General features: G+C 40.3%; 96 protein-coding genes, 14 pseudogenes and 1 other annotated feature (2 of these 111 cut by a window edge). Of the genes and pseudogenes, 12 read left to right on the top strand and 98 right to left on the bottom strand.

The window, feature by feature from the left end:
• Nucleotides 1–1,677 (bottom strand): annotated as a pseudogene (locus NST05_RS10525) (beta-glucoside-specific PTS transporter subunit IIABC) (it extends 231 nt beyond the left edge of the window).
• Nucleotides 1,678–1,978: 301 nt separating this feature from the next.
• Between NST05_RS10525 and NST05_RS10520 the strand changes: the two are divergent.
• Nucleotides 1,979–2,614: a nucleotidyltransferase gene (locus tag NST05_RS10520; protein ID WP_100262219.1), complete on the top strand. Its 636-nt coding sequence runs from the start codon at nt 1,979–1,981 to the stop codon at nt 2,612–2,614.
• Nucleotides 2,615–2,682: 68 nt separating this feature from the next.
• Here the strand turns inward: NST05_RS10520 and NST05_RS10515 are convergent, their stop codons facing one another.
• The 7 genes and pseudogenes from NST05_RS10515 to NST05_RS10470 all read right to left on the bottom strand — a co-directional run.
• Entirely contained in the window at nt 2,683–4,074 is a 1,392-nt protein-coding gene (locus tag NST05_RS10515) for an amino acid permease (protein WP_100262220.1), read from the bottom strand.
• Nucleotides 4,075–4,242: 168 nt separating this feature from the next.
• Complete coding sequence (locus NST05_RS10510; RefSeq protein WP_002949992.1) at nt 4,243–4,500, bottom strand: DUF896 family protein; 258 nt, start codon at nt 4,498–4,500, stop codon at nt 4,243–4,245.
• Nucleotides 4,501–4,512: 12 nt separating this feature from the next.
• The gene (gene glyS / locus NST05_RS10505; protein ID WP_084828556.1) at nt 4,513–6,549 is read right to left on the bottom strand and encodes a glycine--tRNA ligase subunit beta; all 2,037 of its coding nucleotides are present in this window, start codon (nt 6,547–6,549) and stop codon (nt 4,513–4,515) included.
• A gap of 285 nt (nt 6,550–6,834) precedes the next feature.
• Complete coding sequence (gene glyQ, locus NST05_RS10500; RefSeq protein ID WP_084828555.1) at nt 6,835–7,752, bottom strand: glycine--tRNA ligase subunit alpha; 918 nt, start codon at nt 7,750–7,752, stop codon at nt 6,835–6,837.
• A gap of 271 nt (nt 7,753–8,023) precedes the next feature.
• A pseudogene (locus NST05_RS11120) lies at nt 8,024–9,277 on the bottom strand (YkvI family membrane protein).
• 104 nt (nt 9,278–9,381) lie between these two features.
• Nucleotides 9,382–10,530, bottom strand: coding sequence for an N-acetylglucosamine-6-phosphate deacetylase (nagA, locus tag NST05_RS10475; RefSeq protein ID WP_024704227.1), 1,149 nt, complete (start codon nt 10,528–10,530; stop codon nt 9,382–9,384).
• Between the two features lie 84 nt (nt 10,531–10,614).
• A pseudogene (locus NST05_RS10470) lies at nt 10,615–11,318 on the bottom strand (PhoU domain-containing protein); the annotation flags it as partial.
• A 101-nt stretch (nt 11,319–11,419) separates the two neighbouring features.
• On the opposite strand from NST05_RS10470, the pseudogene NST05_RS10460 reads away from it, so the two are divergent.
• Nucleotides 11,420–11,891, top strand: a pseudogene (locus NST05_RS10460) (YgjV family protein).
• An 18-nt stretch (nt 11,892–11,909) separates the two neighbouring features.
• Here the strand turns inward: NST05_RS10460 and NST05_RS10455 are convergent.
• From NST05_RS10455 to NST05_RS10440, 4 genes are all read right to left on the bottom strand, one after another.
• A complete protein-coding gene (locus tag NST05_RS10455) occupies nt 11,910–12,731 on the bottom strand; it encodes a Cof-type HAD-IIB family hydrolase (protein ID WP_011680842.1) in 822 nt (273 codons plus the stop codon).
• Nucleotides 12,732–12,753: 22 nt separating this feature from the next.
• Nucleotides 12,754–13,410: a glycoside hydrolase family 73 protein gene (locus NST05_RS10450; RefSeq protein ID WP_084828554.1), complete on the bottom strand. Its 657-nt coding sequence runs from the start codon at nt 13,408–13,410 to the stop codon at nt 12,754–12,756.
• A 97-nt stretch (nt 13,411–13,507) separates the two neighbouring features.
• Nucleotides 13,508–13,849, bottom strand: a complete 342-nt coding sequence (locus tag NST05_RS10445) for a P-II family nitrogen regulator (protein ID WP_084828553.1) — start codon at nt 13,847–13,849, stop codon at nt 13,508–13,510.
• Nucleotides 13,850–13,859: 10 nt separating this feature from the next.
• Nucleotides 13,860–15,095, bottom strand: coding sequence for an ammonium transporter (locus NST05_RS10440; protein ID WP_100262222.1), 1,236 nt, complete (start codon nt 15,093–15,095; stop codon nt 13,860–13,862).
• A gap of 250 nt (nt 15,096–15,345) precedes the next feature.
• Here NST05_RS10440 and NST05_RS10435 point away from each other — a divergent pair.
• Nucleotides 15,346–16,595: pseudogene (locus NST05_RS10435) on the top strand (ISL3 family transposase).
• A 56-nt stretch (nt 16,596–16,651) separates the two neighbouring features.
• Here the strand turns inward: NST05_RS10435 and rsmI are convergent.
• From rsmI to NST05_RS10315, 24 genes and pseudogenes are all read right to left on the bottom strand, one after another.
• On the bottom strand, nt 16,652–17,518 hold the full coding sequence (gene rsmI, locus NST05_RS10430; protein ID WP_002949974.1) for a 16S rRNA (cytidine(1402)-2'-O)-methyltransferase: 867 nt from the start codon (nt 17,516–17,518) through the stop codon (nt 16,652–16,654).
• 2 nt (nt 17,519–17,520) lie between these two features.
• Nucleotides 17,521–17,841 (bottom strand): DNA replication initiation control protein YabA, encoded by a 321-nt coding sequence (gene yabA, locus NST05_RS10425; RefSeq protein WP_002946304.1) that lies wholly within the window; start codon nt 17,839–17,841, stop codon nt 17,521–17,523.
• Nucleotides 17,828–18,634: a regulatory iron-sulfur-containing complex subunit RicT gene (ricT, locus tag NST05_RS10420; RefSeq protein WP_340743036.1), complete on the bottom strand. Its 807-nt coding sequence runs from the start codon at nt 18,632–18,634 to the stop codon at nt 17,828–17,830. The genes yabA and ricT overlap by 14 nt, the downstream gene beginning before the upstream one ends.
• A complete protein-coding gene (locus tag NST05_RS10415) occupies nt 18,631–19,506 on the bottom strand; it encodes a DNA polymerase III subunit delta' (protein ID WP_340743035.1) in 876 nt (291 codons plus the stop codon). Before NST05_RS10415 ends, ricT begins: the two co-directional genes overlap by 4 nt.
• An 8-nt stretch (nt 19,507–19,514) precedes the next feature.
• Nucleotides 19,515–20,144: a dTMP kinase gene (gene tmk / locus NST05_RS10410; RefSeq protein ID WP_002946312.1), complete on the bottom strand. Its 630-nt coding sequence runs from the start codon at nt 20,142–20,144 to the stop codon at nt 19,515–19,517.
• Between the two features lie 239 nt (nt 20,145–20,383).
• Nucleotides 20,384–21,142 (bottom strand): triose-phosphate isomerase, encoded by a 759-nt coding sequence (gene tpiA / locus NST05_RS10405; RefSeq protein WP_340743034.1) that lies wholly within the window; start codon nt 21,140–21,142, stop codon nt 20,384–20,386.
• A gap of 248 nt (nt 21,143–21,390) precedes the next feature.
• A complete protein-coding gene (gene tuf / locus NST05_RS10400) occupies nt 21,391–22,587 on the bottom strand; it encodes an elongation factor Tu (RefSeq protein ID WP_084825811.1) in 1,197 nt (398 codons plus the stop codon).
• Between the two features lie 237 nt (nt 22,588–22,824).
• On the bottom strand, nt 22,825–24,105 hold the full coding sequence (gene ftsW, locus NST05_RS10395; protein WP_180483501.1) for a cell division peptidoglycan polymerase FtsW: 1,281 nt from the start codon (nt 24,103–24,105) through the stop codon (nt 22,825–22,827).
• A gap of 251 nt (nt 24,106–24,356) precedes the next feature.
• Entirely contained in the window at nt 24,357–24,779 is a 423-nt protein-coding gene (locus NST05_RS10390) for a F0F1 ATP synthase subunit epsilon (protein WP_084828550.1), read from the bottom strand.
• 12 nt (nt 24,780–24,791) lie between these two features.
• Nucleotides 24,792–26,198 (bottom strand): F0F1 ATP synthase subunit beta, encoded by a 1,407-nt coding sequence (gene atpD / locus NST05_RS10385; protein WP_340743033.1) that lies wholly within the window; start codon nt 26,196–26,198, stop codon nt 24,792–24,794.
• A 76-nt stretch (nt 26,199–26,274) separates the two neighbouring features.
• Complete coding sequence (locus tag NST05_RS10380) at nt 26,275–27,153, bottom strand: F0F1 ATP synthase subunit gamma (protein ID WP_084828548.1); 879 nt, start codon at nt 27,151–27,153, stop codon at nt 26,275–26,277.
• An 18-nt stretch (nt 27,154–27,171) separates the two neighbouring features.
• Nucleotides 27,172–28,677 (bottom strand): F0F1 ATP synthase subunit alpha, encoded by a 1,506-nt coding sequence (atpA, locus tag NST05_RS10375; protein ID WP_014621239.1) that lies wholly within the window; start codon nt 28,675–28,677, stop codon nt 27,172–27,174.
• Between the two features lie 15 nt (nt 28,678–28,692).
• A complete protein-coding gene (locus NST05_RS10370; protein ID WP_011226936.1) occupies nt 28,693–29,229 on the bottom strand; it encodes a F0F1 ATP synthase subunit delta in 537 nt (178 codons plus the stop codon).
• Nucleotides 29,229–29,726, bottom strand: coding sequence for a F0F1 ATP synthase subunit B (gene atpF / locus NST05_RS10365; RefSeq protein WP_023909457.1), 498 nt, complete (start codon nt 29,724–29,726; stop codon nt 29,229–29,231). Before atpF ends, NST05_RS10370 begins: the two co-directional genes overlap by 1 nt.
• A 20-nt stretch (nt 29,727–29,746) precedes the next feature.
• Nucleotides 29,747–30,454 (bottom strand): F0F1 ATP synthase subunit A, encoded by a 708-nt coding sequence (gene atpB, locus NST05_RS10360; protein ID WP_023909456.1) that lies wholly within the window; start codon nt 30,452–30,454, stop codon nt 29,747–29,749.
• A 34-nt stretch (nt 30,455–30,488) separates the two neighbouring features.
• On the bottom strand, nt 30,489–30,686 hold the full coding sequence (locus NST05_RS10355; RefSeq protein WP_023909455.1) for a F0F1 ATP synthase subunit C: 198 nt from the start codon (nt 30,684–30,686) through the stop codon (nt 30,489–30,491).
• A 176-nt stretch (nt 30,687–30,862) separates the two neighbouring features.
• On the bottom strand, nt 30,863–33,514 hold the full coding sequence (locus tag NST05_RS10350) for a valine--tRNA ligase (protein WP_023909453.1): 2,652 nt from the start codon (nt 33,512–33,514) through the stop codon (nt 30,863–30,865).
• Between the two features lie 29 nt (nt 33,515–33,543).
• A pseudogene (locus tag NST05_RS10345) lies at nt 33,544–34,084 on the bottom strand (GNAT family N-acetyltransferase).
• A 4-nt stretch (nt 34,085–34,088) separates the two neighbouring features.
• The gene (locus tag NST05_RS10340; RefSeq protein ID WP_084825807.1) at nt 34,089–34,679 is read right to left on the bottom strand and encodes a flavin reductase family protein; all 591 of its coding nucleotides are present in this window, start codon (nt 34,677–34,679) and stop codon (nt 34,089–34,091) included.
• A 484-nt stretch (nt 34,680–35,163) separates the two neighbouring features.
• Entirely contained in the window at nt 35,164–35,367 is a 204-nt protein-coding gene (locus NST05_RS10335; protein WP_002949930.1) for a hypothetical protein, read from the bottom strand.
• A 134-nt stretch (nt 35,368–35,501) separates the two neighbouring features.
• On the bottom strand, nt 35,502–36,119 hold the full coding sequence (locus tag NST05_RS10330) for a PepSY domain-containing protein (RefSeq protein WP_023909451.1): 618 nt from the start codon (nt 36,117–36,119) through the stop codon (nt 35,502–35,504).
• Nucleotides 36,120–36,231: 112 nt separating this feature from the next.
• A pseudogene (gene rarD, locus NST05_RS10325) lies at nt 36,232–37,118 on the bottom strand (EamA family transporter RarD).
• A complete protein-coding gene (thrB, locus tag NST05_RS10320) occupies nt 37,111–37,971 on the bottom strand; it encodes a homoserine kinase (RefSeq protein ID WP_023909449.1) in 861 nt (286 codons plus the stop codon). Before thrB ends, rarD begins: the two are co-directional and overlap by 8 nt.
• Before the next feature lie 83 nt (nt 37,972–38,054).
• A complete protein-coding gene (locus tag NST05_RS10315; protein WP_002949921.1) occupies nt 38,055–39,341 on the bottom strand; it encodes a homoserine dehydrogenase in 1,287 nt (428 codons plus the stop codon).
• Nucleotides 39,342–39,515: 174 nt separating this feature from the next.
• Here NST05_RS10315 and NST05_RS10310 point away from each other — a divergent pair, with 174 nt between their 5' ends.
• Complete coding sequence (locus NST05_RS10310; RefSeq protein WP_100262392.1) at nt 39,516–40,394, top strand: polysaccharide deacetylase family protein; 879 nt, start codon at nt 39,516–39,518, stop codon at nt 40,392–40,394.
• 40 nt (nt 40,395–40,434) lie between these two features.
• On the opposite strand, the gene NST05_RS10305 is transcribed toward NST05_RS10310, so the two are convergent.
• From NST05_RS10305 to NST05_RS10225, 13 genes and pseudogenes are all read right to left on the bottom strand, one after another.
• Nucleotides 40,435–41,565: an acetylornithine transaminase gene (locus NST05_RS10305; protein ID WP_300976360.1), complete on the bottom strand. Its 1,131-nt coding sequence runs from the start codon at nt 41,563–41,565 to the stop codon at nt 40,435–40,437.
• A 3-nt stretch (nt 41,566–41,568) separates the two neighbouring features.
• Nucleotides 41,569–42,306 (bottom strand): acetylglutamate kinase, encoded by a 738-nt coding sequence (argB, locus tag NST05_RS10300; protein ID WP_064355419.1) that lies wholly within the window; start codon nt 42,304–42,306, stop codon nt 41,569–41,571.
• 26 nt (nt 42,307–42,332) lie between these two features.
• Nucleotides 42,333–43,526, bottom strand: a complete 1,194-nt coding sequence (argJ, locus tag NST05_RS10295; RefSeq protein ID WP_002949910.1) for a bifunctional glutamate N-acetyltransferase/amino-acid acetyltransferase ArgJ — start codon at nt 43,524–43,526, stop codon at nt 42,333–42,335.
• A gap of 28 nt (nt 43,527–43,554) precedes the next feature.
• Nucleotides 43,555–44,577 carry an N-acetyl-gamma-glutamyl-phosphate reductase gene (gene argC, locus NST05_RS10290; RefSeq protein WP_014608051.1) on the bottom strand — a complete coding sequence of 341 codons (1,023 nt, stop codon included), beginning with the start codon at nt 44,575–44,577 and terminating at the stop codon, nt 43,555–43,557.
• Nucleotides 44,578–44,703: 126 nt separating this feature from the next.
• Nucleotides 44,704–45,885 (bottom strand): pyridoxal phosphate-dependent aminotransferase, encoded by a 1,182-nt coding sequence (locus NST05_RS10285; RefSeq protein ID WP_340725868.1) that lies wholly within the window; start codon nt 45,883–45,885, stop codon nt 44,704–44,706.
• A gap of 9 nt (nt 45,886–45,894) precedes the next feature.
• Nucleotides 45,895–46,683, bottom strand: a complete 789-nt coding sequence (locus tag NST05_RS10280) for a carbon-nitrogen family hydrolase (RefSeq protein ID WP_014608049.1) — start codon at nt 46,681–46,683, stop codon at nt 45,895–45,897.
• Nucleotides 46,684–46,815: 132 nt separating this feature from the next.
• A pseudogene (locus NST05_RS11115) lies at nt 46,816–47,743 on the bottom strand (SH3 domain-containing protein).
• Between the two features lie 342 nt (nt 47,744–48,085).
• Nucleotides 48,086–49,575, bottom strand: a pseudogene (locus tag NST05_RS10260) (SH3 domain-containing protein).
• Between the two features lie 167 nt (nt 49,576–49,742).
• Complete coding sequence (gene alaS / locus NST05_RS10245) at nt 49,743–52,361, bottom strand: alanine--tRNA ligase (RefSeq protein ID WP_340743032.1); 2,619 nt, start codon at nt 52,359–52,361, stop codon at nt 49,743–49,745.
• A 341-nt stretch (nt 52,362–52,702) separates the two neighbouring features.
• On the bottom strand, nt 52,703–53,845 hold the full coding sequence (locus NST05_RS10240; protein WP_340725872.1) for a peptidyl-prolyl cis-trans isomerase: 1,143 nt from the start codon (nt 53,843–53,845) through the stop codon (nt 52,703–52,705).
• Between the two features lie 61 nt (nt 53,846–53,906).
• Complete coding sequence (locus NST05_RS10235) at nt 53,907–54,614, bottom strand: O-methyltransferase (protein ID WP_179974294.1); 708 nt, start codon at nt 54,612–54,614, stop codon at nt 53,907–53,909.
• Nucleotides 54,615–54,795: 181 nt separating this feature from the next.
• The gene (pepF, locus tag NST05_RS10230) at nt 54,796–56,601 is read right to left on the bottom strand and encodes an oligoendopeptidase F (RefSeq protein ID WP_340743031.1); all 1,806 of its coding nucleotides are present in this window, start codon (nt 56,599–56,601) and stop codon (nt 54,796–54,798) included.
• A 10-nt stretch (nt 56,602–56,611) separates the two neighbouring features.
• Entirely contained in the window at nt 56,612–57,571 is a 960-nt protein-coding gene (locus NST05_RS10225) for a competence protein CoiA (protein WP_179972697.1), read from the bottom strand.
• 1,302 nt (nt 57,572–58,873) lie between these two features.
• Here NST05_RS10225 and NST05_RS10220 point away from each other — a divergent pair.
• A complete protein-coding gene (locus NST05_RS10220; RefSeq protein ID WP_064355426.1) occupies nt 58,874–59,770 on the top strand; it encodes a LysR family transcriptional regulator in 897 nt (298 codons plus the stop codon).
• A gap of 277 nt (nt 59,771–60,047) precedes the next feature.
• Here NST05_RS10220 and metG read toward each other — a convergent pair whose 3' ends face one another.
• The 19 genes and pseudogenes from metG to gdhA all read right to left on the bottom strand — a co-directional run bounded on the left by metG (nt 60,048) and on the right by gdhA (nt 78,974).
• A complete protein-coding gene (gene metG / locus NST05_RS10215) occupies nt 60,048–62,051 on the bottom strand; it encodes a methionine--tRNA ligase (protein WP_340743030.1) in 2,004 nt (667 codons plus the stop codon).
• A gap of 193 nt (nt 62,052–62,244) precedes the next feature.
• Entirely contained in the window at nt 62,245–62,652 is a 408-nt protein-coding gene (locus tag NST05_RS10210; protein ID WP_231910734.1) for a hypothetical protein, read from the bottom strand.
• On the bottom strand, nt 62,649–62,885 hold the full coding sequence (locus NST05_RS10205) for a hypothetical protein (protein ID WP_023909436.1): 237 nt from the start codon (nt 62,883–62,885) through the stop codon (nt 62,649–62,651). The genes NST05_RS10210 and NST05_RS10205 overlap by 4 nt, the downstream gene beginning before the upstream one ends.
• Before the next feature lie 440 nt (nt 62,886–63,325).
• On the bottom strand, nt 63,326–63,739 hold the full coding sequence (locus tag NST05_RS10200) for a hypothetical protein (RefSeq protein ID WP_084828536.1): 414 nt from the start codon (nt 63,737–63,739) through the stop codon (nt 63,326–63,328).
• Between the two features lie 770 nt (nt 63,740–64,509).
• Complete coding sequence (locus NST05_RS10195; protein ID WP_179972693.1) at nt 64,510–64,668, bottom strand: hypothetical protein; 159 nt, start codon at nt 64,666–64,668, stop codon at nt 64,510–64,512.
• 280 nt (nt 64,669–64,948) lie between these two features.
• The gene (locus tag NST05_RS10190; RefSeq protein WP_100273302.1) at nt 64,949–66,010 is read right to left on the bottom strand and encodes a PhoH family protein; all 1,062 of its coding nucleotides are present in this window, start codon (nt 66,008–66,010) and stop codon (nt 64,949–64,951) included.
• Nucleotides 66,011–66,089: 79 nt separating this feature from the next.
• Nucleotides 66,090–66,506: pseudogene (locus NST05_RS10185) on the bottom strand (hypothetical protein); the annotation flags it as partial.
• A 266-nt stretch (nt 66,507–66,772) separates the two neighbouring features.
• Complete coding sequence (locus NST05_RS10180; RefSeq protein ID WP_340743029.1) at nt 66,773–68,068, bottom strand: CHAP domain-containing protein; 1,296 nt, start codon at nt 68,066–68,068, stop codon at nt 66,773–66,775.
• A gap of 240 nt (nt 68,069–68,308) precedes the next feature.
• The gene (locus tag NST05_RS10175) at nt 68,309–68,524 is read right to left on the bottom strand and encodes a YozE family protein (protein WP_002944188.1); all 216 of its coding nucleotides are present in this window, start codon (nt 68,522–68,524) and stop codon (nt 68,309–68,311) included.
• Between the two features lie 8 nt (nt 68,525–68,532).
• Complete coding sequence (gene cvfB, locus NST05_RS10170; RefSeq protein WP_014608029.1) at nt 68,533–69,390, bottom strand: RNA-binding virulence regulatory protein CvfB; 858 nt, start codon at nt 69,388–69,390, stop codon at nt 68,533–68,535.
• A gap of 90 nt (nt 69,391–69,480) precedes the next feature.
• A complete protein-coding gene (frr, locus tag NST05_RS10165; RefSeq protein ID WP_002949868.1) occupies nt 69,481–70,038 on the bottom strand; it encodes a ribosome recycling factor in 558 nt (185 codons plus the stop codon).
• A gap of 14 nt (nt 70,039–70,052) precedes the next feature.
• Complete coding sequence (gene pyrH, locus NST05_RS10160; protein ID WP_011225564.1) at nt 70,053–70,790, bottom strand: UMP kinase; 738 nt, start codon at nt 70,788–70,790, stop codon at nt 70,053–70,055.
• A gap of 235 nt (nt 70,791–71,025) precedes the next feature.
• Nucleotides 71,026–71,836 (bottom strand): annotated as a pseudogene (locus tag NST05_RS10155) (sensor histidine kinase); the annotation flags it as partial.
• A 371-nt stretch (nt 71,837–72,207) separates the two neighbouring features.
• Entirely contained in the window at nt 72,208–72,579 is a 372-nt protein-coding gene (locus NST05_RS10150) for a GNAT family acetyltransferase (protein ID WP_340725874.1), read from the bottom strand.
• Between the two features lie 155 nt (nt 72,580–72,734).
• Nucleotides 72,735–74,513 (bottom strand): ABC transporter ATP-binding protein, encoded by a 1,779-nt coding sequence (locus NST05_RS10145; RefSeq protein ID WP_014727347.1) that lies wholly within the window; start codon nt 74,511–74,513, stop codon nt 72,735–72,737.
• Nucleotides 74,503–76,317, bottom strand: a complete 1,815-nt coding sequence (locus NST05_RS10140; RefSeq protein WP_111679283.1) for an ABC transporter ATP-binding protein — start codon at nt 76,315–76,317, stop codon at nt 74,503–74,505. The genes NST05_RS10145 and NST05_RS10140 overlap by 11 nt, the downstream gene beginning before the upstream one ends.
• A 3-nt stretch (nt 76,318–76,320) precedes the next feature.
• The gene (locus tag NST05_RS10135) at nt 76,321–76,764 is read right to left on the bottom strand and encodes a MarR family winged helix-turn-helix transcriptional regulator (RefSeq protein WP_100262378.1); all 444 of its coding nucleotides are present in this window, start codon (nt 76,762–76,764) and stop codon (nt 76,321–76,323) included.
• Between the two features lie 190 nt (nt 76,765–76,954).
• Nucleotides 76,955–77,365 carry a peptide deformylase gene (locus NST05_RS10130; protein ID WP_084828532.1) on the bottom strand — a complete coding sequence of 137 codons (411 nt, stop codon included), beginning with the start codon at nt 77,363–77,365 and terminating at the stop codon, nt 76,955–76,957.
• A 256-nt stretch (nt 77,366–77,621) separates the two neighbouring features.
• On the bottom strand, nt 77,622–78,974 hold the full coding sequence (gene gdhA / locus NST05_RS10125; protein WP_002949856.1) for an NADP-specific glutamate dehydrogenase: 1,353 nt from the start codon (nt 78,972–78,974) through the stop codon (nt 77,622–77,624).
• 347 nt (nt 78,975–79,321) lie between these two features.
• On the opposite strand from gdhA, the gene NST05_RS10120 reads away from it, so the two are divergent.
• From NST05_RS10120 to NST05_RS10110, 3 genes are all read left to right on the top strand, one after another.
• Nucleotides 79,322–80,431, top strand: coding sequence for an AAA family ATPase (locus NST05_RS10120; protein ID WP_340725875.1), 1,110 nt, complete (start codon nt 79,322–79,324; stop codon nt 80,429–80,431).
• A gap of 63 nt (nt 80,432–80,494) precedes the next feature.
• Entirely contained in the window at nt 80,495–81,256 is a 762-nt protein-coding gene (locus NST05_RS10115) for an NUDIX domain-containing protein (protein WP_064355432.1), read from the top strand.
• 68 nt (nt 81,257–81,324) lie between these two features.
• Complete coding sequence (locus NST05_RS10110) at nt 81,325–81,828, top strand: HdeD family acid-resistance protein (protein WP_023909429.1); 504 nt, start codon at nt 81,325–81,327, stop codon at nt 81,826–81,828.
• A 78-nt stretch (nt 81,829–81,906) separates the two neighbouring features.
• On the opposite strand, the pseudogene NST05_RS10105 reads toward NST05_RS10110, so the two are convergent.
• The 15 genes and pseudogenes from NST05_RS10105 to NST05_RS10040 form a co-directional block, all read right to left on the bottom strand.
• Nucleotides 81,907–83,156: pseudogene (locus NST05_RS10105) on the bottom strand (ISL3 family transposase).
• Nucleotides 83,157–83,328: 172 nt separating this feature from the next.
• Nucleotides 83,329–85,209 carry an ABC-F family ATP-binding cassette domain-containing protein gene (locus NST05_RS10100; protein WP_111679279.1) on the bottom strand — a complete coding sequence of 627 codons (1,881 nt, stop codon included), beginning with the start codon at nt 85,207–85,209 and terminating at the stop codon, nt 83,329–83,331.
• Nucleotides 85,210–85,286: 77 nt separating this feature from the next.
• A complete protein-coding gene (locus tag NST05_RS10095) occupies nt 85,287–86,495 on the bottom strand; it encodes a CCA tRNA nucleotidyltransferase (protein WP_111679277.1) in 1,209 nt (402 codons plus the stop codon).
• On the bottom strand, nt 86,492–87,259 hold the full coding sequence (gene dapB, locus NST05_RS10090; RefSeq protein ID WP_004197279.1) for a 4-hydroxy-tetrahydrodipicolinate reductase: 768 nt from the start codon (nt 87,257–87,259) through the stop codon (nt 86,492–86,494). Before dapB ends, NST05_RS10095 begins: the two co-directional genes overlap by 4 nt.
• Nucleotides 87,260–87,319: 60 nt before the next feature.
• A pseudogene (locus tag NST05_RS10085) lies at nt 87,320–88,169 on the bottom strand (DegV family protein).
• A 1-nt stretch (nt 88,170) separates the two neighbouring features.
• Nucleotides 88,171–88,545: a DUF1149 family protein gene (locus tag NST05_RS10080; RefSeq protein WP_011680796.1), complete on the bottom strand. Its 375-nt coding sequence runs from the start codon at nt 88,543–88,545 to the stop codon at nt 88,171–88,173.
• A gap of 200 nt (nt 88,546–88,745) precedes the next feature.
• Nucleotides 88,746–89,441, bottom strand: coding sequence for a GNAT family N-acetyltransferase (locus tag NST05_RS10075; protein WP_340725878.1), 696 nt, complete (start codon nt 89,439–89,441; stop codon nt 88,746–88,748).
• A gap of 58 nt (nt 89,442–89,499) precedes the next feature.
• Nucleotides 89,500–89,790: a 50S ribosomal protein L27 gene (gene rpmA, locus NST05_RS10070; protein WP_002885483.1), complete on the bottom strand. Its 291-nt coding sequence runs from the start codon at nt 89,788–89,790 to the stop codon at nt 89,500–89,502.
• A 36-nt stretch (nt 89,791–89,826) separates the two neighbouring features.
• Complete coding sequence (rplU, locus tag NST05_RS10065) at nt 89,827–90,141, bottom strand: 50S ribosomal protein L21 (RefSeq protein ID WP_002885597.1); 315 nt, start codon at nt 90,139–90,141, stop codon at nt 89,827–89,829.
• 40 nt (nt 90,142–90,181) lie between these two features.
• Nucleotides 90,182–90,258, bottom strand: a sequence feature (ribosomal protein L21 leader region).
• Between the two features lie 111 nt (nt 90,259–90,369).
• Nucleotides 90,370–90,579, bottom strand: a complete 210-nt coding sequence (locus NST05_RS11110) for a hypothetical protein (protein ID WP_217903060.1) — start codon at nt 90,577–90,579, stop codon at nt 90,370–90,372.
• Nucleotides 90,540–90,905 carry a GNAT family N-acetyltransferase gene (locus tag NST05_RS10060; protein ID WP_223899670.1) on the bottom strand — a complete coding sequence of 122 codons (366 nt, stop codon included), beginning with the start codon at nt 90,903–90,905 and terminating at the stop codon, nt 90,540–90,542. The genes NST05_RS11110 and NST05_RS10060 overlap by 40 nt, the downstream gene beginning before the upstream one ends.
• Nucleotides 90,906–90,909: 4 nt before the next feature.
• Nucleotides 90,910–92,229 carry an accessory Sec system glycosylation chaperone GtfB gene (gene gtfB, locus NST05_RS10055; RefSeq protein WP_100262578.1) on the bottom strand — a complete coding sequence of 440 codons (1,320 nt, stop codon included), beginning with the start codon at nt 92,227–92,229 and terminating at the stop codon, nt 90,910–90,912.
• Nucleotides 92,222–93,733: an accessory Sec system glycosyltransferase GtfA gene (gtfA, locus tag NST05_RS10050; RefSeq protein WP_111679273.1), complete on the bottom strand. Its 1,512-nt coding sequence runs from the start codon at nt 93,731–93,733 to the stop codon at nt 92,222–92,224. Before gtfA ends, gtfB begins: the two co-directional genes overlap by 8 nt.
• Nucleotides 93,734–93,838: 105 nt before the next feature.
• Nucleotides 93,839–95,062, bottom strand: coding sequence for a tRNA uracil 4-sulfurtransferase ThiI (gene thiI, locus NST05_RS10045; RefSeq protein WP_340743028.1), 1,224 nt, complete (start codon nt 95,060–95,062; stop codon nt 93,839–93,841).
• A gap of 53 nt (nt 95,063–95,115) precedes the next feature.
• Nucleotides 95,116–96,261, bottom strand: coding sequence for a cysteine desulfurase family protein (locus tag NST05_RS10040; RefSeq protein ID WP_084828527.1), 1,146 nt, complete (start codon nt 96,259–96,261; stop codon nt 95,116–95,118).
• Nucleotides 96,262–96,369: 108 nt separating this feature from the next.
• On the opposite strand from NST05_RS10040, the gene NST05_RS10035 reads away from it, so the two are divergent.
• Complete coding sequence (locus tag NST05_RS10035; RefSeq protein ID WP_100262574.1) at nt 96,370–96,912, top strand: DUF6556 family protein; 543 nt, start codon at nt 96,370–96,372, stop codon at nt 96,910–96,912.
• Between the two features lie 45 nt (nt 96,913–96,957).
• Nucleotides 96,958–98,214 carry a bifunctional folylpolyglutamate synthase/dihydrofolate synthase gene (locus NST05_RS10030; RefSeq protein ID WP_340743027.1) on the top strand — a complete coding sequence of 419 codons (1,257 nt, stop codon included), beginning with the start codon at nt 96,958–96,960 and terminating at the stop codon, nt 98,212–98,214.
• A 100-nt stretch (nt 98,215–98,314) separates the two neighbouring features.
• On the opposite strand, the gene gorA is transcribed toward NST05_RS10030, so the two are convergent.
• The 4 genes from gorA to NST05_RS10010 all read right to left on the bottom strand — a co-directional run bounded on the left by gorA (nt 98,315) and on the right by NST05_RS10010 (nt 103,442).
• A complete protein-coding gene (gorA, locus tag NST05_RS10025; protein WP_084828524.1) occupies nt 98,315–99,667 on the bottom strand; it encodes a glutathione-disulfide reductase in 1,353 nt (450 codons plus the stop codon).
• A gap of 147 nt (nt 99,668–99,814) precedes the next feature.
• Complete coding sequence (locus tag NST05_RS10020; RefSeq protein ID WP_014608014.1) at nt 99,815–101,791, bottom strand: PTS fructose transporter subunit IIABC; 1,977 nt, start codon at nt 101,789–101,791, stop codon at nt 99,815–99,817.
• Nucleotides 101,788–102,699 carry a 1-phosphofructokinase gene (gene pfkB, locus NST05_RS10015; protein ID WP_014608013.1) on the bottom strand — a complete coding sequence of 304 codons (912 nt, stop codon included), beginning with the start codon at nt 102,697–102,699 and terminating at the stop codon, nt 101,788–101,790. The genes NST05_RS10020 and pfkB overlap by 4 nt, the downstream gene beginning before the upstream one ends.
• On the bottom strand, nt 102,696–103,442 hold the full coding sequence (locus NST05_RS10010; RefSeq protein WP_084828522.1) for a DeoR/GlpR family DNA-binding transcription regulator: 747 nt from the start codon (nt 103,440–103,442) through the stop codon (nt 102,696–102,698). The genes pfkB and NST05_RS10010 overlap by 4 nt, the downstream gene beginning before the upstream one ends.
• A 335-nt stretch (nt 103,443–103,777) precedes the next feature.
• Here NST05_RS10010 and NST05_RS10005 point away from each other — a divergent pair.
• A pseudogene (locus tag NST05_RS10005) lies at nt 103,778–104,784 on the top strand (ISL3 family transposase); the annotation flags it as partial.
• Between the two features lie 83 nt (nt 104,785–104,867).
• Here NST05_RS10005 and NST05_RS10000 read toward each other — a convergent pair.
• Complete coding sequence (locus tag NST05_RS10000; RefSeq protein ID WP_014608011.1) at nt 104,868–106,475, bottom strand: ribonuclease Y; 1,608 nt, start codon at nt 106,473–106,475, stop codon at nt 104,868–104,870.
• Nucleotides 106,476–106,616: 141 nt separating this feature from the next.
• Here NST05_RS10000 and NST05_RS09995 point away from each other — a divergent pair, with 141 nt between their 5' ends.
• Nucleotides 106,617–107,099, top strand: coding sequence for an S-ribosylhomocysteine lyase (locus tag NST05_RS09995; RefSeq protein WP_002885585.1), 483 nt, complete (start codon nt 106,617–106,619; stop codon nt 107,097–107,099).
• A gap of 30 nt (nt 107,100–107,129) precedes the next feature.
• Here the strand turns inward: NST05_RS09995 and NST05_RS09990 are convergent, their stop codons facing one another.
• From NST05_RS09990 to NST05_RS09945, 10 genes are all read right to left on the bottom strand, one after another.
• Entirely contained in the window at nt 107,130–107,900 is a 771-nt protein-coding gene (locus tag NST05_RS09990) for an acetyl-CoA carboxylase carboxyl transferase subunit alpha (RefSeq protein ID WP_024704196.1), read from the bottom strand.
• Complete coding sequence (gene accD / locus NST05_RS09985) at nt 107,897–108,763, bottom strand: acetyl-CoA carboxylase, carboxyltransferase subunit beta (protein ID WP_340743026.1); 867 nt, start codon at nt 108,761–108,763, stop codon at nt 107,897–107,899. The genes NST05_RS09990 and accD overlap by 4 nt, the downstream gene beginning before the upstream one ends.
• A 5-nt stretch (nt 108,764–108,768) precedes the next feature.
• Entirely contained in the window at nt 108,769–110,139 is a 1,371-nt protein-coding gene (locus NST05_RS09980) for an acetyl-CoA carboxylase biotin carboxylase subunit (protein ID WP_340743025.1), read from the bottom strand.
• A 119-nt stretch (nt 110,140–110,258) separates the two neighbouring features.
• Nucleotides 110,259–110,684 carry a 3-hydroxyacyl-ACP dehydratase FabZ gene (fabZ, locus tag NST05_RS09975; RefSeq protein WP_002885470.1) on the bottom strand — a complete coding sequence of 142 codons (426 nt, stop codon included), beginning with the start codon at nt 110,682–110,684 and terminating at the stop codon, nt 110,259–110,261.
• Entirely contained in the window at nt 110,681–111,169 is a 489-nt protein-coding gene (gene accB / locus NST05_RS09970) for an acetyl-CoA carboxylase biotin carboxyl carrier protein (protein ID WP_014607998.1), read from the bottom strand. Before accB ends, fabZ begins: the two co-directional genes overlap by 4 nt.
• A gap of 3 nt (nt 111,170–111,172) precedes the next feature.
• A complete protein-coding gene (fabF, locus tag NST05_RS09965) occupies nt 111,173–112,405 on the bottom strand; it encodes a beta-ketoacyl-ACP synthase II (RefSeq protein WP_011225530.1) in 1,233 nt (410 codons plus the stop codon).
• A gap of 61 nt (nt 112,406–112,466) precedes the next feature.
• The gene (gene fabG / locus NST05_RS09960) at nt 112,467–113,201 is read right to left on the bottom strand and encodes a 3-oxoacyl-[acyl-carrier-protein] reductase (protein ID WP_002949780.1); all 735 of its coding nucleotides are present in this window, start codon (nt 113,199–113,201) and stop codon (nt 112,467–112,469) included.
• A 12-nt stretch (nt 113,202–113,213) separates the two neighbouring features.
• Nucleotides 113,214–114,134 carry an ACP S-malonyltransferase gene (fabD, locus tag NST05_RS09955; RefSeq protein WP_014727330.1) on the bottom strand — a complete coding sequence of 307 codons (921 nt, stop codon included), beginning with the start codon at nt 114,132–114,134 and terminating at the stop codon, nt 113,214–113,216.
• A gap of 22 nt (nt 114,135–114,156) precedes the next feature.
• On the bottom strand, nt 114,157–115,122 hold the full coding sequence (gene fabK, locus NST05_RS09950) for an enoyl-[acyl-carrier-protein] reductase FabK (RefSeq protein WP_014607997.1): 966 nt from the start codon (nt 115,120–115,122) through the stop codon (nt 114,157–114,159).
• Nucleotides 115,123–115,227: 105 nt separating this feature from the next.
• Nucleotides 115,228–115,343 carry the 3' portion of an acyl carrier protein gene (locus tag NST05_RS09945; RefSeq protein WP_002885495.1) on the bottom strand. It continues 109 nt past the right edge of the window, so only the last 116 of its 225 coding nucleotides appear in the window; its start codon lies off the right edge, out of view; its stop codon occupies nt 115,228–115,230.

The following is a 115,343-nucleotide window of genomic DNA, read 5'->3' as shown; positions in this document are numbered from 1 at the left end:
ACCAATATGGATGAGAAGCTCTGCACCATTTTCAGTTGTTAAATCAATAGCATGCCCAGTAGGAAAGACTAAATTAACGGTTGCCTTAGCTGGTGCAACAACTACACCATCAGTAGGATCAATAGCAATTCCCTTACCCATAGCTCCTGATGCAAAGACTTGGTCAGATACACGGTTAAGCGGTACAATATTCCCGATAAGCGGACTAGCAATGATTTCTTGTTGAATTTCTTTAGGAGCAGGTGCAGCTTCATCAGCTTTTCCCTCAGCCTTAGCTACTTCACCGCCACTGTTATAGATTTGGTACTCGTACAAAGAGTTGGATGGGGAAGGCGAGAACACCGCCAAGGACAGCAATAAGAATCGCAAAGATAACTTTAGTAGGCTACCGTCCTGGCCAATAAGGCTTGGGAAGACAAAGACACCCAGACCACCAGTTGAATACATCTTAATATCTAGGGCTATCATGGCAGCTCCCATCAGTTCAGAAACGCCACATGAAATGTAGAATGGTGTTTTCATTGGCAGTGTCACACCATAGATAGCTGGTTCTGTAACCCCAAAAATAGATGAAACAAACGCTGGCATAGAGATGGTGCGGACTTTTTCTTCTTTTGTCTTAAGCATAATAGCCCCCAATACACCTGTTTGCGTAAAACATGGCAAAAGTGCTGCTGAAAGAATACTTGAACTACCGTTTGTTGCCACGTCTGAGATTGCAAGAGGAATAAGTGCCCAGTGCATTCCGAACATAACCAAGACTTGCCACAAAATACCAAGTACAAGACCAAAGACAATCGGATTGAAGTTCATGATTGCTTGGAAAAGATTTGTCAATCCATCAGACAAAGTATTGGCAACTGGTCCCACCACCAAGAATGTTAATAGAACGGTAATGAGTAATGTAAAAAGAGGTACTACAAAGACTTTAATCACATCTGGTGTCATCTTGGTAAAGAATTTTTGAATGTATGAAGCCACCCAAATTGCTAAGATAGAAGGCATCACAGTTGAAAGGTAACCTCCTGCAGGAAGTGCAAAAGGAATTACTCCTAGAACATGCCCTTGATCAGCCTTTTGAAGAGCAGTGTGACTAGTGTAGCAAGATCAGGATAAACAAGTGCTCCTGCAATCGCAAAAGCTGTAAACTCATTAACCTTTAAACGACGGGCAGATGTTAATGCAATCTAGATTGGCAAGAATTGGAAGACACTATCTCCTGCTGCATTCAAGATAACATACATAGGACTCGTTGTAGCTGACAAGCCACATGCTGCCATGATAGCAAATATACCTTTGATAATCCCTGCTGCAGCCAAAGGCCCAAGGAAAGGGTTGGAAAATACTTGAGACTAGAGATACAAAGCGGTCAAAGAGATTTCCCTTTGGTGCATCACCTTCATCAAGATCCAGACTACCACCTGCTGGAAGACCGCCAACTTGAAGAATCTCCGCATAAACATCAGGGACATGGTTACCGATAACCACCTGATATTGACCTCATGCCTTCACAACAGTAACGACACCATCACGATTCTTAAGATAGTTATCATCTGCTTTAGACTCATCTTTCAAATCAAAGCGCAAACGTGTCACACAGTGTTTCAAGCTATTGATATTTTCTTTACCACCAACGTGTTTGAGAATGTCCTCAGCTAATTCAGTATATTTAGCCATAAGGGCTCCTTTTTTTCTAGGATTTTAGTTGCTTTGAGGCTTTTTCAACAAAAAAACTAAATAAATACCAAGAACCAATTGGGTTGAGTATGCACTACTCCCATTAGTTTTTCGTATTTATCTAGGTTTTGCCTGCTGACCAGTAACAATCCTTTTGATATGGTTCTATAATATCAGAGTTAAAATAATTTGCAAACCCTTACAAAATTATTTTTTGTTTTTGGATGTAAAATCTTGACCAAGACTTTAAGTCGTGATAAACTATTGTTAGTTTATAAACTAACATAAGGAGAGTTATACGATGAAAACAAGAGCAATTATTGAATTTAAAGACACTTACGCTAGCATGGAATGTCAGGAACTTGGTTACCAAACCAAGGAAACCGCCTTGGCGATTATTTCACCTACTGGACAAATTCTATCAAGTACACCGCTTTTCAGAAAGGCATATGGTTCTAACACTGCTCACATCGACCAGCTTCCTTTCACCATAGATACCCTCAATATTACAGCTAAAGGACTTAGTGAAAAAGCTAGAGCTAATTTAGAGGATTGGATTGCCCATACTATTATTCTTCCAATGGACTATGATAAGTACTTTACTAAACATCAATCATTGCTACATCTCTTAGCAGAGTCGCCTATCGTTGAGTCTGTTCAATCCTTAACTTATAAGACTGTTAAGATATATTTTTCAGAAGCACTTAACGACGAACACATTCGACAACTTCAAGGCTTTATTCTTTCTCAGGCAGGTATCTACAGCTACATTGGTACTTCTACGGTATCAGATCGAAATGCTTATCAAGCACTTGAATGGGCCAAACTAGATATAAATGGGCGTGCACACAACAATCACAAGCCTGCTATTTTTCACCGCAGCAAAAGCCTCTTAGGTGGTTTTCTTCAACACGGAAACCAAGAAAGCATTTCATAATTTATAACCAGGACCCTTGTGTCCTTTTTTGCAATAAAAAACTCACCAGAAAGGTGAGTTAGGTTGGTTTATTTACTATGTTTTAAGTTACTATAGATACCAAATACCACAATCCAGATCACTGCTCCAATAGCTCCAACAACAGTTGACTTTTGCAAGAAGAGACAAACAAAGACGAAGACAAAAAATGCAATAGTCAAAGGATTAAGAATTTTATAGGCTGGCATAAGGAAGCCATCTGCCATAAATTCTTGAGATTTACGGTACTTGAGATGAGCAAGCATGGTCAAGATGTAGATAGCAATGTAAACACCTGATGACGATGCGGCAATCAAAGCAAAGGCATCAGACACACCAGGTAAGACATTGATAAAGGCTGAGATACATACCACAATAACTGATACAATGATGGCACGAGAAGGAATACCATTACGTGCCAAGGTATCAAGCTTCAAAGATTTCATAACCTTGCTGTTTGGTGTTTCCTTAGCGATTTGAAAAAGGTGACGACCAGTTGAATAAAGTGTTGAGTTCAAAGATGAGGCTGCTGCTGTCAAGACAACAAAGTTAATGAGAGCTGCTGCCCACTTGATACCAGCCATTTGGAAGACCATTACAAACGGTGACTCATTAACTGGGAGCTTCTGCCACGGAAAGATAGCCATAATGGCAATGAGCGCTCCTACATAGAAGATTGCAATACGAACCGGAATTTCCTTGATTGCCTTTGGCAACACCTTACGAGGATTTGCTGTCTCAGATGTTGTAATTCCTATAAACTCAATAGCTTGGTAGGCAAAGAAAACCATCTGGAAGGTCATGGCAAAGCTTACCCAACCTTTAGGAAACATTTGAAAGCCTTGTGTAATGTTAATAAGGCTCGCATGTCCAGCTGGCGTTTCAAAGTTAGTTGCTACCATAAAGATCCCTGTAGCTATCAAGGCAAGAATGGTGATAATCTTGATCATCCCAAACCAAAACTCAACTTCCCCGAAAATCTTAACCGCAATCAAATTTACCGAACTCAAGATAAATAGGAAGACAATCTGAATTTGCCAGGCAGGCCAACTTGGAAACCAAAACTGCACATAGTTCGCAACGGCTGTAATTTCTGCCATACCAATAAATACCAACGATACCCAGTAAGACCACCCTGAGAAAAATCCCCAGCCTTTACCAAGGTATTTCGTAATAAAGTTAATAAAGGTATGTTGATCCGGATCCATGTAGAGCATCTCACCGATAGCTCGCATCATGAGATACATGAAGACACCTGTCAGCATATAAACTAGGATGATTGAAGGTCCTGTTAGGGAAATGGAACGCCCTGCCCCAAGAAAGAGACCTGTACCGATTGTACCAGCGATGGCAATCAGCTGAACGTGTCTGTTTTGAAGACCTCGTACCATACCATTTTTAGTCTGGTTATCGTCATCGTTATGATGTTGCTTTTGTGACATTTTTTCACTCCAATTCTATTTAATACGACTCAGAGAGCCCAGCTATTTTTAACATAACTTGTATTATACCATTTTTGAAAAAATTGGTCAATATTGTGTATATAATTCAGAATATTTTAATTTAAAAATAGGAGCTCGGACTAAATTCAAGCTCCTATTTTTAAATTATTATGATTCAGGATCATCTAGGCTACGCCCATGTAGACCTTTTTCACGTTGGACTTGACGTAGTTTTTCGGGTGTCACATCATTTCCTTCTTCATCCACAATTTTGATTCCTTCAATGTGGTGACGAACAGCACGACGATAACCCGCAATATATTCCTCACGAAGTTTTGCTTGCTCTACTGCTTCTTCTGGTGTCAAGCCTTCTGTTTTTTTCTTTTTTGCAAGCTCATTGATTCGAGCTATTTTTTTAGAATCCATTTACTCTTACCTCTATTTTGTATTCAATTGGTTAAAGGCTGCAACAGTTTTAGCTTTAGCCACAAGAGCAGAAAGAAGAGCCAAACGGTTATTTTTAACAGCCACATCATCTGCCATAACCATCGTATTATCAAAGAAAGCATCAATGACTGGGCTAAGAACAAAGAGTTGAGCCAATTTGTCGCTAGCTGAACCTGTCAATTCAAGACTTTCTGCTGCTTGAGCCAAGGCTTTTTCTTGATCATTTTCAAAGAGACTAGCATCGACTGCTACTGAAGTATCTGCTTTTTCCGCCAAGTTGAAGGCACGAGAGAGTGACTCAACAGCTGCCTTGTAACCATCCGTCTTAGCAGCTTCTGAAAGAGCTTCAGCTGCTTCAAGCATATCTGCTACTACAAAGTTTGAACCAGAAAGAACAGCTTCTTTGATATCTTTTGGTGTGCGACCCATCATCTTGTCCACACGGGCCTTGATGAATCTAATAACTTCTGCTTGATTGTCATATGAGAGACTATCAAATGAAAGTCCGTAAAGACTGTCAATCAACTCATCCATAGGAATGTGCCAACCAAAGGCATCCAAGATACGAACAATCCCTTGTGTTGCACGGCGAAGCGCATAAGGGTCATTGGAACCTGATGGAATCAAACCGACTGAGAAGAAGGAAAGGAGGGTATCCAATTTATCCGCAAGGGCAAGGATAGCACCAACTTTCGTTTCAGGAAGGGCTCCGTCTGCTGAATCAGGAAGGTAGTGCTCACGGATAGCTGTCGCTACTGCCTCATCTTCACCAGCAAGGAGGGCATATTTTTCACCCATAATCCCTTGAAGCTCATCAAACTCACCAACCATACCAGTCAAGAGGTCAAATTTGTAGATTTCTGCTGCACGCGCTACTGCTGCCTTTTCCTCAGCAGTCAAACCTGCTTTCTCAGCCAATGAAGCCGCAATGACACCAGCACGTGCCATATGTTCTGAAAGAGAGCCAATCTTTTCATGGAAAGTGACGTTTGCCAATTTAGCAACGAGATCTTCAATCTTGAGTTTTTGGTCTTCACGCCAGAAGAATTCACCATCTTCGAGACGCGCCACCAAGACTTTCTCATTTCCTCGAACGACATTTTCCAAGTGCTCAGCGTTCCCATTACGAACTGAGATAAAGTTTGGTTTAAGCTTACCATCAAGATCACGCACCACAAAGTAACGTTGATGGGTCTCCATTGATGTCACCAAAACGTCTTCTGGAACGTCCAAATATTTAGTATCAAAACCTCCCATGAAGGCAGTTGGGTATTCGACCAAGTTCAAAACTTCGTTCAAAAGACCTTCTTCGATTTGGACTTTAACACCTTGTTCTGCTTCGATAGCTTTGATTTGCTCACGAATCATGTTTTCACGCTCTTTACTATCTGCAATCACGTAAACGGTACGAAGGTCTTCTTCATAAGAATCCGCATTGGTGATTTCCACTTCGTGCCCGAGGAAACGGTGCCCACGACTAACACGACCTGACTTAATACCCAAAAAGTCTAGTTCAAGGGCTTCATCCCCCAAAAGAACGATCAATGTGTGAACAGGGCGAATATATTCAAAGCTGTTGTTAGCCCAGTGCATGCTGACGGGGAAGGTCAATGAAGCAAGTACTTCTGGGATACCAGCCAATACTTCTTTGGCAGATTTTCCAGCTTCATGTTTCGTCACATAGACGTATTCTTCCCCTTTGACTTCACGGAATTCGATATCGTCAACCGTCAAGCCTTTCCCACGAACAAATCCTTGGGCAGCTTTTGAGAAGTTTCCATCAGCATCCAAGGCAATTTTCTTAGAAGGTCCTTTAAAATCTTCTGTCAAATCGGTTTGTTGATCAGCCAAACCAAGTACACGAACTGCTAAACGGCGAGGTGTTGAGAAGGTTTGAATGCTTTCATATGAAAGGCGATTTTCACCCAAGAAAGCTGCCATTTTCTCACCCAGTTGTTTTTCACTTGGTGTGACTACGTAGGCTGGCAACTCTTCAAGTCCTAGTTCTACTAATAAGTTTTTTGTCATGTTTTTTCCTTTACATCTTCTTCTTTTTGATAGGCACCTTAAGATACTGGGGACGTTGCTAACCAACTTTGTGAGGGGCTGTAGGGAAATACTATGTCTACTTGCCATAGATTTCCAACAGTCTCATCAAAGTGGATTTAATCAACTGATTTTTGAACTTGAGGTTTCAAAAATCTCCACCAGGCAGTACGGCGGCACCTCTATCCCTTTAGCAAGCCTTTGACTTCCCTCTGGGTACCAATATGGGCTCACTCTGTTCGCCCTTTTCCTTTCTTGTAACTCTCTTTATTCTTCCTCTTCTGCGAGGAGTTTTTTGCGTGTGGCTTCGTCGAGAAGTGGGTAACCAAGTTTTTTACGTTCTGCAACGAAGGTCTTGGCTACAACACGCGCCAAGTTACGGATGCGAGCGATATAGCCAGCACGTTCTGTAACAGAAACAGCACCACGAGCATCAAGCAAGTTAAAAGTGTGTGAACATTTCAATACGTAGTCGTAGGCTGGGTGAACAAGACCCAATTCCAAAGCACGTCCTGCTTCTTTTTCAAATTTTTCAAAGTTCTCAAGAAGCATATCTTGGTCTGAGACTTCAAAGCTGTATTTTGAGTGCTCATATTCTGGTTGAAGGAAGATTTCTCCGTATTTAACACCTGGAGCCCACTCAATATCGTAAACAGAGTCTACTTCTTGGATGTAAGAAGCCAAACGTTCCAATCCATATGTGACCTCAGCGGTAACAGGTCCAGTTGCCAAGCCACCAACTTGTTGGAAGTAGGTAAACTGAGTAATTTCCATACCGTCAAGCCAAACTTCCCAACCAAGACCAGCTGAACCAGTTGATGGGTTTTCCCAGTTGTCTTCAACGAAACGAATATCGTGTTCCAATGGGTTGATGCCCAATTTTTCCAATGACTCCAAATAAAGTTCTTGAATGTTTGATGGTGATGGTTTCATGACCACTTGGAATTGGTGGTGTTGGTAGAGACGATTTGGGTTTTCCCCGTAGCGACCGTCTGCTGGACGACGAGATGGCTCAACATAAGCCGCATTCCATGGTTCCGGACCAATGGCACGAAGGAAGGTGTAGGGACTCATCGTACCCGCACCCTTTTCATTATCATAAGCCTGCATGAGCATACAACCCTGGTCATTCCAGTATTGTTGCAAAGTAAGGATGATCTCCTGGAAAGTCAATTTTTTAGACATGATTTACTCCTTTATCTTTGAGACTCAGGATGCAAAAAGAACCTTGTCTCTGCTCCTAAGTCGTTCGACCTAGGGGCGTCAGAAACGCGGTTCCACCCTAATTTATTACTTCATTTTATCTGTTTGTACTCAGCTCTTCGCTGAGAGAAAGCGCCGTTGCCTACTTTGTTCTACTTGGCTTTCACTATCCCAAGCTCGCTAGAAAAACGCCATAAGCTTTTCTTTCTTATCAGTATTATAGCAAAAATAGAGAAACTTGTAAAATAAAATTCTAACCCTTCTTACCAAGTCCCATTTCCTGACGGACATGTGCATGGGTATCTTCATGGAGAATATCATTATCAATAATCGAAGCTTCTCGAAGTTGTTTTGCCTTTTCCTTATCCTGAGATGTTAAATCTTGTTCAGAATCATAAGCTTTCTCGACAATACCTAAAAGATGATTTCGAATTTCTTTTTCCTTGCGAATTCCGCCTTTTTTGCGGTAGCTAGCTACAACTAGGACAACCAACATCAACAACCCCAGATAACCAATAATGGGATACATAACTGCCACCAGTTGACGGAAACCCATAAAGGATATAGCAAAACCAGCCAGGGCAAAGGCAGCCACAAAGAACTTGTATCGTTTATCACTCCACGCTGAGAAGCGTTTTCCAAGGGCATAGTAAAGACTAAAGACGGTATTGAAAATCAAACCAAAAATCACAAAGGCGTAGAGTTGTCGCAAAGATAGGGTTCACTTCCTTAGCAATAGCCAACATAGGAACATCCGATCTAGCAATTTTATCACTGTTAGCAAAGAGAATCAAGGTCGTGATGAAGAAAATCATACCAACCATGAAGCCTCCCCATGCTCCGCTCTTTTCAGCTTCATCAATTTTGAGAATAGAGCCTCCCATAACAAAGGCCATCGCTATAGCCGACATGACACAAACAGAAAAATAATTGATCACAGACATCCAAACGCTTGGGAAGGGTGATTGAATGGTTTGAGACACCTTATTCATCTCTACAAAATCCCAGTTACGCCCCAGAAACATTGGTCACGAAAATCATGGCAATCATAATCAAAATCAGAGGGGTAAAGACTCCAATAACACCGATGATTTTCTTGAAATCTAATAAACTAACAAAGATAGTCAAGGCTGTACAGAGGAAGGCGCCTACCCAAATCGGCATACCAAACTGCTGATTTAAATTAGCCCCTGCACCTGCCGTCATAATAAAACCAAAAAGAAAGCATGTGATAATCAGAGCAATGTCCAGAATACAGAATACGATAAATAACGGGATGGCTAATCTCAGCCAGAACGACTGAATGGTCATCAGAACGGTAATAACCTCCTAGAGAAATCATCAAACGGCCAAAACCAACATGTAGAACACCAAGGACAATAACACCTATCAACCCCCAGGCTCCAAAACTGACAAAATACTGCAAGAGGTTCTGTCCAGAAGATACTCCTGCACCAATCATTACACCGACATAAGCCAGGGCAATGCTCCAAATACGTTTTGACATATTACCTCCTATAAAATAAAAGCTATTTCCATTTTACACCTTTACTGTTACAATTCTGTAAAAAACAAAAAAAGCACTTAAATAAGAAAGCACTGCTTATAGTATTACTTCTCCCAACCTTTACACCCATCAATATAGGTTGCTTGTAACTCCAAGGAATCATCTAAGACGATGAAATCGGCTGGGTGACCAGCTTTAAGGCTGCCACAAATATTTTCTAGTCCAACCGATTTAGCAGGAATACTAGTTGCCATTTGTAAGGCTTGAGCAACCGTCACGAGTCCCCAATCAACCACATGTTTGACACCGTCTTTGAGTTGTAGGATAGAGCCAGCTAGGTTACCACCTTTCTTAAGACGAGCGGTACCATTTTTCACAATAACAGGGAGCTCACCTAGCATATAGTCACCATCAGGACAACCTCCCGCTGACATACAATCTGTAATAAGGGTAACTCCTTGAGGCGTTTTTTGCTTGATGAGTACCTTACAAGCTGCAGGAACCACGTGATGACCATCCGCAATCAGTTCACCAATCGTCTCAGGAGTATCAAAGGCTGCACCAACCATACCAGGATCACGGTGACTAAAGCCACGCATTCCATTGTAGACGTGAACCCAGACTGAAGCACCAGCTTCCACTGCTGCCATGGCTTCTTCATAAGTAGCATTGGAGTGTCCTAAAGCAATCGTTACACCTTGTTTAGTCGCTTCTTTAATAAAGTCAGCCACTCCTTCACGCTCGGGAGCCAGGGCTAATTTGATTAACTTTCCTTGAGCCGCTTCTTGCCAGGCTTGCAACTGTTCGATACTTGGGTTGCCCATGTATTTAGGATTTTGCGCTCCCCTATAGGTCTCAGTGAAATACGGTCCTTCAAAGAAGAGTCCCTGGATTTTAGCACCAGGCTCCTTACCAGCCGTCTCTGCTGTTGTCTGACAGATAGCTTTTAGCTCTTCAAATGGCGCTGTCAATGCTGTCGGTAAGAAAGAAGTCACACCTGCTGAAAGCAAGGCTTGACTCATGCCTAGAAGACTTTCCTCAGAATTATCCATAACATCGTACCCCGCAAAGCCATGAATGTGAGTGTCCACAAGGCCAGGAGCAATCTGATAATCACTGTAATCTAGCACTTCTGCACCCTCTGGTACATTTTCTGTCCACTTACCAAAACGACCATCTGTGACCGCCAAGTAGCCACCTTCTTTGACCTTATGATCAAAATAAAAACGTTTGGCTGAAATATAATAAGTCATAGGACTACCTCTCATCAATTTTCTATGTTCTCAATACGCCTTCATTATATCAGAAAAGCCGAGAAAAGTTCTCGACTTTCGATATTAAATCACACCTTCTGTAACCTTTTCAACAAGGTTGATGGCATAGTCTGCGATACGTGTGTAATATGAGAGGTAATCAACATAGTTGATACCTGCCTGCACAGTACATTCACCATTATTAAGACGTTTGGTATGAATCATACGCAATTGTTTTTCAAGTTTTTTCAACTCTTCATGACGAAGGATAACTTGACCTGCAAGCACTTTGTCATCATCCACAACAACACGAATACTATCAAGATCAATACGGTGCGTGCGATTATAAACATCCTCAAGCTCAGCCTTAGCAGTCCCAGAGAATTCAATTCCTTTATTATGAATATGTTGTGAAAGGTTGGCACTTGCAACTGCCAGGTCACCAATACGCTCCAAGTCACGAACAGAATCTAAAACACTTGCCAAAATTTCGTTTTCATAAACACTAAGCAATTCGTTAGAGATTTCAATCAAGTAAGTTGTTAACTCTTCATCAATACTGTTAACAGCTGTTTCATGCTTCTCTACCTTGTCAAAGTATTTCTCATCACCTTTATCAAAGAAAGCGTATGAAGCCTCCAAAGATTGAATGGCATATGATGCTAAGTGAACCAACTCTTTCTTAGCATTACCAAGGGCAATGCTTGTGTGATAAGCAAACGATTCAAGTAAAGCGCTTCGTACTTGTTAACTTCATCCTCACCAGGAATAATTTTAGTTAACGGATAGATATCATCGAAATAAATCCTTCTTTCTTGTGATATAATAAAGGAAAAAATTGGAAGTTGCATCATGACAATCTTAGCTTCTAGCACAAGTACTCTCAGCCATTGGAGCCCTCTGTGTTGCCATATCCTCTTTTGCAAAATCAAAAAATAAGATGCTCGTCTGGCAAATTACCGACTACATTTTCACTGCCGCTGCTAACCTCTTATTGGGTGGCTATACCAGTGCCTTAACCATTAGTATTTCCATCATCAGAAATCGTTTGATGATCAAAAAGAAAATGACCAAGACTATTTTGTCCATCCTCATTATTCTTCGAACCATCGTAGGATCCTTATCTCAATCAACTTGGGGTTATTGGCTATTTGCCAATCATCTCTTCAGTCTCTTATAGTCTATCAATTGCTATCACACGAAACCTCCAGTAGCTTCGTTGGGTCATTATTGAGAATATGTTACTCTGGCTAATTTACGATTTGACCATTAAGGCTTACCCCGCTGCCATCATAGATATAACCATTACACTAACCACTCTCATTGCCATTATCCGAAATCGAAAGACCTTTAGCAATTAAAAGCTAAAGGTCTTTTTCTTATAAAGCCCAGGTGCGAATGGCGTAGGCTACACCTGCCTGATCATTTGTCAAGGTCACATATTTACTCAAAGACTTGATGTCATCACTAGCATTTCCCATGGCAACACTTTGACCTACAAACTGTAGCATTTCAAGGTCATTGGCAGCATCACCCAAAGCCATGATTTGATCCCGGTTAATGTCAAGCTTTTCAGCTAAATGTTTAAGCCCGCTAGCCTTAGTTGCCCCCTGTGGCATGACTTCAAAAATATATTCTTGACTACGAACTGTGCTATAGCTCTGATCAAGTCTATCTTGCACAGCATTTTGGAAGGCGTCCAAAGGTTCAGATTCAGCCATATACATAGCTTGGAAAATCACTTGCCCTTCCTCAAAGATTTCTTCCAAACTCCTAGCTTTCGCTTCTGTAAAAACAGTCCCAGCATCATAAGCTACTAGCTCAGGTACCTCATTACCCACAACATAATAACTTTTTTCACCAGTAAAGGTTAGAGCCACCCCTGGGAAATCTTCACAAGCCTGCAAGAGTTCTTCCATTTCAGAGCGAGATAAACTTTCAGATTCAAGCAAGGTCCAATTTTTAGTTTCATAAGTTGAACAACCATTGTTCATGATAATGTACTCTTCTTCACTAAGACCCAATTTTTCAAAATGGGGAACAATGCCTGAACGTGGGCGACCTGTACATAGTACGATTTTAATACCTGCTGCAGTCGCCTCTTGAATAGCCTTGATGTTCTCTTCAGGTATCTCTTTTTGGCTATTTAAGAGGGTCCCGTCCATGTCAATTGCAATGAGTTTCACTTGGTTCTGGTTCATATTTTTCTTATCCTTCTTAACCCTAATATGTGTCATAAATAGTTAACTGATATTGTTCAATGATGCTGTTCAACTTATCACCATAGGTTGTGTCGGTGGCATAAACACCTGTTAGGGCTGCAGTCGCATCTTTGTAACTTCTCGTTTTGGAGCGGTGTACTCCGACATAGTAGCTACCCTCAAGAAACTCCACATAGTCCTGTAGAGAATTTTCCACAGAACCATAGGAACGAAAGGCAGCATCGATATGGTAGGGATTTCCCTTACCATCATCCTCCCAGGTCGGTAAGGTTACACTTTGACCATTGTATTCTCCTTTAATTCCAAAGAAATTGTAAAATGGCTTTTGACTTAATTGTGATTGTCCAGAGTCAGATTCTAGAATAGCCTGAGCTATCATGACAGATGCATAAAGATCATTTCTAGCTGCCAAATAGCGCGACGTCTCACCAATCTCAGCAATAAAAGCAACCGTCGTCTCATCCGTAGGCGTCATATTTTTTTCCATAGTCAATCTTCGAAAATTTAAACTAGCTAAGAGGCCCAATAAGGAAAATAGGCCAATAAAAATCAGACTCCACTTTTGGAAAAATTTAGGAAAAAGCAAGACAGACTTCTTTTTCTTTTTAGATTTCTTAGGTCTAGCTTTCGACTTAGTTTTCTTTTTTCCTTTCGCCAATCAGTCACCCCCTCAATCATACTAACTCCTGTAAGTATATCAAAATTCACTAAAAAAGATACAAACCAACTGGTTTAAGTCCTAATTCAATATGACATTAAATAGCGTCTCCGCCCCGTTCGCCAGTACGAATACGAATGACATCATCAATAGGAACAATAAAAATCTTCCCATCACCGACTTCGCCTGTCGCCACAGCGCTACGGATAGTATCCACAACCTCATCAACTGCCAGATTCTTGACTACTATTTCCACCTTAACCTTAGCCAATAAGGTCGGAACAATCCGTTGACCACGGACAAACTCCGCAAAGCCACGTTGGGTCCCATGACCCAAGACCTGACTCACAGTCATTCCCTTAGTCAAACCACTACCAGTCAAGGCATTTTTCAAATCTTCCAATTTATCCGAACGAATAATCGCTTCGATTTTTTTCATCAGTATCCTCCTACGAATCCATACCCATAAAGGTTGGGTAGGCTGTTTCCTTGTGTTCACAGTCATCAAGACCAATAGCCTCATCACGGTCACTGACACGCAAAGGTATATAGTGGCCAATTACTTTTATGATACCATAGGTTACCAGCCCCGACCAAGTAACTGTGAAAACAATGGCTAGAACTGTCACTATAAACAAACGAGCATTTCCATAGATAAGTCCAAAATTAGCCTTATCTAGGGCTAGATTTGGTGTTGTAAAAACAGCTGTACACAAACCACCAAAGATTCCTCCGACACCATGGCAACCAAAAACATCCAAAGCATCATCATAGTTAGTGCGTTTTTTCAAGACAGAAATGGCATAGAAACAAACCGGACTAACCATGGCTCCAATTAGAATGGAACTCCAGATGGAAACGAAGTCAGCCCCAGGCGTGATGGCAACAAGCCCGGCTACTAAACCGGTCGAAGCACCGACCAAAGTTGGATGACCTGTCACATATTTTTCAAGAGCTAGCCACGAAAATATGGCAGCTGCTGCAGAAAAATGCGTAGTCACAAGAGCATGAACTGCTAATCCATTGGGCGCTAGGGCAGAACCTGCATTAAAACCAAACCAACCAAACCACAGAAGACTCGCTCCCAACAGAACAAAAGGAACATTATGAGGACGGTGCTCTAAAATCCCATAGTCACGACGTTTTCCAACAACAATTGCCAAAACCAAAGCCGAAACACCTGAAGTAATGTGGACCACATCACCACCCGCAAAGTCAATCGTCCCCCACTTGACAAGAATTCCGTCTCCCCATACCATATGTGCAAAAGGATAATAGACCAAAAGTAACCAAAAGACTATGAAAATAGCTAAAGGAGTAAAGCGCATACGTCCTACTACTGAACCTGTCAAAATCGCCACACAGATAATGGAAAACATCATCTGAAAAGCCGAAAATAAGAGATCAGTAATAGCTAGACCACGACTTGAAGTCGTTTCAGAGACTCCATGTAAAAAGAGATGACTAATATTCCCAAAGAAATAGCCTTGACCACCAAAAGAAAGTGAATAACCAGCAACAACCCACAAGAGAGAGGCAATTGCTAAGGGAAGAACAGACATCATCATGGTATTAATGACATTTTTTCGACGCCCCAGACCACCATAGAAGAAGGCCAAAGCTGGTGTCATCAAGCACACCATGGCTGAACATATCAATATAAAGGCAGTACTACCTGTATCCATAAAACCACTCCAATCAAAAGAAATTATTTTTATGTTAAATAATATCACACAAAAAAAATCCCACAAGCTTATTTATGAAATTTTTTGATAATTTTTTTCTTTTCTAACATCTTATGTTACCATAAAAAAGGCTCTATAATTTCTGTAGTGGGTAAAACTACTGTAGGGATTATAGAGCTTTTTGAGTGTACACAAAAAGTCCCATAAGAACTATAATGAAAAGCAACCAAACCATCATTAGGAAGAACTTATGAGACTTATTAAGAATAACACAGCATTAATCGGAATCAAAGACCAAAATATCAAGATTTCACTTGTTTTTGAAACTGACACTCATATCGAGATTCAAGCAAAACTTGATTACCCTGCACCATCATGTCCTCATTGCCATGGAAAGATGATCAAGTACGACTTTCAAAAAAACTCTAAAATCCCTCTTCTCGAGCAAGCGGGAACGCCAACTCTACTACGTCTGAAAAAACGTCGTTTCCAGTGTAAAAGTTGTAGAAGTGTCACGGTAGCTGAGACATCTATCGTTGAGAAAAACTGCCAAATCTCCAATCTAGTCCGACAAAAAGTTACACAACTCCTAACTGAGAAGGTGTCACTAACTGATATTGCAAGAAGACTTCGCGTGTCGACGTCCACTGTCTATCGTAAGCTTGATCAGTTTACTTTCAAGGAACATTATGACAAACTCCCTGCTGTTATGTCCTGGGATGAGTTTGGGTTCAAGAAAGGGGAATTGGCTTTTGTGGCGCAGAATTATGAGACAAACGAACTCATAACCATCCTTGATAATCGCCGCCAAACTACTATACGAAACTACTTTTTGAAGTATCCATTGAAAGTCCGACAACAGGTACAGTTTATCACGATGGATATGTCTGGAGCTTATATTCCACTGGCTCGCAAGCTCTTTCCAAACGCAAAAATCGTTCTTGATCGTTTCCACATCATCCAGCACCTTGGACGTGCCTTTTTAAAGACAAGAATTGCAATTATGAACCAGTTCGATAAGAAGTCACTACCCTATCGAGCCCTGAAAAATCACTGGCGACTCTTCCAAAAGGACAGCCGTAAACTATCTCTCAACTCTTTTTATTCAAAGACTTTCCGCCAAACTTTAGCACCACATGAAGTTGTTGCGAAGACACTAGTCTTTTCAAAAGAGCTTACTGACTACTATACACTTTATCAGCTTTTGCTTTTTCACTTTCAGGAGAAGAGAGTAGATGAGTTCTTTGAACTGATAGAGGAAAATAGGAGCAAGGTCAATCATTATTTTCAAACTGTCTTTAGGACTTTTCTTAGACACAAGCAATACATCAAAAACGCACTAGAAACGGACTATTCAAACGCGAAACTTGAAGCGACTAATAAGTTGATCAAAGACATCAAACGTTTGGGCTTCGGTTTTAGAAACTTTATCAACTTTAAGAAGCGTGTCTTCATCACACTGAACATACATAAAAAAAGGACCTATCCGGTCCTCTCTAGATGTTAGCTTTTCGTCACCCACTACAGTTGACAAAGAGCCATAAAAAAAGAGCTTCTTACACTCCATGAAAAAGGTTATAAAGCTCTTGTCTATTTATTTTCCGTTCTTTAGCAATGGTTTTTATAGCCTGATTAGGCTTCATGCCAGAAGCAATTAAACCTTCAACAGCCTCGATTGGAGCAACATCTGATGTTAGATATCCTTCCCTATCATTTTCAGAAGCCCCAGCTACAATCAGTAAACATTCACCCTTGAGTGGATTACTAGCAATATAATCCAAAATTTCTAAAATAGTTCCTCGTTGGTACTCTTCGTAAAGCTTGGTCAGTTCTCTAACTAGTGTCACTTGGCGATTGCCATAGATCTCATGCATATTTTCAAGGGTATCTGCCACACGATAAGGCGACTCATAAAAAATCTGTGTCTCAGGATAAGACAGCTTTTCCTTGAAAAAATCAATCTGCTGACCTTTTTTACGGGGGAGGAAACCATAAAAAATATGAGGTTGAGGCGCTAGACCACTAGCAATCAAAGCAGTAATACCAGCTGATGCGCCAGGTAGGGCTACTACAGGAATATCCTCAGCAATGGCGGCTTTGACCAGATCATGACCAGGATCCGAAATAGAAGGCATACCCGCATCAGAAACCTGAGCCAAAGAAAGGCCTGACTTCAAACGTTCCAGTAAATCCGGAATTTTCTCGTAAGCATTGTGCTCATGAAAAGAATACTGCTTGGTTTCAATTTCAAAATGTTTGAGCAAGAGACCCGTATTACGCGTGTCCTCCGCACAAATAAGATCCACCTCTTTCAAGATTTGCACACTGCGAAAAGTCATATCCTGCAAATTCCCAATAGGTGTGGGAACCAAATAAAGGGTACCGTAGTTAGATTGTCCCTTAAAACTCTTTTGAACCTGCATGCTTAATCTCCGTACAACAATTCTGCACAGAATCCACAAGCTTCATTATTATCACGACGTTGACCATAAAAATCTGGGCAAATGTGGAATCCATCATCATAAATAGCCTCGAGGTTCACCTTGCCATGAGACATTTTAGTCCCTGTCTCCTCTTGAACCACTTGACTCAAGTGCTCACGTAACTTGTCGTTCTCCAACTTGAGAGCCGTATTTTCCTCGAAAATCCCTGAGAAGTTCGCCTTAATCGCTTCTACCTCTGCCAACATTGACATCAAATTTTGTGATAATTCTTCGAATTTATCATACAATTCACGCTTTTCCATTTAGCTGAACTTCCTCCACTCCATAAGTTAGGGGAGCTCCCCCTTTGTCAAACATAATTTTAACAGTCCCTGCAATCACATCAATAGCAATGACTTGACCTCTACCTTCCTTGGTCTCAATCTCTTCACCCAAGTCAGGATAACTAGCCTTACTATCTCGGTAAAAATCATCTTCATAACTGAGACAACACATGAGACGTCCACAGACACCGTTCATCTTACCAGAATTCAAGGACAAACTTTGATTTTTAGCCATCTTAATCGATACCGGTGGGAATTCGCCCAAAAAACTAGAACAACACAGTGCACGTCCACAAGGACCTAAACCACCATAAATTTTTGATTCCTCACGACTGGAAATTTGACGTAACTCAATTCGCGTCTTAAAATAAGCCGCCAAATCCTCGAGCAATTGACGAAAATCTACCCACTTTTCAGCCACGAAACTGATAAGCACATAAGAGCTATTTAGAGGAAAGACTATGTCCACCACTTTCATATCTAGCTGATTTTGAGCAATTAAATCAGCCACTACTCCCATACTCTGTTCAGCCTTTAAAAGATTTTCATCATATCTAGCGAAATCTCTCTCATTAGCCAAGCCTTCGACCCGATTCAAATCCACAGGTAAACTAACCTCTGGAAAAACAGTATTTTCCATAACAACCTGGGCTAAACGCTTATCTTTTTTCTCCAAAACGACTACAAAGTCACCTTTGGTGTAATTTTTATCAGGAACAACGTATTCTACCGCTCCATTTTCTTCAAATTTGATTCCAATGACTTCTGTCATGATAATACCAAATACTCCATCGCATTTTGAAAGCTGACATTAGCAAGCCACATTTCACGTGCCTTAAAAACTAAATCTAACCATCGTCGTGCTTGTGGATTTTGTATCTCCTTTCCCAATTGATAAGTTAAAAAAGCCCATACCATCTCTTGTTCCGATTTTTCACTACACTGGACGGCCAACTTTGCAACATCCAAATAAAGAAGGTCGTGATTAGCCAGCAAGGATTGTACAAAACGCTCCACTATATCGATGACATCAAGAACCTTTTTATCTTTAGACAAACTCAAAGCTTGCGTTTCATCCTTAGCAAAATCCGCTAAAACTTTGGCCTGTGTCAGCAACAAACCTTCTCTCTGGAGTAAGTCTTCTAAATAGGCCTTGTTCTTAGGAAAATAAAAGAGTTGCGCTCGACTTTTTATCGTAGGCAAGATACGACTATCATCAGCTGTTAACAGAAAAATATAAATCTGACTCTGAGGTTCTTCGATAAACTTCAAGAGACTATTGGCCGCATTAACATGCATTTTATCTGCATCACGAATGATAAACACTTGAGCGTGGCCCTCGAAACTCGATTGGCTAAACTCTCTTGTCAGTTGACGAATAATATCTGTTTTTATAATCTGTCCTTGCGGTTCAACCAATTTAACATCTGAAAAATCTCCCTGTGCAATCAAACGACACGGACGACAGTGACTACAAGGAAGACCATCCTCAGGAGTCAAGCAAAAGCGACTCTGCGCTAGCCAAATAGCCATGTCGAGACTTCCAAAATCACCCGAGAATAAATAAGCATGACTCAAACGATTTTCTCTGATAATTTGTGAAAACTCTTCAAAAAGTTTTCTTTGACATTCAGCTAACTTCATCTTGCTCCTTATAAATAACTTTTAATAATTTCCCAGGTATCCTCTACAACTTCTTCCAAAGTTTGCGAGGCGTCGATTCTCTTAATACGTTCTGGCTCAGCTTCAGCTAAATCTAAGTACCCTTGACGTACACGTTGGTGCATATCAAGTTTTTCTAAATCCAAACGATTGACTTCTCGCTCACCGTTTGCCGCAATACGAGCTAAACCAGTTTCAGAATCCACATCAAACAACAAGGTCAAATCAGGTTTATGACCATCCGTCGCATAATTATTTAACCAAGCAACTTCATCTTGATCAAGCCCTCGGCCTGCTCCTTGATAGGCTACCGAGGAATCAATAAAGCGATCCATGATAACCATATTGCCATTTTCAAGTTCTGGTAAAACTTTTTCAACCAAATGTTGGCGACGAGCAGCAATATAGAGCAAAAGTTCTGTTTTAGCATCCATAGCCGTATTATCTATATCCAGAATAACTTCACGGATTTGCTCTGCAATAGCCACGCCACCCGGCTCACGTGTCGTTATGACCTGAGCTGGATAAACCTCTCTTAAACGTGGCAAAAGCACCTTCAAAACTGAAGTTTTTCCAGCCCCATCTGGTCCTTCGATTGAGATTAGTAACCCTTTAGACATGATATTTCCTTTGTTGTTTATTTACCTTCTATTTTATCAAATTTTAGGCTAAATGAACAATCTCAGAAAGCATATAGCCTATGGTAAAAGAGTGTACATCTCTTAGCATATCATCAAAACCACAAAACGTTTCAAAACTCTATTTATATAAACCACATATTTATCTTATTAGGTTTAGTTTTTTAGACATATGTTTACAAACAAAAAAGTTCGAGAACAGTTCTCGAACTTTTTATTCATTATTTAACGAAGTCAAGCAATGCCAAGAAACTTTCAGGTTCAAGTGATGCTCCACCTACAAGAGCTCCGTCAACATCTGGACAAGCCATGTATTCAGCAACGTTTTCAGGTTTAACTGAACCACCGTATAGAACACGTACTTTGTCAGCGACTTCTTGACCGAAGTCAGCTGCCACAACATCACGCACAACTTTACACATTTTTTGTGCATCGTCTTGTGAAGCTGATTTACCAGTACCGATAGCCCAGATTGGTTCGTACGCAATAACTGATGAAGCTACTTGCTCAGGAGTCAATCCAGCTAAAGCAGCTGAAACTTGAGCACCTACGAATTCTGCTGCTTTACCAGCTTCGTAAGTTTCAAGGGATTCACCACAACAGATGATTGGAATCATACCGTTAGCAAAGATTGCTTTAGCTTTTTTGTTGATGTCTTCATCGGTTTCGTGGAAGTAGCCACGACGTTCTGAGTGACCGATAACAACATAGTCAGTACCGATTTCTTTCAAAACTTGTGGGCTAGTTTCACCAGTGAAAGCACCTGAATTTTCAAAGTAAGTGTTTTGTGCAGCAACTTTAAGGTTTGAACCTTTAGCAGCAGCAATAACAGTTGTCAAATCAACTGCAGGAACCGCAATACCAGCTTCAACAAGGTCAGCTGAAGGCAATTTTGACGCTACAGCTTCAACAAATGCTTTTGCTTCTTCTGGATTTTTGTTCATTTTCCAGTTACCAGCGATAAATGGTTTACGTGACATTTCACATACCTCTTCTTTTTTTATTTACTCGTTTATTTTATCACAAATCCCTTACTATTACTAGGTTTTTAGGAAAATTCCGAAAACTCGACTTGCTTTATTAAGATTGTTCTCTATAAAAGCTAACTTTAGTCAACTAAATGCAAACAAAGAAGACTCTCAGATATTTAAAGACCAAAAAGAGCCGAGTAAACTCGACTCTCTCAATTATTGTCTGACTAATAATTGTATTGGGAACTTAATATTAATTAAGCTTCGATTTCAGTTACGATACCTGAACCAACAGTACGTCCACCTTCACGGATAGAGAATGTTGTACCTTTTTCAACGGCAATTGGGTGGATCAACTCAACGTCGATAGTCACGTTATCACCAGGCATAACCATTTCAGTACCTGCAGGAAGTTCGATTGAACCTGTTACGTCAGTTGTACGGAAGTAGAACTGTGGACGGTAGTTATTGAAGAATGGAGTGTGACGTCCACCTTCTTCTTTAGAAAGGATGTAAACTTCACCTTTGAATTTAGTGTGTGGCTTGATTGAACCAGGCGCAGCCAATACTTGACCACGTTCGATTTCATCACGTTGGATACCACGAAGAAGGACACCGACGTTATCACCGGCAATACCTTCATCAAGTTGTTTACGGAACATTTCTACACCAGTAACAACTGCTTTTTGGCTTTCTTCTTTAAGACCAACAATTTCAACTTCGTCATTAACACGAACAACACCACGGTCAATACGTCCTGACGCAACAGTACCACGACCAGTGATTGAGAATACATCTTCGACCGGAAGCAACAATGGTTTGTCAGTGTCGCGTTCTGGTTCTGGAATGTATTCGTCAACAGTATTCATCAAGTCCATGATGATGTCTTCATATTTAGAATCACCTTCAAGAGCTTTAAGAGCTGAACCTTGGATAACTGGAATGTCATCACCTGGGAAATCGTATTCTGAAAGAAGGTCACGGATTTCCATTTCAACTAATTCAAGCAATTCTTCATCGTCAACCAAGTCAACTTTGTTCATGAAGACGATAAGGTGTTTAACACCAACCTGACGTGAAAGAAGGATGTGCTCACGAGTTTGTGGCATTGGTCCGTCAGTAGATGCAACTACAAGGATCGCACCGTCCATTTGAGCGGCACCAGTGATCATGTTTTTAACGTAGTCCGCGTGTCCTGGCGCATCGATGTGAGCGTAGTGACGTTTTTCAGTTTCGTATTCAACGTGTGCAGTGTTGATTGTGATACCGCGTTCACGTTCTTCTGGAGCAGCGTCGATTGAAGCGTAGTCTTTTGGTGTGTTAACTGCGCTAGGAAGACGACGAGCCAATACAGTTGTGATTGCAGCTGTCAAAGTAGTTTTACCATGGTCAACGTGTCCGATTGTACCAATGTTAACGTGTGGTTTACTACGATCGTATTTTTCTTTTGCCATTTAGGAAAAGCCTCCAATAAAATATATTTTATAGATAGACAGTAGGCAATACAGTCTAACTTTACTCTACTATTCTATCAAAATGTCATAGAATTGCAAGTATTTTATATAGTTTTCAGTTTTTCTTTATAGTAATCACAAATATTTCTTTCAATAATCCTCTTTCTACTACTTTTATAATCTTTTCATTCTATCCAAACCATGACTACACTCCAAAAGACAAAAAGAAGTCGTATGCTAACGACTTCTTCTCAAAGGTACAATTTTTTCATTTTGATTTTCAAGTTCTTGAGTCTGAGACAACCCTTCCTCAATAGCCTGAACAATATTATCTCGTTTTTCATTAGCAGCAATGTTCAAGACAAAAGCAATACCAACGGAAGTTACCAGAAGAGAGTTACCACCTTGTGAAAGGAAAGGGAAGGTAACCCCTGTCGATGGAATCAAACCTGAGATTCCACCGATATTAACAAAAACTTGCATAAGCATGAGAGCCCCCACACCAAGTGCCATCATAGAGTTAAATGGATTTCTAGCTTTTACTCCTACAATCATAATACGAAGAATAAGGAAAAAGAGAAGGGCAAGAATCAAACCTGCTCCAATGAGACCTAACTCTTCAATAACAATTGAAAACACAAAGTCTGTCGTTGCTTCTGGAAGATAACCGGTTTTCTCAATCGAATTTCCGAGACCAAGACCGAACCACCCCCCATTACTCATAGCATAGTAAGAATGAGATAACTGAAGTCCTGAACCTGTTAAATCCTTAAAAGGATTAAAATAAGCTGCAAAACGCTTGGCAACATATCCAAAGACAGGTACCTTAGCCATGTTTTGTACTCCAACCAAAGCAATCAATCCAAGAAAAGCAGACGACAGCCCTACAATACCAGCAAACAGTGCCGTGAACCAGCGATAACCAACACCAGAAATTGAAAACATGACAACCGTTGTCAATACGATGATAGCCGCATTTCCCAAGTCTGGTTGGATGGCAACTAAGCCAATCATTACCAGCAAATAGTAACGCCAGTCATTAAATTCTTCTTTAGTCCTCGGTATCCACCTATTTTTAGTTAAAGCCTGATAGTCATAATGTTCTATAGCAGACTGTTGTTTTGAGAAGGTGTGCGCCAAATACCAAACAACAATAACCTTAAGATATTCCGCTGGTTGGAAAGATAAGGGACCCAGTACAATCCATCCGTTCGCTCCATTAATTTCTTTAGTGAAAAATTTCGCAACAACCAAAAGTATAATTTCGACAATTATTACAGCTCCTAAGACCTTATCTTTTCTAAGGAAATTCAATTTCAATCGATAAATAAAAAAGATAAATAATAAGGATACTAGCCAGAAGGCACCTTGGTTCATAACTGATGCGAAAGGATTGGCTCCAAAAGTTACTAAACGAGCACTCGTTGTTGAATAAACAACAATCAAACCAACCACTGATAAAATTAAATAAGGTATCAAGATGGTATAGTCCAAAAGATGTTTCTTTTCAATTTTCATATCTAAAAAACTCATACTTTCTATTATATTACCCTACATTTCATAAAAAAACATAAAGCTAACAGCTTATATTATAACACTTTGATATCTTAAACTAAAGTAAAATCTAAATTAACCGTTTTCATCTTTAAAACTTTTATTTAATCTTTTATACTCAAATTAATTTGTAAACTAGCTTTCTGTGGTAATATTGCTAGTTCTCATATTTTCTTTAAGGATAAATAAAAAAACGAGACTTAGGTCCCGTTTTTTTATCTTATTTTTGTACCGACATTGATACGATTAAGTGCTCGACGGAGAGCAACCTGAGCACGTTGAACATCAACATTACGATCAGATTTTGTTGCTTCTTCCAAGACACGTTCTGTACGTTGCTTGGCACGTTCGGCACGAGAAACGTCAATGTCGCGATCACGTTCTGCTGAATTGGCAACGATAGTAATGAAATCATCTTTAACTTCGATGATACCACCGTTTACGGCAATCCAATCGACGTGACTCTCGTCATCCACACGACGAACCTTGAGCTCATCCACTTCAAGTGGAGCAACCAAGTTAATATGGCCTGGCAAAATACCAATTTGACCATCTTTAGTAACCGCGTGGATAAAGCTGGCATGGTGGTCATATTTAAGACCATCTGGAGTTACCACTTGTACGGTCATTTGTGCCATATCTTCACCTCATTAGTAGCCCATAGCTTTAGCTTTAGCTACTACATCCTCAATTGGCCCTACGCTACGAAAAGCATCTTCAGGAAGATTGTCATATTTACCTTCAAGGATTTCTTTAAAGCCACGAACAGTTTCAGCAACTGGAACATAAGAACCTGGTTGACCCGTAAACTGTTTAGCAACATTGAAGTTTTGTGACAAGAAGAATTGGATACGACGAGCACGTCCAACCAATGTTTTATCTTCGTCCGACAATTCATCCATACCAAGGATAGCGATAATATCTTGCAATTCACGGTATCGTTGAAGTACTCGTTGAACTTCAGTCGCAACAGCATAGTGTTCTTCACCAACAATTTCAGGTGAAAGGGCACGTGAGCTTGATGCCAATGGGTCAACAGCTGGGTAAATACCCATTTGTGTCAACTTACGTTCAAGGTTAGTTGTTGAATCCAAGTGAGCGAATGCTGTTGCTGGCGCTGGGTCAGTGTAGTCATCGGCCGGGACATAGATAGCTTGGATTGAGGTAACAGAACCTTTTTTAGTTGATGTGATACGTTCTTGCAATTGACCCATTTCAGTTGCCAATGTAGGTTGATAACCAACGGCTGATGGCATACGACCAAGAAGGGCTGATACTTCAGAACCTGCTTGAGTGAAACGGAAGATGTTATCAATGAAGAGAAGCACGTCTTGTCCTTCAACATCACGGAAATATTCAGCGATAGTCAAACCAGTAAGGGCAACACGCATACGTGCTCCAGGTGGTTCATTCATTTGACCAAAGACCATGGCTGTTTTTTCGATAACGCCAGATTCCTTCATTTCCCAGTAAAGGTCATTACCTTCACGTGAACGTTCTCCAACACCCGTAAACACGGAAATGCCACCGTGTTCTTGAGCAATGTTGTGAATCAGCTCTTGAATAAGGACAGTCTTACCAACACCGGCACCACCGAAAAGTCCGACTTTACCACCTTTAAGATAAGGGGCAAGCAAGTCGATAACTTTAATCCCTGTTTCAAGGATTTCAGTATTTGTTGACAATTCATCGAAGGTAGGTGCTTTTTTATGAATTGGTTCACGCTCTGCATCATCTGCAAAAGGTGCTTCCATGTCAATGGTATCTCCAAGCACGTTAAAGACACGTCCAAGAGTTTCTTTACCAACAGGAACACTGATTGGACGACCAGTGTCCAGAACTTCTAGCCCACGAGTCAATCCATCAGTAGATTCCATGGCAATGGTACGAACCACACCTTCTCCAAGTTCAAGAGCTACTTCGAGCACGATACGTCTAGACTTTTCTTCATCAGTGTAAACGACCAATGCATTGTTAATCTCAGGAAGTTTATCGCCAGTTGCAAACGCTACGTCTACAACAGGACCAACAACCTGAGCAATTTTGCCTGAGCTCATTGTTTTCTCCTTATGATAGTTTTCTGGATGACAATCATCCCTTTTTATTGTATGTCAAATCAAGACAAATCTCTAGCTATTCAAGTGCACTAGCACCGCCAACAATCTCAGTGATTTCCTGAGTAATGGCTGCTTGACGTGCACGGTTGTATTGAATTGTTAAATCGTTAATTATTTTCTTAGCATTATCAGTGGCAGTCTGCATTGCGGTCATACCAGCAGCATGCTCAGCTGTTTTGGCATCTACGATAGCACCGTAGATAAGACTCTCAGCATATTGTGGCAAGAGTTGATCCAAAATAGTATCACGATCTGGTTCCAATTCAAACTTGGTCAATACATGGCCTTCAGATTCATTAGGATCAAAATCAGCAATTGGAAGCATTTTTTCAACACGAACTTCACGAGACAAACTATTAATATGATGATTGTAACACACATAAAGTTCATCAAAAAGCTCATTTTGATACATTCCTACAGCTTTAGAAATGATTTTCCCGACTTGATCGAAACTAGGTTGATCTTCAAGGCCACGAAGTTCAAAAGCAACATTCATGTTACGAGCTTTGAAGAAATCTGAACCTGTTCCACCAATAGAGATGATAGCATATTCATCTTCAGAATCATGGTCACGTTTAATCATATCCAAGACAGCTTTAAGAATGGTTGAATTATATCCTCCAACTAATCCCTTATCTGAAGTAATGACAATATACCCTGACTTACGAACTGGACGTGCATCCAACATCGGATTTGAAAAACCGTTAACCAATTCTGAATGTAGAAGATCTGTTGTGATCTGTCTAATTTTTGAGGCATAGATTTGAAAATCTTTAGTAGCTTGCTCAGAACGTGTCAATTTAGAAGCAGAAACCATTTGCATGGCTCCTGTAATATGACTCGTTTGCTTAATTGAAGCAATTTTTGTTTTGATTTCTCTTAGAGAGCCTGCCATATGCTGTCCTCCCTATCTCTATTTGTATTCCGATTGATCTTTGAAAGCTTGGATAGCTTCATTAAGCACAGCTTCTTCAGGAAGATCCTTAGTTGAACGGATTGTTTCAAAGATATCCTCATGATGGCTATCAAAGTAGTCATAGAGGGCTTCTTCAAAATCCAAGATTTGATCAACCGGAACACTGTCCAAGAAGCCATGTGTCAAAGCGTAAAGAATAAGAACTTGTTTTTCAACCGGAAGTGGTTTATGAAGTGGTTGTTTAAGCACTTCAACTGTACGACGTCCACGATTAAGTTTAGCTTGTGTTGCGGCATCCAAATCAGAACCGAATTGTGTAAAGGCTTCAAGTTCACGGTAAGAAGCCAAGTCAAGACGAAGGGTACCAGCAACTTTCTTCATTGCTTTGATTTGCGCTGAACCACCAACACGTGATACTGAAGAACCAGCATCAATCGCAGGACGAATACCTGAGTTGAAAAGATTTTCTTGCAAGAAGATTTGTCCATCTGTGATAGAAATAACGTTTGTCGCGATATAAGCTGAGATATCTCCTGCTTGTGTTTGGATGATTGGCAAGGCAGTAATTGAACCACCACCAAGATCATCTGAAACCTTAGCTGAACGTTCCAAAAGACGTGAGTGGAGATAGAATACATCCCCTGGGTAGGCTTCACGACCTGGTGGACGACGGAGAAGCAATGAAAGTTCTCGGTAAGCCACGGCTTGCTTAGACAAATCATCATAAACAATCAAGACATGTTTTCCGTTATACATGAACTCTTCAGCCATTGCAACACCAGCGTAAGGCGCGATGTAAAGCAATGGTGATGGTTGTGATGCTGAGGCAGTCACAACGATTGTGTAATCAAGAGCACCATGTTTACGAAGTGTTTCAACTTGTGTACGAACAGTTGATTCTTTTTGACCAATAGCAACATAGATACAAATCACATCTTGTCCTTTTTGGTTCAAAATTGCATCAATCGCAACAGATGTTTTACCTGTTTGACGGTCACCGATGATTAACTCACGTTGACCACGTCCAATTGGAACCAAAGCATCAATCGCTTTAAGACCAGTTTGGAGTGGTTCAGAAACTGATTTACGTTGCATAACGCCTGGTGCAGGTGCTTCAACTGGACGAGTTGCAGTTGTCTTGATATCTCCAAGACCATCAATTGGTTGACCAAGTGGGTTTACGACACGACCAATAAGAGCTTCACCTACTGGCACTTCCATAATTTTACCAGTACGTTTAACTTCATCACCTTCACGAATTGTATAAAAATCTCCAAGAATAATGATACCAACGTCATTAGACTCAAGGTTTTGAGCCATACCGAAGACACCATTTGAAAATTCGAGAAGTTCTCCACTCATGGCATTATCAAGTCCACGAGCACGGGCAATACCATCACCGATATAAGTGACTACACCAGTTTCTGTGACGTCAAAATTTGGCTGGAAGTTTTCAATTTGCTTTTTAATTAAAGCGCTAATTTCTTGTGCATTAATTGCCAAAAGTCACACCACTTTCTATTTCAAATTCATTTTAAATGCTTGTAATTGACTACGAATTGACGTGTCAACAAACTTATTCTTTGCTTTGATGACGAATCCTCCAATGAGTTCCTCATCAATTTTTTCTACTAAACGACGTGTCTTAATCTCAAATTTTTGTGAAACTATCGTCAAAAGTCTAGTTTTTTGTTCTTCAGACAAGGGACTTGCTGATGTCACAGTGACATCGTAAGTGTTGTCTTCTTGATCAAAGAGCTCAAGGACCAATTTCAAGACATCATAAAGAATGTTAGCTCGGTCATTGAGTGAAATTACCTCAAGAAAATTGTTCATATATACTGAACAAGACTCTTGAAAGAAACTTAAACTTTCTTTCTTAGCCTCGCTTGTCACATTTACTTGAGACAAGAAGGTTTTTAGATTTGTTTCAGCAAAAACTGTTAGGATTTGCCTTACTTCTTCTTGGATTGTTGACACGGCGTCTTGTTCAAAAGCGACTTCTACCAGACTTCTGGCATACTGCCCAACAAGAGCTTGTGTTTTCTTATCCATTAAGCATCTCCTAATTGATCAAGATAGCTATCAATCAAGTCAGATTGCGCTTTTGCATCAAGGTTTTGTTTCATGACTTTTTCTGCCAAAAGGACAGTCAAGTCAGCAACCTCACCTTTAACGCCAGCAAGTGCTTCCAACCAGCTTTGGGCGATATCTTGATTTGCTTTCTCTTTCAAGCGTTTAGCTTCATCATATGCTTCTGCAATGATTTTTAACTCTTTAGTTTTACCAGTTTTCTTGGCCTCATCAATAATCTGAGTTGCTTCTGTGCGAGCGGCAGCTAACTCATCTTGACGTTTTTGTACCAAGATTTCTGCTTCTTGACGAGCTTTTTCAGCACTATCAATATCTGTGGCAATTTTCTTTTCACGAGCGACAAAGATTCCTGTAATTTGATCCCATGCGAATTTACGAATGAGGTAATACAAGAGAAAAACTGAGCCGAGCGTAATAATGATATTACCAAGTGTCGTACTATTAATCAGTAATGACATTTCATTTCTCCCTTTCTTAATTATTCTTCGTTGACTTTATCACCAATGTAGTTAGAGCTTAGGATAATAAAGACATAGGCTTGAATGAACCCAATAAAAGCTGAAAAGGCAACCCAGACAAGGTTCAAAGCAAAGGATATAGGTGCTGCAAAAACAGACCATTTCACTAATTGAAGAATCAAGTCAATTAGTACCTCACCAGAATAAATGTTACCAAACAAACGCAAGGCCAATGATGCAAGGTTGGTAAATTGTTCCAAAATGTTCATTGGGAGCATAGCTGGGTATGGTGAAAGGTAACCTTTGAGATAGCCTTTAAACCCTTTTTTACGAATCCCCTCAATATGACTAACGAGGGTAATAATCAAAGAAAGAGTGATAGTGACACCGAAATTCGATGTTGGAGAAGACCAAAAATTGTAATGCTCACTTTTAACAGATACAAGCAAACCTAAGTTGTTTGCTGTAAACACAAAGGTGAAAATTACAAACAAGAGCAAACTATAATTTTTTGTGAATTTTCCAAGACTTTGAGAAATGGTGTTGTTCACAAATTCATAGATGAACTCGAGTACATTTTGTTTTCCCTTTGGTTTAATGGTCATATCACGACTTGACCAAAAAACCACTCCAAAAACGATAATTACTGTCAAGAGAGACATGGCAAGGATCGTCAAGTCAAAATCAATCCCAAATAATGAGACGGTTGGATTACTTGTAGTTTCCACTGCTCATCCCTCCTCCATCTTTTTTATTTGTCTATTAGACAATGTAGCTAAGGGCAAACAATACGAAGAAAGTACCTTCGATGAAGGCAACACCAGTAAACATCAATGTTTGAAGTTTACTAAACATCTCAGGTTGGCGAGCTGCAGCCTTAGCGATATTGGCAACGAGGATACCCTCACCAATAGATACACCCATAACGGCCAAACCGAGGGCTAAGATAGTTAAATTCATAGTAGAATTCTCCTTTTAATTATTTTTACCAAGCTATTTTAGTCCTATTTTCCACGAAAGTCAACGAATTGACGGTTTTTTGGACATTTTCACTGACTTTGCCTAACATTTTCATTCTTTTTGTATAAGCGTTTACTTTCAATAAAAGACACGGCATTTCACCGTGTCTCTTTGTTCTATTTCACCAATTTCTTCATCTCATCAATACGCACTACTATCGCATCGTATTTAGCTTGGTAATCTTTTTGTTTGTCGCGTTCTTTTTGGACGACTTCTGGTTTGGCATTGGCTACGAAGCGCTCGTTAGAGAGTTTCTTACCAACCATGTCAAGTTCTTTTTGCCATTTGGCCAATTCTTTTTCAAGACGAGCCAACTCTTCTTCGACGTTGAGAAGGTCTGCGAGTGGCAAGTAAATTTCTGCGCCTGTGATGATGCTTGACATAACCAAGTCAGGTACTTCGACATCTGCTGCAATTTCCAAGTGTTCTGGATTTGTGAAGCGTTTGATGTAATTGATGTTGTCATTAAAGAAGGCATCGAGCTTGCTGTCGCTAGTCTTAATCAAGATGGTGATCGGCTTGCTTGGCGCTACGTTAACTTCTGCACGTGAGTTACGAACTGATCCAATCACGTCTTTAAGGGCCTCAACGCCAGCTGCCGCTTCTTCATTTTCAAATTCTGGACGAACCACTGGGTATTCAGCTGTGACGATAGAGCCTTCTGAGATTTGACCAAAGATTTCCTCTGTCACGAATGGCATGATTGGGTGAAGGAGACGCAAGATTTGGTCCAAAGTGTAAAGTAGGACAGAACGAGTGATGACTTTCTCGTCCTCGTTATCGCTGTAAAGCACTTCCTTAGTCAACTCAACATACCAGTCCGCAAACTCATCCCAGATAAAGTTGTAAAGGATGTGTCCAGCCACACCGAATTCAAACTTGTCAAAGTTTTCAGTAACTTTTCCGATAGTTTCGTTGAGATTGTGGAGAATCCAACGGTCTGTGACATTACCTGCTTGACCAGCAGCCACTTTAGCTACATTTTCACGCGCCACATCCAAGGTCAACCCTTCATTGTTCATAAGGATGTAACGAGAGATGTTCCAAATCTTGTTAATGAAGTTCCAAGAAGCATCCATTTTCTCGTAGGAGAAGCGCACGTCTTGACCAGGTGCAGAACCGTTTGAAAGGAACCAGCGAAGGGCATCAGCACCGTATTTTTCGATAACATCCATTGGGTCAATACCGTTACCAAGGGACTTAGACATCTTACGTCCTTGCTCGTCACGGATAAGACCGTGGATAAGGACATTCTTAAATGGTTGGCGACCTGTGAATTCCAATGATTGAAAGATCATACGAGACACCCAGAAGAAGATGATGTCATAACCAGTGACAAGTGTTGAGGTTGGGAAGTAACGTTTGAAGTCTTCTGAGTCGACATCAGGCCAGCCCATAGTTGAGAATGGCCAGAGGGCAGAACTGAACCAAGTATCCAAGACATCTTCGTCTTGTTTCCAGCCGTCACCTTCTGGTGCTTCTTCGCCAACGTATATTTCACCTTCAGCATTATACCAAGCAGGGATTTGGTGACCCCACCAAAGCTGACGAGAGATAACCCAGTCGTGGACATTTTCCATCCATTGAAGGAAGGTATCATTGAAACGAGGTGGATAGAAATTAACCTTATCGTCTGTGTCTTGGTTAGCGATGGCATTTTTAGCCAGTTGGTCCATCTTAACGAACCATTGTGTAGACAAGCGTGGTTCAACAGGCACACCTGTACGTTCTGAGTGACCAACTGAGTGAGTCATCTTTTCGATTTCGACAAGGGCACCGATTTCTTCCAATTTCTTAACAACGGCCTTACGTGCTTCAAAGCGGTCCATACCGTTGAATTCGCCAGCCAATTCATTCATGGTGCCATCATCATTCATGACATTGACTTGTGGCAAGTTATGGCGTTGACCAACTAAGAAGTCGTTAGGGTCATGAGCAGGAGTGATTTTAACCACGCCAGTACCAAATTCAGGGTCTGCGTGTTCATCGCCAACGATTGGGATTGGCTTGTTCAAAATTGGCAAGATAACATTTTTACCAATCAAGTCTTTATAACGATCATCATTTGGGTTAACGGCTACGGCAGTATCCCCAAACATGGTTTCAGGACGAGTTGTTGCCACTTCCAGGGCACGTGAACCGTCTTCTAACATGTAGTTCATGTGGTAGAAGGCACCTTCCACATCCTTGTGAATGACCTCAATATCAGAAAGGGCTGTGCGGGCTTTTGGATCCCAGTTGATGATAAACTCACCACGGTAAATCCAACCTTTTTTGTAAAGCTCTACAAAGACCTTGCGAACGGCTTTTGATAACCCCTCGTCAAGGGTGAAACGCTCACGAGAGTAGTCTACAGAGAGGCCCATCTTACCCCATTGTTCCTTGATAGTTGCCGCATACTCGTCTTTCCACTCCCACACTTTATCAAGGAATTTTTCACGACCAAGGTCATATCGAGAAATGCCACTTTCGGCCAAACGAGCTTCAACCTTAGCTTGAGTGGCAATTCCAGCGTGGTCCATACCAGGAAGCCAAAGCGTGTCAAAACCTTGCATACGTTTTTGACGGATAATGATATCCTGCAAAGTTGTATCCCAAGCGTGACCCAAGTGAAGTTTTCCGGTTACGTTTGGTGGTGGAATGACGATGGAATAAGGCTTAGCCTTTTTATCGCCTGAAGGCTTGAAAACATCTTCATCAAGCCATTTTTGGTAACGACCAGCCTCAACCTCAGCTGGATTGTATTTAGGTGAAAGTTCTTTAGACATGTGTGTGTCCTTTCTAGTTATTTCTATTTTTAATGTTGGTCTTGGACTTCCCATTCACTCTTCAGCAATCCATATATCAGACTGTCACAACGGTTGCCCTGGGCATCTTTGCGATCCCTTATGCAAGCTTCATGGGTGAAACCAAGCTTCTCTGCGACTCGTTGACTTTGGACATTGTCCCCAAACAGGCCAGTTCAATCTTATGAAGGCCCAACTCCTTAAAAGTTAGGTCAATCAAAGCACGCACGGCTTCTGGTACATAACCTTGCCCCCAATAGTCTGGATGCAAAGTATAGCCAATCTCCAGCACATCATCGTCGTGGCGATGATTGAAATCAACAGAGCCAATAACTGTATAGATCCCTTTAACCACAATGCCATAGTCTGCTAAGAGATTGTCTTTTCGATTACGCTCAGGAAGGATATGCTCTAGATAATAAATCTCATCTTCCAAGGTATGGACAGGCTGAAATCCTGCTGGATAGGGGACTTCTGGCAAACTAGCATAGCATAGATATCCGCAGCATCTGCCACTTTGCGGACTCGTAAAACGAGACGCTCCGTCTCAATTCAATCAGGTGGTAATACTGCTCTTGTCATCTTTCTTCCTCGCTTTCTTGATGAAGCTTCCCATGGGTTCAACTCGGTTATCCAGATAGCGATAGACACGCTTATGACCATTACCCATAAAGTAAGTCGGTGCAAAGCGGTCATTTTTAAAAGAGCCCCTGCCATCTAGCAAATCAGAATCAGCAAGGCGATCTAAAATCTTAGCAAAGATATGGCAGGTACCATCTTCCTCAATAATTCTGTCGACCATACAATCCAGAACGACTGGGCAGGCATCCAAGATAGGTGCTTGTGTCAGTTTAGAAGGTCGGAAATCTAAGCAGAGTTCAGCAATCTTTTCACGGTGACTAATAAATCCAGCCTGCTCCATCTGAAGCATGAAACTTTCATCAGGAATATTCACAGTGAACTTCTGATAATGTTTAATCTGGTCTGCTGCATTTTCCTTGCTACCTACCCCGAAGACAAGCCAATCTCCTAAACTGTAGGAAGAACTACAGGTCGTCACATTATAACCATAGGTCTGATCCTGATAACCCAAGATAAAAATAGGAAAACCATAATACAATTTACTAGTCTCAAAAGATTGCTTCATGACACCCTCCTTTGATAGCAATGTTGACCTCGCTTTCGCTCCGTCTGCACCAATATCTTTAAATTCACCTGCGACCTTCGGTCTTGGTTCTTTAAAAGCTATAAAAAATCCCTGCCATAAACATGACAGGGACGAATATGTATCCGCGGTACCACCCAGTTTTGAGTGGCAACCACTCACAGCTCTCTTTATTCAATTTGACCATCAGCAACCAGCTTTGACATTTGTGCGGATTTCTCAGTACCACCGCTTCCTGTGACAAATGGGCTTCAAAGCACCTCTGAATAGTCTCATTCTATCACATTTTTAATCTCAAGACAAATGAAATTGTGGGGACCTGAATTTGCGAATAAGTTAGACTACCGATTTTACCTTAAAAGATGAATCCATTTCCTCATTATATTCTCATTATAAAAATTATATTCTCATTATAAAAAATTATATTCTCATTAGAAAAGTCCTGTCTGTCGATAAGGATCTCATCTTAATTTTCTTCCTTAGCTCTTTCTTCTTTGAGCCATTTTTCATAGCTTTCAAGTAGATTTATAGCCATTTGGGTTGCCAAGGCAACTGAGAAGGCTTCCGTACCTTCGGTTGTTTCATTTTGGACTTCCAATTTACTTTCTTCGTAAATGTCTTTGAGAGTCTTATTGCTAAGCGTATCTTTAAATGCTTGGAATTCTTTCATAGTCAAATTTTCCTTTATTCTATGGTACTCTCTAAAATTGCTGTTATCGTTTTCACTTTAAGTTTACAACATTTCAGAGAAATTGCAAGGCTTCTCCTTAATAAATAAGGAGAACTTTCCCACTATCTACGGATCTATTGCGCAGCTGCAGTAGCTTCTGTGAGATACTCTGTCGTATAGACTACAATAGCTCCTGAATCAGCATTTACCGCGTATTTATAACGTAGTCCACTAGCAGCATAATCAAAACTGATATTGTAGACTTTACCGTCTCCTTCGGTCTTCAACTCCGTTTTCAAGTTTGTTACAGAGCCTTCATCTAGGCCAGCATGATTAAGAGCTATCGTTTGTGCAGTTTCTTTGGACACTGCCGTCTCGTCCTTACTTTCGCTAGATTGAGTCTCGTCTTTAGGCTCTCTACCTTTTTGAGCACCGTCAACATCTTTAGACATTGAATGGTCACTCTTATATTTCAAAATAGACCCTGACAGACCGTCAATCGTATACTCAAAATGATTGTCTGACGTTGTGAAACTAATCTCATAATTTCCATGAAATCCAGAACGTGATTTTGAGACTGTTGATTGAGATATCTCAGAAGTTTTGACACCTGCATTTTTGTAAGCAATGTCTGCAGCATCTTGTTCTGACAAGCGATAACCTGAGCCGTTAAAAACAAACAAGGCTGCAGCGATGGCAACTGGAATAGCGAGCAGAAGCAGATACCTCACTAGCTTTTTCATTTTTCGCATAAAATTCTCCTCTATTTTAATCTAATACTACTATTATATCTTAAAGTTCTAAAATTGTCAGATAAACTTGGCTCATTTTTAGGTCGGCATTATAAAAAGTTCCCGATAGCTATCAGGAACTTCTACGAAATGTTACTATTTGGCCAGTTACAAAGACTAGTATGGCCATCCAGATAAAGAAGAAGCCTTTCAACTCTCCAAAGCTGACCGTCTCACCAAAAATGAGGATGGCTACGAGAAGTTGAATCGTAGGACTAAGATACTGGATGAAACCAATAAGGTTAAGCGGTGCCCTTTTGACTGCCTCTGAGAAGCAAAGCAATGGAACGGCCGTCACCACACCGGATATGGCTAGGAGAAACATTTCCATGCTCGAATAGGAAGAAAATGATTCTGGAGAAAAGAAAACGAGATAGATAGCTACAAAAGGTAGTAGCAAGCCACTTTCTACTAGCATGGCTACGTCACTGGAAATCCTAACCCCTTTTTTGATTAGACTATAGAAACCAAAGCTCAGAGCTAACCCCAATGAAACCATGGGAAGTTTTCCTGTATTGGCAATAAGAACCAGTACTCCTATAAAGGCCAATACTACTGCTGCCCACATGGTCCTACTCAATGATTCACGAAGAAAAATGAGGGCAAACAGGATAGAAACAATAGGCAAAATGTAATAGCCCAGGCTAGCCTGCGTCGCTTGACCATGACCCACAGCATAGATATAAATCAACCAGTTAGCTGCTATGAAAAAACTAGCAAGTAGCATACGAAGCAAGGCTTTCTTATCTTGCCAAAGTTCTACAAGCTCCTTTTTGAAACGTGTATTTTGCTTAGCGACTAGGGCGTAAATCAGCATAGTCACCACTGTAAAAACAATCCGCCACGAGAAGGTGTTGTAAGCCGAAACACCTCTGCTAAAAGCTTCCAAAAAAGGGATAGAAATCCCCATTGAATATAGGTGGCTAGACCAAAGAGTAGCCCTTGATTTTTTCTAGTCAACGACAACACCTCCTTTATCCACAGATAGGATGAGGGTTTCACCATCTAAACCAAGACCATCGATAGCCGTTTTTAGAGCCTCAGCTTGATCATTTGGTGTCAAGGTCATAACTGTTGGGCCAGCCCCTGAAAGATAGGTCGCATAAGCACCGTATTGACCTGACAATTCCTTAATAGTCGCAAATTCTTTAACCAATTTTTGACGGTAGCGTTCGTGGAACATATCCCCTTGAATAGCATGTCCCGCCTTAACCAAATCGCCTGCAAAGAGGGCAGCAATGGCAACGTTGGCAATAGATGATGCAGCTACAGCTTCTTTGTAAGACAGGTTACTTGGAAGTACCCCACGTGAATCAGACGTTTTAAGTTCATAGCTCGGAATGAAGGCTACAAAGGCACACTCTGGAAAGTCTGTCACGATGCTATTAACATGTTCATCCACATAAGAGGCTACAACGAGATTCCCAAAAATAGCTGGGGCAACATTGTCCGGGTGACCTTCAATCTTGGTTGCAATATCAAGTTTATCGTCATCTGAGAGCTTCAGATCTGCCAATTGATTGGCTAACTCAATCCCTGCGACAATAACTGAGCTAGAAGAACCTAGCCCACGCGCCATGGGAATATCTGAGGCCATCACCAATTTATGGGGCTGCAAATCAGACTTAACTTGCAAGGCCGTTGAAATGAGGAGGTTATTTTCATCTAAAGGAATATCTCCCAAATCATGTTCAATATGCCATGCATCCGCTGGTTCAAGCACCTCGATTGTCAAATATTTAGAAACGGCAACACCCACAGAATCAAAACCTGGACCAATATTGGCAGATGTTGCTGGAACAGTAATTTTCATAATAATACACCGAGAGGAGGAAAGCCATCAGCGACTTTTCTCCTTGAATACCTTTCTTATACGCACCAGTATGGGCTTATCAATTAGTTAGACAAAACTTTCAATGTATTGACAACTGTGAAATCTTCTGCTGCTTCAAGTTTTTCAGTAACAGCTTTGAGTTGTGTCTTAGACATAGCATGTGTAATCACAACGATACGAGCTGTTGTGCCATTTGCTTTTTGTTGCAAGACTTGTTCAAACGAAATATCTTCTGAGTTGAAGATTTCAGACAAGTGAAGGATTTTACCTTTTTCATCTGGCGTATCAAGGGCAAAGTAGTAATTGCTCTTAACGTCCGCTGGATTAGCCAATGGCAAGTCACGACGGAACTCATTAAATGGTTTACCCACATTGCCATCTGAAAGACGACGAGCAATACGGATAATGTCTGCCAAAACAGATGTTGCTGTTGGTTTTTGACCAGCACCTGGACCGTAATACATAGATTCACCGATACCGATAGATTCAACAAAGACTGCATTCATAACATCGTTGACGCTAGCAAGTGGGTGATTTTTTGGCAAGAATGTTGGTGATACTTCTGCTGAGATACCTGATTCTACTTCACGCACATCACCAACCAATTTGATAACATAACCCAATTCTTGAGCAACAGCCACATCGTCTGTAGAGATGTTCGTAATGCCTTTGTGAGAAACGTCGTCAAAATCAATTGTAGCACCAAAACCAAATTGGCTAAGGATAACAGCTTTATAAGCGGCGTCATACCCTTCAACGTCGTTGGTTGGATCACTTTCAGCATAACCAAGTTCTTGAGCAGTCTTGAGGGCGTCCTCATATGACCAACCTTCATCAACCATCTTAGTCATCATAAAGTTAGATGTACCGTTAAGCACACCAAGGATACGAGTCACCTTGTCAGACGTCAAAGAGTTAGCCAAAGTACGCAAAATTGGAATACCACCGGCAACAGCAGCTTCGTAGTAGAAAGCCACCCCCTTATCTTGAGCAAGAGCAATTAACTCTTTTCCATGAGTAGCAATCAAGTCCTTATTGGCAGAGACAACGTTTTTACCTGCTTCAAGCGCTTTTGTGATGAAGGTACGAGCTGGCTCGATACGTCCCATCAATTCTACAACGATTTGAATCTCTTCATCGTTAAGGATTTCGTCAACATTTGTGACAAAATTGTAGTCGTTTCCGGCAGCGATAAGACGATCTTTTTCCTCGTCATCTTTAACCAAAACTTTGGCAATTTCAAGTTGGTCACGTGAAGCTGCAAAAACCTTTTCACCATTTTCCTTCAAGAGAAAAGGAATACCGCTAGCTACTGTACCAAAGCCAAGCAATCCAATTTTAATAGACATTTATGATCTCTCCTTAAAAACATACATTTTTTTAATTGTACCATATTTCTATCGGAATTGACAGAATATTTCTGTCATTTAAGGAGACAAGTATTCTTTTTTTACTGAAAATTCTGTGCATTTTCACCCCATTTTTGTTAGAATAATAGCTTGACCTATTTGAAAGGGGATACAATGACTTCTCAAAAGAAAAAAACAAGTCAAGTTAAAAGAAAAAAATTGAAACTACTTCTGCTTGTCCTAAACCTGGTCCTTCTTGGTCTATTGGCCGTTTTTATGCTAAACCGACCAAATCAGTCGACAAACAACCAACAACAGAATCAGACCAGTCAATCTAAGAGTACAGCTAAGTGGAAAACCTATGATGACCCTGTTCAAATCCCTATCCTCATGTACCATGCTGTTCACGTTATGGATCCATCTGAGGCCTCTAACGCTAACCTCATTGTTGCTCCGGACAATTTTGAAGCGCAAATTAAGGCCATGGTAGATGCAGGATACTACTTTCTAACGCCTGAAGAAGCCTACAAAGCCTTCTCTGAAAATGCCCTACCTTCTAAGAAGGTTGTCTGGCTGACCTTTGACGATGGTAACGAAGACTTCTATACAATTGCCTACCCGATTCTCAAAAAATACAAGGCGAAGGCAACCAATAATATAATCACTAGCTTTGTTAAGAAAGGGAACGTTGGAAATCTGACCGTTAAACAGATGAAGGAAATGATGGCACACGGCATGAGCTTCCAATCTCATACGGTCAATCACCCTGATTTGTCTGTCACTGACAAGGCGACGCAAAAGGATGAATTAACGAATTCTATTGACTTTCTTGAGGACAAACTCAACATCAAGGTCAACACCATTGCTTATCCATCAGGTCGCTACAATCAAACAACACTGGACCTAGCTAAAAAAACTTACAAGTTAGGACTGACAACTAACGAAGGATTAGCGAGTGCCAATGATGGCCTTCTCTCACTTAATCGTGTCCGTATTCTGCCAACAACAACAGCTAAAGGACTTCTAAGCAAGATTACTACTGACAATAAGTAAAAGAAATCACTTGACTGTAAATCAAGTGATTTCTTCTTGTCTAGTCAAATATTTCTGATAGGATAGCCACACCTTTTTCGATTTCAGCATCACTTAGAGTGATTGGAGGCAGAAGACGGATAACATTTGTCCCTGCAGTTAAGACAATTAATCCCTTATCTCTAGCAGCTTGTACCAGTTCACTTAGATTTCCAGTAGTCTCAATTCCAATCATGTAGCCCAATCCACGCACAGAGGTCACTGTCTCTTTATCAGACAAGACCTCTTGCAATTTAACTTGTAGCTTGTTCCCATTTTCAAGGGCAGTATCCAGAAAACCTGGAGTCAACATGACTTCAAGCGTAGCCTTGGCCGCTGCCATAGATAGTTTATTGCCACCAAAAGTAGAGCCGTGACTTCCATAAGAGAAAGCCCCTCCAAGAGATGACTTAGCAAGCATGGCACCAACTGGTACACCATTTGCCAAACCTTTGGCCAGGGTAAAGATGTCTGGCTCAATATCGTAATGTTCATAAGCAAAGAGCTTACCAGTACGACCAATACCAGTCTGAACTTCGTCTACGATGAGATAAATACCAGTTTCCTGACAGTAATCAGACAAAGCCTTGACAAAGGCCTTGTCCGCTGGTTGAACACCTGATTCTCCTTGAACCAACTCAAGCATAATGGCCGACGTTTCTTTATTGGCTAGAGCCTTAACACTGTCCATGTCGTTAAAAATGGCATAGCTAAAGTGGGGCACGCCTTCACCAAAACCTTGTTTGATTTTATCCTGACCAGTGGCAGACATGGATCCGAAGGTTCGACCGTGGAAGGAATTTTGGAAGGTAATGATTTCTTGTTTACCCGATGCCTTACGGGCGATTTTTATGGCTGCCTCATTGGCTTCTGCACCACTGTTACAGAAAAAGGCCAGATAGTCCTTGTCACCAGTTAAAAGACCGGCAACATCTTCTTGCAACTGATTGTAATAAAGGTTAGGCTGGTGCAAAATCTTGCCTACCTGATCTGTTAGAGCTTGATTGACACGGGGATGATAGCCAAGATTAGTCACCCCGATACCAGATGAAAAATCCAAATAGGTCTTGCCAGTGGTATCTGTCAAATAATTGCCTTGAGCCGAAGCAAAATCAATCGCTGCCCGTTTATAATTTGAAAATAATTTTGTCATCGTTTACTCCTTGATTATTGTACCATCTGTAAGGTTATCACCAATAATGACCTGATCAACACCAGATTCAACCGTCTGAACAGCGCTTTGAATTTTAGGAATCATGCCTCCAGTAATCACACCTGAATCTACTTTTTTCTGAACATCTACAATATTCAAATGATTCAAAACCTGCCCATTCTCTAAAACACCCTTGACATCTGTCATGAGAATAAGCTTTTTGGATCCTAGACTAATAGCCACCGCTCTTGCAAGGTAATCGGCGTTGATATTCAGCAAATCACCCTGCTCACTGTAACCTAAGCTAGGAATCAATGGTATCTTGCCTTGAGATAGAAGTGCCACTAGGGTCTGATTAGTAATAGACTTGACCTCTCCCACGTAACCATAGATCTCTTGATCTAAAAAATCAGCATGAACAAGATCTGGCAGCTCATCTACAACCTGATAGATTGGAAAACCCGCTTGTGTCAACTGACCCGCCAAGTTTTTCCCAACTATGTCAACCAAGGCTTCTTTAATTAAGACCATATCTGACTGACTCGTCACACGTAGACTATTGACCTTGTGAATTGTGATGTCATGTTCCTCCATGAGTTGATTGATAGCAAAGCCACCCCCATGGACGATGATTATTTTTTGACCAGCCTGCTGCCATTCTGACAGTTTAGCCAGTATCTCAGGAGTTAGCTGTTTACTGGCTACTCCACCAATCTTAATTACAATATATTCGGTAGTCATTAGTTAACTCCTTTGTCATAAATAGTCTAGGTGTGGTAGAGAGCGTTAATTTTAACGTAATCGTAAGAGAGGTCACAACCCCATGCCGTCCCTTTTTCTTGGCCCGAATGAAGGTCTACTGTTATGGTCACTTCATCCCCGTGCATGATGTCTTTCATTTCTTCATCATCAAAGGTCACAGGACTAGAGGCTAGCATGACTGGCAGACCGCCAAGCATGATATCAACATTGTCCACAGGCACATCCACACCGGCATAGCCAACAGCAGCTAAAATACGCCCCCAGTTAGGATCTTCACCAAAGATGGCTGTTTTGACCAGACTTGAACCGACTACAGATTTTGCCATCATACGGGCATCAAGGGCATTAGGAGCATTGACCACATCAACCTGGATGAGCTTATTGGCGCCTTCACCATCCTTGGCAATCTTCTTAGCCAGTTCTTGCATCACGAAATTAAGCATTTTCGAAAATTTATCGAACTCTGGTGTATCTGGCAGAATCTCATCATTGAGCGCGCAACCATTGGACATGACAAGAACCATATCATTGGTCGAAGTATCCCCATCAACCGTAATCTGATTAAAGGTCTTTTCAACATTTTGGCTCAAGGCCAATTGAAGAGTATCGCTAGAAATATTAGCATCACAAGTAATAAACCCAAGCATTGTCGCCATATTAGGGTGAATCATACCTGAGCCCTTAGCAACACCAGCCATAGTGACTACATCACGTCCAAAAGTCTCCGTCACAGCAATAGTCTTAGTCGCTGTATCTGTCGTCAAAATTGCCTTGGCAAAATCATTCGCGTTTCCATTTACCACCAACTTGGAAAGACCATTTTTCAAGGTATCCATTGGTAGCAACTCACCGATAATCCCTGTAGAAGCCACACCAATCATATCAGGTTCAACACCTAGCTTTTCAGCTGTCCACTCCTGCATGGTGTATGCATCTTCTAAGCCTTGGGTCCCTGTACAAGAATTGGCTACACCTGAGTTAACGACAATAGCCCTCATTTTACCAGCTTTTTTCACCGAGGTCTTGGTTACAATCAGAGGAGCTGCAATAACCTTGTTGGTCGTGTAAACACCTGCAACACTAGCTGGCTTTTCAGAGACAATCCAACCAAAATCCATCTTTCTCTTTTTAAATCCTGCATGTAGCCCATCTGCTGAGAATCCTAGCGGGCTAGCAATTGTTCCATCTATGACTTTCATATTTTTTCTCCTAACTCTATGCTTACATCTACAAGTATGACGGTTTCATATGTAAACCTTCCGTCTCATCCCACCCCTGCATGAGGTTGAGATTTTGCACTGCCTGTCCAGATGCTCCTTTTAGCAGATTATCAATGACTGAAATAACTGTCATAACATTGGTTTTCTCATTATAGGCAAAGCCGATGTCTGTAAAATTCGATCCAATGACATTATGTAGTTCTGGTAAGTTTTCTTGTACACGTACAAAAGGTTTATCATCATAGGCTTTTGCAAAGGCTGAAGCGATATCAGAGACAGCTACGTCCTTCTTCAATTTGCAATAAACTGTAGCCATGATTCCACGATTAACCGGTAAAAGCGACGTTGAAAACTGAATCTCCGGCATATCAGCATCAAAAGCCTGCAAAGTTTGTACAATCTCTGGAATATGCTGATGATGATTGAGCTTATAAGTCATGTAATTATCGTGAACATTAACAAAATGACTAGACTCACTCAAAGCTTTACCCGCACCAGTTAAACCAGACTTGGCATCTACAATGATACTATCAGTCTCAATAAGACCGGCTGCCACCAAAGGAATCATGGCTAACTCTGTCGCTGTCGCATAGCATCCAGGATTGGCAATAAATTTCTTACCCTTAACATCTGTATATTCTGACAATGCATATGTAAATTTATTCAAAATCATTTTCTTGGCAGGTGATTTTTTATACCATTCTTGATAAACATCTGCTGGCAAGCGATGATCACCAGACAAATCAATAATAGGAAAATCAGCCTGAACAAATTCCTCTGCTAGCGAACTAGCAACTCCAGAAGGTGTAGCAAAGAAGACTAAGTCTGCCTTTTCTATAATCTCTTGCGCATCAAAATATTCTATTTTTAAATCACAAACACCTGCCAAATAGGGGTACACATCAGACAATCGTCGGCCCACTTCCTTGGTTGCGTGAATAGAAACAAGTTCTACTTTTTTATGATTATTCAAAATTTTAACTAACTCTAAACCACTATAACCAGTGATACCAACGATTGAAACTTTCATTTATGCGCTCCTTTTTTATAAATATGTGATTAGTTTATTGTATTTTTATTCATTTGTCAAGAAGGAAGTGCAAAAATATGAAAAACAAGCAGTGTTTTTTTAACTGCTTGTTTTCATAATTGCTATCTACTTATTAAATAAATGCAGGTCGGCAATACGATTGACAGCTTCGACCAGACGCTCCGGCTCTACCAAAAGCCCGATACGAACATAAGCATCACCTGCTGGTCCAAACCCTTTTCCTGGTGCCACAGCAACATGGGCCTTCTCAAGCAAAAGATCTGCAAAACTTTCACTGGTATAGCCCTTAGGTACAGGCATCCAAGCGTAAAAGGAACCTCTGGATGGGAAGGCTTGCCAGCCAATCTTAGCAGCTACCTGAACAAAAGCATTTCGACGGCTATCATAAACCGCATTTAGTTGGGCCACTGCCTCTTCAGATTTAGGATCTAAAAGGGCTGCAATCCCAGCTTCCTGCAAAGCGGGAAAAACCCCCACAAAAAGATGGTCTTGAATCAGATTCAAGGCTTCAATCATTTCAGCATTTCCACCCGCAAATGCCAAACGCCAACCTGCCATATTAAAGGTTTTTGAGAAAGTATAAAACTCAATGCCTACATCCTTGGCACCAGGAGTTGCCAAAAAACTAGGATTCTCATAACCCTGATAGCCCAAAGCCCCGTAAGCCAGATCACTCACCACCCCTACCTCGTAGGTCTTAGCCCAGGCAACCAATTTTTCATAAAAATCCTTTGTCGCTACAGCCCCCGTAGGATTATTAGGGTAATTGATATAGATAAACTTAGCACGGCGAGCTATCCCCTCAGGAATAGCTTCCAAATCTGGCAAAAAATCATTTTCAGCCGTCAAAGGAAAAGTTTCATAGGCTACACGACCCAGACTCACTCCCGACAAGTAATCAGGATAACCTGGATCAGGTAAGAGCAGGAGATCACCAGGATTCATCAAAGCTAGGGGCAATTCCACAAGACCAATCTTAGCCCCACCCATGACACAAATTTCACGCTCCGAATCCAAATCAACCCCATAATGGTTCTTGTAAAAACTAGCAGCTGCTTCCTTAAAAGGACGATTGCCACGAAACTGCGAATACTTGTGATTGGCAGGATTTTTCGCTGAGACACGCAAGGCCTCAACAATATGGTCATAGGTCGGTTGGTCGGGATTTCCCTGACCAAGATTGATAATATCTGCTCCTTCTGCCACCTTGGCATTCACCTTAGCAACTAACCCTGCAAAAAACTGTTCTGGCAATTCTTTCAATAAATCCGATTCTTCAAATAACATAAAATCTCCCTAATAATACAAGTCCGTGCGACGGTCCTCAAAAACGGGAATTTGACCTCGCACTCGGTCCACCTCTTCAAGATTAATCTCAGCCGTAAAAATGCCCTCCTCATATTCCTTAGCCTGCAAGACTACATTTCCTAGTGGATCTATAATCATAGAATGCCCTGAAAAGACATCATCTGGATCTGGTCCTGCTCCGACACGGTTAACGGCTACCACAAAGGCTTGATTTTCAACCGCACGCGCCTTTAATAAAATCTCCCATTGCTGCACTCGAGGTTCTGGCCACTGCGCTACCACAAAAAGCACCTTGGCCCCTTGTGCCATCTGTGTTCGCACCCACTCAGGAAAACGAATATCATAACAAATGACACTTGCCGCTATCACACCATCAAGCTCAAAAATAGACTCCGCATCCCCAGCAGACATATACCGGTCCTCTGCCATAAGACCAAAGAGATGGACCTTACTGTAGATATTGATTAGGTTCCCAGACTTGTTGTAAACATAAGTCGTATTGTAGAATTTTCCGTCTCTCTCAATAGCAACAGACCCTCCAAGAATAGCAACAGCATGTTCTCTGGCAAACTGAGACAAGAATTCTTGAGATTCCAAACCTTCCTTATCTGCAAGCCCATCCAGTTCATCTAAAGCGTAGCCTGTATTCCACATTTCAGGAAGTACAATGACATCGGGATTAGCAACAAGTGCTCTTTCCAACATCTCTTTCACGTGCTTTTTATTTTCCACAGGCTGTCCGTGGGCAACATCCATCTGTACCAATGCAATTTTCATAGTAACCTCGATTCTATGTTAACCATTATAGCACTCCAAAAGACATCACAAAAATTGAAAAATTCAATCATCTGATAAAGAGAGGCTATCAAAAAAGGCTGGACACATTGTCTAACCAGACTTTTTATCTCATTAAGCAATATTGACGTAACGACGAGCACCACTCATTGTCATGTATGAGAGCCATGTGCGGCCATCGGCTGTCAAAACCTTATCATAGATGACATGGTCTCCCTTGCCAAAAACAAAAGTGGGTTTGAGGTCTTCTTTTGGTTCCTTCTTAATATCTGTATCGCGTGTAAAGTAGAAAGTTCCTGTCGCTGGGATGTTCAAAGCACCTGTTGTGGCCTAAGCGTCATTAGAAGGATTCCCATTCCCATTACCACTATTACCGTCACCACTACCAGCTTCCACCGGTTTCACTTGAGCATAATAACGCACACCAGAGTATGATTTGTAGCTAATCCATTGGTAGCCGTCAGCTGTCACGACTTGGTCGTAAAAGACGCTGTCCCCCTGGATTCACATAGAATTCAGCCTTGGCAGAAACCTTCGGTTGATTCTTTATTTCTGTACGCTCCTTGTAGACATAAGTTCCTTGGCTTAGAAGGCCGCTTGCTGTAGTTGTATCCGGTTGGCTCACCAAACTAGTATTGACAGCTGCTCTCGTTAAGGCAGATACATCAAAGTTAGTGACTGTTTCAGATGAAGTATTTGTACCACTTGCTGCTTCTGAGCTGGCAACTGTTGATTCAGATGTTTTATATGCTGCTTGTGAGATACTAGCACTCACTTCACTTGTAGCCTCGCTAGTAGCAGCTTCACTAGCGGTTTGGCTAGTTGTTGAGACTTGGCTTGCTTTATTACTTGACGCTACTCCATCTGTTGCTACGCCACTGAAAATATCAGTCGCTGTCATAGCATCACTATCTGAAGTCGCACGCAAAATGGTATCTGAGGTTGTTGCTACTTCGTGGTGTTCGTCAGCCAAAGCTTGGCTCGCAAAGACCAAACTAGCTCCTAAAAGAACTGACGCAGCCCCAAAAGAATATTTACGAATTGAAAAACGTTATTGTTCGTGTAAAAATTTTTCTCGTTTCATATCAATTATTCTCCCTATCAAATTGATGTTACAGGTTGATTGTAACGCTAGGTAACAAACATTACAAGTGTTTTACAAAATATTACTAAATATTTCTCACTTGCCCACTAGTATACCAATTTTTTTGACTTGTTCCCACTTTAATCATAAACTCATAAACTATCCGATTTTCGTCATAATCGACAAAAATGACCGACTTATATTTATATATTCGTTATTTTCTAAAAATCAAAAGTAAAAAGATTACTAAACAAATAGTAATCTTTTTCGTACTAGTTAAAGAGAGTGATGTTACAACTCTTAAGAAATATCCACCACATAGCGTCTTAAACGCTATAGGTTACATAAGACAACCAGGTGTGGCCATCAGCTGTTAGGACCTTGTCATAGCGAACGGACATGACCTTATCATAGTAGGCTAACTCTGGGCTAGCAACACTTGGTTGAGCCTTAATAGAGCTAGGTTTTGTAAAGGTATAGGTTCCAGTTATCGCTAGGCTTGGGCTTGCTGATTGAGCAACTGCTGTTGCCTTACCATCAATAGCAATGTAACGGCGGTTACCTCCACGACTAACATAAGAGAGCCATGTATGACCATCTGCAGTCACCACTTTGTCATAGTTAACAGACATACCAGCATCATAGTAGGCCAACTCTGGGCTTACGACACTTGGTTCTGCTTTAATAATAGAACGTTCTTTGAAGGTATAAGTTCCTGAGTCAGGAAGGCTATGGCCAGTAGTTATATGAGTTTCTTCAACCTTGGCAGGAACTGTGTGAGTTGTGCCACCCACACCAACTAATTTACCATTAGTTTCAACAAAGTAAAGATGTACATTGTAGAGACCACGTTCATTCTTGTGGTCACTTAGACCGACATTAACCTTGTAGTTACGATTATTAAGACGAGTCGCATTGTACCAAATGATGTCATCTTGGCCATTCCTTTCAGACCAGATTGGAACAGACACTCCTACGACACCATTTTGATCTGATACATTACTGATAACCACGCTAAAGTCACCATTATCATGACTTTCAATAGCCATGTCGCCTCTTGGTTTAGCCAGAGACTCTACGACAACACCTAGGTCGACATAACGACGAGTACCATTGTATGACACATAAGAAATCCATTGGTGATTGTCTCTCTTCAAGACCTTGTCATAGATAACATGGTCGCCTGAACTAAAGACAAAAGTAGGTTTGATATCCATGACTGGAGCTGTACGAATTTCAGTTGTACGACGGAAATAAAACGTACCGTATGATGGGATATCAAGAAAAACATCAGCAGTCACTAGACCATCTGCACCAGGATGACTAGCATTAGTTGAGACAGTCCGAAGACTAGTATCGACAGCTTCACGGTCAGTAGGTCTAGCTTCAGCAACTTCTGAAGTCGCTTAACGGTCAATTTCACTTGCCACTTCTGAACTAGCCACTGACGTCGCTTCAGAACGTGGGCTAGCCACCTCTGATTTAGAAACAGAAGCAACTTCACTGCTGGTAAGATTAGGTCTTGGTGCTTCCGATTTTGACACAGGTTCATTGAGAACATCGGTAACAGCTTCCTAAGTTGCCTGCTCAAATTGTGGTGCTTCAGAATTATTTAAAATAACTTCATAGTCCTTGCTGGAACTTACGCTATTGGCTTGTTCCTGAGCCAAAACATGTCCACCAAGCATCAAACTTGCACCAATCAAAACTGATGTAGCTCTAAAAGAATATTTACGTATTGAGTAACGTTGACGTTCCTTAAAAACATATGCCTTTCTCTTTTTGATCACTCTCACTTTCTAGGCTGTTTGATAAAAAAATAGGAACCGTTTTCACACTTTTATTATACCCCTTTGAAATATTTTTTTACAATTATTTCAATATTATTACTAATTTTTTTAAGAAAAAAGATAGGATTTTCATCCTACCTTTTAAGTTTCTTTTATTGTATCACATCTTAAAACTGTTCTGCTACTGCTGAGAGAAGATCTTGGATACTGTTAGCATCGCTACCACCGGCCATAGCCATATCTGGTTTACCACCACCACGACCTGATACGATTGGTGCAAGAACCTTGATAAGATTACCTGCGTGAACGTTTTCAGACTTACTTGCTACAAGGACATTAACTTTTTCTCTGATGTGAGCCGCAAGGACAAGAACATCTGAGTAGTCTGCTTGTTTCCATTGGTCAGCAAAAGTACGAAGGGCACCAGCATCAGAAACTTCTACTTGGCTAGCAATGTAACGAACACCGTTAGCTTCTTTAACATCTTTGAAGACGTCACCAGCGGCAGCGGCAGCTGCTTTTTCTTTAAGAGTAGCATTTTCTTTTTGAAGGGCATGCAATTGCTCTTGAAGGCTAGCAACCTTGTTAGGCACTTCTCTCAATTGTGGAGCCTTAAGTGTTGCTGCGATTGATTTGAGGGCATCTTCTTCTTCACGATAAGCAAGGTAAGCTTCACGTGATGTAACTGCCAAGATACGACGTGTTCCTGAACCGATACCTTCTTCTTTAACAATCTTGAACATACCGATTTCAGCTGTGTTGGCAACGTGAGTACCACCACAAAGCTCAACAGAGTAGTCGCCGATTGAAACGACACGAACACGCTTACCATATTTTTCACCAAAGAGGGCCATAGCTCCCATTGACTTAGCAGTGTCAATATCTGTTTCAATAGTTGTTACTGGAGTTGCTTTCCAGATTTCTTCGTTGACCTGTTCTTCGATAGCACGTAATTCTTCTGGAGTTACCGCCTCAAAGTGAGTGAAGTCGAAACGCAAGAATTCTTGCTCGTTAAGAGAACCGGCTTGGACTGCGTGATTACCAACGATGTTGTGAAGGGCAGCATGCAAGAGGTGAGTTGCTGTGTGGTTTTTCATAACACGGTGACGACGTGAGTGGTCAATTTCAAGTTTGTAGTTAGCTCCGACAACAAGTTCACCTTCAACCTCAACAGTATGAAGAGCTTGTCCATTTGGTGCACGTTGAACATCAACAACACGCGCAACAGTAGTACCCGCTGCATCTGAAATAATACCGTGGTCTGCTACTTGTCCACCCATTTCAGCGTAGAATGGTGTTTGTTCAAAGACAAGAAGAGCCTGGCCAGAATTTACACTATCATGACGAGCATCATCAGCAACGATTACGCTCAAACGACTTTCTGCAGTTTCCGCTTCATACAAGAACTCAGATGGTTCAGTGATGTTAGCAAGAGTTTCATTTTGCATACCCATAGACCCACCTTTAACCACGCTAGCACGCGCACGGTCTTGTTGTTCTTTCATGGCAGCTTTGAAACCTTCATGGTCAATCTTGAAGCCTTCGTCTTTAGCTAATTCTTCTGTCAATTCCACTGGGAATCCGTAAGTATCGTAAAGTTTAAAGATATCTTTACCTTCAAGCGTATCTTTACCAGATTTCTTAAGGTTAGCAAGAAGTTCATCAAGCATGCTTGAACCTGCATCGATAGTACGTGCAAAGGTTTCTTCTTCACGTTTAACAATTTTCTCGATAAAGTCTTTCTTCTCAAGAACTTCTGGGTAATAGCTTTCCATGATTTGACCAACAGTTGGGACAAGTTTATACAAGAAAGCATCAAAAATACCAAGACGACGACCGTGCATTACGGCACGACGGAGAAGACGACGAAGAACATAACCACGGCCTTCATTACCTGGAAGGGCACCATCACCGATAGCAAAGGCCAATGAACGTATGTGGTCTGCGATAACTTTGAAGCTCAATGTTTCACCATCTGGATCATAAGCTTTACCAGACATTTTTTCAATTTCACGAATAATAGGCATGAAAAGGTCTGTTTCAAAGTTTGTTTTAGCCCCTTGCATTACGGCTACAAGACGTTCAAGACCTGCACCCGTATCAATGTTTTTATTAGGAAGCTCTTTGTATTCTGAACGTGGAACAGCTGGATCTGCATTAAATTGTGACAAAACAATGTTCCAAATTTCAATGTAACGGTCGTTTTCAATATCCTCTTCAAGCAAGCGAATACCAATATTATCAGGGTCAAATTCTTCTCCACGATCAAAGAAGATCTCAGTGTCTGGTCCAGAAGGACCTGCACCGATTTCCCAGAAATTATCTTCGATTGGAATCAAGTGACTTGGCTCAACTCCACAAGCAATCCAACGGTTGTATGAATCTTTATCATCCGGGTAATAAGTCATGTAAAGTTTGTCTTTTGGAAGATCAAACCACTCTGGGCTTGTCAAAAGCTCATAACCCCACTCGATAGCCTCATCACGGAAGTAATCACCAACTGAGAAGTTACCAAGCATTTCAAACATTGTGTGGTGACGAGCTGTCTTACCAACGTTTTCGATATCATTGGTACGGATAGCCTTTTGTGAGTTGGTGATACGTGGATTTTCAGGAATCACAGAGCCATCAAAATATTTCTTCAAAGTGGCAACCCCTGAGTTAATCCAAAGAAGAGTTGGGTCGTTAACTGGAATCAAGTTAGCTGATGGTTCAACAGCATGACCTTTTGATTTCCAGAAATCAAGCCACATTTGGCGAATTTGTGCTGAAGTAAGTTGTTTCATTATTTCTCCTTAATTATTTCTTAATTTATACCATTTAGAAAATACTAAAAGAATAAAAGACAAAACCACTAAACGAAGGGCGACGTGAACCGCGGTACCACCTTCATTCAATGACCTTGTCATTCTTATTTTTCTTTAATTATAAACTTTGAGTAGCAAGTAATCTCATCCGTCCATGGCTCGCAGCGACCGCCACTTTTCTGTATCTGAATCAATGATTACCTTTCTCAAAGGGAAGACTCAGAGTTTCCTAACATTAAAACTCTTTGTTACTTTCCATTTTAACGTGTTTTAGGTCTTAGGTCAAGTTGATAACAACATTATCAACTTGATCTTATGATTTATTTGCTAGAGCTTGATGTTGAACTTGATGAAGCTCCAGAACTAGTCACATACTGGTCAAGAATTCCACTAAAGGCTTTATCTACAACCTTAACATTGTATTTTTTAAGAACCTTGGCAATTACTGAGTTAGTGAAATTAGTATCAGCTTTCTTACCATTGATGATTATCTTAGTCAAATCATCTTTATAGTTTTTCCAATCTGCATTTTTCTCAGATTTTGAAACAGTTTTGACGACGTAGTAAGTTGCAGCACCAGTTGAGCTGTTTGAAACAGTTACTACATCAGAAACGGCATTAGCATCTTGCTTGAAGGCCGCTGTCAAAACATCTGTTGGAAAGTCTTGAGAAGCCGAGTTAACTGTCTTAGAAGTTACTTTCAAGTTGTTATCCTTAGCAACTTTCGAGAAGTCTGCTCCTTCTGCTTTAGCTTCAGAAGCTACTTTATCTGCCACGGCTTTATCAGTAGTTGAAACTACTTGCACCTCTGTATTTGGTATGTAATTATCATAAGCAGCCTTGTAATTTGCTTCCGTCAAATATTTTTGTGCAGCTTGGTTAACAGCGTACTCAACCAATTTCTGTGTACGGATTTGAGTACGGTATGACTCTTCTGTCTGACCATAGGCTGCAAGCACTTGTGAAAATTGGTCTCCGTATTGTTTTGAAGCTTGTTTATAGGCTTTATCAACATCTTCTTTGCTGACCTTGTTACCGTATTCTTTTTCAAGAACCTTTTGCAACGTTACACTCAAAACACTTTGTTGTGTTTGGTTGCTACCTTTAAGCAAATTAAAGACATCCCCAACAGTAACAGTATCACCTTTCATAGATACTAAGATTGTTTCTTCAGTCGTTTTGTTTCCTAGATAAACATACATAGCACCAGCACCAACAAGGGCTGAAACAGCTACAAGGGCAAGACCTCGGAGAAAGGGAGCACCTGATCTTGTTTTAACGGCATCACGAGTTTTCTTAGTTTTAACACGTTTAGCTTTTTCTTTCGCTTTTTCTCTGGCGAGGGCAATGCTTTCCTCTTCTTCTTTTTGACGATCAAGTTGCTCTTGTTCTGTATCTTTATCTGCTACAACCTCTTCAACAGTTTCTTCTGTTGACTCAAGGTTTTCATTTTCTTTAGCCATTTTATCTACTCCTTAAATTGTCAAAATCTCTATTATTATACCACACTTACTTAAATAATGCTTAATCTGGCAAAATAATATTTTCAGAATTTTTCCGAATCATAAGAAGTCCATCACTCATAGGTATCAAACTAGCAGTCAAATCAGGGTTATCTAAAGTCGCATCAAAAAGGCGATGCAAGCCACGATAGATAGTTCGCTGACCACGACGAACCTCCATGATGTCTTTGGCAATATCCCCACCTTGGAAAACATCATCAAAGACAATGACACCACCAACTGTAAGATGTTTTAAGATTTCAGGCAGAAAGACGATATATTTAGACTTGGCTGAGTCCATAAAGACAAAATCATAATTTGTGTCTAAGTCTTGCAATACCTCGGCAGCATCTCCTTCGACCAAGGTAATTTGTTTGCGACTGTCATACTTAGCTAGATTTTCCTTGGCAAAGCCAATCATTTCTTCATTACGATCAATTGTCGTAATCTGAGCATCAGGTGCATATTCAGCCATAAGAAGGGCTGAAAAACCAATAGCTGTTCCTACCTCAAGAATTTTCTTAGGCTGTAAGGTCTGCAACAAAAATCGGAAATATGCAACAACCTCGTGTTGGATAATCGGAATATTCTCCTTACGAGCAAAGACCTCCAGTTCAGCCAAGTGCCCTGTACTCTCCTTAAGATGCTTTCGCATGTAGTCCACGATATCCTTGTTTACTATAGGACGACGCATGTTGTGGTTTGCATTTTTACTATATGATTTAACCATGTGTATTATTATATAAAAAATCCCTATCGAGTGCTAGAGATTTTGATTAATAGAAACATCTTTTTTGACATTCCCAGTCATTAGATTGTAAAAACCTACATTTAAGACAGCCACTCTTAAACCTAAAAAAGAACCACTCTTTTCCAGAATGATTCTCTCAATATAGTATACTGACTTCTTTTTAAGAAAGATGAACACCTTTTTCAACCAAAGCTTCCAATTCAACTAAGCGGTCTTCGAAAACCTTGAAAGCTGCATCCAAGTAATCAGTGTTGGTCATGTCAACGCCAGCTTTCTTGATAACTTCCAAAGGATAGTCTGAGCTACCTGCCTTAAGGTACGTAAGGTAAGCTTCTTTATCTTCTTCATTACCATGAACAATCTTTTCTGCCAAGTAGCTTGCTGCTGCAAATCCTGTAGCATATTGATAGACATAGTAATTCATGTAGAAATGCGGAATACGTTCCCACTCAAACTGAATTTCGTAGTTATCTTCAGCTTTAAGGTTATAGTATTTCTCATTGAGGTCTGCATAAAGCTTATTCAAGAAGTCTGCTGTCAAGATTTGACCCGATGCATCCGCTTCATGGATAGCATGCTCAAACTCGGCAAATTGCGTTTGACGGAAGACGGTTCCCTTAAATCCATCTAAATAGTGGTTAAGGATAGCAAAACGTGTCTTATCATCTTTAACTTCTTTAAGAAGTGTTTCTGTCAAGATATTTTCATTAGTTGTAGACGCAATTTCAGCCAAGAAGATTGGGTAATCTCCGTAAACATATGGTTGTGTCTGACGTGTGAAAGTTGAATGCAAACTGTGGCCAGTCTCGTGAACCAAGGTAAAGAGATTGTCCAAAGTGTCTTGCCAGTTCAAAAGCATGAAAGCATTGGTATCATAGGCACCACCTGAGTAGGCACCTGAACGTTTCCCTTTGTTAGGGTGAACATCAATCCAACGTTCCGTAAAGGCTGTATGAACCCCTTTACTATACTCCTCACCAAAGATAGCCAAGACTTCCTCTGCTTTCTTGAGGGCTTCTTCATAAGTAAGAGCAGTCTCTGCCTCAGAAAGTGGTGCATAAACATCATACATCTTAAGCTTATCAAGTCCCAACACCTTCTTACGCAAATCAAGGTAACGGTGCAAAAGTGGCAAATGCCTATTCACTGATTCTAAGAGTGAGTCATAAACACTTTCTGGAATAAAGTTAGCTGCAAGTGCTGCATGACGTGCCGAATTATAGTGACGAACTTTAGCCATATAATTGTGAACCTTGACAACGCCTTGAAGTGTTTGTGCATAGGTATGTTGGAACTGCTCATAAGTTCCATACATAGCTTCATAGGCTCCCTTACGGACTTCACGATTCTTAGATTCCATGAGGGTGATAAAGTTACCATGTGTCAACTCAATCACATCCCCTTGACCATCCGATACCCATGGAAAGAGGATATCAGCATTATCCAAGACGTTGAAGGTATCCGTTGGACCATTAAAAATATCACCAGCTGTTGCCAAGAGTTCTTCTGCTTCTTGAGAAAGAACGTGGTCTTTGTTTGCCAAAAGACGTTCGAAATAGTGGTCATAAAGTCCAAGACCTGGCTCTTGTTCTTTGAAGGATACTATTTTTTCAGCTTCCAAAGCCATAAATTCAGGCTCAAAGTAGGCAAAGGCTTCACTCAACTGTGAGTATAGGTTTGAGGCTTTGGCTTTGTACTCTTGGTAAAGACCTACCGTTGTATCTTGGTCATTTTTCATTGACGCATAAACGTAGATTTTTTCCAAACGACGCATCAAACTCATATAAAGTTCTGTTGCCTCAAGCAAATTCTTGGCTGAGTCCAAGAGGTGACCAGCAAAGGAACTAGCCTTCTTCAAATCCTGAACAATGCTTTCATATTCAGTCTCCCAATTAGCGTCTGTCGCAAAAATGGTGGTCAAATCCCATGTATATTTTTCTTCTAAATGACAACGATTGTCTGACATAATATTCTCCTTAATTGTGTCTATACTCTACTATTTTAGCATAAAAGATGGGAGGGCACAGGGTTTGCTTATAAGAAAAATCCATTTTTCGATAATACTGCATAAAAAGCTTTTCAAAACCATCAATAGATAATCTAATTTGGACAAATCCTTGCTTAGACTCTGGAAACCGCACTTGTGGAAAAAAATCCTGATCGGACAAACTTAACAAATTCATCCCCTTAAGATAAGCCTCCTCCTGCCTTCTCATCCATCTTGGATTTTTCCCCATTAATTCCCGTTGAATAACATGTGAGACTTTCTTTCGCTGAGTCACTTGATAAGTCTCCACCTTTCTGGCCTGATAAGGAAAACGTAATATGGTCATGAGATTTTCTATTAAAGACCAGGTCTTAGTTAAGTAATAAACTCTCCCAAAAATATCCTCATAGATGAGATACTTAAGTCTAATCTCTTCCCTCTCCCAATCAAGTTCCCAGAGGTGGAAACCTATCTTAGTTGTAAAATAAAGAAAATCACGCTGTAGATCTGTTAAACGCTGTCCCAACCACAGTTCTTTCCCCAAAAGCCATCGTACCTCGTAACCTATTTGATGGTAAGCTAAAGTCCGCTCTCTTAAACGTTTCTGTGATAAACGAGAACACTGGACTTCCAAAGCTAAGGAATCTCCAACGAATAAATCCGCAATTTGACCTAACTCAGGCAGAACCTTTTCAATACAAACTCTTTCACCATGATTGTCCAGGGATTGATACACAGTGGCTTTTAGGGATAAATGTTGGGCCGATTCGTTTTCTGAGAAAAACTGACAATCCTGCAAAGATTTATGGGCAAAATGCGGGCATAATACCTTTCCCTGTCTCAACAATACAATTCCTTGACAGCCAGGGCACCTATAAATTTCCTCACGATTCAACCCATTTTCAAGAGCCGAAACCAAGAGCCCTTTCTGATTTTTAGCGATTAACATGACTCCCTCCTTTATACACTCCATTACTTATTCGCAAAAGATGTCATAAAATGAAAAAAAGCATCTAGATTTCTCTAGATGTATCCCCTATTCAAATTAAAACTTGCTCCCTGATGTATGGAAACATAGGTTCATAGGTGTATTACCTACTTTAAGATACAAGTGCCGATCAATCCATTTGAACTCTTTTCAATTTCTAGAGGTAAATCCCCAATCTACCCTGAAATTAAAAGTCGAAAACAGTCTCTATCCCACACGACCATTGAAAATAGTCAATGTAGCATAGACAGATGCTCTCACAAACATCTAGTCAAATTCCATCTCTAAAACACCATTCCAATATGCTTCTTACCCTCTAGTTCCTAATTCTCATCAAGGACTTGCTTCCTTTAGTCAATAACAAGTTAAAACAATTTTTAAATTTGGATAATCACCATCCAAAATCCTTATTTACTAACATCGAACCACCATTTCCCTAGGTGCAGTTCAATACCAACAAACGCAAAACCGTGTTGGTACAAAATGGTTTCTATCAAAGAACATCTTGTGATTGATAGTCAGTCAATCTAAAAAGCTTTCCCTCTAGCTTTTTGTGCAAATCGTCACACTGCGTACAAAATACTATTTTCTAGAAGAGTATCAGCTAAAATAGCTACTCTCAAAACACACCACCTGTTAAGAAAAGATTTAGTCCGCCTTCTGATAGATCTATTTGCAGGTACTGCTCTATTTTCTTTCCCTCTCCATTTAAAAAAGTACTCTCCCTTAAACTCGCCTTCCAGAATAGGATTAGATCTCCAAAACATGTGTTAGAAGTCGTCTTCTTATCATCCTGATTTTTTGGATTGGCTCGTCTAGAAAATCTCACCCACCAACCTTTAGACGCAACCCTGGTTCAAGTTTACTATGCCTCGGCTATCGGTATATTCTTTTCCGCTATTTATCTACGTACTGGCAGTCTCTGATGGACTATTTATTGTTCTGCACTTTTTGGTTATTTTTACTAGTTTCCTTCTGTCACAAGCGACACAGGCTGCTCCAGCTACAAATATTTGGTATTTCATTCTCTGGTTGCTACTGATTACCATAGTACTCTTCCTCATTCGGCCTAAAAAATTGGAAGCCATTAGACGTCTTAGCAACTGACACTTTATACAGCATTCCATCAGTACTCCTATAAGATCTGACTTTATAAAAATTTCATATCAGGTCTTCATCTATTCCTATCAGGATTTTACTGATATTAGACTTCTCATTTTGTTATAATATAGGTCACAATCATATTTTAAAAAGGGGTTGCTTATGAATTTTCAACAATGTCGCTATGTTCAGACTATCTCTGAAACAGGCTCATTTAGTAAGGCTGCTAAGAAGCTTTTTTTGACCCAGCCTAATCTTTCAGCATCCATTCGTGATTTAGAGGAAGAACTGGGAGTTCTACTCTTTGAGCGCTCCAATACGGGAGCCAAACTGACTGATGATGGCCATGATTTTCTAAAATACGCCAAACGTATCCTTAGGGAGCTAGATCTACTAGAAGGACGCTATCACAAGTCCTTTAAGAAATCGTTCACCATTGCCAGTCACCACTATGATTTTTTGTCACTTCCCATGGCTCATATTGCCAAACGTTTCCGTAGTGATTATCAAGAATTTCAATTAATCGAAACAACAACTAGAAAGATTCTCAAGAGCGTAGAGAGTTTCGAAAGTGACTTGGGGATTATTTATCTCGATGAAGATAACGTCCACATCCTAGAGCGCAGTTTCAAACACATGGATTTGACTTTCACCCCACTTGGAGACTTTGAAACCAAGATTTTCTTGGGACGTCAACATCCCTTAGCCAAGAAAAAATCTCTAAATCTCAAGGATTTAGAGGGATATCCACAAGTCCGTTTTCGTCAGGAAAGCTCTGGAATTCATCTCACCGAGGATCCGCTAGAAGTCCTGCCTGACCAGCAAGTTATCTACAGTAATGACCGAGGCAGTGTCATGAATCTGCTATGTTCCTCTGATAGTTATGCTTCTGGCCTTGGTATTGTCAACAGTTTTATCAAGGACCAGATTGTCCTAATCCCACTTAAGGATAGTCCCAAGCACACTTTGGGTTTTGTAACCAACAATAAACAAAAACAATCTACAATTATTCAAGCATTTATCGAAGAAATTCGAGATAGCTTACTAACCCACCACTAAGGAGACCTTGATGCTATTAGTAAACTAAACAGATACCCTAATGCCTATGGACCTGATGGAAACGTAGAACAAATTAAACATTTATTGAAATATAGTGTATAAAAAAACGAGTTCGACTGAACTCGTTTTAATGTTAAAAATATCTCTTTTCATTACTCTTAGGTGAGTAGGGGTATACAACGAAATCAAAATAAGGAATGGAACAGAAGGCTTATCATTCAAAATCAATTCGTTTTCCCACTCCCACTTAAGGAAATACTATAAAACAGAATTACTGTTAGCCAATCACACTTCCATTTGGAACAGATGGATCTACTGTCAAGACAGTGAGTTTACCGTCATGTTCAGCAGAAAGAATCATACCTTGGCTGACATATTTCTTCATCATCTTACGTGGTTTAAGGTTCGCCACGACTTGAAGTTTCTTGCCGACCAATTCTTGTTCGTTTGGATAGAATTTAGCGATACCTGAGAGGATTTGACGGTCTTCACCGTCACCAGTATCAAGACGGAAACGGAGCAATTTATCTGAACCTTCGACTTTTTCTACTTCTTTAACTTCAGCAACACGGATTTCAACCTTGTCAAAGTCTTCAAATTTGATTTGGTCTTTTTCAGATTTAAGTTCGACTTCTTCTGGGTTCCATTCTTTTTCTTGTGGTTTGCCTGCGTTCATTTGAGATTGGATGTAGGCAATTTCTTCGTCCATGTCAAGACGTGGGAAGATTGGAGTTCCTTTTGAAATAACTGTAACATTTTCTGGGAAACCTGAAAGTTCAAGATTTTCAAGGTCAAATACCACTGGCAATCCGAGCTGTTCCATGATGGCATTTGAAGTGCTCATCATGAACGGTTGGATCAGGTGGGCTACCACACGAAGGCTAGCTGCCAAGTGAGCCATCACTGCTCTCAATTGTTCCTCGTCACCATCTTCTTTCGCAAGTACCCAAGGGGCTGTTTCATCAATGTACTTATTGGTACGTGAGATGATATTCCACACAGCATCTAGGGCGCGTGGGAAGTCCACAGCATTCATTTGTTTGTGGAACTCTTCGATATTTTCAGCAACAACCTTAGCCAAATCAGCATCAAAGTCTGTAACATTCTCAATATAGGCAGGTACTTGACCATCGAAATACTTGTTAATCATGGCAACTGTACGGTTAAGAAGGTTTCCGAGGTCATTAGCCAACTCATAGTTGATACGGGCCAGATAGTCTTCTGGCGTGAAAGTGCCATCTGAACCGACCGGAAGACTACGCATGAGGTAGTAACGAAGGGGATCAAGACCGAATCGCTCTACCAACATTTCTGGATAGATGACATTACCCTTAGACTTAGACATCTTACCGTCTTTCATGACAAACCAACCATGAGCAACAAGACGTGTAGGCAATGGTAAATCAAGTGCCATCAAGATGATTGGCCAGTAGATTGAGTGGAAACGAAGGATGTCCTTACCAATCATGTGGATGATTTCGTGGTTTTTATCATTTTGCCAGAAAAGGTCAAAATTACCATGCTCATTCTGGCCATAACCGAGGGCAGTAATATAGTTGATAAGGGCATCAATCCACACATAAACCACATGTTTTGGATCTGATGGTACTTTAACTCCCCAAGTGAAGGTTGTACGTGATACCGCCAAATCTTCCAAGCCTGGCTCAATGAAGTTTTTAAGCATTTCATTCATACGACCATCAGGTTGGATAAATTCTGGGTGTTCTTTATAGAAGGCCGTCAAACGGTCTGCGTAGTTGCTGAGTTTAAAGAAATAGGATTCTTCAGACACTAGCTCCACTTCATGTCCTGATGGAGCCACACCACCAATGACATTGCCCTCTTCATCACGGTAAACTTCTACCAACTGACTTTCAGTGAAGAATTCTTCGTCTGAAACTGAGTACCAACCAGAGTATTCACCAAGGTAGATATCACCTTTTTCCAAGAGACGCTCGAAAACTTGAGCAACAACTTTTTCATGGTAATCATCAGTCGTACGAATGAATTTATCGTATGAGATATCCAAAAGTTGCCAGAGATCCTTAACACCAACAGCCATACTATCCACATACTCTTGTGGTGTGATTCCTGCTTCTTCAGCCCTTTGTTGAATCTTTTGGCCGTGTTCATCAAGCCCAGTAAGGTAGAAGACATCATAGTTCATCATACGTTTGTAACGTGCCAAGACGTCACAAGCAATGGTTGTATAGGCAGAACCAATATGCAATTTACCAGATGGGTAGTAGATAGGTGTTGTGATGTAGAATGTTTTTGTCATTTTAATTTCCTTTCATGTGTTAACAAATGGGCTAACACTGATGATATAACATCTTATTATAGCACGTTTTGGACACTAAAAAAACCAGACTAGCTGATTTTTGCTCTTTTAATATTCACCTAGGAATGAAAGAATTTTTTATCGTCCCTAACATCACGCTCATAGTCGTAATCCAGTTTTTTCTCTTCTTTTGTTAGACGTTTAAAGATTTTTTCTTCTGAAAGTTTGCCTTTTTTATCATAGGTAAGGACATTGATTTTATCGCTATTAACCTTATAGTGAACTGTCTCTTTATGAAATTCCTTATAAGACTTAATATAAACTTTTTACTATCGTCGATATCAGATTTAGTGGTATGTTCGTCCACCTTATAATGATTATCTACAGCTTTCTCAACGACTTTTGTATAATCGACCAAAGATATTGTTAGTTCGAGCGTTATAGACCAGTTGTCAAAACGGAAAGCTTTTTCAGTATCACAATCCAAGTTAACCTCACCAGCCAAGGTATATTCATAAAATTTCAACTGATTGCCTTTAACTTTAACAAAATCACCGTCTTTTAACTTACTTTTCTCATAGAATTTCATACCATCAATCATCTTTTTTTGTCCTTATCATAATATCGATAATTTTCTTCTAAGATTTCACCTCCCTCTAGGTAGGTATAAGCATAACCACCAAAAGAAAGTGAAATTATTACATCTGCTCCAATAACAGAAGCAATAACGATTGTAACTTTCTTAGATAAGCCTTTTTTAGATGCCACAACTGGTGTCACTTGTTCAGTTACTGGCTCACTCACATGAACTTGTGGCTGACTATTCTCTGACACAGGCTCTGAGGCTATAAATTCGCCGTTCGCTTTAGCTTGTTGAATTTCTTTTTCGGTTAGTTTGCGATTATTGATTGTTTTGAAATAATCTAACCACTCATTTTTTGTTCATAAAAGTCCCCTTTTTATTGATCTTTCCATTCTACAAGAAAAGAGACTTTTAAGCTATTTGACTATTTTCATACAAAGAAAAGCAATACCAGATTAGAAACTCAAGTCTCTTTCTAATACCACTTTACTTATTTATGAAATTAACTGATTAGATTTTATCAATTCCTTTTTTTGCTACTATCGCTATCGTTAGAGCCTGATTCAGAATCACTGCCATAACCATAATCAAAGTGATCCTTGTAGTTATCATATTGATCACTATATTTTTTCAAATCTTTCTTATAATCTTTGATGGCATCCTTATAGTCATCCCAGCGCTCCTCAGCGTCTCACTTACTCATACGTTTATAAATAACACGTGATTGAAGTTCTCCATCCTTGTCATAAATAGACAGAGTATACTCGTTTCCTGTTTTGACGTAAGTACGTTTTTCTTTTAGAGATTTCTTATATGATTTTACAGATTCTTCAACAGCTTCTTTAGCAGCATCTTTAGTGTAGAATGAATAATCCTTAGACAGTTTCTTCACGAAATCTTTGGTAGTAGATTCAAACTCTTCAACCGTTAAAACCTCTGTCTGAGTCTTGTTCCATGGATCAAACTTCTGAGGGATATCACTTTCATACTCTAACAAGCTAACGTAAGATGATTTATTGTCTTCAAGATAAGTATAGTATCTAGAATTATTATTTTTAACTTCTACAAAAGAGTAAAAGTAAACATCATCAAAAGCGTCTACCATCTTATCTTTATCATCATTACGTTAAGAATAGGCTACTACCTCGTATGTTCCATCCGCAATCTTACCTGATTAGTAACGCCATATTGAGTAACCATCAACGATAAGTAAAATCGCTGTCAAGGATCCTAAGACTGATACCAAAATAATCTTAGTTTTCTTAAACATAGCTCTTTTAGGGGACACTACTTGTTGGAAAGTTGCTGCTGTTTGGGCAAACTGAGGCTATTGTGTCATAGCAATCACAAGTTAAGCTGGCTTAGTCGGCCTTTGTTCCCTCACTTGTCCATTTGAGCTTAAAATGTTAGGTCGCTCAAGTATAAACTCGCCAGTTGCTTGAGCTTGATATAACTCTGCCGGAGTTGGTTTACGACCGTTGACTAATTCAAAGTACTCAATCCACTCTTGCTGGTTTATAATAATCTCCTTTTTTATTGGTCTACTGTTTTATTGTACTAAAATAAATGACCAAATAGTATTTGACAATTATCATAAAGACTGTAAGTCTTTTTATAATTTTTTAGACAATGATTCTACACAGTAAAGAACTACTAGGTCAGTTTACTTATCAACGCCAGCTGAGATAATCATTTTCAGTTCGCCAATCAAATCTATACTCTAGTACAAATTTATATGCATTTTCATAACCCAAATGAAGGTCATCAGCTTCACTCGAATCCAAACGCTCAAAAACTCTTCAAGAAGAAATATTGGCATCCATATCATAAACATTTATTACGAAGCCGTTAGATCTTTTCTCATAAGTCTTTTTCTCAAGATTCTTTTAGTGAAACAAAAGGTTTCCCATCCCCATAAGAAAGAGAATAAAATTGAGATTTTATATTCTCAACAACTATAAACTCTTTATGTAAGGTATCATTATCTCTTCTCCCCCGCTTAGTCCAATTTACCAACTCATCTGAATATGCCAAAGTAGCTTCCTATTTTACCATCTGATAGGTGCCGTCTATAATATGGTTCTCTTGATACTTCCAAAACCTTCCACCTCTAATAGCTATTAAGACTATCACCATAAGACCTAGAACCAAAATAATAGCAACCTTTCATTTTGGGCTTTAGTCATACTTCTTTCCTCTAAATTAGCCTATTCTTTAGTACTATTTTAGAAAAAAAATAGAGAGAAAATCTGTTACTTGACTAGAAAAGCAAAAGAGGTAGAGAACACTTACTCTCAAACCTCTTTTCATCTATTTACTTTTTAACATCCTCAGCACCAATGACTGGGTATTCGGTCAATCCTGATGCTACTTCTTCAGCCTGGTCTGATCCCTCTGATTTTTCCTCAAGATTAAACTTAGGTGTATCTTTTTCATAAGCATTAATGATATCGGCAACAACTGGGTGACGTACGACATCACTAGCAGAGAAATGGACAAAATCAATAGCCTTGATTCCCTTCAATTTCTCCATGGCATCGACAAGACCAGACTTAACACGACGTGGAAGGTCAATCTGACTCATATCTCCATTGATAATCATCTTAGAATTAAAACCAAGACGGGTCAAGAACATCTTCATCTGCATGATGGTTGTATTTTGCGCTTCATCAAGGATTACAAAGGCATCTTCGAGGGTACGACCACGCATATAAGCAAGAGGGGCAATCTCAATAATTTCACGTTCCATGAGGCGAGTCGTCTGCTCTTTGCCAAGAATTTGATAAAGGGCATCATAGACGGGACGAAGGTAAGGATCTACCTTTTCCTTGAGATCGCCAGGCAAAAAGCCAAGACTTTCACCTGCCTCAACCGCCGGACGTGTTAAAACAATACGTTTAACCTGACCACGTTTAAGAGCTGTGACTGCAAGAGTGACCGCTAAAAAGGTTTTACCTGTACCAGCTGGACCAATTCCAAAGACCACATCATGGCTTTTAATGCTATCAACATAAACCTTTTGCCCCAAGGTCTTCACTCGAATAGGCTTACCACTGTTGTCCTTGATAATCTCTTCTTCATATAAAGCGACAAACTTGTCAATCGAACCATCTTGAGCCATGGTTAAGGCCGCGACAACATCTGAAGTGTTAACTAGCATTCCTCGTTCCACTAAAACAAGGAGAGCTTGAATGGTCAAGCGGGCCAATTCGACACTTTCTTCGTCATCCCCAAGGATTTGCACACGCTCTGTTCGAGCATGTATGATAACATTTAGGTTTTCTTCAATGAGTTTTAAATGACGCTCATTGGTTCCAAAAAGCGACAAGACATCATCTGGGTGATTTAGGGTAATTTCAACAGAATACTCTTGCAAATAGAGTTCCTCTTTCTTAAGTATTTTTATCCATTATATCAAAAAAATCACGCCAGGCGTGACTTTTTGTAATTCTTAATTATGCATTGAACGATACGTGAACGTGGTCATAGTGGTTTTCAGTAATGCTACCACGATCAGGCATTTGGTTCCAAGTATTGGCTGGTCAATAGATATTATCTACTGGTGCGTAGAAATGTTGTCTGTAGATGACATATGAGATACCTGCATTTGCGATATTGTCTACAGCATATTGAGCGACTTGATTACTAACTTCTGAACCAACTGGTACCATAACGTCAACGGCACGTCCTTTACCATGGTCTTGTGGGTCACCTTCACGGTAACCACCGATATTAGTAAGACCAAATTTTGCTGCTACATCTTGACGGAAAGCTTCAGCATGTGGTTGAAGATTTGGATCCGTTGGAAGTGTATTTGTTGATGCAGGTTGTGTTGCTAGCGCTTCTGAAGTTGCTGGTGCTTCTGATGTCACTGCTAATTCTTGGTTAGACGACAAAGCAAATAACTTTAAATTCGTATAAGACATGATTTCCTCCAAAATATCTACTAGACCATTCTACCTTTTTTAAGTTGATTTTCAACGCCAAATAAATGGTGTCACATGAACTTAACAAGGATAAAAATACTTCCCCTTAGTCTAGAATTTTTTTCAAACACCATTATTTTCTCAGGCTGAATATATTATTTATATAAAATAAAAGCGATTCGGGAATAGCCGAATCGCTTTTGTTATACTCATTATGGGTAAATATAAAATACAGAACCACCATGCGCTGATGATGTTGGATCAAATGTACCACGGTAGTTACTGATTGACATGTTACCAGCGTAGTTCGATTCCATAACTTGAATTGAATTTGCACCTGATGCTGATGTAACATAAGCTACGTGACCATAACCACCACCATCTTTTGGCCATACCGCAATCGCACCGGCTACTGGAGTTTTACCTACTGAGTGACCAGCTGCTTGCGCACTAGCAATCCAGTCTTTAGCATTACCCCAATTATTACCAGCCCATGGAGCCAATGATTTCACACCCCAAGTACATTGTCCAACTGGATATGTATTAGGAGTTGATGCAGCTTCTGATGTCGCTGCTAGTTGTTCTGCTGGTGCTTCTGAGCTCTCTGGTGCCTCTGATGCAGCTGCTAGTTGTTCTGCTGGTGCTTCTGAGCTCTCTGGTGCCTCTGATGCAGCTGCTAGTTGTTCTGCTGGTGCTTCTGATGCAGCTGCTAGTTGTTCTGTTGGCACTTCTGATGCAGCTTCTGATGTTGCTGCTGGTTGTTCTGGCGCTTCTGAACTCTCTGGTGCCTCTGATGCAGCTTTTGATGTTGCTGCTTCTTGGTGTGCTGCTACTTCAGTTGTTTCAGCTTGTGCAGATGTTTCAGTTGCTGGAGCTTCCTCTTCTGCAAGTGTTTCTTCAGCTGATGAAGTAACATGATCAATAGCGTCTGCAACTGGTTGTTCAGTATCTGCGTAAGCTGGAGCATCTGATGCTGATGCGATAGCCTCTGTTACTTCTGAAACAACTTGTGTTGATTCTTCTTTAGCAGGTGCTTGAGTAGCTGTCAAGCTAACAGTTTCAACTGGAGCTGACAAATCAGATGCTACTACAGATTGACCATTTACAGTCACTTCGTTAGTTGTCAAGTTAGATTCTGCTACTACAGGTGTGTCAGAAGTTTCTGAAGATGGTGTTTCAACTTTAACTGATACTGCTTGATTATCGGCGTTGTATGTTGTTGTCAAAACTGTTCCAGGGAAAATCAAGTCAATGTTTGTAATTTCATTGATATTAGCCAAAACATTCATATCGATTCCCATCGCTTCAACAATACTACCTAAAGTATCACCATATTGAACAGTGTAAGTTTGTTGATTATCATTTACAGAGATATCTGCCTTGATTTGATCTACTGAACGTGCTGTCCAGTGAGAAGTTTCATCGGCATGTACGTGACTAGCAGCAAAAAGCGAAAGTGCTGCAGTCGAGTAAAGAAGTGCCTTTGTAGTTTTAGATTTTGATAACATGTATAATTCATTCCTTTTTTAATGATTTTAATATCTACAATAATACCACACTTTCCATCAAAAAAATTGTGACTTACTGCTCTTTAATGCAATTACTAACTAGTTGTAACAACCCTGATTTATTGAAAAACATCTGAGATATTTGTAAAAAAAATGTAACAATTTATTTCAATTCAAATGCTAACCACTTAATAAAAAATTGTAAAAAACAGTTACACCTATGGTAAAGCCCTATCCCTATCAATGTGCTAGATAGTCTTCCCAAATCTGGTCAAATTGACCTAGATTGAAAGAGAAACTAGCATGATCTTCCAAGTAACGACTAACTTCTTCAAAATCATCGGTATGCTTAGGAAAGGTTGAATCTTCAAAAGCCAAATCGGCTAAAATAGCTACCGGTTCATTTGATTTTGGATTACGTTGAGCCATCAGCCAAGTATAAAAGGATTTTCTCATACCTTCTCCTAACCGATTAATTCTGTTCCAAACTGATCTTGTTTGACTTTTTTAGCCTTCATCAGACCACCCAAGGCTTTTTTGAATTGTCCCTTAGAAATACCAAAGGTCGCCTTGATATCTGCTGGTGACGATTTATCATTAAGTGCCATAAAGCCACCGTTACTCTCTAAATAGGTCAAAATCATCTGTGCATCATTCTCGAGCATTTCAAAAGAACGTGGTTTAAGAGAAAGGTTAAGGGTGCGGTCAACTTCTCTAAATCCAATCACACGCGCTTCAAGGACTTGACCCAAGCGCGGCTCAGCATAACGTTCTGATGGATGGATGAAGCCAAGCATATTATTCTCTGGCAGATAAACAAAGGTTCCTGACAGTTTAAGACGGTAGGCAATGGCTGGCCATTTTTGATTTTGCATATTATCGTAAGCAGGACCAGCTATGCGTTGAAAGACCTCAGGTTCAGCAGGAAGCCCCCAAATACGATCTTTTTTATCCACATCTAGTTTTATATAGAGTTTGTCCCCCTTCTTGGGCCAGAGCTCTTTGAGTTCAGGTAAAACATCAAGAGAGACAACTATTTCCTTATCTGGAATTCCCACGTCTACAAAGACACCTAAATCTTTTCGGACATCAGTGACCTCTCCCCAATCGTAAGATTCTCGAGTTGCCTTGATTTCCTTTTGAGTCAAACGTAATTTTTGCTTACTATCTGTATAGGCGAAACCTTTCACCATGTCACCAATGGCGTGTTCTCCCTCATCTTTAGCCAAAGCAAAGGTCACACCATCCTTTTGAACAAAGTAAAAGCGGTCATTTTCATCAGTTACTAGTGCAGTAATGATGGTTCCAAGTAGTGTATTCATCTTTTTTCCTCTAAAAATAGAGTCGGACAAGGAAGCTAACATATTCCATGCTCTTTTGCTTTCTGTCCCACTCTCCTTATTTTCTATTGATTAAACAGTAAGGAGTTCTTTTTCCTTCTCTGCTATCATGCTGTCGATCTTATTAACAGCATCATCAGTTGCTTTTTGGATATCTTTTTCCAAAGTTTTCAATTGATCTTCTGTAATTTCTTTTTCTTTTTCTTGCTTTTTAGCTTCATCCATAGCATCACGACGGATGTTACGGATAGCGATTTTAGCATTTTCACCGACTTTTTTCACTTCTTTGGCTAACTCTTTACGAGTTTCTTCTGTAAGTGCTGGGATAACCAAGCGGATTACAGAGCCATCGTTAGCTGGGTTGATACCAAGGTCAGATTCATTGATGGCACGTTCGATATCAGCGATTGATCCTTTATCAAATGGTGAAATCAAAAGAACACGTGCTTCAGGAACAGTGATTGAAGCCAATTGGTTAAGCGGTGTTGGAGCACCATAGTATTCCACAGTGATGCGGTCAAGAAGTGATGCATTGGCACGACCTGCACGGATAGCTCCGAATTCACGGGCCAATGACTCGTGTGTGTGGGCAAAACGTTCTTTTGCTTTTTCAATAATTGCGTTTGTCATGAGTTCTCTCTTTCTTATTTACGTAATTCTGCTTTGTTAGATACAGTTGTCCCAATTTGTTCACCAAAAATAACACGTTTGATATTTCCAGGTTCGTTCATATTAAAGACAACAAGATCAATGTCATTATCCATTGAAAGGGTAGAAGCTGTGGCATCTATAATTTTCAAACCACGCTTGATAACTTCTACATGTGTCAATTTGTCAAATTTGACAGCATCAGCGTTTTTACGGGGGTCATCATTGTAGACACCATCGACACCATTTTTAGCCATAAGGATGGCATCGGATTCGATTTCAGCGGCACGAAGTGCTGCCGTTGTATCTGTTGAAAAGTATGGTGAACCAATACCTGCTGCAAAAATAACGATACGCCCTTTTTCAAAGTGACGAAGGGCACGGCCACGAATATAAGGCTCAGCCACAGATTTCATATCAATCGCTGTTTGAACACGTGTATCGACACCCAATTGTTTCAAACTGTCAGCCATAACAAGAGCATTCATAGTTGTCCCAAGCATTCCAGTATAGTCAGCTTGAACACGATCCATTCCTGCTTCAGCTGCGGGTTCTCCACGCCAGAGGTTACCACCACCGATAACTAGAGCAATTTGAATACCTGAATCCGCTACCTCAGCAATTTCTTTAGCTATAGCTTGGACGGTTGGAAGATCGATCCCAACACCTTTTTCACCAGCTAGAGCTTCACCTGAAAGTTTAATGAGGACACGTTTGTATTTTGGTTCTGCCATGATTTCTCCCTATTAACTATTATATTTCTGATTTGATTCTTAGCTGAGATTTATCATTTCTAATCCATCAGTTGCCATCATTTTAAAGGTTGCAAAGGAACTCATTTGACCTTCTCCTTTTGACGATTTGGATAAGAAAATGGTTTCTTTTTTGCAAAGCAAACACTAAATCTTCATCCTTACTATTTTATCATAAATTAGGATTTTCACCTAGTCAAATATTAAAAAAATATGTTTACAAGATGACCGTAAAGGTGATGGTGTCATTTTTATAGGAGGCAAGGATTCGCCCCCTTAAATAATTTGACCATGCTTTGCGCCATGGATAGACCTATGCCGAAACCACTGTGCTCTTTGTTATTATGAGACTCATCAATACGATAAAAGCGCTCAAAAACTTACCATAATCAATTTTCTTGCCTTCTTTATAGGTATTTGACACTTCTAAACGAGCCCTTTTACACGTTCTTCCAATCTGACGAAGTCTTACCGTAACCGTTCCTTCTGGATCACAATACTTGTTAGCATTATCCACTAGGAGAGTTATAAGTTCAAAGAGAGATTTTCCCTCGGATTTTACATGGATATCTGGAGTGATATCCATAACGAAGGATTTGCCATCTCGGACGACAGGTCCCTTAAAGTCCTCGGCTGCATCCTCTGTAATATAGGAGAAATCCACATTTTGAAGAACAATGTCCGGCTGCTCCTCCAGACGAGATAAAGCCACAAGAGAATTGATTAGTCAAACGTGCCACTTGGTCATTAGTTGACTTGATCCATTCATTCTCCCCTGTCATGAGTTCCTGTAGCTCCGTATTAGCAGAAATAATAGCTAACGGTGTCTTTAATTCATGACCAGCATGGTGATAAAACGTCGCTGCTTTTCATAATTTCGAATGAAGGGACGAATGACGATTCCTGACAAAGCACTGACAATGATGACAAAAAAAGATAAAAGCAAACAGTGATAAAAGAATAGAAAGATTGAACAAGGCTTGGGAAGAATTATAATAAGAGGTCGTGTCCAAAAAGACTACCAAAACCTTATTTTCACTGACCTTACTAACTTGACAGCTAAGATTGATATTTTTTCTCTAATCGTTCCAAGATTATTGGTCAAACGGTCTAACTGTCAGGGCATATCTAGCCACTTCATCGTCGTTTATTAGGAACATAGGACTGGTATCCTTACTAACAACCATATCACCCGATAAAATAACGCTGAAAAATCGAAAACTGTTCGAAGGAATCTCATCTCCTTGATTGGTCTCAATTTTTGTGGTTTTTTCCGAAGCTTCCATTATTCTCTGTGAGTGTGTTGAGGACCTTGGTAATTTCCTGCTCCGTCTGAAAAGACCTCACAGTGTTGATGATTCCCACCAAAGGGTTCAAGCGAGAAGCGAATCCCTATCCCTTATCTTTGATAATCCGGAGTCACTGACAACATCATCAGGTACCAGTCGTACTCTGCAGAATCTTCTATATTTCTTTCAGACTCTTCAACGAAGTTAAAATACTTGAACAATCTAATAATACTTATAAAACGGAAAAGCTTGATCGCCCCATTTTGAAGATTGTTAAGCATAGATACCGTCTGATGCTGTAAAATAGCTGCTGCAACAATGTGACCATCCTCTTCAGCCACCAAACAAGAGTCCATTTTTATAGCAAAACGGATCAATATTTTCTGCAAAGCTAAGACAAACTCATCATACTGTTCAGGATTCTTTAAATTACTAGCATTCATCGAGAGGCAGGGATAATCTTCAAAAGCATCTGCGCACACTCATGTCACTTTTTAAACTTCATCTTGTCTTGCTTTGCAATATTGCATCTTATCTCATAATCTGTCTGTTTCTTTTCAGTATAACACAAAACGCATGACTTACAATCATACGTTTTATGGAATTTTGTTAAATCTTATAATTTTATAAGAATATCCTAGGCCACTTCTTCCGTAAACTGACTATTATAAAGATCAGCATAGAATCCATTTGCTGCCATGAGCTCATCATGATTTCCCTGTTCAATAATGTTACCATCTTTCATCACAAGGATGAGGTCCGCATTTCGAATGGTTGATAAGCGGTGGGCAATGACAAAGGATGTACGACCCTCCATAAGCTTGTCCATAGCCTTCTGAATCAATTCTTCTGTTCGTGTGTCAACTGATGATGTTGCCTCGTCCAAGATAAGAAGAGGGGCATCCTTAAGAAGTGCACGCGCAATGGTCAAAAGTTGTTTCTGACCAACTGATAAAGTAACAGAATCATCCAAATAGGTATCGTAACCTTTTGGAAGTGTGGTGATGAAGTGATGAACACCCACGGCCTTGGCTGTAGCAATAACTTGCTCGTCAGAGATATTTTCTTGGTTGTAAATCAAGTTATCTCGAATCGTTCCTTCAAAGAGCCAAGTGTCTTGAAGTACCATAGAAAATTGATCATGGACGGTCTCACGCTTCATGTCGTTCGTATCCACACCGTCAATGGTGATACGGCCTTTATCGATATTATAGAATTTCATAAGCAGGTTAACAATGGTTGTCTTACCAGCACCCGTCGGACCAACAATAGCAATCTTTTGTCCTGGCTTGGCAAGAGCTGAAAAATCATGAATGATAGTCTTTTCAGGAGTATAACCAAAGGAAACGTGGTCAAAGACTACTTGACCCTTGGTATCTGTCAACTCAGCTGTCTTGACTGACTCGTCGTCCATATCTTTTTCTTCCAAAAATTCAAAGATACTACCAATAGCTGCAGTTGCTGATTGGAGTTGTGTAATCCCTTGTGCAATTTGAGAAAGAGGTTGAGAAAAGATACGAACATAGGTCATGAAGGCTACCACATCACCGATGGTCAGGCTTCCGTCAATTACCTTAACAGCACCTACCAAGCAGACCATGACGTAACCAAAGTTACCGATGAAAATCATAAGTGGCATCATAATACCAGAGATAAACTGAGATTGCCACATTGAATTATAGAGCTTATCATTAAGCCCCTTGAAATCTTGACTGCTTTCTTTAGATGCATTGTAGCTCGTTACAACTGCTTGACCTGTGTAGATTTCTTCAATGTACCCATTAATGTTAGCCAAATTTTCTTGTTGGCGTTTAAAAAGTGGTTGCGAGAAGCCCATGATAAAGGCTACTAGAACAAATCCTATCAAGACAGAACCAATCGCAGTGAAAGCCATAGTAACATTTGAGTAGAACATCATAATAATGGCTGCTACCAAGAGAACGCTTGAAGTAATTAGAGTACCCAGACCCTGACTAAGCGATTGTCCCAAAAGGTCAACGTCATTAGTCACACGAGAGAGTGTGTCTCCTTGAGAATGACTATCAAAATAATTAAGAGGTAAGGTGTTGATTTTCTTTTGGATTGCTGTACGGAAACGTTGTGAAAATCGTTGCGTAATTGTTACAACGGTAAAACTTTGTAAGTAACCAACAATGGCTGAAATGGCATATAAAACAGCCAAGGTTAAAGCAATGCTGCCCACCTTGTCTAAATCGATGCCCGGAATAACCCCCATCTTAGTTGGCGTAATCCCATCTGTAATAAGATTGGTGATTTCTTTTAATTTATCAGGTCCAATAACAGTTATAACTGCTGAAATAATGGCTCCAACAATCGCAAGGACAAAGGGAACTTGGAAACCTTTAATGTAGGGTTTTAAACGTTTATAGGACGATGTTTTTGGCTTATTTTCCATCTTCTAACTCCTCCTTAGACAATTGTGAATAGGCAATTTCTTGGTAAACCTCATTGTTAGCCAAGAGTTCCTCGTGGGTTCCTTGACCAACGACCTTACCTTTATCAAGAACTAAGATTTGGTCAGCATCCATAATAGTAGAGATGCGTTGCGCAACAATCAACTTGGTCATATCTTGTGTTTTTTCAGCCAATTCTTGACGCAACTTGCGATCGGTCTTATAGTCCAAAGCTGAGAAGGAATCGTCAAAGATCAAGATTTCAGGCTTACGGGCAAGTGCACGCGCAATAGCCAGACGTTGTTTCTGACCACCTGAGAAGTTAGACCCAGCTTGAGCCACTTCTGCCTTAAGTTGACCTTCTTTATTTTCAACAAAGTCTTTTCCTTGAGCCAATTCGAGAGCTTCCCAAATTTTAGCGTCATCAAGAGGGCTGTTATTGCTGGTTCCCATCGTCGTATTTGACGTGATGTCCCCTGAGAAAAGTACTGCCTTTTGTGGGATATAACCAACAATATTGTGCAAGGTTTCGTGATCGTAATATCTCACATCTACACCATCGACCTTTATAGTTCCTTGCGTTGCATCGTAAAAACGTGGGATAAGGTTGACAAGAGTTGATTTACCAGATCCAGTCGAACCAATAAGAGCAACCGTATCTCCTTTTTTAGCTTTGAAGCTAATATGCTCCAAAACAGGCTCTGAAGTTTCAGAATAACGGAAGGAAACGTCTTCAAATTCAACAGTTCCGACTTCTTTAGGCTTTTCAGAACTATATTCAGGGTAAGAAACTGAAGATTGAGTATCTAAAACTTCATTGATACGTCCAGCTGCTACAACTGCTCGTGGAAGAAGGAAGAAGACAACCATCATCATCATGAATCCCATAACAACCTGCATGGCATAAGATGAGTAAACCACCATGTCTGAGAAGAGATGAACCTTGTCTTCCATGGCACCAGCAATCTTAGTTGGATCTGTTGGAATCTTAACATCTTCAATCAGATGCGCACCAATCCAATAAATAGCTAGCGTCAAACCACTAGATACAGCAGTCATTACCGGTGTCAGCAAGGCAAAAGAACGACCGATGAAAAGATTGTTTTGGGTTAGATCAGTATTGGCCTTTTCAAACTTATCCTCTTGATAACTCTCGGCGTTATAGGCACGCACCACACGAATCCCAGTAAGAGATTCACGCGTCACACTATTGAGTTTATCTGTCAGAGTCTGAATCAAACGTTGCTTAGGCATGACCATAATCAAGAGGAAGAGCATAAGAATGGCAATTACTGCCACAGCCACAAGCAAGGCAAGAAGCCAATTCCCATTTTTATCAGCAATCTTTGTAATAGCCCAGATTGCCATAATAGGTCCCTGTGTAATAACCTGTAACCCCATGGTCAGTGCCATCTGTAATTGTGTAATATCGTTTGTCGTACGGGTCAAAAGACTAGGAATAGAGAATTTCTTAATCTCGGCATCCGAAAAATCTAAAACCTGATGGAAGATATCATCACGAAGACGAGTGGTAAAACTAGATGCTGTTCTGGCAGCTAGAAAACTAACCACTACAGAGGCCATAAAGCCCGCAAAAGACATTAAAAGCATTCGCATCCCTGGGGCATCCATATTCCAAGCAAAAATATCCGATGCCTTAGTCCCCTTGGTTGATAAGAGGGTTATAATGTCAGACATATAGTCTGGAATTTTCAAGTTTAGATAGACGTTCAAACAAACAAATATCACAGCTAAGACAATCATACTTAACTCTTTTGCCGTCAAACGTTTAAAAATTTTAAACATAAGTTACTCCTTATTTTTCTCTAAATTCTTACGAATTTGGTGAAAGACTCGAAATGCTGTTTCAGCATCTTCTTTCGAAATACCATCTAATAACTGTCCATAGATAGCCTCTCGGAAATGTCCGACGTCTTGAGCCTTCTTTTTGCCTAAGTCTGTCATATGAACATACTTGTAGCGTTTGTCCTTGTCAGATGTCACCAATTCAACAAAACCATTTTTCTCCATACGTTTGACCAAATTACTAGCCACTGACTTGGAAATAGATAGTTTTTTCTCAATATCTTTGATAAATATTTCTTTATCTTGGTTCTCAAACAAGTACCTAACGGCAAACCCTTGTGGACCAGCTAAATGCTCAACGCCATACGCTTTACCTAACTCTTGCACGCGAGACTCCATAGTATTGATGAATTCTCTGAAGTCACTAAAAGGATCTTTTCCATGCATCGCAAGCTCCTCCTTAAATAATTCTCATGGAAACTACTTTAGTTCTTATAAGAACTATTGTCAAGAAAAAAAGTTCCTATGAGAACTAAAAAAGAGTGAGGTAGAAATTTTTAGTTCCTACTCTCACTCCCATAACTATCCTAATCGATGTTTCGAAATCTAATATTAAGCACTTCCTAAACCATGCTAGCTATATAATAACACCCTCCAAATGATCCAATTCATGCTGAATAATTTGGGATGTCATACCAGAAAAACTCAACTGTTTTGGCATCCATCGTTCATCTAAATAGGCAACCTCAATCGATTCATAACGTCTGGTTGGGCGACTTCCTTCTAAAGACAAACAAGACTCCTCCGTTTGAAAAGATGAAGACTTGCTTACCAAAACAGGATTAAACATAACCAGATTGACAAAACCGATATTGACGATAATAACACGCTTTTTGACTCCGATCATATTGGCTGCCATACCCACACAGGCATCCTTATGAAACTCCAGCGTATCACGTAAATCCTTTGCCAAATAGAGGTCTTCTTTAGTCGCTTCTGTCGATTTTTGTCCTAGAAAAAAGACATCCTTTACGATAGTTTTTATCATCTATTTACTCCCATATTGTTTCTTATCTAAACTATGAAATCATATGTCCTTTATTTATCAGCTTCATATCCAAAGACATGAAAAAATAGCTACCCCATTCCTTATCTCTGAACCAAGGGATTTCAATTACATATATAATTTCCTCAACTTATTATATCAAAAATAGCTGACTTCTAGGAAAACAGCTAAAAAAGAAACCCGCAGGCTTCTTTTCTTATTTTATAGAGAGGCTTATTAACCAGGTCAGGCCTATTAATTAAACAATACCTTGAGCTGACATTGCATCTGCAACTTTAAGGAATCCAGCAATGTTTGCACCCACAACAAGGTTACCTTCTTGACCAAACTCTTTAGCAGCAGCTGCAGCATTTTCATAGATACCCTTCATGATATCGTAGAGTTTAGCATCAACTTCATCGAATGTCCATGATGTACGTCCGCTATTTTGTGCCATTTCAAGAGCTGATACAGCAACACCACCAGCGTTAGCAGCTTTGGCAGGACCGAATGATACACCAGCTTTAAGGAAAACATCAATAGCTCCCAAAGTTGAAGGCATGTTAGCACCTTCTGAAACAGCAAGAACGCCATTTGCTACAAGTGTTTCTGCATCTGTTTCATCCAATTCGTTTTGTGTTGCACATGGGAAAGCCAAGTCAGCTTTGATAGACCAAACTGTCTTTTCACCACCAGCAGGTGTGAAAGTTGCATTTGGACGAGCTTCTGCATATTTCACGATACGTTCACGTTTAACTTCTTTGATTTCTTTCAACAAATCAACGTCGATTCCATCTGGATCATAAACAAAACCAGATGAATCAGAACATGTCACAGCTTTAGCACCTAGACTTTGCAATTTTTCAATAGCGTAAATCGCAACGTTACCTGCACCTGAAACAACTGCTGTTTTACCGTTAAAGTTTTCACCACGTGCATTAAGCATTTGTTCTGCAAAGTAAACAGCACCATAACCAGTTGCTTCTGTACGAGCAAGTGATCCACCCCAGTTCAAACCTTTACCAGTAAGAACACCTGTGTATTCGTTACGAATACGTTTGTATTGACCATAGAGGTAACCAATTTCACGTCCACCAACACCGATATCACCAGCAGGCACGTCTGTATCTGCACCGATGTGTTTGCTCAACTCAGTCATGAAGCTTTGGCAAAAACGCATGATTTCGTTGTCTGATTTACCTTTAGGATCGAAGTTTGATCCACCTTTACCACCACCGATTGGTTGACCAGTCAATGAGTTTTTAAAGATTTGTTCGAAACCAAGGAATTTAATGATTGATTGGTTTACTGATGGGTGGAAACGAAGACCACCTTTATAAGGACCAATAGCTGATGAGAATTGTACACGGAAACCACGGTTTACCTGTACTTGACCTTTATCATCAACCCATGGTACACGGAATGAAACGATACGTTCTGGTTCAACCAAACGTTCCAAAAGGTTTTCTTCGATATATTTAGGATATTTATCGAAGACAGGGACAAGTGAATCGAAGACTTCTTCAACTGCTTGAAGGAACTCAGCCTCGTGGCTGTTTTGAGCTTTCACTTTTTCAAAAACGCTAGCAACGTATTCTTTACCTGTTGTCATATCAATGTTTCCTTTCAAATAATTACCTTAGTAATTTAATCACATGAATAGTATAAATTTTCAGAATCTTCTTGTCAAGTGTTTTTTGTCATTTTTTTTGATTTGCATGTTAGAATTTATGACATAGCTAATTCTTCCTCTTTTGTAAAAAACTATCACGTCAATAATGTAAGCGTTTTATTTTTTTGGGGTTATTCTTTCAAAAATTTTCTCCTTATTTAAAGACTTGAAGCTGAATTTGTTTGAAAAAACAATTTAGTTATTTTACTATTTCATCTATTTACATTACCTCGAAACTATACCACCATTAATTTAGTAAATTTACTATATTTAAAAAGGATAACCCTATGAAAAGAAAACATCTATCAGGAAAGAGTATTGGTATTGTTTTTGGAACCTTTGCACCAATGCATGTAGGACATGTCGACCTCATCACAAAGGAAAAACGCGCTAACGACAACGTCCTTGTCATCGTAAGTGGCAGCAACACACAAAAAGATCGTGGGACACGCACAGGCCTGTCGCTCAACCGACGCTTTCGTAATGTCCGTGAAGTTTTCTACGATGATGATGAACTAATCGTTGTGGATAAACTAGACGAAGCCGATATGTCTCCCTATCCAGAAGGTTGGGTGCCATGGGTTAACCGCGTCAAAGACCTTATCACTAAGAATACGGATGGTCCCGAAAAAATTACCTTCTATGTTGGAGAGTCAGAGTACGTGATCGAGCTCAATCGCTACTACCCTCAAGCTCAGGTAGAACTCATCGAGCGTTCTATTATCAATATCTCTGCTACTGAGATTCGCGATAATACTATAGAAAATTGGCGATTTATCACTAAACCTTTCCGTCGCCACTTTACTCGTAAGGTCCTAGTTGTCGGATATGCCAGTGGAGGAAAAACAACCCTTGTTAAGGATTTAGCTCGTACTTACAACGCCCCTTGCTCACTTGAATATGCCAGAGAATATCAAGAGAAGTATAATGTTCGAGATGACGAGTTGGATACCAATGATTATATTCACCTCTTAACCGATCAATATGCCCAGACAGCTGAGATTATTGACAACGGGCAACACTCATGGCTTATTTTTGCAGACACCAACTCAACGGTCACTAAGGTATATATTGACTACTATTTGAAAGAAAACATCTCACAAGAAGAGTTTTATCTATTAGATCGACTCTATCAGGTAACCCAAGCTCGTGAAAAGTGGGATTTGATTTTTGTGATACTACCAAAATCAAACTATGTAGATGATGGTTCCCGTGACATGACTATGGCTGATAACCGAACACGGGATTGGTTTACCAAACATCTCTTGGACCTACTATCACCATTCAAGGATAAAATCGTTATTTTAGGAGAAAACTGTGATAGTGACAGTTTTTTTGCTGACAACTACCATTACGCCAAGAAGACAATTAAAGAACGTCTGCATATCGAAATCTAATGGATTGCTTCAGCAAAAGCATTTTCACTTAAAATTAACAATATAGACTAGGAGGCTAAAAATATGTCTAAAACCTTTGAAAATTCTGGTAGCGAAAAAGACTTCCTGAAAATCTACAGTAATGAAGAATTGGATAAGTATGCCAAACCCTCAGTAACTGTAGACTCAGTCATCTTCCGCTATTTTGAAGGAAGAGTCCAAACCTTGCTTATCAAACGAAAAAATCATCCCTACATGGGAAAATATGCTCTTAGTAGTGGCTTCGTTCAAGAGCAAGAAGACCTCAATACGGCTGTCTGTCGTGAAGTACGTGAGGAGACATCAGTTCAACTGAACACTGATCACATCGAGCAACTCGTTACAGTAGGAACACCTTATCGAGATCCTCGTATGTGGACCATTACAATAGCTTACCTCTGTTTCATGACTTTTAATGATATTCAAATGGATAAGGCTGCCGATGATGCAGCGTCTACGCATTGGTTAGATATCGCTATGGTCAATGGCAAGTTGCAGCTTACTGATGGTGACAAGACGCTGTATCATGATGACCTCGCCTTTGACCACTGGGAAATCCTTTTGATTGCTATGGAACGTATTAAGGGAAGACTCGAATACTGCCCAACTATCCTCAACATTATGCCAGAGGAAAATACCTTGACCGCCTACCGTCAGCTGTTTGGGACCTTTAATGAAACATACCTTAAAATGGATTCCACAAATTTCTTACGTCGCTTTAAACATCTTTTCCAAAAAACAGGACGCCAAGTAGCTACCAGAACTAAAAAAGCCGCTACCTACACTTATCAGACCCAACCAATTTAAAGTAGGTTTTGTTTGACAATTTTTACCTTACGTAGTAGTATTAAGAAAAAATTAATAAGAGGTAGCATATGAAAAGTTTTACATTAATTAGCGGGATTCTCATTATTCTTTTAGGTGTCTTTTTCTTCGCTAATCCTACAAGCCTTCTTGCCATTGTTGGTTGGATTTTTGCTCTAATGATGCTCATTTCTGGGGGTTCAAGTCTCATGGTTTATTTCAAACGTGATAACGAGAACCGTTCCTTCTTCCAATTACTCCAAAGCGTCATTTCGATTGTTTTTGGTATTATTTTGCTATCGGCATCGGCATGGGTACTCTCAGGTGTCGCTGTGACCATCATCGCTTGGTGGCTCCTTGTCTCAGCCTTTACCCAAGGCTTCCAAGCTTATCACCAACGTCAGTTTGGTTTTTCAGGGCAACCTGCTTTGTCAATCGCCTTGATTTGTTTAGTATTTGGAGTCTTGCTCTTTTGTGCACCATTTTTCTCAGCCTTTCTTATTGGTCGCTTTGCAGCCTCCTTAATTATCTTTGCGGGTGTATCTGTCCTCTCCTTTTCATTCCGCTTATGGTAGAACAAAGTTATTTCACTACGTAATAATATAAAAAAGCCGGCTCTTTGTCAACTGTAGTGGGTGACGAAAAGCTAACATCTAGAGAGGACCGGATAGGTCCTCTTTTTATGTATGTTCAGTGTGATGAAGACACGTTTCTTAAAGTTGATGAAGTTTCTAAAACCGAAGCCCAAGCGTTTAATGTCTTTAATTAACTTATTAGTCGCTTCAAGTTTTGCGTTTGAATAGTCTGTTTCTAGTGCATTTTGGATGTATTGCTTGTGTCTAAGAAAAGTCCTAAAGACCGTTTGAAAATAGTGATTGACCTTGCTTCTATTTTCCTCTATCAGGTCAAAGAACTCACCTACTCTCTTCTCCTGAAAGTGAAAAAGCAAAAGCTGATAAAGTGTATAGTAGTCAGTAAGCTCTTTTGAAAAGACTAGTGTCTTCTTAACAACTTCATGTGGTGCTAAAGTTTGGCGGAAAGTCTTTGAATAGAAAGAGTTGAGAGATAACTTACAGCTGTCCTTTTGGAAGAGTCGCCAGTGATTTTTCAAGGCTCGATAGGGTAGTGACTTCTTATCGAACTGGTTCATAATTGCAATTCTAGTCTTTAAAAAGGCACGTCCAAGGTGCTGGATGATGTGGAAACGATCAAGAACGATTTTTGCGTTTGGAAAGAGCTTGCGAGCCAGTGGAATATAAGCTCCAGACATATCCATCGTGATAAACTGTACCTGTTGCCGGACTTTCAATGGATACTTCAAAAAGTAGTTTCGTATAGTAGTTTGGCGGCGATTATCAAGGATGGTTATGAGTTGGTTTGTCTCATAATTCTGCGCCACAAAAGCCAATTCCCCTTTCTTGAACCCAAACTCATCCCAGGACATAACAGCAGGGAGTTTGTCATAATGTTCCTTGAAAGTGAACTGATCAAGCTTACGATAGACAGTGGACGTCGACACGCGAAGTCTTCTTGCAATATCAGTTAGTGACACCTTCTCAGTTAGAAGCTGTGTAACTTTTTGTCGGACTAGATTGGAGATTTGGCAGTTTTTCTCAACGATAGATGTCTCAGCTACCGTGACTCTTCTACAACTTTTACACTGGAAACGACGTTTTTTCAGACGTAGTAGAGTTGGCGTTCCCGCTTGCTCGAGAAGAGGGATTTTAGAAGGCTTTTGAAAGTCGTACTTGATCATCTTTCCATGGCAGTGAGGACATGATGGTGCAGGGTAATCGAGTTTTGCTTGAATCTCGATATGAGTATCAGTTTCAAAAACAAGTGAAATCTTGATATTTTGGTCTTTAATTCCGATTAATTCTGTGGTATTCTTAATAGGTCTCATAAGTTCTTCCTAATGGTAGTTTTGTCACTTTTCATTATAGTTCTTATGGGACTTTTAGTGTACACTCAAAAAGCTCTATAATCTCTACAGTAGTTTTACCCACTACAGAAATTATAGAGCCAAAAAGCCTTGCATATGCAGGGCTTTTAGTATGCTTTGAATGTTAAAGAGTTTATCCCTCTAGCCCACTCAAATACTCATAACGTTCGTATTTTTCAAGTAAGGTTTCATTAGTGGTGTCTAAACCACGTTGAAGACTTGCTAGCTGTCCATAATCACTAGCATTTTCAAGCATGGCTGCCTCAATCTCTTCGATTTTAGCTTCGAGGTCGGTAATTTCATCCTCGATAGTCGCCCACTCTTGTTTTTCAAAATAGCTCATGCGTCTTTTATCTTCTTTGACTTTCTCAACCTTAACGCTAGCTTGCTCTTTTTCTTTCTCTAGAAGGGCTGATTGCTCTTGTAAGAAGGCTTTTTCATCAAGGTAGTCAGTATAGTTGCCAAAGAACTCACGCACCCCACCCTCCTCAAAAGCTAGAATCTTGTTAGCCACCTTGTCCAAAAAATAGCGGTCGTGACTGACGGTTACAACAGGGCCACCAAAACCATTGAGGAAATTCTCCAAAACAGTCAAAGTCGCAATATCCAAATCATTTGTCGGCTCATCCAAAAGCAGAACATTAGGCTTTTCAATCAGAATCTTGAGTAGATAAAGACGTTTCTTTTCTCCACCAGATAGCTTGGCAATCTGTGTTCCATGGGTAGAACGAGAAAAGAGGAATTGCTCTAAGAGCTCTGTGATGCTGGTGGTCCCAACAGTTGTTTTGACTTCATCTGCGACTTCTTGTAAGTAGTTAATGACACGCTTGCTCTCATCCATATCTTTAATTTGCTGTGAGAAATAGCCAATACGTACAGTCTCACCAATATCTAAGACACCAGCTGTGGGAACAAGGTCACCATTAATCAGATTGAGCAAGGTTGATTTTCCGACACCGTTATCCCCAACAATACCGATACGGTCACGGTTTTGCATGATAAGATTGAAGTCACTGAGAATTGGCTTACCATCTTCATAAGCAAAATCGACATGTTCAAAGTTAACTACCTTCTTACCAATACGGCTAGTCTCAAAGTTAATTTCAAAATCGTCATTATTGAGCGTTTGGTGAACCTCACCCTTAAGCTCCTTAAAACGATTGATGCGAGCCTGTTGCTTAGTCGCACGTGCCTGTGGTTGCGTTCGCATCCATGCCAACTCCTGCTTATAGAGTTGCTTTTTCTTATGAAGAGCTGCAGCATCACGCTCATCTTGTTCAGCCTTGAGTCGCACGTAATCTTGATAATTCCCTTGGTACTCAATCAGATTTGCCTGGTCTAGCTCAAAGATGCGTGTTGCCACACTATCCAAGAAATAACGGTCGTGGGTAATAAAGAGGACCGTTTTTTTGGAAGACTTGAGAAAATTAGTCAACCAAGCAATGGTATCAATATCCAAATGGTTGGTTGGTTCGTCCAAAAGTAAAAGATCAGCATCATTCAAGAGAACCTGAGCCAACTGCACACGGCGTCTGAGACCACCTGAGAGGTCTCCAACCTTTTGAGAGAGGTCTGACAAACCTAGCTTAGATAAAACCGTCTTAACCTCGCTCTCAATGGACCAAGCATCAAGACTATCCATCTCAGCCATAACCTTCTCTAAACGAGATTGATTATCCTCAAAATAATCCGCCACGAGGGTCTCATATTCACGAATCAAGGCCATCTCACGAAGGTCTGATGACAAGACCGTATCAAGCACTGTCTTGCCATCATCAAATTCAGGCTCCTGAGTTAAATAAGCAATCTTATAACCATTAGCCTTGGTAAAAGGTGACACGTCACCATCAAAACCAATACGCTCTGATACAACATCTAACAAGGTTGTCTTACCAGTCCCATTGACACCAATAATCCCAATACGATCCAGATCATGGATAATAAATGAAATCTCTTTAAAAACCGTCTTGTCCCCAACGGACTTGGTCAATTTTTCAACAATAAAATCTGACATCTTACTTCCTTTTTACAAATAACACCGCTACGGATCCTACGCATGTTCTGTAGCGGTGTGTCATTTTTATTACGTCTTTAGACTTGTTTCATAGCTTGAACAAAGGCCATGATGGATTCCTCATCATTAGCTAATTCACCATCAACGATAGCATTTTCGATAGCTCTGAGAGTACGACCAAGATCTGGACCAGGTTTGAATCCCAGCTCCTTCATCAGCTTGCCACCATTAACAACGATCTCGTGCTTATCATGAATGAGCAACTGACCATCCAACTCGGCAATACGCTCATAATCCACATCTAATCTCTGAGCCTGTCTCAAGGTTTCAGCTTCCTTTAAGAGGTCCTTACCATAATGATAAACATCTTGTTTGGTCACTTCCCTCTCCATTCGGAATCTAAAAATCTCAATCAAAGACTGAACGGTCTTCTGAAAATTGACAGATGTCTTCCATTTTTTAAGAAAAGAGCGTGGATTATCGTGCTTGAGAGCCAGAAGAGTTGCCGCCCAGGCCTGCTCAGAACTCGTAAATCTAAAGTCTTCAGCATAATCTGCTACAAAAGACTGCCATTCCTCTGCTGTCTCTTGAAAATCTGGCAGATACTGATATGCCTTAGTCGCTAGAAGAGCCTTAACCCCTTTTTTCCAATGTGGTGCCAAGAGCAACTTATCAAACTCGATGAAACTTCGCTCAATCGAAATCTTTTCCAAAAGAAAAGCATGACTAGTCATAGCCTCAAAAGTCTTTTCTTCAATATCGAAGTCTAAGCTCGCTGCAAAACGTAGCCCACGCATGATGCGAAGGGCATCTTCGTTAAAGCGTTCCTCAGCCTTACCAACAGCCCTTAAGACACGGTTGTCCAAATCAGCAAGACCATTGAACTTATCAATAACCTCAGCATTTTCATTAAGAGCAAAAGCATTGACTGTAAAATCACGACGCTTAAGATCCTCTTCCAATGAACGTACAAAGGACACGCTAGACGGACGACGGTAATCCACATAGACATCTTCTGTTCGGAAAGTTGTCACCTCATACTCACCGCCATTTTCTAAAACCAAAACAGTCCCATGCTCAATACCGATATCTACCGTACGCTCAAAAATCTGTTTGGTCTCCTCAGGATAAGAAGACGAAGTAATGTCAACATCGTGAATAGGACGGTTGAGAAGGGCATCGCGGACTGAACCACCAACAAAGTAAGCCTCAAACCCTGCAGCCTTAATTTTCTCTAATATTGGTAAAGCCTTCTGAAATTCAGAAGGCAAATAACTTAATTTCATAGTAAATGTTCCAAACCATAAACAAGCTGATCACGTTTAACCACTTCTTTAATACCAAGATTGACCCCGCTCATAAAAGAAATACGGTCATAAGAATCGTGACGCAAGGTCAATCCTTCTCCTTGGGCACCAAAGATAACCTCTTGGTGAGCCACAAGACCTGGCAAACGAACACTGTGAATACGGAAACCATCAAACTCAGCACCACGTGCTCCAGCAAGTGTTTCCATTTCATCCTCAGCTCCCTGACGTTTGCTCTCGCGAACCTCACGAATAAGTTCAGCTGTTTTCACTGCTGTACCTGATGGCGCATCTTTCTTTTTATCGTGGTGAAGCTCAATGATTTCAAGATCTGGGAAATATTTACTAGCTTCTGCTGCAAACTTCATAAGAAGGATAGCACCGATAGCAAAATTAGGAGCAATCAATCCACCTATAGACTTGTCTTTAGAAAGATCTGTCAATTTCTGAATTTGTGCTTCAGTAAAGCCTGTTGTTCCTACAACCGGTGCAAAGCCATTTTCCAAGGCAAAACGGGTATTTTCATAGGCAACAGCAGGAATGGTGAAATCTACCCAAACATCTGCATCGAAACCAACCAAATCAGCTTTATCCGTGAAGACAGGAACACCATCCACTTCCTTTTCTGCCGCAAACGGGTCAAGCAAGGCAGCCAAGGTCAATTCATCATCTCCCTTAACCATTTCAACCGCAGTTGAACCCATTCTTCCTTTAAATCCGGCAACAATAACTTTAATAGACATATTATTTTTCCTCTCTATTGATCTCGCTCATAGGCGAGCCTGATTCCAGATGGAACGTACTTATTTGGTAAATTTAGGTGTTAAACCTAGCACTAGCGCTCCCTCGACCAAGTGCGTCGCAATCACGGCACATAAGGATACCACCGATGAAACAGTAATCCCTTGAGCTTCCAGCTGACTTTTAAAAGCCTCAGCCTTTTCAGGAGCATTGGTATGAAGGATGCTAAGCTCCATTTCACGATTGTCTTCGGCTAGGGCAACCAAGCGTTTCATAGCTTTCTTCTCTGTACGTACCTTTTCAAAAACAACGATTTCGCCTTCAGCATTAAAATGTAAAATGGGTTTGATAGATAAGATATTCCCCAAAATAGCTGAGCCATTCGACAGGGGGCCACCCTTAACAAGGTGATTAAGATCATCCACAAGAATATAAGCCGTCGTGTTTTCTACTTGCTTCTCGAGCTTCTTCAAAATATTCTCGAATGACATTCCTTGCTCTGACCAATGCAAAACGTTTCTAACCATAGCACCCATAGCCCATAGGAGCTGCCGTGATTTTAGTCTCGTGAAAAGCAACCTTCAACTTGGCATGATCTTCAATCAAAAACTGACTATTAGCCCAAAAACCAGAAATCCCCGAAGAAAGGAAAAGCCCAATGACATGGGTATATCCTTGCTCCCCCAACTCCATGAGAAGGTTATCCAAGTCGGCTAGATTAGGTTGTGACGTCTTGAGCAGTTCCTCAGAGTTTGCCATTTTCTCATAAAACTGATTCACATCCAAGTTCTTTCCTTCAACAAAAGGCTGTTCCTCAACGATAACCGGAATATCTAAAATATAAACATCAGCATGCCCCTGAATTTCAGTAGGTAGATTAACCGATGAATCCGTAATAACTGCTAAAGACATCTTAGAACTCCAAGTTAATTCCTGGACGATCCAAGGCGATTTCAGTCACTTCATAAGTCAAACGCTGAAGTGTATCCAATAGCGGTGCTGCTAAATACTCAGCTTCTTCTTGTGAGAAATCTTTTGGGTTATTGACGATACGGTTTTGAATATGGTTCATTTGAGAAATAATCCCTGAGATAACAAACTCATCACGAACAATCATAAATTGCAAAACAGCTACAACCGACGTATTGTTAGCTTCTTTATCTTTATGGTGCAACTGAAACGTTACTTCAACATTTGTTTTAGGAACACCATTCTCTTTTTCCCACTCATGGTTACGAACATCATAGTGGTAACGGTTAACAAATACTTTTTCGTGAATTAAATCCATTAGTTATTATTCTCCTTGATAAAATCACTCTTTATTATAGCATAAATATGTTTTATTATGGGAATATTATTTACAGAAAAATGAGTATTTAAACTGATTTTGACAGTACTAATAAGCACTAGCAAACTAAAAACTTTGACTTGACCGTCAAGCTACTAAAACAGAGCTCCTTCACCAGAAAAGAGCCCTTATATTAATATCTAACAGTCCCTCAGAGAACGTTTCTGTTGTCCCTGTTCATCAAAATTCTCAGGAGCTAACCAATTCTCAAATCGTTCTTTAAGCCTTGGCCACTCACTATCAATAATCGAGAACCAATCCGTATTTCGACTACGTCCCTTATAAATAGCATGATTACGAAAACACCCTTCATAGGTAAAACCAAGTCTCTGAGCTGCAGTCACAGAAGGACGGTTGAGACTGTCACATTTCCACTCATAACGACGATAGTTGAGGCCTTCAAAGACATATTTCATAACCAGATATTGAGCTTCTGTGGCTACCCGAGTTTTTTGTATAGCAGGAGCCAAAATCACCCGTCCCATCTCTACACTACGATTTTTGGGTGTAATAGCCATGAGTGAGAAAGTACCCATAACCTTCCCTGAAACTTTATCCCTAATGGCAAAGAAATAAGGGTTAGAAGACTGCTCATAGTCTTCCAAACACTGGCGTACTGCTTCTTCAGATTCAAAAGGATCCACATACATATAGGTCCAGTCTGAAAGAATCTGATTGGTAAAGTAGAAGTCTAGAATATCTTCATAGTGTTCTGCTACCGTCAAATGTTCAACACTACAATAGCGACCGTCCAAGAGAGTGATGTCTGGCATCCTCCCTGGAGTGGCATCCACTAAGCTTGGACCGACCTCTTGTTGGTACTGATTTAAAGGCATAGGTATCTTCCTTTCATAAATAAGAAAAGCCTACACAAAAGTGCAGACTTTAGCTGAATTATTTAGCAACTGGGTATACAGATACTTGTTTTTTGTCGCGACCTTTACGTTCGAAACGTACAACACCTTCAACTTTAGCGAAGAGTGTATCATCACCACCACGGCCTACGTTTACACCTGGGTAGATGTGTGTACCGCGTTGACGGTAAAGGATTGATCCACCTGATACAGTTTGTCCATCAGCTGCTTTAGCTCCAAGACGTTTAGCTTGTGAATCACGACCATTGGAAGTAGAACCCCCACCTTTTTTGTGGGCGAAAAGTTGCAAGTTTTCAAGAGTTTTCAACATAAGATTTGTGTCCTTTCTTAGTGATTAGTCGTTAGCTTACGCGTTGATAGCGTTGATAACAACTTTTGTATAAGGTTGACGGTGACCTTGTTTACGGTGGCTACCTTTTTTAGGTTTGTATTTGAAAGTGACAACTTTCTTTTGTTTACCTTGTTTTTCGATAGTTCCGACAACAGTAGCTCCCTCAACAACTGGAGTACCTACTACAGTTTTATCACCACCGACAAGAACAACTTCGTTAAAAGTTACTTCTGATCCAGCTTCAGCGTTGATTTTTTCAACGTAGATTGCTTGACCTACTTCAACTTTAACTTGTTTTCCACCAGTTTTGATGATTGCGTATGTGCTCATGATGCACCTCCTATTAAAATTTTTAATATATCTGAGGTTTCCCTCTGTGAAGACTCGCCTAGTACTGCGGGGACGAACCCACTTACAAAAACAGTAGTCGTGCGGTTGCACAGGACGTGCATTTAGTCAACGTTACAATTCTATCATTTTTCCCCGATAATGACAAGAGAAAAAGTTTTTTGATTACCCTTATTCTGCCAATTTAAGTTTAATCACCTAATACGCCATCTAGTCCACTCTTACACCATGCTTACCTAGGAAAGTCTTAGCCAAATCTTGCTCAATTTTATCTAAAGAAAGACTCCTATCAGTTATTAAAATCTGATACCGCTCCGTTCCTTCAAAATAGAAATGGTTCAAAGACTGATAGCCATTATTTTCATAAAAAGCCAGACGTTTTAGTCGTTGAGTACGGTTAGAAGCATCCTCTTCATCCATAGGCTCAATCGTAAGCACACATGGTCGTCTTTCTGCTTCTTCCCTACTTGTGCTAAAATTTGACTACCGTAACCCTGCGACTGTTTACTTTCCTCAACCGCAAGAAAGAGTAGGTAGACCAGGTTATTAGTACAGATTGCATAGGTAAAACCAATAAAAACTTCCTGATCAAAATAAGCCAAGAATGATTGCCCATTTTTCAAACTATTCCAAGACAATTGCCGGAGTGGGAGTCTCTCCTCCACAGGGAAAGCCGCTTCATAAAGTGAAGCGACCTTCCTGAATGTTGGTGTCAGAGGACAAATGTTACGAACTTCTAGTGTCATTTCCCTAACCAATAACCTTCTTATAATCTTCTGGTGTCGCCACATGAGCATGCTCACGTTGACGATCAAGCAAATGACTAAGAAAGTCACGGTTCCCCAAGGCTTCTTTAAGTGTTTGTTTAAATTGCCCAGCATTCATAGGTGAGAAAATATTGCTTGGTGCAGTATAATCTGGACCATGGCTTGTGTTCGTAAAAGCTAGGATAAGCAAGTTATTTTCAAAGGCAGCACGTGTCGCCGACAGGATTTCATTTTGGTGGTTAATATCCAAATAGAAATCAGCCTGTTGATAGAGATGCTTAACCTGCTCCGTTGTAATATTCGGATAAAGGCTAACATTACTATATTTAGCTAAATCCATCAGGCGGCTTGACATTTCAGTGATTGCCCCAATATGGTAGTGCATGGTAGGTACTTCACTAACAATGCTTTCCAAGTGTTCAATCTGATCTGAGTTAGTCAAGATAAGTGCTTGATTTTGGAAATTATTCTGACGGGCAAATGGATACATGAAGCCAAGGAAAGCCACACGAGAAGCCTGCTCGGAACTAATCAGTTTTAGAAGATTTGTGTAAGCTGTGTATTCTTGCACAACAATCTTAGTTTGACGGTGATTGCTATCAAGAAGGAGACGCATGTTCCCAGGAACAGTGTCAGTAATAGGCTCTTGCCAGAAGAGGACATCTTGACCAGTATTTGGAAGATTCATAGCTGTCAAGAAAGGTGTTGATAAGGAGTTATAAAGGATACGCCGCAAATCATAACCAGCTTCTTTAAGATAAAAGACTACAAACTCTGATTTATTTTTGAAAATGTAGACCTTGTCTTTCCAATTCAAGATAACGTCTTTGGTCAAATGGTTAACGACGATAACTTCCTTGTTGTCTGGAGTGAAATAACTAGTAATGGTCGCTTCTTGCTTAATATTGTAAGTTGTTTGTGAGAAACGATACCCCTTGTTATTGTAGTGATCAGTCACACGCAAGCGACCCGACTCATCATACCAATCCACAGCTTTAACTAGACGCTGATGAGCAGGATGCGCATAGTGAATATGGCCACGTTTCTTATCAAAACGGAAGATTTCCGCGTTGCTATTTGTTCCTAAAATTTCCCAATAATCAGGCACGGGTACTTGATTAAAGTAAAGTGCAGAACCCTGAACCTTATCAAAGCCTGTGAAAAAAAGGTAAGGTGAGGTCACATCGCTAGGTAGAAAGCCATTATCTGAAAGACAAACTGTTGTATTCACATAGCCAGCGACAATCAGCGAGTAATGGAGATCCCAACTACCTTGACTATAGTATTCAAATAAATTAATCATGATCAGTCATCTCCCTTACTAAGTTAAGCCACTTCTGCTCGATTTCCTCTGTCAAAAAGCCTTTAGCGATATCATAAGAGACTTGATGAATATGATCTAAATCTGAACGATTGAAGAAAGCTACAATTTTCTCTGCCAAGGCTGCTACAATAGCAGGCTCATCATCTTTTTCAAATCGAGGGATTAAGTAACCATTTTCATTATCCTTGATAAACGTTTGGTTTCCATAACGGACATCAAAACCAATCATACCAAGGCCCGAACCAACAGCTTCTAGAAGTGTCAAGCCAAAACCTTCACTCTTAGAACCTGATAGGTAAAGTTCGTAATCCTTGTAGACTTCTATTAAATCCTGGTGACCCTTGAGATGGATGTAATCCTGAGCTTGATTTTCCTCGATGATTGCCTTAAGCTTGGCTTCTTCAGCACCTGTACCAAAGATATCAAAGTTAACTTGTGGCAGACTTTCTTTAGCCTTGACAACAGCCTTAACCAGCCAATCCACGTGCTTTTCATTGGCCAAACGTGAAGCTGTGATGATTGAGAATGGTTTACGCTCTCCTTCAGGCTCTCTCAGTTTATCCACACTTCCCACAGGAATCGTTACGATATGAGGTTTAAATGGTGTATATTTGTTGAACTGATCTAGCATAATGCTACGTTGACACTCTGTCGCTGTGATGAAGAAATCAACCTTATCTGCATTGCTGAATTGGTACTCATAGAAGTTATTCCAAAGAATAGTCTTGTCTGTCACAGCATTTTCACTAAAGTGCTCTGCATGGACAACAACTCCAAGCTTAGCTGGTTTAGTATTACGGAAAACAGCCTGTCCTGTACCAGTTGCACGGTCCAAAATGACAATGTCTTGATCGGTTAGACCTAGTTGAGACATAAAGTAGGCAATAAACTCCTGCTTGGAAGACAAAATCTTATCTGGGAAACGGAAGACACTATCCTTACCATCAACAATCTCATCGTAAGCAATACTGCCATCTTCATTGAAGAAACGGCGTTGATAGAGGTGAGCCTTATTATCTACCGGTGTGTAGTACTCTGTAAACATCTTAGTATATGAATAAAAGTCTTTACGAATTAGGCAGCCACGCGATACTTTTTCCACACGATGGACAATATCTTCACCCTCTTTACGCAAATAAGCGGCGTAAAAAATATCTTCCTTGGTACAAAAGAGTTTAACCACTTTGCCATTAATCTCACGACGCGTAATGTCATAAGGAATTTCCTTTTCCAAATCCTTGACAGTATAGGTCGTTGGGGCAATCTTAAGGTCTGTAAAATAGCTGTAAAGCCAGATGATATCTTCATCTGAAAATCCCATGTTACGGGTCAAATCAGAAAGATTGTCCTGCAAGAACATATCCATAAAGACAAACTTAGCCTTAATACCTGTGTTTTTAAAAATTGTAGAACGGTAGGCCTGGGCATACTCAACACCACTTGATGCCCAACCGATTCCTAAATTGATGTTATAAACAGTCATGCAGTTTCCTTTCTAGGTAAAAGTTCAACAGCGACATTTCTTTTCCGATATAGCTAACTCTAATGATACCTGGGCGATAACAAACTGTCCCTATATACTCTTAGACTAAAGTAAGTCTTCAATAAGTGTATCCACTTCGTCTTGCGCTTCTTCAATAGGTGTGATTTCAGTCACCATGATTCCTGCAACCGCACGTTCAACTAATCTTTCAACATCCATACGACCTTCATATCGTTCAACGTTCTTGATTTTTGGATTAGTTTTTGGACGGTCAGGTGCAAAAATAGTACAGCAATCCTCAAAAGGTTGGATTGAGATATCAAATGTGTCGATTTTTTGTGCCAAATCAATGATTTCCAACTTGTCCATAGTAACAACTGGGCGAATCACGGGCGTGCAGGTTACAGCATTGATAGCCTGCATAGACTCCATAGTCTGACTGGCAACCTGTCCAAGACTCTCACCATTGATGATCACGAGACCACCGCGTTCTTCACGAATTCGGTCTGTAATACGCATCATAAAGCGACGTGTCAGGGTCATCAAATAAGCCTCTGGTGCTTTTTCTTTGATTTCCTCTTGAATCTCAGTAAATGGTACTTCTATGAACTGAATATTACCACCAAACTTGGTCAACTTACGGGTCAAGTCTCGAGCCTTTTTAAGTGCACCAGGACTTGTATAAGGTGGGCTTGCAAAGTGAACAGCCTCGATATCCACACCACGTTTAAGGGCTAAATAACCTGCAACAGGCGAATCAATCCCACCTGAAAGCATGAGCATTCCTTTACCAGCAGTCCCTACAGGTAATCCACCTGCTCCCTTAATTTCTTCATGAGAAATATAAGCGGCCTCAGCACGAATTTCTACCTTCAGATTAACATCTGGCCCCTTCATCTGTGCCTTAATGCCAGGAAATGCATCAATTACAGCATTTCCTAAAGTAAGGTTGAGCTCGCGACTATCTAAAACAAAGTCGTGATCACTACGTTTGGCAGTCACCTTAAAGGTGAGGCCGTCACGATAGAGGCCAGTCATAATGTCTTGAACAGCTTTTTTCAATACTTCGACATCTTTTTCAAATTTGTAAACAGGGCTAAAGGCCTGAATCCCGAAAATCTGCTTCAAAGACTCTGCGACTGGTTCGTAGTCTGTGCCATTGAGATAGATGTGTCCACGGTCTCGATCAAAAGTCACTTTAACTTCTGGATAGATGGATAGGACATCCTTGATATTATTTTTTAGTTTATTGATAAAGCGCATACGGTTCTTGCCCTTGGTAGACAATTCACCATAGCGAACCATAATTTCTGAATATGTTAGTGTCATTCCTTTTCCTTTTAAATTTGAATTTAGTTTTATATTTAATCAATTAAATCTTGCTATCTCACTTTTTGTGTCTTGGCGTAGACATGCTTGAAAATCGTGAGAAACTGTTCCACCTGTCCCATATCATTGTCATCATCAAGACTTATACGAACGGCCGTTTGAGCTAACTTAGTCGGTACACCCATAGAAATAAGGGTCCCCGCTGGCTTACCTGCCTTGGATGAACATGCCGAGGTCGTTGAAATATAGATTTGATACTCTTCAAAAGCATGGACAATAACTTCACCACGAACACCCTTGATTCCAAAGGTCAAAATATTGGGAGCAAAGTCCTCACCCTCACCTGAGAAAATAGTAATATCCTCGTACTTAGCCAATTCGTCAAAGATAATCTTTTTCATCTTGGCAATTTTCGGAAGAGAAAACGCCTCTTTGTCAGTGACTAAGCGCAAGGCCTTAGCCATACTCGCAATGCCTGCTACATTTTCAGTCGTTGAACGAAGGTCTTTTTCTTGACCACCACCTGTTAAGAACGGCGTAATCTTTTTGCCAGCTTTCTTGTAGACAAAACCGACACCTCGAACGGCATGAAACTTATGACCAGAAAAAGTTGCAAAGTCAACACGGTCTGTTAAATAAGCTGATATAGGAATCTTCCCAATAGCCTGAACAGCATCCACATGGAAAGATATGGTAGGCTCATTAGCTAGAAGAGCTGAAATTTCTTGGATGGGTTGGATTGAGCCGATTTCGTTATTAACGGCCATAACCGAAACCAAGATAGTGTCAGGGCGTAATAGTCCAGCAAGAGCTTCCACATCTACGAAACCTTGTGCATTAACGGGTATATAGGACACTTCAAAACCATGCTCTGAAAGCCATTTAGCAGATTTTTTTACCGCAGGGTGTTCAATATCGGAAACGATGATATGTTTGCCATAAGGCTCTTTTTCGAAGGCCACACCCTTGATAACCCAATTGTCTCCTTCGGTTCCACCAGACGTAAAGAAAATCTCATCGGCTGATTTTCCAATGAGGTCCGCAACTTGCTTACGAGAAGCCTCCAAAATACGTGTCGCAGATGTTCCTAATTGGTGTAAACTGGATGGATTCCCAAAAATTTTCGTGGACACTTCCTGATAGGTTCTAAGTGCCTCTGGATAGGGCATGGTTGTGGCTGAATTATCAAAATAAATCATGTTTTTTCCTCAAATAATAGTTACTCCCTATTATAGCATAATTTTTTTAGCATTTTTTGAGAGAAAATCATATAATAGAGAGTACGAAATATTTTTAAGGAGAGAATCATGTCTGAAAATTACTCACGTCGTAACCATTCATCAAAAGAAGAAAAAAAATCTGCACCAAAGGTGACCAAACACGTTACAAAAGGCTTCACTGTCTTCCAAAAAGTACTCACTGTTATCGGGACAATCTTGTCAATCATTGTTGCTTCCATCACTATCATGAATTTCACATCATCTAAAAAAAAGGACACTTCTGATTCATCATCCAATCAGTCAACTGTGGTCATTAAAGAAGGCAACAATAAGACCCAAGAATCAAATGTCGCTTCATCTAGCCATGGCAATGCAACTGACTCAGAAACAGAGACAAGCAGCCAAGCTGGTAATAACACCTATTCTTCATCAGCAGACAAAACAACTGGTGGAAATACAACTACTTCTTCATCCGCAGCCACTGCAGACAAAACAACTGGTGGAAATACAACTACTTCTTCATCCGCAGCCACTGCAGACAAAACAACTGGTGGAAATACAACTGGTGGAAATACAACGGGCAATACGACAACTGGTGACGCCACAACTGGTGGCGCTGTTTCCAACTAAACTAAAGAAAAGGTTAGGAAACCCCTGACTTTTTTCTATAATCCTATGAACTATACAGAAACTCTAAATTTCATCCACTCCTTCAAAGGCAATGGACGTCGCCCCCAGCTTAAACGTATGCGCTGGCTCCTGAAACAAGCTGGAAATCCCCAAATACACTATCCAACAGTCCATATTGTCGGAACCAATGGTAAAGGCTCAACGACTAGCTACCTACAAAATATCCTAACAAAATCAGGCTATCAGGTCGGGACCTTTACCTCCCCTTATATTACTCGCTTTAACGAACGTATTAGTATCAACGGCACAGAGATTCCGGACAAGGATCTGATTAACATTGTTGAGAAAGCTCGAGTTTTTCTCAATGATTTAGAAAACAACACTGATTTAGGTCGACCAACGGAATTCGAATTGGTCACCTTACTCATGTTTCTCTACTTCGACCTTAAACAGGTTGATATTGCTATCATTGAAGCAGGGATTGGGGGACAGCTTGATTCAACCAATGTGCTTTCGCCGGAGCTTGTCATCTGCACTTCAATTAGCTTTGATCACACTGAAACTTTGGGCGATAGCCTAATAGATATTGCTAGACATAAAGCGGGCGTCATGCGAGAAAACACTCCTATATTACTCGGTCGCGTTTCTGAAGAAGTTTCACATCTCTTCAAACAAAAATCCCAGGAACTTCAGGCTCCTATAGCAAACATTGATCGAGAAATCCAGCTTCTTTCCACAGACAATCAAACTCTTCGAGTTATTTATAGTGATTGGGAGAGCCCAAATCTTAGTCTCCCCATGCTAGGAAAACATCAGGAAAATAATACTGGCCTAGCTGTCACTGCTGCCCATCTCTTGACTCAAAGATTTCCTAAGATTACCAATCAAAGCATTCAAGATGGTATTTGTGACACACACTGGCCTGGTCGTAGTGAGTGGATTGGAAACAACATTTACCTAGATGGTGCCCATAATCCTCAAGGAATTGCCAGCCTAAAACAGGTATTAAAAGATAACTTTGCCAACCGTCGAATTCACATCCTCTTTGCAGGACTTCGACGAAAACCTTTGACTGACTTACTTGATGAGCTTAAAGACTATCATATAACAGTAACCTCCTTCAATTTCTTTGAGGCACTGCCCTTGGATGATTACCCTCAACACTTAGAACGCTCAACTGACTACAGAGACTGGTTAACCCAATCTGAGTCTGCAAATTCTGATAATTTATTTGTCGTCACTGGATCCCTTTACTTTATTTCAGAAGTCAGGAACTACCTAATCAACGAAAAAAAGGCCTAAAGGCCTTTTTTCGTTAAGACAAGCCAAAGTGACACAAAAGATATAGGTTACCATTTAGCCACAAAAAGTCTATCCATTTAAGTAGACAGACTTCACCTATTTATCTCATTGTTACAAACTCTTCTGAACCGGTTGGATGAATGGCAACCGTATTATCAAAATCAGCCTTAGTTGCTCCCATCTTAATAGCCACAGAGAATCCTTGAATCATCTCATCGACACCATAACCAATACCGTGAAGACCGATGATTTTTTCATCCTCACCTAGCGTTACTAATTTCATGGTTGACAGCTGACGATTATCCCCAAGAGCCGTATACATTGGAGTGAAACTAGATTTATAGACCTTGATATTCTCTGCACCATATTTAGCAATTGCCTTTTCCTCAGTCAACCCAATAGCACCAATGGCCGGATGACTAAAGACCACAGTAGCTACATCTGTGTAATCAAGCTTAGCATCAACTTTATTATTGAAAAGTCGCTCTGACAATTGTCGACCAGCCTTCACTGCAACTGGAGTCAAATCAAGTTTACCAGTCACATCTCCAAGAGCATAGATACCAGGAACAGATGTGTTTTCAAACTCATCTGAATAAATGTTACCTCGTTCAGTCAACTCAACGCCTGTCTTTTCAAGACCAAAGCCAGAAGTATTCGCTGCACGTCCGACAGCCCAGATAAGGCAATCAACTGTAATAGTTTCTTCATTGTCAAAGCTAATAGTCAGAGAATCGTCTGCATTTTTCACTACCTCTGTTGCATTAGCATGCATATGAAGTGTAGGGCCAGACTTAGCCATCTCATCAACTAAAACATCGATAATGTCTTTATCAAAGGTACGCAATGGGCGATCCTTACGAACAAATAGGTGAGTATCACTGCCAAGAGCATTGAGAACGCCGGCAACTTCGACTGCGATATAGCCAGCACCAATAACAGCTGTACGTTTTGGCACCTCATCTAGCTCAAAGAAACCATCTGAGGTAATTCCGTATTCACTGCCTGGAATATTTGGATAAAGGGGATGACCACCTGTTGCAATTAGGATATGTGGTGCTGTATAAAGCTCGCCCGCTACTTCAACCGTATGAGTGTCAACAAATCTTGCATACTCGTATACACGTTCAACGCCATTGCTATCAAAACCACGCTCATAAGAACCATGGATACGGTCGATATAAGCCTGACGATTGGCCTTAAGCGTTGCAAAATCAAATTTATTAAGCGTCACATCAAAACCATACTCGCCTGCATAACGGTGAAGGGTTTCAGCAACCTGAGCACCATACCACATGACCTTTTTAGGCACACAACCTACATTAACACAGGTACCACCGACCTCTTTCCCTTCAAAGAGAATAACCTTAGCACCATGCATAGCAGCACGATTGGCACTGGCAATACCACCAGAACCACCACCAATGACAATATAATCGTATTCTTTTACCATATTTTACCTCTTATGTTTCTTTATACAGCGTATTAGCTACTAGATAAGCCATTTCTGCCTAAATTTTATCATAAAATAGGTACCCTGACAAAAATCTGCTACGACACAAAAAACAATCCCGTCACAACGAGATTGTTCTGTCAAATCTTATTTATCAAGTGGTTTGCGAAGGAATCCGAAGAGGATACCTGATACCACAGCACCAATCAAGATGAAGATAAGGTAGAGAAGAGCATTTGATGTGAGGGCAATAACGAAGATACCTCCGTGTGGTGCCATCAATTTGATTCCTGCCATACCTACAAGAGCACCTGTAAGGGCTGAACCGACGATAAAGCTTGGGATAGCGCGTGCTGGGTCAGCTGCACCAAATGGAATCGCACCTTCAGTGATGAATGAGAGTCCCATAACAATGTTTGTCAAACCAGAGTTGCGTTCTTCTTCAGTAAATTTATCTTTAAACAAGAGTGTCGCTACAAAGACTGCCAATGGAGGAACCATACCAGCTGCCATAACTGCTGCCATGACAACTGAACCACCTGAAGTTACTGTTGCTGCGAGAGTACCTGTACCAAAGACGTAAGCTGCTTTGTTGACTGGTCCACCCATATCAACTGCCATCATACCTCCAACAAGGAGACCAAGGAGAACTGCTGAGCTTCCTGACAAGCTTGACAAGAAGTTATTAAGACCAGTATTAATTGCTGCCATTGGGATATTGACTGCTAACATCAAGAAACCTGTAGCAAATACACCAATAAGTGGTAAGAGCAAGATAGATCGGATTCCTTCCAGAGCACGTGGAATACCTGCCAAGAGTTTGCGAAGAACAAGGATAACACCACCTGCAAGGAAACCACCAACAAGAGCTCCAAGGAAACCTGAAGATACACCGGCAAGTGAAAGGGTTGCTTTACCACCTGCAGCAAACGGAACTCCACCAAAGGCAGCACCACTTGAAGCGATAGCACCAGCTACGAAACCTGAAACCAAACCTGGTTTCTCAGCGATAGAGTAAGCAATGTAACCTGCAAGCACTGGAAGCATAAAGCCAAAGGCAGCGCCACCAATTGCTTTGAATTGAGCAGCAATTTCGTGGTAAGAACCAAGTTGTGACAATTGATCTTTAGGAACACCCATGATTTGGTCAAGCAAGAAGGCAAGCGCAATCATGATACCACCACCGATAACGAATGGAAGCATTTGTGATACCCCACTCATTAAGTGTTTATAGAAGGCACCACCGAGGCTCAATTTCTCTGTTGATTCTTGAGCAGCTCCGGCATTTTCAGCGTGGAAAACTTCAGCTTTACCGTCCAAGATGTTTTGGATTAATTCTTGAGGTTGACGAATAGCTGCAGCAACTGGTTTAGAAATCAATTTCTTACCATTAAAGCGTGCTGTTTCAACTGCCTTGTCCGCTGCAATGATAACACCAACAGCCTTGTTGATTTCTTCAGCGGTCAATGGTGTTCCAACACCTGAGGCACCGTTAGTTTCAACACGAACATTGACACCCATTTTTTCACCTGTTTTAATCAATGATTCTTCAGCCATGTAAGTGTGAGCAATACCGGTCGTACAAGCTGTTACTGCTACAATAAGTGGTTTGTCGCTTGAAGCTGCTTCTTTAACAGCTTGTGCTTTCTTAGCTTCCTCAGCTTGCGCTTCTTCTTCGCCAATATTAAACGCTTCAATCACTTCATCCGCAGATGTTACCTGACGCAAGCGGTCTGCAAAACCATCTTGCATGAGGTATTTTGACAATTCAGCAAGTGCAGCCAAGTGAATGTCATTTGCCCCCTCTGGAGCTGCAATCATAAAGAAGAGATCGGTAGGTTGACCATCAAGTGATTCGTAATCCACACCTTTATTAGATTTAGCAAAAAGTACAGTTGCTTCTTTTACTGCAGCATTTTTACTGTGTGGCATAGCAATTCCATCACCCAAACCAGTTGATGTTTGTGCTTCACGAGCCATAATGCCTGATTTGAAAACATCAAAGTCAGTCACGACACCATTATCAACCAAGCTGTTAATCATTTCATCAATAGCAGCTTCCTTTGTAGTTGCTTGAAGGTCGAGCAACATGACTTTTTTGTTCAGTAAGTCCTGAATTTTCATAGTTTTTCTACCTCTACTTTATTATATGTTTCTTTAATAAATTCAATTGTCGCCAAATCATCTGAGAAAGCTGTAGATGTTCCACATGCTACCCCCCACTTGAGAGCCTCAATTGGGTCCCCTGATTTGACAAATTCACCAGTGAAACCAGCAACCATTGAGTCACCTGCACCAACAGAGTTCTTCACTTTTCCCTTGATTGGTTTGGCAAAGTATGCAGCCTCTGGTGTGACAAGCAGAGCTCCATCACCTGCCATTGAAATAATAACGTTTTGCGCCCCCTTAGCAAGAATTTCACGCGCATATTTTTCAACATCAGCCAAACCATTAAGTTTAACATTGAAAATGGCTTCAAGTTCATGGTTATTTGGCTTAACCAAGAGCGGTTGGTAGACCAATGAATCAAGCAAGGTTTGTCCTTCAAAGTCACAAACCACCTGTGCCCCAGTTTCACGAACCAGTGGAATCAATTTGTTATAGACCTTGTTTCCAAGATTGCTTGGTGCAGATCCAGCAAAAACAACCACATCGTCAGCACTTACACTTGAAAGGATAGCTTCAAGCTCAGCTAACTGATAATCATTGATGACAGGTCCAGTACCGTTAATTTCAGTTTCTTGGTCAGCCTTGATTTTAACATTGATACGTGTATCTTGATCGACAGCTACAAACTTAGTTTTAATACCTTCAGCATCCAAACTATCTGTAACAAAACGTCCTGTAAAACCACCGATGAAGCCCGTAGCAGTATTGTCAATTCCTAAACGTTGTAGAATACGGCTGACATTAATACCCTTACCACCAGCGAATTTATCATCACTCTCCATACGGTTAACTTCACCAATCTCTACCTTGTCGATACGAACAATGAAGTCGATTGATGGGTTTAGTGTTACAGTATAAATCATACTTCAATAACCCTCGTTTTCTCTTTTAATTCTTTAAGGAGCCCTTCTTCCGAAGCATTTGTGATTATGGTTACTTTCTCAACCTCGGCTACCTTAGCATAGGTAATCTGACCAAGTTTAGAGGTATCAGCTAGAACATAGGCTTTTTGCGCATTAGCTATCACTGTTCGTTTAATAACTGCCTCTTCCATATCTGGCGTTGTGAAATAATTGGCATCAACTCCATTAGCACCAATGAAAGCACAATCAAAATTCAGTTGTCTGATTTGTTCCAGAGCTGTACTTCCAATAGAGGCATCTGTTGAATGTTTAACCTTACCACCAATAATCCTAGTACTAATACCGAGATCTACCAGCTTAACAGCATGATAGATAGAATTAGTCACAACCGTCACCTGACGATTGCTCAAATGTGGAATCAAAAGTTCATTCGTTGTACTAGCCTCAAGAAAAACGACATCACCTTCCTTAATCAAATCGGCAGCATAGCCAGCTAATTGAGCCTTTTCTTGAACATTTCTGATAGCTTTTTGGCTATTGGCAATTTCTTCCTTTAGACTATGAATACTTTCAGCACCACCATGAACACGTTTAAGTTTGCCATCTGCCGCTAACTCATCCAAGTCACGACGAATTGTCGACTCAGACGTATCACTTAATAAAACTGTCAGGTTTTCCAAAGTGACAAAACCATCTTGTTTCAACTGAGACAAGATAATCTGCTTACGTTCAGACTTTAGCATAGTCTCTCCTTCTGTAATCGTTTACAAAATCTATTATACTAAATTTATAATAGATGTCAATAAAGAACCTCAAAAAAAATCAAAATATTTCATTATAAAACGCTAACCTATCAAAATGAAGCAATTTGATAAGAAAGTTCATACATTTTTAACAGGGCTAATCTTTTCACTTTTACTACAAAATAAAAAAAGCCTTTCGGCTTTCTTATCTTATTTGGCTCTATAATTTCTGTAGTGGGTAAAACCTGCTAAGAAGTTATGGAGCTTTTGAGTATACAAAAAGTCCCATCTGACTTAAAATTTAAAGCGACGAAACCATAAATAGAAAGAATCATATGAGACAACTCTATCATACTACAGAATTAATCGGAATTAAAGACAAAAATATCACTTTAACTAAAGTTTTTCAACACGAGACACATATTGAGGTGCAAGCTACACTTGATTACACTCCTCCTAAGTATTGTCATTGTCAAGGAAAACAAATCAAATACGACTTTTAAAAGCCTTATAAGATTCCTTTTATTGAGATTGGTGGACTCCCTAGTCTTATTCGTTTGAAGAAGAGAAGATTTCAATGCAAAGACTGCCCTAAAGTGACGGTTTCTGAGACCTCCCTTGTTCAGAAGAACTGTCAAATCTCTGAATTAGTGAAGCAGAAAACAGCTCAACTCTTGCTTAATCGAGAAGCTTTGACGCACATCACTGAAAAACTTGCCATCTCGACCTCAACTGTGTATCGTAAGCTTAAACAATTTCAGTTCAAGGATGACCATTCTACCTTACCTGAAGTACTGTCTTGGGATGAATTCTCTTATCAAAAGGGAAAGCTAGCCTTTATTGCTCAGGATTATGAGACTAAGAAAATTATCACTATTCTTGATAACAGACGACAAACAACCATTCGTAGTCACTTTTTCAAATACTCTAAAGAAGCTCGAGAAGGGGTGAAAATTGTTACTATGGATATGTCTGGTAATTACATCCCTTTAATCAAAACTATTTTTCCCAATGCTAAAATTGTTCTTGACCGTTTTCACATTGTCCAACATATGAACAGAACGCTAAAACAGACACGCATTCAAATAATGAAATAATTTGAGAAGAAGTCTCTTGAATATCGTGTTCTAAAATATTACTGGAAACTCATTCAAAAGGATAGTCGAAAACTATTACCTGACGCCTTTTATTCGAGGACTTTCAGGGAAACCTTAACACCTAAAGAGTGTTTAGACAAGATTTTTAAACACAACAATTTTTTGGATTAATTCAGGAAGCTTTACCTCAACTCAATCACTCATTTAAAACAACTCTAACAACTTTTAAAAACGTATTTACATCGCTTTGAACAGCAAAAAAGCGAGAACATCATTTGTTCTCGCTAGAGCTTAACTTTGCCACCCTCTACAGTTGACAAAGAGCCTCTTATTTGGCATAGTCAACCGCACGGAATTCACGAATGACTGTAACCTTAATATTTCCTGGGTAATCCAAGTTTTTCTCAATTTGTTCACGTATCTTGTGAGACAAGATCGTAACTTCATCATCTGAGATTTTATTTGGATGAACCATAATACGAATTTCACGACCAGCTTGAAGGGCGAAGCTTGTTTGAACACCGTCAAAGCTTGATGCAATCTCTTCCAAATCACGAAGGCGTTTGACATAATTCTCAACGGATTCATTACGAGCTCCTGGGCGAGCCGAACTCAAAGCATCTGCTGCAGCTACAATAACTGCAATCACACTCTCAGGTTCCACATCTCCATGGTGGCTGGCAATGGCATTAACCACGACTGGATGCTCTTTATACTTACGTGCAAACTCAGTACCAATCTCAACGTGACTACCTTCGACCTCTTTGTCAATAGCTTTCCCCATATCATGAAGAAAACCAGCACGACGAGCTAGAGCCACATTCTCACCCAATTCACTGGCCATAATACCTGCTAGTTTACCAACTTCAACTGAGTGACGAAGTACGTTTTGACCATATGAAGTACGGAACTGCAATCGTCCCATAATCTTGATTAGGTCAGGGTGGAGATTCATAGCCCCAATTTCGTAAGCTGCCTCTTCACCATATTCGCGGATACGGTTATCCATTTCCTTACGACTCTTCTCAACCAACTCCTCAATACGAGCTGGATGGATACGTCCATCCTTAATCAAGGCTTCGAGAGTCATGCGAGCAATCTCACGACGGACTGGATCAAAACCAGAAAGAACAACCACTTCTGGAGTATCATCGATGATAACATCAATACCTGTTAAGCTTTCAAGGGTACGAATGTTACGCCCCTCACGGCCAATGATACGACCTTTCATATTATCATCTGGGAGGTGAACAGTGGTTACGGTTTGTTCAGTAACATAATCCCCAGACAAACGTTGCATAGCTTGCGCCAACAAGTTTTTGGCCTTCTTATCAACAGTATCTTTGATCTGTGCTTCTGCATCTTTGATACGTGTTGCAATCTCATGAGTAAGATTATTTTCAGTCTCTGTTAAGATTACCTCACGCGCCTCTGCAATGGTCATTTGACCAATACGTTCAAGTTCAGCTTGCTTCTCAGCCTCCAACTGAGTCACATTCTCTTCACGCTCATTAAGATGTTTAGATTTGTCAGCAAGACTCTGCTCTTTTTTCTCGAGGGCGAGTTCTTTACTTGATAGATTTTCATCCTTACGATCAAGGCTGGTTGCACGTTCTGTTAAACGATTCTCCATTTGTTTAAGCTCTTGACGTTCAGATTTGAATTCTTCTTCAATATCTTCTCGATATTTTCTAGCTTTCTCTTTTGCCTCTAACAAGAGCTCTTTACGTTGAGCCTTACTTTCGCGTTCAGCAGTTACACGTAGATGATCTGCATCATGTTCTGCCTGACTACGAAGATTCACAGCGTCTTGTTCTGCCTTTAGCAAGATAGTTTCTGCTTGTTCCTTAGCTTTGCTAAGTTTGATAGAAATTGCTAAATATCCAACGACTAAACCAATGAGTGCAAAGACAACTAAAATTATCATGTTTATCATGTCTTTACCTCAACTTTTCTAAGGTTTCCCTAAAGAAAACCGCCTCTAGTTTATCATATTTATAGCTTTTTCTCAAATAAATACTAGAACTTTAAACTGATTTTGTGGTATCATAACTCTATAGAATAGGGAGGTATTACCATGCCAAAAGACGTTACTGTTGAAAGTTTTGAACTTGATCACACTATTGTAAAAGCACCTTATGTCCGTCTTATTTCAGAGGAAGTTGGACCTAAAGGAGATATCATCACAAACTTTGATATCCGTTTGATTCAACCTAATGAAAATAGTATTGATACAGGTGGTCTTCATACTATCGAACACCTACTCGCTAAACTGATCCGTCAACGTATCGATGGCCTTATTGATTGCTCACCATTTGGTTGCCGTACAGGTTTCCATATGATCATGTGGGGAAAACAAGATCCTACGGAAATTGCCAAAGTTATCAAATCTAGTCTTGAAGCTATTGCAAACGAAATTACTTGGGAAGATGTTCCAGGAACTACTATTGAATCTTGTGGTAACTATAAGGATCACAGCCTTCATTCAGCTAAGGAATGGGCTAAACTTATCCTTGAACAAGGCATCTCAGACCAAGCCTTCGAACGTCATACCGTCTAAAAAACATTGGGATATAGTTCCCAATGTTTTTTAATATTTTCTAAAACGTTGATAACGCGCTTCAAGTAAGTCTTCTGTTGTTAATTGGCTTAATTCTGCCAACTCGTCTACGATGGCTGTCTTAATCGCTTCAATAATTTCACTAGTAAAATAGCCACGCTCTGGGATAACCTTATCAACGATTCCCATGTTAAGCAACTCGCCTGATGTAATCTTCATCAACTCTGCCGCCTCTTCTGAACGTGAGCCGTCTTTCCAGAGGATAGTTGCAAATCCTTCAGGACTCAAGATAGAATAGATGGTATTTTCAAGCATCCAAACCTTATCGGCTACTGCCAAGGCAAGAGCTCCTCCCGAACCACCTTCACCAATGATAATGGCAATAATTGGCACCTTAAGATCGCTCATTTCCATAAGGTTACGAGCAATAGCCTCACCCTGTCCACGTTCCTCTGCTCCGACACCAGGATAAGCACCTGCAGTATTGATAAAGGTAACAACTGGACGACCAAACTTTTCAGCCTGTTTCATAAGGCGAAGAGCCTTACGATAGCCCTCCGGATGAGGTTGACCAAAGTTACGATTGAGATTATCTTGTAGGTTTTTACCTTTTTGGATACCCACTACTGTAACGGCTTGGCCATTTAAGCGACCAATACCGCCGATAACGGCACCGTCATCACGGAAATTACGGTCACCATGAAGTTCGATGAAATCATCAAAGATTTCTTTAGCAAAGTCCAAGGCCGTTAAACGGCCTTGATCACGTGCTTCTTTTAAAATACGTGCTACGTCACTCATTGAACACCTCCATGGAATGATAAGAGCGTGGCAATAGTATCAGCCAACTCTGTACGTTTGACAATGGCATCAACAAAACCATGTTCCTGAAGGAACTCGGCCTTTTGGAAATCATCTGGCAAAGTTTCACGAACTGTATTTTCAATGACACGACGACCTGCAAAGCCAATCAAAGTTTGTGGCTCAGCCAAGATGATATCGCCTTGCATGGCAAAACTTGCTGTAACCCCGCCAGTGGTTGGATCTGTCAAGACAGTCAAGTACAGCAAGCCAGCGTTTGAATGACGTTTTACAGCAGCTGAAATCTTAGCCATTTGCATCAAACTCATGATTCCCTCTTGCATACGGGCACCACCAGAAGCTGTAAAAATAACTACTGGAAGTTTTTCCAAAATCGCATACTCAAAGAGTTTTGTGATTTTTTCACCAACAACGGTTCCCATTGAAGCCATGATAAAGTTGGAATCCATGATAGCCAAGGCTGTTTTTTGTGCCTTTATAGTTGCAACACCCGTCACAACTGCTTCATCAAGACCTGTTTTTTCCTTGGTGGCAGCTAGCTTCTCCATATAACCTGGGAAATTTAATGGATTTTCAGTTTTAATACCTGTAAATAATTCTTGGAAAGATCCCTCGTCAACCGTTAAATCAAGACGTTCTTTTGCGGAAATACGGAAGGCATAAGAACAGTTTGGACAGATTTTAGCTTGTCCCAAGTCCTTTTGATAAATAGCTTGCTTACAGCCAGGACATTTGGCAAAAAGATCATCTGGTACTTCTGGAACATGGTGATCAACCCCATTACGTACATAACGGTTAGGATTTATACGGATATACTTTTCTTTTCGATCAAATAATCCCATAAACTCTATCCCTCACGATTCTGATATTCTGGTAGGAAAGTTTCCATCAAGAATGATGTGTCATAATCTCCAGCGATAACGCTACGGTCTGAAATCAAATCTAACTGGAAGTCAGCATTTGTCACAACTCCATCGATTTCAAACTCGTAAAGAGCACGTTGCATCTTCATGAGTGCCTCAAATCGATTTTCTCCATGAACAATGATTTTTGCAATCATTGAATCATAGTAAGGTGGAATGGTATAGCCTGGATAGACAGCACTGTCCACACGAAGACCAACACCACCACTAGGTAGGTAGAGATTGCTAATTTTCCCTGGGCTTGGTGCAAAGTTGAACTTAGGATTTTCCGCATTGATACGACACTCAATGGCATGTCCCTTGATTTCAATATCATCTTGAGACACAGATAATTTTTCACCTGCAGCAATACGGATTTGTTCTTTAACAATATCCACACCACTTACAAATTCAGTAACTGGGTGCTCAACTTGAACACGAGTATTCATTTCCATAAAGTAAAACTGACCTGATTTTTCATCAAGAAGAAACTCGATAGTACCCGCATTTTCATAATTAACAGCCTTAGCAGCACGAACAGCCGCAGACCCAATTTCATGACGAAGTGTCTTACCAATGGCAACAGAAGGTGATTCTTCCAAGACCTTTTGGTTATTACGTTGAAGAGAACAGTCACGCTCACCTAGGTGAACAATATTACCGTAGCTATCTCCCAAAATTTGAACCTCAATATGACGAGCTGGGTAAATAACTTTCTCAATATACATTGCCCCATTGCCAAAGGATACTTTAGCTTCCTGTGACGCAGATTCGAAGGCAGGAGCTAACTCTTCTTTAGTGTTGACCTTACGAATTCCTTTACCGCCACCACCTGCAGAAGCCTTAAGCATCACTGGGTAACCTAGACGATTGGCAACTTCTAAAGCCTCTTCAGCCGTAAAGACTTCACCATCTGAACCAGGGATTACAGGGACATTAGCCCTAATCATTTCAGCGCGAGCATTGATTTTATCACCCATTTTGTCCATAATCTCACCTGAAGGACCAATAAACTTGATGTTCATTTCCTCACAGAGAGTAGCAAATTTAGAGTTTTCACTCAAGAAACCAAACCCTGGATGAATAGCTTGAGCCTCAGTTACAGTAGCTGCTGACAAGACACGGTTCATATTCAAATAAGAATCAGTTGATTTTGCCGGACCAATACAGATAGCTTCATCAGCAAGCATAGTATGGAGAGAATCCTTATCCGCCTCAGAATAGATAGCGACCGTTTGGATACCCAATTCACGCGCTGCACGGATAATACGCACTGCAATTTCACCACGATTGGCAATCAATAATTTTTTAAACATAAAACAAGATAACATCAGACATCTTTATGATAGTCTGTGTTGATTTCCTTTCTATGTGATAGACCAATGTCTAAAGAAAAATCCTTTCCGACTGTCGCCAGAAGGATTTTCACAAAACATTAGCTTCCAATAGCAAAAGTCAAAGTACCTGATGCAGCAAGTTTACCATCGACTTCAGCCTTAGCTTCAACAACAGCAATTGTTCCACGACGTTTAACAAACTTAGCTGTCATAACAAGTTGGTCACCAGGAACCACTTGTTTTTTAAATTTAACCTTATCCATACCTGCATAAAAGACTAATTTGCCCTTGTTTTCAGGTTTAGACAATTCAAGAACACCAGCTGTTTGCGCAAGAGCTTCCATGATGAGGACACCTGGCATAACTGGGTATTGAGGAAAATGTCCATTAAAGAAAGGTTCATTGATCGTTACATTTTTAATAGCTGTGATTTCGTCTTCTGAAACTTCTAGCACACGGTCAACCAAAAGCATTGGATAACGGTGTGGTAAAGCTTCACGAATAGCATTAATATCAATTGTCATTTGATGCGTACCAATCCTTTTCCGTAGTCAACAACTTCTTCATTCGCTACCAAGATTTCAGTAATAACACCATCTTTAGGTGCTGGTACTTCATTCATCACCTTCATTGCTTCAACGATAAGAAGCGTTTGACCTTTCTTAACAGTATCACCAACAGAAACAAAGGCTGGTTTTTCAGGTGATGGAGACAAGTAAGCCACACCAACAAGTGGACTTTCAACCACTTCACCTTCAGCAGCTTGAGCAGAAGCTTCTTCAACTGGTGTTGCTGGAGTTTCAACAGCGGCAGGTGCTGCTACTGGAGCAACTGGATCCTGAGGAGATGACGCAACCACTTCAACTGTAGGAGCTACTGGGGAAGTAGTTACTGAACTTGTTTGATTTTTACTCAAGTTCAACTCTTCTCCATTGTTTTTATATGAGAATTCACGCAAAGTTGAGGTATCAAATTGAGCCAACAAATCTTTAATTTCAGAAATATTCATAAATTAGCCCTCCCAACGTTTAAAGGCAAGAACAGCGTTGTGTCCACCAAAACCAAAGGTATTTGAGATTGCATACTCAATATCAGCTTCTTTACCTTCACCGTAAACAACATTAGCTTCAATGTAGTCAGACAATTCTTTTGTACCAGCAGTTTTTGGTACAAAGCTGTGACGAATAGCTTCAATTGTTGCAATAGCTTCAACAGCACCAGCAGCACCAAGCAGGTGACCTGTAAATGATTTAGTAGATGAAACTGGAACATCTTTACCAAGTACAGACACAATAGCAGCACTTTCACCTTTTTCGTTGGCTGGTGTTGAAGTACCGTGAGCATTGACATAGTCAACATCTTCAGGCTTGATACCAGCTTCATTGATAGCCAATTTAATTGCTTTAGCAGCTCCTGAACCGTCTGGAGTTGGCGTTGTCATATGATAGGCATCACAGTTTGATCCGTAACCAACAATCTCAGCCAAGATGTTGGCACCACGTTTTTGCGCATGCTCCAAGCTTTCAATAACAAGAACCCCAGCACCTTCACCCATAACAAAACCATTACGGTCTTTATCAAATGGAATTGAAGAACGTTCTGGATCTTCTGTTGTTGAAAGGGCTGTAAGAGCGTTAAAACCTCCAATACCAATTTTAGTGATTGAAGCTTCCGCACCACCAGCCAAGACAACATCGTGAAATCCAAATTTAATTTCGCGGAAGGCTTCACCGATAGCATCATTGGCAGAGGCACAGGCAGTTGTCACTGATTTACATACCCCTTGAGCACCAATCTTAAGAGCAATGTTCCCTGCACCCATGTTTGAGAGAGCTTTAGGAATAAACATTGGCTTGATACGTTTCATACCACGTTCATACATGCGGATAATTTGATCTTCAAGTTCTTGTAAACCACCGATACCAGATGACACGATAACACCAACGCGATCACGATTTACTTCTTCCATATTAAGTCCTGAATTTTCAAGTGCTTCCATAGCAGCATAAATCGCATAAAGTGAATAAGTGTCCATACGGTTAGTATCTTTTTTCACAAAATACTTGTCGAATGGGAAATCTTGGATTTCACCAGCGTTAAAGACTGGGATATCAGAAGCATCAAACTTGGTGATTGGCTTAATACCAATCTTACCGTCATGAAGACTGTTCCAAAATTCTTCTGGTGTATTACCGATTGGCGAGGTTACACCGTAACCTGTAACAACAACACGATTTGTAGACATGTATATTCTCCTTTTTCGGATGGATATTTTAGTATATGATTTTTTGGATAATGAAAATCAATTATTGCATGGTCATACCACCATCAATAGCGATTGTTTGACCTGTAAGATACTCTTGCCCTGCTAAGAAAGCCGCAACTTCTGCCACTTCTTTTGCCTGACCAATACGTTTCATTGGTACTTGAGCAATCATAGCGTCTTTCATTTTCTCTGGGATTGCATCAGTCATATCAGACTCAATGAAACCAGGAGCAATAGCATTAACACGAACACCACGAGCTGCAACTTCACGAGCTACTGATTTAGTGAAACCAATCAAACCAGCTTTTGAAGCCGAATAATTAGCTTGACCAACATTTCCCATAAGACCTACAACAGATGACATATTGATAATGGCACCTTGACGAGCCTTAGACATTGGTTTCAAGACTGCCTGTGTCATATTGAAAGCACCAGTCAAGTTGATTTTCAAGACGCGTTCAAAATCTTCTTCAGTCATCTTCAACATCAACTTATCGTTGGTGATACCAGCATTATTAACTAGTACATCAACGCTTCCAAGTTTTTCAATGGCTTCTGCTACCATACGTTTAGCATCCTCACCATTAGAAATATCACCTGAGATACCAACAACAGTTACACCATAGTCCACAAATTGCGCAAGCAAGTCCTCAGAAATTTCAGAACGTCCATTTAGGACAACGTTGGCACCAAGACTAGCAAATTGATGTGCCACAGCTAATCCAATACCACGTGTTGAACCTGTTACAAAAACATTTTTATTCTTAAGTTCCATGTTTACCTCGTTTTAAGCATTAAGAAGGGCATCAAGACTAGCTTGATCTTCAACATTTTGAGTTGGTAAGGTTTTATCAATTTTCTTCAAGAAACCTGACAAGATTTTTCCTGGCCCAATCTCAATCACTTCATCTACACCAAAATCTTGGATAGTGGCAATCGAATCATAAAAACGTACAGGTTCCATCACCTGACGAGCCAAAAGAGCTTTAACGTCTTCTGACTTCATAATTTGAGCCTCAGTATTACCTACCAATGGAAGGACAAAGTCATTGAATGACACTTTTTCTAATTCTACTGCCAATTTTTGACTAGCTGATTCAAGTAAAGCTGTATGGAATGGGCCTGATACATTAAGAGGAATCAAGCGTTTTGCACCTGCTTCTTTAAGTAATTCTACAGCATAATCAACAGCCCCAACTTCACCACCAATTACAATTTGTGCTGGGGTATTATAGTTGGCAGGCGTTACTACACCCTTTTCAGAAGCTTCTTGACAAATCTCTTCAATCAAATTTGGATCTGTATTCATGACAGCAACCATTTTTCCACTTCCAGCTGGAGCTGCAGTTTCCATGAATTCCCCACGTTTAGCAACTAAGGCTACTGCATCTTCAAACGAGAGGGCACCAGCTGCAACCAGGGCAGAATATTCCCCAAGAGAAAGTCCAGCAACAATATCAGGAGCAATACCATTTTCTGCCAAGAGACGATAAATAGCAACTGACGTTGTCAAAATAGCTGGTTGAGTATAGCGTGTTTGATTAAGTTTTTCTTCGTTAGAATCAATCAATTCACGCAAATCATAACCTAAAATACGACTAGCCGTATCAAATGTTTCTTTGACAATGGGATATGCCGCATACAAATCACTTGCCATACCCAATTTCTGAGCTCCTTGACCACCAAATAAGAAAGCACGTTTTGTCACTATCATAATCCTTTCGATGTTTTTAGACGTTTACATCTGCCCAACGAGCAGCTTCTTCTTTAATTACCTTTGCAGCACCTGTGTACAAATCTTCCAAGATTTCTGCACACGTTTCTTCTTTACGAACAAGACCTGCAATTTGTCCAGCCATAACTGAACCATATTCCACATCTCCATCAACAACGGCATTACGAAGTGCACCTGCACCAAGCTCTTCAATTTCCTCTTGAGTTTTCTTACCAGCTAAGAAATCTTTTTCGGCCTGATTGTACTCTGTAGCCAACTTATTCTTAATGGTACGAACAGGGTGTCCTACAACAGAAGCGGAAATCACAGTATCGATATCTTTAGCCTTCAAAATCTTATCCTTGAAGTTTTGGTGAGCGTTAGATTCTTTGGCAACAGCGAAACGCGTACCAACCTGCACAGCTTCTGCTCCAAGCATGAGAACAGCAGCCATACCACGTCCATCAGCAACACCACCAGCCCCAATAACCGGGATAGATACCGCATCTGCAACTTGTCGAACAAGAGCCATAGTTGTCAATTTACCGATGTGACCACCAGCTTCCATACCTTCTGCAACAACAGCATCCGCTCCAAGTTTTTCCATGCGTTTAGCAAGTGCAACTGATGGGATAACTGGAATAACTGTGATACCGGCTTCGTGGAAACGTTCCATATATTTACCTGGGTTTCCTGCACCAGTTGTAACAACTTTTACACCTTCTTCAATAACAAGGTCAACAATATCGTCAACAAATGGCGACAAAAGCATAATATTAACACCGAATGGTTTGTCAGTGATTTGTTTCACCCTGTCAATATTAGCTTTTACCACTTCTTTAGGGGCATTACCGCCACCAATAATTCCGAGTCCACCAGCATTTGAAACGGCTCCAGCCAAGTCACCATCAGCAACCCAGGCCATACCACCTTGGAAGATTGGATATTTAATTCCTAACAGTTCTGTAATACGAGATTTCATTTTTCACCTTTTTTCGATTTTCTGATCAAATAAATAGTTTAATAATCAAAGTAATTTTATAAACAAATGAGAATATCCCTAATAAGAATATTCTCTATGCTCTGCTTATTTAGTTTTCTCTTCTACGTAAGCAACAAGGTCACCAACCGTATTAAGACCTTCTTCAGTTTCGATTTGAATATCGAATTCATCTTCGATTTCTGAGATAACTTGGAATACAT

This window comes from Streptococcus sp. FSL E2-3494, assembly GCF_038007085.1.
GTDB classification, from domain to species: domain Bacteria; phylum Bacillota; class Bacilli; order Lactobacillales; family Streptococcaceae; genus Streptococcus; species Streptococcus thermophilus.
The sequence above is the reverse complement of the archived record's forward strand: the minus strand, read 5'-3'. Positions and strand labels throughout refer to the sequence as shown.

Excerpts from the sequence above, each read along its gene's own strand:
- NST05_RS10520 (WP_100262219.1), top strand. The coding sequence starts at position 1,979 with ATGAAAACAAGAGCAATTATTGAATTTAAAGACACTTACGCTAGCATG.
- NST05_RS10515 (WP_100262220.1), bottom strand. The coding sequence starts at position 4,074 with ATGTCACAAAAGCAACATCATAACGATGACGATAACCAGACTAAAAAT.
- NST05_RS10510 (WP_002949992.1), bottom strand. The coding sequence starts at position 4,500 with ATGGATTCTAAAAAAATAGCTCGAATCAATGAGCTTGCAAAAAAGAAA.
- glyS (WP_084828556.1), bottom strand. The coding sequence starts at position 6,549 with ATGACAAAAAACTTATTAGTAGAACTAGGACTTGAAGAGTTGCCAGCC.
- glyQ (WP_084828555.1), bottom strand. The coding sequence starts at position 7,752 with ATGTCTAAAAAATTGACTTTCCAGGAGATCATCCTTACTTTGCAACAA.
- nagA (WP_024704227.1), bottom strand. The coding sequence starts at position 10,530 with ATGACTTATTATATTTCAGCCAAACGTTTTTATTTTGATCATAAGGTC.
- NST05_RS10455 (WP_011680842.1), bottom strand. The coding sequence starts at position 12,731 with ATGAACCAGAACCAAGTGAAACTCATTGCAATTGACATGGACGGGACC.
- NST05_RS10445 (WP_084828553.1), bottom strand. The coding sequence starts at position 13,849 with ATGAAAAAAATCGAAGCGATTATTCGTTCGGATAAATTGGAAGATTTG.
- NST05_RS10440 (WP_100262222.1), bottom strand. The coding sequence starts at position 15,095 with ATGGATACAGGTAGTACTGCCTTTATATTGATATGTTCAGCCATGGTG.
- rsmI (WP_002949974.1), bottom strand. The coding sequence starts at position 17,518 with ATGCAGGTTCAAAAGAGTTTTAAGGGACAATCTAACTACGGTACCCTT.
- yabA (WP_002946304.1), bottom strand. The coding sequence starts at position 17,841 with ATGGAAAAGCGTGAATTGTATGATAAATTCGAAGAATTATCACAAAAT.
- ricT (WP_340743036.1), bottom strand. The coding sequence starts at position 18,634 with ATGACAGAAGTCATTGGAATCAAATTTGAAGAAAATGGAGCGGTAGAA.
- NST05_RS10415 (WP_340743035.1), bottom strand. The coding sequence starts at position 19,506 with ATGAAGTTAGCTGAATGTCAAAGAAAACTTTTTGAAGAGTTTTCACAA.
- tmk (WP_002946312.1), bottom strand. The coding sequence starts at position 20,144 with ATGTCTAAAGGGTTACTAATCTCAATCGAAGGACCAGATGGGGCTGGA.
- tpiA (WP_340743034.1), bottom strand. The coding sequence starts at position 21,142 with ATGTCACGTAAACCATTTATCGCTGGTAACTGGAAAATGAACAAAAAT.
- tuf (WP_084825811.1), bottom strand. The coding sequence starts at position 22,587 with ATGGCAAAAGAAAAATACGATCGTAGTAAACCACACGTTAACATTGGT.
- ftsW (WP_180483501.1), bottom strand. The coding sequence starts at position 24,105 with ATGAAAATTGAAAAGAAACATCTTTTGGACTATACCATCTTGATACCT.
- NST05_RS10390 (WP_084828550.1), bottom strand. The coding sequence starts at position 24,779 with ATGGCACAAATGACCGTACAAGTGGTAACTCCAGATGGTCTTAAATAT.
- atpD (WP_340743033.1), bottom strand. The coding sequence starts at position 26,198 with ATGAGCTCAGGCAAAATTGCTCAGGTTGTTGGTCCTGTTGTAGACGTA.
- NST05_RS10380 (WP_084828548.1), bottom strand. The coding sequence starts at position 27,153 with ATGGCAGGCTCTCTAAGAGAAATCAAAACAAAAATTGCTTCAATTAAG.
- NST05_RS10370 (WP_011226936.1), bottom strand. The coding sequence starts at position 29,229 with ATGGATAAGAAAACACAAGCTCTTGTTGGGCAGTATGCCAGAAGTCTG.
- atpF (WP_023909457.1), bottom strand. The coding sequence starts at position 29,726 with ATGTCATTACTGATTAATAGTACGACACTTGGTAATATCATTATTACG.
- NST05_RS10355 (WP_023909455.1), bottom strand. The coding sequence starts at position 30,686 with ATGAATTTAACTATCTTAGCCCTCGGTTTGGCCGTTATGGGTGTATCT.
- NST05_RS10350 (WP_023909453.1), bottom strand. The coding sequence starts at position 33,514 with ATGTCTAAAGAACTTTCACCTAAATACAATCCAGCTGAGGTTGAGGCT.
- NST05_RS10340 (WP_084825807.1), bottom strand. The coding sequence starts at position 34,679 with ATGAAGCAATCTTTTGAGACTAGTAAATTGTATTATGGTTTTCCTATT.
- NST05_RS10335 (WP_002949930.1), bottom strand. The coding sequence starts at position 35,367 with ATGAAAGAATTCCAAGCATTTAAAGATACGCTTAGCAATAAGACTCTC.
- NST05_RS10330 (WP_023909451.1), bottom strand. The coding sequence starts at position 36,119 with ATGCGAAAAATGAAAAAGCTAGTGAGGTATCTGCTTCTGCTCGCTATT.
- thrB (WP_023909449.1), bottom strand. The coding sequence starts at position 37,971 with ATGAAAATTACTGTTCCAGCAACATCTGCCAATATTGGTCCAGGTTTT.
- NST05_RS10315 (WP_002949921.1), bottom strand. The coding sequence starts at position 39,341 with ATGTCTATTAAAATTGGATTGCTTGGCTTTGGTACAGTAGCTAGCGGT.
- NST05_RS10310 (WP_100262392.1), top strand. The coding sequence starts at position 39,516 with ATGACTTCTCAAAAGAAAAAAACAAGTCAAGTTAAAAGAAAAAAATTG.
- NST05_RS10305 (WP_300976360.1), bottom strand. The coding sequence starts at position 41,565 with ATGACAAAATTATTTTCAAATTATAAACGGGCAGCGATTGATTTTGCT.
- argB (WP_064355419.1), bottom strand. The coding sequence starts at position 42,306 with ATGACTACCGAATATATTGTAATTAAGATTGGTGGAGTAGCCAGTAAA.
- argJ (WP_002949910.1), bottom strand. The coding sequence starts at position 43,526 with ATGAAAGTCATAGATGGAACAATTGCTAGCCCGCTAGGATTCTCAGCA.
- argC (WP_014608051.1), bottom strand. The coding sequence starts at position 44,577 with ATGAAAGTTTCAATCGTTGGTATCACTGGTTATAGTGGTTTAGAGTTA.
- NST05_RS10285 (WP_340725868.1), bottom strand. The coding sequence starts at position 45,885 with ATGTTATTTGAAGAATCGGATTTATTGAAAGAATTGCCAGAACAGTTT.
- NST05_RS10280 (WP_014608049.1), bottom strand. The coding sequence starts at position 46,683 with ATGAAAATTGCATTGGTACAGATGGATGTTGCCCACGGACAGCCTGTG.
- alaS (WP_340743032.1), bottom strand. The coding sequence starts at position 52,361 with ATGAAACAACTTACTTCAGCACAAATTCGCCAAATGTGGCTTGATTTC.
- NST05_RS10240 (WP_340725872.1), bottom strand. The coding sequence starts at position 53,845 with ATGGCTAAAGAAAATGAAAACCTTGAGTCAACAGAAGAAACTGTTGAA.
- NST05_RS10235 (WP_179974294.1), bottom strand. The coding sequence starts at position 54,614 with ATGGTTAAATCATATAGTAAAAATGCAAACCACAACATGCGTCGTCCT.
- pepF (WP_340743031.1), bottom strand. The coding sequence starts at position 56,601 with ATGTCAGACAATCGTTGTCATTTAGAAGAAAAATATACATGGGATTTG.
- NST05_RS10225 (WP_179972697.1), bottom strand. The coding sequence starts at position 57,571 with ATGTTAATCGCTAAAAATCAGAAAGGGCTCTTGGTTTCGGCTCTTGAA.
- NST05_RS10220 (WP_064355426.1), top strand. The coding sequence starts at position 58,874 with ATGAATTTTCAACAATGTCGCTATGTTCAGACTATCTCTGAAACAGGC.
- metG (WP_340743030.1), bottom strand. The coding sequence starts at position 62,051 with ATGACAAAAACATTCTACATCACAACACCTATCTACTACCCATCTGGT.
- NST05_RS10210 (WP_231910734.1), bottom strand. The coding sequence starts at position 62,652 with ATGATTGATGGTATGAAATTCTATGAGAAAAGTAAGTTAAAAGACGGT.
- NST05_RS10200 (WP_084828536.1), bottom strand. The coding sequence starts at position 63,739 with ATGGTAGACGCTTTTGATGATGTTTACTTTTACTCTTTTGTAGAAGTT.
- NST05_RS10180 (WP_340743029.1), bottom strand. The coding sequence starts at position 68,068 with ATGTTATCAAAATCTAAAACTACAAAGGCACTTCTTTACTCGACTGCA.
- NST05_RS10175 (WP_002944188.1), bottom strand. The coding sequence starts at position 68,524 with ATGAGAAAATCCTTTTATACTTGGCTGATGGCTCAACGTAATCCAAAA.
- cvfB (WP_014608029.1), bottom strand. The coding sequence starts at position 69,390 with ATGAATACACTACTTGGAACCATCATTACTGCACTAGTAACTGATGAA.
- frr (WP_002949868.1), bottom strand. The coding sequence starts at position 70,038 with ATGACAAACGCAATTATTGAAAAAGCAAAAGAACGTTTTGCCCACACA.
- pyrH (WP_011225564.1), bottom strand. The coding sequence starts at position 70,790 with ATGGCAGAACCAAAATACAAACGTGTCCTCATTAAACTTTCAGGTGAA.
- NST05_RS10145 (WP_014727347.1), bottom strand. The coding sequence starts at position 74,513 with ATGGAAAATAAGCCAAAAACATCGTCCTATAAACGTTTAAAACCCTAC.
- NST05_RS10140 (WP_111679283.1), bottom strand. The coding sequence starts at position 76,317 with ATGTTTAAAATTTTTAAACGTTTGACGGCAAAAGAGTTAAGTATGATT.
- NST05_RS10135 (WP_100262378.1), bottom strand. The coding sequence starts at position 76,764 with ATGCATGGAAAAGATCCTTTTAGTGACTTCAGAGAATTCATCAATACT.
- NST05_RS10130 (WP_084828532.1), bottom strand. The coding sequence starts at position 77,365 with ATGATAAAAACTATCGTAAAGGATGTCTTTTTTCTAGGACAAAAATCG.
- gdhA (WP_002949856.1), bottom strand. The coding sequence starts at position 78,974 with ATGACAACAGGTAAAGAATACGTTGCTAGCGTTTTTGAAAAAGTGAAA.
- NST05_RS10120 (WP_340725875.1), top strand. The coding sequence starts at position 79,322 with ATGAAAAGAAAACATCTATCAGGAAAGAGTATTGGTATTGTTTTTGGA.
- NST05_RS10115 (WP_064355432.1), top strand. The coding sequence starts at position 80,495 with ATGTCTAAAACCTTTGAAAATTCTGGTAGCGAAAAAGACTTCCTGAAA.
- NST05_RS10110 (WP_023909429.1), top strand. The coding sequence starts at position 81,325 with ATGAAAAGTTTTACATTAATTAGCGGGATTCTCATTATTCTTTTAGGT.
- NST05_RS10100 (WP_111679279.1), bottom strand. The coding sequence starts at position 85,209 with ATGTCAGATTTTATTGTTGAAAAATTGACCAAGTCCGTTGGGGACAAG.
- NST05_RS10095 (WP_111679277.1), bottom strand. The coding sequence starts at position 86,495 with ATGAAATTAAGTTATTTGCCTTCTGAATTTCAGAAGGCTTTACCAATA.
- dapB (WP_004197279.1), bottom strand. The coding sequence starts at position 87,259 with ATGTCTATTAAAGTTATTGTTGCCGGATTTAAAGGAAGAATGGGTTCA.
- NST05_RS10080 (WP_011680796.1), bottom strand. The coding sequence starts at position 88,545 with ATGGATTTAATTCACGAAAAAGTATTTGTTAACCGTTACCACTATGAT.
- NST05_RS10075 (WP_340725878.1), bottom strand. The coding sequence starts at position 89,441 with ATGCCTTTAAATCAGTACCAACAAGAGGTCGGTCCAAGCTTAGTGGAT.
- rpmA (WP_002885483.1), bottom strand. The coding sequence starts at position 89,790 with ATGTTGAAAACTCTTGAAAACTTGCAACTTTTCGCCCACAAAAAAGGT.
- rplU (WP_002885597.1), bottom strand. The coding sequence starts at position 90,141 with ATGAGCACATACGCAATCATCAAAACTGGTGGAAAACAAGTTAAAGTT.
- NST05_RS11110 (WP_217903060.1), bottom strand. The coding sequence starts at position 90,579 with ATGGATGAAGAGGATGCTTCTAACCGTACTCAACGACTAAAACGTCTG.
- NST05_RS10060 (WP_223899670.1), bottom strand. The coding sequence starts at position 90,905 with ATGACACTAGAAGTTCGTAACATTTGTCCTCTGACACCAACATTCAGG.
- gtfB (WP_100262578.1), bottom strand. The coding sequence starts at position 92,229 with ATGATTAATTTATTTGAATACTATAGTCAAGGTAGTTGGGATCTCCAT.
- gtfA (WP_111679273.1), bottom strand. The coding sequence starts at position 93,733 with ATGACTGTTTATAACATCAATTTAGGAATCGGTTGGGCATCAAGTGGT.
- thiI (WP_340743028.1), bottom strand. The coding sequence starts at position 95,062 with ATGACACTAACATATTCAGAAATTATGGTTCGCTATGGTGAATTGTCT.
- NST05_RS10040 (WP_084828527.1), bottom strand. The coding sequence starts at position 96,261 with ATGATTTATTTTGATAATTCAGCCACAACCATGCCCTATCCAGAGGCA.
- NST05_RS10035 (WP_100262574.1), top strand. The coding sequence starts at position 96,370 with ATGTCTGAAAATTACTCACGTCGTAACCATTCATCAAAAGAAGAAAAA.
- NST05_RS10030 (WP_340743027.1), top strand. The coding sequence starts at position 96,958 with ATGAACTATACAGAAACTCTAAATTTCATCCACTCCTTCAAAGGCAAT.
- gorA (WP_084828524.1), bottom strand. The coding sequence starts at position 99,667 with ATGGTAAAAGAATACGATTATATTGTCATTGGTGGTGGTTCTGGTGGT.
- NST05_RS10020 (WP_014608014.1), bottom strand. The coding sequence starts at position 101,791 with ATGAAAATTCAGGACTTACTGAACAAAAAAGTCATGTTGCTCGACCTT.
- pfkB (WP_014608013.1), bottom strand. The coding sequence starts at position 102,699 with ATGATTTATACTGTAACACTAAACCCATCAATCGACTTCATTGTTCGT.
- NST05_RS10010 (WP_084828522.1), bottom strand. The coding sequence starts at position 103,442 with ATGCTAAAGTCTGAACGTAAGCAGATTATCTTGTCTCAGTTGAAACAA.
- NST05_RS10000 (WP_014608011.1), bottom strand. The coding sequence starts at position 106,475 with ATGATAAACATGATAATTTTAGTTGTCTTTGCACTCATTGGTTTAGTC.
- NST05_RS09995 (WP_002885585.1), top strand. The coding sequence starts at position 106,617 with ATGCCAAAAGACGTTACTGTTGAAAGTTTTGAACTTGATCACACTATT.
- NST05_RS09990 (WP_024704196.1), bottom strand. The coding sequence starts at position 107,900 with ATGAGTGACGTAGCACGTATTTTAAAAGAAGCACGTGATCAAGGCCGT.
- accD (WP_340743026.1), bottom strand. The coding sequence starts at position 108,763 with ATGGGATTATTTGATCGAAAAGAAAAGTATATCCGTATAAATCCTAAC.
- NST05_RS09980 (WP_340743025.1), bottom strand. The coding sequence starts at position 110,139 with ATGTTTAAAAAATTATTGATTGCCAATCGTGGTGAAATTGCAGTGCGT.
- fabZ (WP_002885470.1), bottom strand. The coding sequence starts at position 110,684 with ATGACAATTGATATTAATGCTATTCGTGAAGCTTTACCACACCGTTAT.
- accB (WP_014607998.1), bottom strand. The coding sequence starts at position 111,169 with ATGAATATTTCTGAAATTAAAGATTTGTTGGCTCAATTTGATACCTCA.
- fabF (WP_011225530.1), bottom strand. The coding sequence starts at position 112,405 with ATGTCTACAAATCGTGTTGTTGTTACAGGTTACGGTGTAACCTCGCCA.
- fabG (WP_002949780.1), bottom strand. The coding sequence starts at position 113,201 with ATGGAACTTAAGAATAAAAATGTTTTTGTAACAGGTTCAACACGTGGT.
- fabK (WP_014607997.1), bottom strand. The coding sequence starts at position 115,122 with ATGAAATCTCGTATTACAGAACTGTTAGGAATTAAATATCCAATCTTC.